At 69.3% G+C, this 100044-nt stretch carries 92 protein-coding genes, 1 tRNA gene, 2 pseudogenes and 1 riboswitch; of the genes and pseudogenes, 50 read left to right on the forward strand and 45 right to left on the reverse strand.

The window, feature by feature from the left end; translation table 11 throughout:
- A pseudogene (locus ASF18_RS24830) lies at positions 1-96 on the reverse strand (porin family protein); the annotation flags it as partial.
- Between the two features lie 264 nt (positions 97-360).
- Positions 361-1149: a peptidoglycan editing factor PgeF gene (pgeF, locus tag ASF18_RS16025; RefSeq protein WP_056353018.1), complete on the reverse strand. Its 789-nt coding sequence runs from the start codon at positions 1147-1149 to the stop codon at positions 361-363.
- Positions 1150-1332: 183 nt separating this feature from the next.
- Here pgeF and ASF18_RS16030 point away from each other — a divergent pair, with 183 nt between their 5' ends.
- The 3 genes from ASF18_RS16030 (at position 1333) to ASF18_RS16040 (ending at position 4565) form a co-directional block, all read left to right on the forward strand.
- On the forward strand, positions 1333-1905 hold the full coding sequence (locus ASF18_RS16030; protein ID WP_082487640.1) for a hypothetical protein: 573 nt from the start codon (positions 1333-1335) through the stop codon (positions 1903-1905).
- Between the two features lie 418 nt (positions 1906-2323).
- The gene (locus tag ASF18_RS16035; RefSeq protein ID WP_056353020.1) at positions 2324-3409 is read left to right on the forward strand and encodes an aromatic ring-hydroxylating dioxygenase subunit alpha; all 1086 of its coding nucleotides are present in this window, start codon (positions 2324-2326) and stop codon (positions 3407-3409) included.
- Positions 3410-3488: 79 nt separating this feature from the next.
- A complete protein-coding gene (locus ASF18_RS16040; RefSeq protein ID WP_056353022.1) occupies positions 3489-4565 on the forward strand; it encodes an MBL fold metallo-hydrolase in 1077 nt (358 codons plus the stop codon).
- 187 nt (positions 4566-4752) lie between these two features.
- On the opposite strand, the gene hslU is transcribed toward ASF18_RS16040, so the two are convergent.
- The 11 genes from hslU to ASF18_RS16095 all read right to left on the reverse strand — a co-directional run bounded on the left by hslU (position 4753) and on the right by ASF18_RS16095 (position 14592).
- Positions 4753-6066 carry an ATP-dependent protease ATPase subunit HslU gene (gene hslU / locus ASF18_RS16045; RefSeq protein WP_056212486.1) on the reverse strand — a complete coding sequence of 438 codons (1314 nt, stop codon included), beginning with the start codon at positions 6064-6066 and terminating at the stop codon, positions 4753-4755.
- Positions 6066-7136, reverse strand: a complete 1071-nt coding sequence (locus tag ASF18_RS16050; RefSeq protein ID WP_244472732.1) for a hypothetical protein — start codon at positions 7134-7136, stop codon at positions 6066-6068. The genes hslU and ASF18_RS16050 overlap by 1 nt, the downstream gene beginning before the upstream one ends.
- A gap of 129 nt (positions 7137-7265) precedes the next feature.
- Complete coding sequence (locus ASF18_RS16055) at positions 7266-8936, reverse strand: methyl-accepting chemotaxis protein (protein ID WP_056353026.1); 1671 nt, start codon at positions 8934-8936, stop codon at positions 7266-7268.
- A 79-nt stretch (positions 8937-9015) separates the two neighbouring features.
- Positions 9016-9552, reverse strand: coding sequence for an ATP-dependent protease subunit HslV (hslV, locus tag ASF18_RS16060; RefSeq protein WP_156389583.1), 537 nt, complete (start codon positions 9550-9552; stop codon positions 9016-9018).
- 112 nt (positions 9553-9664) lie between these two features.
- Positions 9665-10060, reverse strand: a complete 396-nt coding sequence (locus ASF18_RS16065) for a GFA family protein (RefSeq protein WP_056353029.1) — start codon at positions 10058-10060, stop codon at positions 9665-9667.
- Positions 10061-10143: 83 nt separating this feature from the next.
- Positions 10144-11265 carry an AAA family ATPase gene (locus tag ASF18_RS16070; RefSeq protein ID WP_056270781.1) on the reverse strand — a complete coding sequence of 374 codons (1122 nt, stop codon included), beginning with the start codon at positions 11263-11265 and terminating at the stop codon, positions 10144-10146.
- Positions 11265-11855 (reverse strand): suppressor of fused domain protein, encoded by a 591-nt coding sequence (locus ASF18_RS16075; RefSeq protein ID WP_056353030.1) that lies wholly within the window; start codon positions 11853-11855, stop codon positions 11265-11267. The genes ASF18_RS16070 and ASF18_RS16075 overlap by 1 nt, the downstream gene beginning before the upstream one ends.
- A complete protein-coding gene (gene hemF, locus ASF18_RS16080; RefSeq protein WP_200917662.1) occupies positions 11852-12772 on the reverse strand; it encodes an oxygen-dependent coproporphyrinogen oxidase in 921 nt (306 codons plus the stop codon). The genes ASF18_RS16075 and hemF overlap by 4 nt, the downstream gene beginning before the upstream one ends.
- 71 nt (positions 12773-12843) lie before the next feature.
- Positions 12844-13113: a YiaA/YiaB family inner membrane protein gene (locus ASF18_RS16085; RefSeq protein WP_055948388.1), complete on the reverse strand. Its 270-nt coding sequence runs from the start codon at positions 13111-13113 to the stop codon at positions 12844-12846.
- Between the two features lie 236 nt (positions 13114-13349).
- Positions 13350-14039, reverse strand: a complete 690-nt coding sequence (locus tag ASF18_RS16090; RefSeq protein ID WP_056353034.1) for a PspA/IM30 family protein — start codon at positions 14037-14039, stop codon at positions 13350-13352.
- Positions 14040-14124: 85 nt separating this feature from the next.
- Positions 14125-14592, reverse strand: a complete 468-nt coding sequence (locus ASF18_RS16095; protein WP_056353036.1) for a tRNA (cytidine(34)-2'-O)-methyltransferase — start codon at positions 14590-14592, stop codon at positions 14125-14127.
- 109 nt (positions 14593-14701) lie between these two features.
- Here ASF18_RS16095 and ASF18_RS16100 point away from each other — a divergent pair, with 109 nt between their 5' ends.
- From ASF18_RS16100 to ASF18_RS16115, 4 genes are all read left to right on the forward strand, one after another.
- A complete protein-coding gene (locus ASF18_RS16100) occupies positions 14702-16573 on the forward strand; it encodes an ABC transporter ATP-binding protein (protein ID WP_056353038.1) in 1872 nt (623 codons plus the stop codon).
- A gap of 304 nt (positions 16574-16877) precedes the next feature.
- Positions 16878-17087 (forward strand): hypothetical protein, encoded by a 210-nt coding sequence (locus tag ASF18_RS16105; protein WP_056212464.1) that lies wholly within the window; start codon positions 16878-16880, stop codon positions 17085-17087.
- 192 nt (positions 17088-17279) lie between these two features.
- Positions 17280-19265: a right-handed parallel beta-helix repeat-containing protein gene (locus ASF18_RS16110; RefSeq protein ID WP_162239180.1), complete on the forward strand. Its 1986-nt coding sequence runs from the start codon at positions 17280-17282 to the stop codon at positions 19263-19265.
- Positions 19266-19475: 210 nt separating this feature from the next.
- Positions 19476-20441, forward strand: a complete 966-nt coding sequence (locus ASF18_RS16115; protein ID WP_056353042.1) for a UDP-glucuronic acid decarboxylase family protein — start codon at positions 19476-19478, stop codon at positions 20439-20441.
- An 18-nt stretch (positions 20442-20459) separates the two neighbouring features.
- On the opposite strand, the gene ASF18_RS16120 is transcribed toward ASF18_RS16115, so the two are convergent.
- Entirely contained in the window at positions 20460-22571 is a 2112-nt protein-coding gene (locus ASF18_RS16120; protein ID WP_056353044.1) for an exopolysaccharide transport family protein, read from the reverse strand.
- A 155-nt stretch (positions 22572-22726) separates the two neighbouring features.
- A complete protein-coding gene (locus ASF18_RS16125) occupies positions 22727-24124 on the reverse strand; it encodes an O-antigen ligase family protein (RefSeq protein ID WP_056270752.1) in 1398 nt (465 codons plus the stop codon).
- Between the two features lie 427 nt (positions 24125-24551).
- Here ASF18_RS16125 and ASF18_RS16130 point away from each other — a divergent pair, with 427 nt between their 5' ends.
- Complete coding sequence (locus tag ASF18_RS16130) at positions 24552-25613, forward strand: helix-turn-helix domain-containing protein (RefSeq protein WP_056353047.1); 1062 nt, start codon at positions 24552-24554, stop codon at positions 25611-25613.
- 40 nt (positions 25614-25653) lie between these two features.
- On the opposite strand, the gene ASF18_RS16135 is transcribed toward ASF18_RS16130, so the two are convergent.
- Positions 25654-26958 carry a lipopolysaccharide biosynthesis protein gene (locus ASF18_RS16135; RefSeq protein ID WP_056353049.1) on the reverse strand — a complete coding sequence of 435 codons (1305 nt, stop codon included), beginning with the start codon at positions 26956-26958 and terminating at the stop codon, positions 25654-25656.
- 22 nt (positions 26959-26980) lie between these two features.
- The gene (locus tag ASF18_RS16140) at positions 26981-27982 is read right to left on the reverse strand and encodes a GNAT family N-acetyltransferase (protein ID WP_056212449.1); all 1002 of its coding nucleotides are present in this window, start codon (positions 27980-27982) and stop codon (positions 26981-26983) included.
- 202 nt (positions 27983-28184) lie between these two features.
- Between ASF18_RS16140 and ASF18_RS16145 the strand changes: the two genes are divergently transcribed.
- A complete protein-coding gene (locus tag ASF18_RS16145) occupies positions 28185-28964 on the forward strand; it encodes a polysaccharide deacetylase family protein (protein WP_056353051.1) in 780 nt (259 codons plus the stop codon).
- A gap of 8 nt (positions 28965-28972) precedes the next feature.
- Positions 28973-30097 carry a glycosyltransferase family 4 protein gene (locus tag ASF18_RS16150; RefSeq protein ID WP_056354456.1) on the forward strand — a complete coding sequence of 375 codons (1125 nt, stop codon included), beginning with the start codon at positions 28973-28975 and terminating at the stop codon, positions 30095-30097.
- Positions 30098-30110: 13 nt separating this feature from the next.
- Here ASF18_RS16150 and ASF18_RS16155 read toward each other — a convergent pair whose 3' ends face one another.
- A complete protein-coding gene (locus tag ASF18_RS16155; RefSeq protein WP_056212444.1) occupies positions 30111-30935 on the reverse strand; it encodes a WecB/TagA/CpsF family glycosyltransferase in 825 nt (274 codons plus the stop codon).
- Positions 30936-31006: 71 nt separating this feature from the next.
- Positions 31007-32272: a glycosyltransferase family 4 protein gene (locus ASF18_RS16160; protein ID WP_244472733.1), complete on the reverse strand. Its 1266-nt coding sequence runs from the start codon at positions 32270-32272 to the stop codon at positions 31007-31009.
- 672 nt (positions 32273-32944) lie between these two features.
- On the opposite strand from ASF18_RS16160, the gene dps reads away from it, so the two are divergent.
- On the forward strand, positions 32945-33499 hold the full coding sequence (gene dps / locus ASF18_RS16165) for a DNA starvation/stationary phase protection protein Dps (protein ID WP_056270740.1): 555 nt from the start codon (positions 32945-32947) through the stop codon (positions 33497-33499).
- Positions 33500-33687: 188 nt separating this feature from the next.
- Here dps and ASF18_RS16170 read toward each other — a convergent pair whose 3' ends face one another.
- The 3 genes from ASF18_RS16170 to arsH all read right to left on the reverse strand — a co-directional run bounded on the left by ASF18_RS16170 (position 33688) and on the right by arsH (position 35813).
- Entirely contained in the window at positions 33688-34569 is an 882-nt protein-coding gene (locus ASF18_RS16170; protein WP_056353052.1) for a hypothetical protein, read from the reverse strand.
- A 110-nt stretch (positions 34570-34679) separates the two neighbouring features.
- The gene (locus ASF18_RS16175) at positions 34680-34931 is read right to left on the reverse strand and encodes a DUF2171 domain-containing protein (RefSeq protein ID WP_056212438.1); all 252 of its coding nucleotides are present in this window, start codon (positions 34929-34931) and stop codon (positions 34680-34682) included.
- Between the two features lie 84 nt (positions 34932-35015).
- A complete protein-coding gene (arsH, locus tag ASF18_RS16180; protein ID WP_056353054.1) occupies positions 35016-35813 on the reverse strand; it encodes an arsenical resistance protein ArsH in 798 nt (265 codons plus the stop codon).
- A gap of 47 nt (positions 35814-35860) precedes the next feature.
- Here arsH and ASF18_RS16185 point away from each other — a divergent pair, with 47 nt between their 5' ends.
- From ASF18_RS16185 to ASF18_RS16200, 4 genes are all read left to right on the forward strand, one after another.
- Positions 35861-36208 carry a metalloregulator ArsR/SmtB family transcription factor gene (locus ASF18_RS16185; protein ID WP_056353056.1) on the forward strand — a complete coding sequence of 116 codons (348 nt, stop codon included), beginning with the start codon at positions 35861-35863 and terminating at the stop codon, positions 36206-36208.
- A complete protein-coding gene (gene arsC, locus ASF18_RS16190) occupies positions 36208-36633 on the forward strand; it encodes an arsenate reductase (glutaredoxin) (RefSeq protein ID WP_056353059.1) in 426 nt (141 codons plus the stop codon). Before ASF18_RS16185 ends, arsC begins: the two co-directional genes overlap by 1 nt.
- 111 nt (positions 36634-36744) lie before the next feature.
- Positions 36745-38040, forward strand: a complete 1296-nt coding sequence (locus ASF18_RS16195; protein ID WP_056353061.1) for an arsenic transporter — start codon at positions 36745-36747, stop codon at positions 38038-38040.
- Positions 38041-38153: 113 nt separating this feature from the next.
- Positions 38154-38447, forward strand: a complete 294-nt coding sequence (locus ASF18_RS16200) for a hypothetical protein (RefSeq protein ID WP_156649877.1) — start codon at positions 38154-38156, stop codon at positions 38445-38447.
- A gap of 2 nt (positions 38448-38449) precedes the next feature.
- On the opposite strand, the gene ASF18_RS16205 is transcribed toward ASF18_RS16200, so the two are convergent.
- Both ASF18_RS16205 and ASF18_RS16210 read right to left on the reverse strand, forming a co-directional pair.
- Positions 38450-38830 (reverse strand): TonB family protein, encoded by a 381-nt coding sequence (locus ASF18_RS16205; protein WP_056353064.1) that lies wholly within the window; start codon positions 38828-38830, stop codon positions 38450-38452.
- A 254-nt stretch (positions 38831-39084) separates the two neighbouring features.
- Positions 39085-39510: a DUF3291 domain-containing protein gene (locus ASF18_RS16210; protein WP_244472734.1), complete on the reverse strand. Its 426-nt coding sequence runs from the start codon at positions 39508-39510 to the stop codon at positions 39085-39087.
- A gap of 747 nt (positions 39511-40257) precedes the next feature.
- Here ASF18_RS16210 and msrA point away from each other — a divergent pair.
- The 6 genes from msrA (at position 40258) to ASF18_RS16235 (ending at position 47919) form a co-directional block, all read left to right on the forward strand.
- The gene (gene msrA, locus ASF18_RS16215) at positions 40258-40776 is read left to right on the forward strand and encodes a peptide-methionine (S)-S-oxide reductase MsrA (RefSeq protein ID WP_056270717.1); all 519 of its coding nucleotides are present in this window, start codon (positions 40258-40260) and stop codon (positions 40774-40776) included.
- Between the two features lie 599 nt (positions 40777-41375).
- Positions 41376-42608, forward strand: coding sequence for a tyrosine-type recombinase/integrase (locus ASF18_RS16220; protein ID WP_056353068.1), 1233 nt, complete (start codon positions 41376-41378; stop codon positions 42606-42608).
- A 336-nt stretch (positions 42609-42944) separates the two neighbouring features.
- Entirely contained in the window at positions 42945-43076 is a 132-nt protein-coding gene (locus ASF18_RS25090; protein WP_280138942.1) for a hypothetical protein, read from the forward strand.
- A complete protein-coding gene (locus ASF18_RS16225; RefSeq protein WP_156649882.1) occupies positions 43073-43513 on the forward strand; it encodes a hypothetical protein in 441 nt (146 codons plus the stop codon). The genes ASF18_RS25090 and ASF18_RS16225 overlap by 4 nt, the downstream gene beginning before the upstream one ends.
- Before the next feature lie 144 nt (positions 43514-43657).
- Positions 43658-44998, forward strand: a complete 1341-nt coding sequence (locus ASF18_RS16230) for a bifunctional DNA primase/polymerase (protein ID WP_156649885.1) — start codon at positions 43658-43660, stop codon at positions 44996-44998.
- Positions 44999-45090: 92 nt separating this feature from the next.
- Entirely contained in the window at positions 45091-47919 is a 2829-nt protein-coding gene (locus ASF18_RS16235) for a hypothetical protein (protein WP_056353075.1), read from the forward strand.
- Between the two features lie 56 nt (positions 47920-47975).
- On the opposite strand, the gene ASF18_RS23145 is transcribed toward ASF18_RS16235, so the two are convergent.
- From ASF18_RS23145 to ASF18_RS16255, 4 genes are read right to left on the reverse strand one after another with little or no spacing between them, the layout of a single operon-like run.
- Positions 47976-51932: a glycosyltransferase gene (locus tag ASF18_RS23145; protein ID WP_082487642.1), complete on the reverse strand. Its 3957-nt coding sequence runs from the start codon at positions 51930-51932 to the stop codon at positions 47976-47978.
- Positions 51929-52585: an acetyltransferase gene (locus ASF18_RS16245; protein WP_056353079.1), complete on the reverse strand. Its 657-nt coding sequence runs from the start codon at positions 52583-52585 to the stop codon at positions 51929-51931. Before ASF18_RS16245 ends, ASF18_RS23145 begins: the two co-directional genes overlap by 4 nt.
- Entirely contained in the window at positions 52582-53685 is a 1104-nt protein-coding gene (locus ASF18_RS16250) for a DegT/DnrJ/EryC1/StrS family aminotransferase (protein WP_056353081.1), read from the reverse strand. Before ASF18_RS16250 ends, ASF18_RS16245 begins: the two co-directional genes overlap by 4 nt.
- On the reverse strand, positions 53682-54098 hold the full coding sequence (locus ASF18_RS16255; RefSeq protein ID WP_056353083.1) for an FdtA/QdtA family cupin domain-containing protein: 417 nt from the start codon (positions 54096-54098) through the stop codon (positions 53682-53684). The genes ASF18_RS16250 and ASF18_RS16255 overlap by 4 nt, the downstream gene beginning before the upstream one ends.
- 186 nt (positions 54099-54284) lie before the next feature.
- Here ASF18_RS16255 and ASF18_RS16260 point away from each other — a divergent pair.
- Positions 54285-55087 (forward strand): annotated as a pseudogene (locus ASF18_RS16260) (DUF4113 domain-containing protein); the annotation flags it as partial.
- A gap of 1051 nt (positions 55088-56138) precedes the next feature.
- On the opposite strand, the gene ASF18_RS16265 reads toward ASF18_RS16260, so the two are convergent.
- Positions 56139-56214 (reverse strand) — tRNA-Thr (locus ASF18_RS16265).
- Between the two features lie 225 nt (positions 56215-56439).
- On the opposite strand from ASF18_RS16265, the gene ASF18_RS16270 reads away from it, so the two are divergent.
- The 3 genes from ASF18_RS16270 to ASF18_RS16280 are packed head-to-tail and all read left to right on the forward strand — an operon-like array spanning position 56440 to position 58038.
- Positions 56440-56913, forward strand: coding sequence for a TerB family tellurite resistance protein (locus ASF18_RS16270; protein WP_056218101.1), 474 nt, complete (start codon positions 56440-56442; stop codon positions 56911-56913).
- A 13-nt stretch (positions 56914-56926) separates the two neighbouring features.
- A complete protein-coding gene (locus ASF18_RS16275; RefSeq protein WP_056353085.1) occupies positions 56927-57325 on the forward strand; it encodes a CidA/LrgA family protein in 399 nt (132 codons plus the stop codon).
- Positions 57322-58038, forward strand: coding sequence for an LrgB family protein (locus ASF18_RS16280; RefSeq protein WP_056353088.1), 717 nt, complete (start codon positions 57322-57324; stop codon positions 58036-58038). The genes ASF18_RS16275 and ASF18_RS16280 overlap by 4 nt, the downstream gene beginning before the upstream one ends.
- A gap of 3 nt (positions 58039-58041) precedes the next feature.
- Here ASF18_RS16280 and ASF18_RS16285 read toward each other — a convergent pair whose 3' ends face one another.
- Together ASF18_RS16285 and ASF18_RS16290 are read right to left on the reverse strand one after the other, a co-directional pair.
- On the reverse strand, positions 58042-60153 hold the full coding sequence (locus tag ASF18_RS16285; protein WP_056353089.1) for an ABC transporter ATP-binding protein/permease: 2112 nt from the start codon (positions 60151-60153) through the stop codon (positions 58042-58044).
- A 137-nt stretch (positions 60154-60290) separates the two neighbouring features.
- Positions 60291-60584 (reverse strand): hypothetical protein, encoded by a 294-nt coding sequence (locus ASF18_RS16290; RefSeq protein ID WP_156389580.1) that lies wholly within the window; start codon positions 60582-60584, stop codon positions 60291-60293.
- 195 nt (positions 60585-60779) lie between these two features.
- Between ASF18_RS16290 and ASF18_RS16295 the strand changes: the two genes are divergently transcribed.
- The gene (locus ASF18_RS16295; protein WP_055956504.1) at positions 60780-61412 is read left to right on the forward strand and encodes a 2OG-Fe(II) oxygenase; all 633 of its coding nucleotides are present in this window, start codon (positions 60780-60782) and stop codon (positions 61410-61412) included.
- A 644-nt stretch (positions 61413-62056) separates the two neighbouring features.
- On the opposite strand, the gene groL is transcribed toward ASF18_RS16295, so the two are convergent.
- Positions 62057-63700, reverse strand: a complete 1644-nt coding sequence (gene groL / locus ASF18_RS16300) for a chaperonin GroEL (RefSeq protein ID WP_056273599.1) — start codon at positions 63698-63700, stop codon at positions 62057-62059.
- An 85-nt stretch (positions 63701-63785) separates the two neighbouring features.
- Positions 63786-64073, reverse strand: a complete 288-nt coding sequence (gene groES, locus ASF18_RS16305) for a co-chaperone GroES (protein WP_018042554.1) — start codon at positions 64071-64073, stop codon at positions 63786-63788.
- A 213-nt stretch (positions 64074-64286) separates the two neighbouring features.
- On the opposite strand from groES, the gene ASF18_RS16310 reads away from it, so the two are divergent.
- The 4 genes from ASF18_RS16310 (at position 64287) to ASF18_RS16325 (ending at position 69675) form a co-directional block, all read left to right on the forward strand.
- Positions 64287-65297 (forward strand): magnesium transporter CorA family protein, encoded by a 1011-nt coding sequence (locus ASF18_RS16310; RefSeq protein ID WP_056353091.1) that lies wholly within the window; start codon positions 64287-64289, stop codon positions 65295-65297.
- Positions 65298-65385: 88 nt separating this feature from the next.
- Entirely contained in the window at positions 65386-66840 is a 1455-nt protein-coding gene (locus ASF18_RS16315) for a lipopolysaccharide biosynthesis protein (RefSeq protein WP_056353093.1), read from the forward strand.
- A gap of 101 nt (positions 66841-66941) precedes the next feature.
- Complete coding sequence (locus ASF18_RS16320) at positions 66942-68129, forward strand: FAD-binding protein (protein WP_056353095.1); 1188 nt, start codon at positions 66942-66944, stop codon at positions 68127-68129.
- A 163-nt stretch (positions 68130-68292) separates the two neighbouring features.
- Positions 68293-69675, forward strand: a complete 1383-nt coding sequence (locus ASF18_RS16325; protein WP_056211501.1) for a heterodisulfide reductase-related iron-sulfur binding cluster — start codon at positions 68293-68295, stop codon at positions 69673-69675.
- A 7-nt stretch (positions 69676-69682) separates the two neighbouring features.
- On the opposite strand, the gene ASF18_RS16330 is transcribed toward ASF18_RS16325, so the two are convergent.
- Positions 69683-70666: an MBL fold metallo-hydrolase gene (locus tag ASF18_RS16330; protein WP_082487644.1), complete on the reverse strand. Its 984-nt coding sequence runs from the start codon at positions 70664-70666 to the stop codon at positions 69683-69685.
- A gap of 87 nt (positions 70667-70753) precedes the next feature.
- Between ASF18_RS16330 and ASF18_RS16335 the strand changes: the two genes are divergently transcribed.
- Positions 70754-71593: an AraC family transcriptional regulator gene (locus tag ASF18_RS16335; protein WP_156649888.1), complete on the forward strand. Its 840-nt coding sequence runs from the start codon at positions 70754-70756 to the stop codon at positions 71591-71593.
- Here ASF18_RS16335 and ASF18_RS16340 read toward each other — a convergent pair.
- From ASF18_RS16340 to fumC, 3 genes are all read right to left on the reverse strand, one after another.
- Positions 71543-71761, reverse strand: a complete 219-nt coding sequence (locus ASF18_RS16340; protein ID WP_056211508.1) for a ribbon-helix-helix domain-containing protein — start codon at positions 71759-71761, stop codon at positions 71543-71545. The genes ASF18_RS16335 and ASF18_RS16340 overlap by 51 nt on opposite strands.
- A gap of 154 nt (positions 71762-71915) precedes the next feature.
- The gene (locus tag ASF18_RS16345) at positions 71916-72107 is read right to left on the reverse strand and encodes a DUF4169 family protein (RefSeq protein ID WP_056273581.1); all 192 of its coding nucleotides are present in this window, start codon (positions 72105-72107) and stop codon (positions 71916-71918) included.
- Positions 72108-72121: 14 nt separating this feature from the next.
- Positions 72122-73534 (reverse strand): class II fumarate hydratase, encoded by a 1413-nt coding sequence (gene fumC / locus ASF18_RS16350; RefSeq protein WP_056211512.1) that lies wholly within the window; start codon positions 73532-73534, stop codon positions 72122-72124.
- Positions 73535-73677: 143 nt separating this feature from the next.
- Between fumC and ASF18_RS16355 the strand changes: the two genes are divergently transcribed.
- Complete coding sequence (locus ASF18_RS16355; RefSeq protein ID WP_056211514.1) at positions 73678-75087, forward strand: cytochrome P450; 1410 nt, start codon at positions 73678-73680, stop codon at positions 75085-75087.
- Positions 75088-75452: 365 nt separating this feature from the next.
- Here the strand turns inward: ASF18_RS16355 and ASF18_RS16360 are convergent, their stop codons facing one another.
- Positions 75453-76121: a ClpXP protease specificity-enhancing factor SspB gene (locus ASF18_RS16360; RefSeq protein WP_056353100.1), complete on the reverse strand. Its 669-nt coding sequence runs from the start codon at positions 76119-76121 to the stop codon at positions 75453-75455.
- 450 nt (positions 76122-76571) lie between these two features.
- Between ASF18_RS16360 and ASF18_RS16365 the strand changes: the two genes are divergently transcribed.
- Together ASF18_RS16365 and ASF18_RS16370 are read left to right on the forward strand one after the other, a co-directional pair.
- Complete coding sequence (locus ASF18_RS16365; protein ID WP_156649893.1) at positions 76572-77399, forward strand: CPBP family intramembrane glutamic endopeptidase; 828 nt, start codon at positions 76572-76574, stop codon at positions 77397-77399.
- 107 nt (positions 77400-77506) lie between these two features.
- Complete coding sequence (locus ASF18_RS16370; RefSeq protein WP_056353101.1) at positions 77507-78301, forward strand: thymidylate synthase; 795 nt, start codon at positions 77507-77509, stop codon at positions 78299-78301.
- 9 nt (positions 78302-78310) lie between these two features.
- On the opposite strand, the gene ASF18_RS23150 is transcribed toward ASF18_RS16370, so the two are convergent.
- A complete protein-coding gene (locus ASF18_RS23150) occupies positions 78311-79003 on the reverse strand; it encodes a dihydrofolate reductase (protein ID WP_082487648.1) in 693 nt (230 codons plus the stop codon).
- Between the two features lie 166 nt (positions 79004-79169).
- Between ASF18_RS23150 and ASF18_RS23780 the strand changes: the two genes are divergently transcribed.
- The 4 genes from ASF18_RS23780 to ASF18_RS16385 all read left to right on the forward strand — a co-directional run bounded on the left by ASF18_RS23780 (position 79170) and on the right by ASF18_RS16385 (position 83249).
- A complete protein-coding gene (locus tag ASF18_RS23780) occupies positions 79170-79406 on the forward strand; it encodes a hypothetical protein (RefSeq protein ID WP_156649896.1) in 237 nt (78 codons plus the stop codon).
- A gap of 75 nt (positions 79407-79481) precedes the next feature.
- Positions 79482-80654: an FtsH protease activity modulator HflK gene (gene hflK, locus ASF18_RS16375; protein ID WP_056211523.1), complete on the forward strand. Its 1173-nt coding sequence runs from the start codon at positions 79482-79484 to the stop codon at positions 80652-80654.
- On the forward strand, positions 80651-81604 hold the full coding sequence (locus ASF18_RS16380) for a protease modulator HflC (RefSeq protein ID WP_056211525.1): 954 nt from the start codon (positions 80651-80653) through the stop codon (positions 81602-81604). Before hflK ends, ASF18_RS16380 begins: the two co-directional genes overlap by 4 nt.
- Positions 81605-81710: 106 nt before the next feature.
- Positions 81711-83249, forward strand: a complete 1539-nt coding sequence (locus ASF18_RS16385; protein WP_056353103.1) for a DegQ family serine endoprotease — start codon at positions 81711-81713, stop codon at positions 83247-83249.
- A 357-nt stretch (positions 83250-83606) separates the two neighbouring features.
- On the opposite strand, the gene serB is transcribed toward ASF18_RS16385, so the two are convergent.
- Positions 83607-84503, reverse strand: a complete 897-nt coding sequence (serB, locus tag ASF18_RS16390) for a phosphoserine phosphatase SerB (RefSeq protein ID WP_056353105.1) — start codon at positions 84501-84503, stop codon at positions 83607-83609.
- Positions 84504-84522: 19 nt separating this feature from the next.
- On the opposite strand from serB, the gene miaA reads away from it, so the two are divergent.
- Positions 84523-85485 carry a tRNA (adenosine(37)-N6)-dimethylallyltransferase MiaA gene (gene miaA, locus ASF18_RS16395; RefSeq protein WP_056353108.1) on the forward strand — a complete coding sequence of 321 codons (963 nt, stop codon included), beginning with the start codon at positions 84523-84525 and terminating at the stop codon, positions 85483-85485.
- Here the strand turns inward: miaA and ASF18_RS16400 are convergent.
- Both ASF18_RS16400 and moaA read right to left on the reverse strand, forming a co-directional pair.
- On the reverse strand, positions 85463-86329 hold the full coding sequence (locus tag ASF18_RS16400) for an NAD(P)-dependent oxidoreductase (protein ID WP_056354469.1): 867 nt from the start codon (positions 86327-86329) through the stop codon (positions 85463-85465). The genes miaA and ASF18_RS16400 overlap by 23 nt on opposite strands.
- 76 nt (positions 86330-86405) lie before the next feature.
- Positions 86406-87443 carry a GTP 3',8-cyclase MoaA gene (gene moaA, locus ASF18_RS16405; RefSeq protein ID WP_056353110.1) on the reverse strand — a complete coding sequence of 346 codons (1038 nt, stop codon included), beginning with the start codon at positions 87441-87443 and terminating at the stop codon, positions 86406-86408.
- A 161-nt stretch (positions 87444-87604) separates the two neighbouring features.
- Here moaA and ASF18_RS16410 point away from each other — a divergent pair, with 161 nt between their 5' ends.
- From ASF18_RS16410 to ASF18_RS16445, 8 genes are all read left to right on the forward strand, one after another.
- Entirely contained in the window at positions 87605-88078 is a 474-nt protein-coding gene (locus tag ASF18_RS16410) for a DUF971 domain-containing protein (protein ID WP_056211534.1), read from the forward strand.
- A gap of 45 nt (positions 88079-88123) precedes the next feature.
- Positions 88124-89497, forward strand: coding sequence for an MATE family efflux transporter (locus ASF18_RS16415; protein WP_056353112.1), 1374 nt, complete (start codon positions 88124-88126; stop codon positions 89495-89497).
- Positions 89498-89683: 186 nt separating this feature from the next.
- Positions 89684-90247 carry an iron transporter gene (locus tag ASF18_RS16420; protein ID WP_056211538.1) on the forward strand — a complete coding sequence of 188 codons (564 nt, stop codon included), beginning with the start codon at positions 89684-89686 and terminating at the stop codon, positions 90245-90247.
- A 5-nt stretch (positions 90248-90252) separates the two neighbouring features.
- Positions 90253-90594 carry a cupredoxin domain-containing protein gene (locus tag ASF18_RS16425; protein ID WP_056211540.1) on the forward strand — a complete coding sequence of 114 codons (342 nt, stop codon included), beginning with the start codon at positions 90253-90255 and terminating at the stop codon, positions 90592-90594.
- 34 nt (positions 90595-90628) lie between these two features.
- Positions 90629-92071, forward strand: a complete 1443-nt coding sequence (locus ASF18_RS16430) for a 4Fe-4S binding protein (protein WP_056353114.1) — start codon at positions 90629-90631, stop codon at positions 92069-92071.
- A 47-nt stretch (positions 92072-92118) separates the two neighbouring features.
- The gene (locus ASF18_RS16435; protein ID WP_056211543.1) at positions 92119-92943 is read left to right on the forward strand and encodes an FTR1 family protein; all 825 of its coding nucleotides are present in this window, start codon (positions 92119-92121) and stop codon (positions 92941-92943) included.
- Positions 92944-92949: 6 nt separating this feature from the next.
- Entirely contained in the window at positions 92950-93321 is a 372-nt protein-coding gene (locus ASF18_RS16440) for a tRNA-binding protein (RefSeq protein ID WP_056353116.1), read from the forward strand.
- A gap of 43 nt (positions 93322-93364) precedes the next feature.
- On the forward strand, positions 93365-93703 hold the full coding sequence (locus tag ASF18_RS16445) for a hypothetical protein (RefSeq protein ID WP_056353119.1): 339 nt from the start codon (positions 93365-93367) through the stop codon (positions 93701-93703).
- A 13-nt stretch (positions 93704-93716) separates the two neighbouring features.
- Here ASF18_RS16445 and ASF18_RS16450 read toward each other — a convergent pair whose 3' ends face one another.
- Positions 93717-94046, reverse strand: coding sequence for a DUF167 family protein (locus tag ASF18_RS16450; protein ID WP_056353121.1), 330 nt, complete (start codon positions 94044-94046; stop codon positions 93717-93719).
- A gap of 174 nt (positions 94047-94220) precedes the next feature.
- On the opposite strand from ASF18_RS16450, the gene ASF18_RS16455 reads away from it, so the two are divergent.
- Together ASF18_RS16455 and ASF18_RS16460 are read left to right on the forward strand one after the other, a co-directional pair.
- Entirely contained in the window at positions 94221-95105 is an 885-nt protein-coding gene (locus tag ASF18_RS16455; RefSeq protein ID WP_056211552.1) for a CoA ester lyase, read from the forward strand.
- 105 nt (positions 95106-95210) lie between these two features.
- Positions 95211-96317 carry an alkene reductase gene (locus ASF18_RS16460; protein WP_056353122.1) on the forward strand — a complete coding sequence of 369 codons (1107 nt, stop codon included), beginning with the start codon at positions 95211-95213 and terminating at the stop codon, positions 96315-96317.
- A 232-nt stretch (positions 96318-96549) separates the two neighbouring features.
- Here the strand turns inward: ASF18_RS16460 and ASF18_RS16465 are convergent, their stop codons facing one another.
- Entirely contained in the window at positions 96550-96855 is a 306-nt protein-coding gene (locus tag ASF18_RS16465) for a hypothetical protein (RefSeq protein ID WP_056211561.1), read from the reverse strand.
- A complete protein-coding gene (locus tag ASF18_RS16470) occupies positions 96852-99149 on the reverse strand; it encodes an FdhF/YdeP family oxidoreductase (protein WP_056353124.1) in 2298 nt (765 codons plus the stop codon). Before ASF18_RS16470 ends, ASF18_RS16465 begins: the two co-directional genes overlap by 4 nt.
- A 307-nt stretch (positions 99150-99456) precedes the next feature.
- Here ASF18_RS16470 and ASF18_RS16475 point away from each other — a divergent pair, with 307 nt between their 5' ends.
- Positions 99457-99768 carry a hypothetical protein gene (locus tag ASF18_RS16475; protein WP_056273520.1) on the forward strand — a complete coding sequence of 104 codons (312 nt, stop codon included), beginning with the start codon at positions 99457-99459 and terminating at the stop codon, positions 99766-99768.
- Between the two features lie 76 nt (positions 99769-99844).
- Positions 99845-100044, forward strand: a riboswitch (cobalamin riboswitch).

Consider the following 100044-nt stretch of genomic DNA (forward strand, 5'->3'; position numbering starts at 1 on the left):
CGGGGGAGCCTGACGACGCGGAAGGTCGGCGGCGAAGGCGGAGCCGGCGATCGCGATGCCGGCGAGCGCGGTGGCGCTGCGAAGGAAGGATTTCATGATCTGGTCCTCTAACCGTTACGCACCGGCGCCACTCTTACGGGTGGCGTCCGCTGCAGTTCCCCGTCTTTAAGCCAGCAGCGTGCGAGAAGCTGTTGCGTTACGATCACGCCAGCCGCAGCGAACGCGGCCCCTTTGTGGCGGTACTCGTCTTATTCTCACCCACTCCGTGAACACCGAACGCGCATCAATGGCCAAGGTTCGCGTACGGCCACGCTTTTTTCCTCACCCGTCTTTGACAAAGTGTCGCAGGGGCTGGGCAGCCTACGGGTACAGCGCGATCGCGGAGATCAGGCGGCCATAATCCCCTTCGCCGCGATGGGTGGTCCGGCGGTAGCTGTAGAATCGGTCGGGATCCGCGTATGTGCAGCACCCGAGATCGCTCGCCCGGGTGACCCCAGCCTGCGCGAGGCGCGCCAGGATGAAGCCCGGCAGGTCGAACTGCGCATGAGCCTCCCGTGCTCCGGGACCGAGGAAGCGCTCGAAGCCGGGGGCGTCCGCCCGGAATCGTGCGATGAAGTCGGGCCCGACCTCGTAGGAGGCCTGCGCGATCGTCGGGCCGAGGACCGCGACGATGCGGTCGCGCGCGGCGCCGAGGCCCTCCATCGCCGCGAGGGTCCGGTCGATCACGCCGCCCAGGGCGCCCTTCCAGCCCGCATGCGCCGCCCCCACGACGCGGTTCTCCGGATCGGCGAACAGGATCGGCCCGCAATCGGCCGTGGCGATCCCGAGGGCGAGGCCGGGGACCCGTGTCACCATCCCGTCGGCCTTGGGGCGATCGGCCAGGGCGATCGGACCCTCCACCACCACCACGTCGGGCGAGTGGACCTGGTACAGGCTGACGAGTGCGTCCGCCGGGACGTCCAGGTGACGGCTCATGCGGCGGCGGTTCTCGCCTACGTGGTCGGGCGCATCGTTCGAGCCGAGGCCGCCGTTGAGCGCGGCGTAGATGCCCTCCGAGACGCCGCCGCGCCGGGTGAAGAAGGCGTGCCGAATGCCCGGGAGGCCGGCGAGATGCGGGGACTCGAGGGCTTCGGGATGTTCGCGCGTCATAGGCACTGCGATCCTTGAGGAGGACGTCGTTTCTGGACAGGGACTGCGTGGGCACGGCCCGCGCGACGGCGAGGTCTGCGTGCGGGGCCTCGAGAGACCCCGGCGACACCCTGACGTCGCGGCTCTTTACGGTTCGTTAAGCATGTTTTGATCGGATGCGTCTCAAGAGTCGAGGATCAGCCGATGTCCGAAGCAGCCCGTCACCCCGCCCCGTACGAAACGGCAACCCGTCCGCAGCCCGGTCCGCTGCGCGATTGGCTGGCGGCGATGAAAGCCGCGACCCATCCGGCGGGCGCCGAGCCGCAGCCGACCGTCGCTCCGGCCCCGCTAGCGGACGAGGCCCGGGCCGCCGAGCCGACCAAGACCTGGACGCCACGGGTCGTGACGCCGGCCCCCGCCCCGGCGGAGGCCGCCGAGGGCGACCTCTCGGACCTCATGGCCGAGAACATCATGCTGAAGGCCAAGCTCAAGGTCGAGAACGACCGCTACGACGCGCTCCAGGGCGTCATCGCCCGCGAGCTGCGCAACCTGCGCGCCCATGTCGAAGCCGAGATGCAGGAGTTCGAAGAGGCGCGCCGCGAGCGCGACCGGCTCAGCGCGTCCCAGGGCGAACTCGAGAAGGAGGTCCGCGACCTCCGGGCCAGGAGCGCGGACGAGGCCGCGCAGCTCTCAGAGATGCGCAGCGAGCGCGACCTCTGGGCCGCCCGGGCCGAGGCGCTGGCGCAGCCCATCTTCCAGAAGCGCAACGGCCTCTGAGGCCTGCGCCCCCGACGCCCTCACCCTTAAACAGCGAAGGGCCGCCCCGTGAGGGGCGGCCCTTCCATTGCCGAACCGCTCTTGTCCGGCCGGAACTCTCACGTTCGCGTCGAGCGCTAGAAGGCTGCGCCGGAGGCGACGGTCCAGGTCCGGGTGGCCGGGGTGAGCGGCTGATGACAATGAGACACTGGATCACCTCCTTTCGTTCGTTGCGGATGAGCCGAAGTTAGTCAGCCCCTTTCGGTTTGAAAAGGCCTGCGCCCGCGCCCATCCGCCGCTCCCTTGGTGAGCGTCCCCGAAGCCGCAGGGGGCGGCTGGCCTCGGCCCCGCCGGCGGTCTAAAGGTTCCGGCCTTCCCCTCGCGCGGCGCGGCACCGACCTCGTGTCCGCGCCCACCGGCCACGGACCCGCTCCCCTCCATGTCCACAGCCCTGCGGATGCCGGCGCCCGACGAGGCGGCGCTCGACCCGGACGCCATGCGCCAGCCCTTGCCCGACGCCTGGTACTGCGTCGGCCGGTCCGAGTCCCTGAAGGCGGGGGCCCTGCGCGCCGTGGAGCTCAACGGCGAGCAGATCGTCCTGGGCCGCGAGGCCTCCGGCGCCCCCTTCGCCCTGCGCGACCGCTGTCCCCATCGCGGCATGGCCCTGTCGAAGGGCCGCTTCGACGGCGGCGAACTGACCTGTCCGTTCCACGGCTGGCGCTTCGGCACCGACGGGCGCTGTCGCGACGTGCCGACCCTCTCGGCCTCGGACACGGCCGATTTCACGCGCATCGCGGTGCAGCGCTTTCCCATCCGCGAGAGCGCGGGCTTCGCCTGGGTCAATCCGTATCTCGGGCCGGAGACCGGCTCGCCCCCGGCGGCGCTGCCGGACCTCGGCTTCACGGCGGCCGGCTCCCTGGTGGTCGAACTCGTGGTCGAGGCCTCCTTCGACCTGACGACGCTCAGTCTCGTCGATCCCGGCCACGTCGCCTTCGTGCACGATTCCTGGTGGTTCCGGCCTTCGAAGGAGCTGCGGGAGAAGGTGAAGACCTTCACGCCGACCCCGCACGGCTTCACCATGACGAGCCACGCCACCACGACGAGCTCGCCGGTCTACCGGCTCCTGGGCGGCGTGCCCGCGGTGGAGATCGAGTTCCGCCTTCCCGGCGTGCGGCTGGAGCGGATCGAGGCCGGGGCGAAGCGGGTGGCGAACTACACCTTCGCCACGCCCCTGACCCAGAACCGGACGATGCTCACCAACGCCCTCTACTGGAACATGCCGGCGCTGAATCTGCTCAAGCCCGTGGCGCGGCCGCTGATGCGTCAGTTCCTCACCCAGGACCAGCAGGTGCTCCAGCACGCCCAGGCCGGCCTCGACCGCAAGCCGACCATGGTGCTGTTCGGCCAGGGCGACCTGCCGTCGCAATGGTACTTCCGCCTCAAGCGCGAGGCCCTGCAGGCGGCCCGGGAGGGGCGGCCCTTCGCCAATCCCCTGGCCACGCAGGAGCTGCGCTGGCGCTCGTGATCGGCCGGCACCCGCGCATCGACCTGCGATGCGTGGCCGCGGCGCTTGATCGGCGCGCCGCAGCCGCCATCTCGGATCCATGAAACGGCACAGTCTGATCAAGGCGTTGAGCGCCGCCACGGTGATGACGCTCGGCGGGGTCGGCTATGCCGCCCACAAGCGCGGGCGCAATCCCTACTATCGCGGGCCGCGCAGCGACCATTTCGACGGGGTCCGCTTCCACAGCCCGGACCAGCCGCCGGACAAGACCCTCGGCGACATCGCCCGCTGGCGCTCCCGGCGCGGGGTCGACAGCCCCCTGCGCCAGGCCTGGCCGGCCTTCCACCCGAGCCCCTACGCCGCCGAGGTGCCGCCGGAGCGGGTCTCGGGCCTGCGCGTCACCCTGATCGGGCATGCGAGTTACCTGTTCCAGGTCGCCGGCCGCAACATCCTGGTGGATCCCGTCTATGCCCGCCGGGCGAGCCCGGTGGCATTCGCCGGCCCCAAGCGGGTGAACCCGCCGGGGATCGCCTTCGCCGACCTGCCCCCGATCGACGCGGTGCTGATCACCCACAACCACTACGACCATCTCGACGGGGCGACGGTCGCACGGATCTGGCAGGCGCATCAGCCGCTGGTCCTGGCGCCGCTCGGCAACGAGGCGATCCTGCGCGCCTACGACGACACCATGCACGTGGAGACCCGCGACTGGGGCGAGTCGGTGGATCTCGGCGGCGGCCTGACCCTCCACGTCACCCCCGCCCATCACTGGTCGGCCCGCGGCCTCAACGACCGGCGCATGGCCCTGTGGTGCTCCTTCGTCCTCACGACCCCGGCGGGCGTGCACTACCATTCGGGCGACACGGGCCTCCGCGACGGGGCGACCTTCCGGGAAGCCCGCGCCCGCTTCGGGCCGCCGCGCCTCGCCACCCTGCCGATCGGGGCCTACGAGCCGCGCTGGTTCATGAAGGACCAGCACATGGACCCGGGCGAGGCCGTCGAGGCGGGGCTGCTCCTCGGGGCCGACCAGATGCTCGGCCACCACTGGGGGACCTTCCAGCTCACCGACGAGGGCATCGAGCAGCCGGTGGACGCCTTGGCGGAAGCCTGCGCCGCGCAGGGCCTCGCCCCGGAGCGCTTCCTCGCCATGCGGCCGGGCCAGGTCTGGGAAGCCTGACGCGGTCCGGGGCCACCACCGCGGCTGGGCACTCCGTGACGGCGCCTCGCGGAGACGGCGGGCGCCGGCCATTCCGTGACGGGCGCCTCACCAGCCGGCCCGGTCCACGGGCGCAACGCACCCCGGGGCAGGTCCGGGACCCTCCGGCGTCGCCGGGCCGCGTCTGCGGTCCGGGCGGCGACCCGACCTACAGAATGAACCGGCTCAGATCCGCGTTCGCCGCCAGGCTCTCCACCCGCGACCGGACGTAGGCGGCGTCGATCGGCACGGTCTCGCCCGACCGGTCGGTGGCCGTGAAGGAGATCTCGTCGATGACGCGCTCCAGCACGGTCTGGAGCCGGCGGGCGCCGATGTTCTCCACCGAGTTGTTCACGTCCACGGCTACGCGGGCCAGGGCGTCCACCGCGTCCTCGCTGAATTCGAGGGTGACGCCCTCGGTCTGCATCAGCGCCACGGTCTGCTTCAGCAGGCTCGCCTCCGTCGAGGTCAGGATCTGGCGGAAATCCTCGACGGTGAGCGGCTGCAGCTCGACGCGGATCGGCAGGCGGCCCTGCAGCTCCGGCAGCAGGTCGGAGGGCTTCGAGACGTGGAAGGCGCCGCTGGCGATGAACAGGATGTGGTCGGTCTTCACCGGCCCGTGCTTCGTCGCCACGGTGGTGCCCTCGATCAGGGGCAGCAGGTCGCGCTGCACGCCCTCGCGCGAGACGTCGGCCGAGGAGCGGCCCTCGCGGGCGCAGATCTTGTCGATCTCGTCGAGGAAGACGATGCCGTTGTCCTCGACCTCGCGGATCGCCTCCTGCGTCAGGGATTCGGCGTCGACCAGCTTGTCGGATTCCTCCGCCAGCAGGGGGGCGTAGGCGTCCGTCACCGTCATCCGGCGCGGCTTGCCCTTCTGGCCGCCGAGGGCCTTGCCCAGCATGTCGCCAAGATTGACCGCACCCATGGACGCGCCCGGCATGCCGGGGATATCGAACATCGGCAGGCCGCCCGGCGCCCCGCCGGAGAGCTCGAGTTCGACCTCCTTGTCGTCGAGCTCGCCCGCCCGCAGCTTCTTGCGGAAGCTGTCGCGGGTGGCCTGGCCCGCGGTCGGGCCCACCAGGGCGTCGAGGATGCGGGCTTCCGCCGCCGCCTCGGCCTTGGCCTTCACCGAGCGGCGCTTCTCCTCGCGCTTGAGGCCGATGCCGACCTCCACGAGGTCGCGCACGATCTGCTCCACGTCGCGGCCGACATAGCCGACCTCGGTGAACTTGGTGGCCTCGATCTTGAGGAACGGCGCTCCGGCGAGGCGTGCGAGGCGGCGGGCGATCTCCGTCTTCCCGCAGCCCGTCGGCCCGATCATGAGGATGTTCTTCGGCGCGACCTCCTCGCGCAAGGGGCCGGTGAGCTGCTGCCGGCGCCAGCGGTTGCGCAGCGCGATGGCGACCGCGCGCTTGGCGTCGGCCTGCCCGACGATGAAGCGGTCGAGTTCCGAGACGATCTCGCGGGGGGAGAAGGTGGTCATCACGCTCCGATCGGATGCGGCAGCCGGGCTGCCAGGGGGCGGGGGAGGGCGCGCAGCAGGGCGGCGCGCAACGGGTGCCACCCGGCGCTGAGCGCCAGGATGAAGGCCCCGAGGGTGAGGAGGCTCAGCGGGATCGTGCTGCCGGCGAACCCGGCCTCTCGGACCAGGGACCCGAGGGCGATCCCGGCATAGACGAGGCCCGAGACCAGCAACGCGCGCCGGTCCACCGCGAGCGCGATGCCCGCGAGGCCGAGCACGATCGCCAGCACGCCGAGGGTCGCGGCCTGTCCGCCGCCGGCCGTCAGGGTGCCGAGGATCGGATGCACGATCAGGGGGGCGGCCAGGAGATGCAGCCAGAAGGCGATGTCGGTGCGCCGGGTGACGCGGGCCGGGTCGGACAGGTCGAAGCGCATCGCCAGGGCGAAGACGCCGAGGCCGGCGGCGATGAACAGGGCGTTGCGCGCCGCCAGGGTCAGGTCCGGCGCCACGACGAGCAGGAGGCCGAGCAGCACGGCGCAGAGGGCAGCCGCGCCCGCCGCCACGGTGATCGGCACGGCGAAGCGTCGGTAATGCAGGGTCACCAGCCCGAGGGTCGCCAGCCCGCTGCCGATCAGCGGGCCTGGGCCCAGGCGGTCGGTCGCCATCAGGTCGAACAGGGTCGGCCAGCTCGCCCCTGTCGTCCCCGCGCCGGCGAGTCCGAAGGCCGCCGACGACTGCACCGCGAGGGCGAAGAGGACCAGCAGAACGATGCTGGGCAGGGCCATGCGGCGCCGGCGGGTGAAGAATTCGGCGAGCCCCCAGGCGAGGGCGGCGATCAGAGCGTAGCCGGGCGCCGGGCCGAGGGCCGACAGGCCGAAATGCGCGCAGGCGCCGAGGAACAGGAACAGCCCGAGGGTGACGAAGATGTCGGCGAAGCCCGAGACGAAGCGCAGGCGCTCGTCGTCGCGCGGCGCGTCGAGGCCGGTGTCCGGCCCCGGGTTCGCCCGCGCCAGGCGATCGAGGGAGGCGGCCTGGATCTCGGTGATGATGCCCTCGGCCACGGCGCGGCGGAGGTGGTCGGCGGTGATCACGACGTAACCTCGCGGTGGGTCGCCCCGCACAGGGCGAGGGCGATGCCGCGTCGGGCGGGACAGGGGGCTGGGCGACGCACGTCCCCGACTTAAGCGCGCCGCCCCGCCCTTTCCAGACGGTCCCGTGTCTCAGGCGGCGCGGATCGACCCCACGAAGTGCGTGACCTCGCCGTCGAGGGCGCTGGAGCGGCGGGCGAGCTCCGCCGCCGAGGCGAGAACCTGCGCCGCCCCGGCGCCCACCTCCACCGCCGCGCCCTGGACCTCGGCCATCGTCTCGGTGACGTCATGGGTGCCGCGGGCGGCGTCGCTGACGCTGCGGGCGATCTCCTGCGTGGCGACCTGCTGCTCCTCCACCGCCGCCGCGACGCCGAGGGCGATGCTGTGCACGCTGCCGATGGTCGTGCCGATCTCGCGGATCGCCTCGACGGTCTCGCGGGTGGCGGCCTGGATCATGCCGATCTGCGCCGTGATCTCGTCGGTGGCCTTGGCGGTCTGGGCCGCGAGGGTCTTCACCTCGGTGGCGACCACGGCGAAGCCCCGGCCCGCCTCGCCGGCCCGCGCCGCCTCGATCGTGGCGTTGAGCGCCAGCAGGTTGGTCTGGCCGGCGATGTTCGAGATCAGGGCGACGACGTCGCCGATGCGGGCGGCGCCCTCGGCGAGGGCCTCGACGCGGGCGTTGGTCTGGCGGCTGCTCTCGACGGCGTTGGCGGCCGCCGCCGAGGTCTGGCCGACCTGCTGCCCGATCTCGTTGGCGGTGGCGGCAAGTTCCTCCGTGGCGGCGGCCACGGCCTGGACGTTCTGCGCCGTCTCCTGGGCGGCGCGCATCACCGCGGCCGATTGCCGGTTGGTGCGCTCGGCCTGGGCCGACATCGAGCGGGCGGTCTCCTCCATGGCGGCGGCGGCATCGGAGAGGTCGCCCACGAGGGCGCCCACGCTGCCCTGGAAGCGGTCGGCTAGCTCTGTCCGATCGGTGCGGCGGCGGGTCGAGGCGAGCCCGGCGGCCTCGTCCTGCGTCGCCCGCAGGGTCTCGGCCTCCCGCATGGAGCGGGCGAAGACCTGCATGCTGGCCCAGATGGCGCCGATCTCGTCGCGCCCCGGCTTGACGGCCGGCAGGTCGAGCTGGCCCTCCGACAGACGCCGGATCGCCGCGGCGACCCGGGCGAGGGGCGCGGCGATCTGCCGGTGCCCGATCAGGATGCCGAGCACGAGGCTCGCCAGGGTGCCGCCGGCCGCCAGGGCGATCAGCAGGGTCAGGCGGCTGTCGTAGAGGGCGTCGGTCGCGGCATCGATGGCGGTGACCTGGGCCTGGCCGCCGGCCACCAGGGCGTCGATGGAATCCTGGAAGGCCTGGCGGTTGGCGCGGTTGGCCTCGTTGAAGCCGAGATCCGCCGCCGCCTTCGGGGCGACCGCGGTTCCCGCACGGGCGATCTCCTGGCGCAGGCTGGTGAAGGTGGCGGCCCCCTGCACGACCCGCTCGAACTGCGCGCGCTCCGCGTCGGGCACCCGCCGGCCCAGGGCGGTGAGGAGGTCGTTCATCGCCGTCAGGTTCTGGCGCATCCGGTCGGCGTATTTCTGCGCGTCGGCCGTGTCCTTGGCGGCGTAGACGCCGCGGGATTCGAGGACGACGTTGCTCACGAGCCGGTTGACGTTGGCCGCGTCGAGGGCCCGGCGGGCCGCCTGCCGGGACTCGACCAGCGCGGCGTTGAAGGCCGAAAGGGTGCCGATCCCGACGCCCGCGACCACCAGGGCGATCGCCCCGCAGGCCAGGACGAACATCAGTATCTTCGCCTTGATCGTCATGTCCGAGATCCCGTCACGAGCTTTCATTCAAGCTCGTAAGCAGTGTCTCGAAAACTTCGGTTAACGGATCTGAGCTCGGTCAGCTTTCAGACGTTTCCAAGGTCTCGATCACGAGGCTGTCATTCGTGTAGACGCAGATCTCGGCGGCGATCCGCATGGCCCGGCGAACGATCTCTTCTGCGTCATGACTGCTGTCTTCGAGGGCGCGGGCAGCTGACAGGGCGTAGTTCCCGCCCGAGCCGATCGCCATCACGCCGCTTTCCGGCTCCAGCACGTCGCCCGCGCCCGAGAGCAGCAGGCTGACCTCCTTGTCGGCCACCAGCATCATCGCCTCCAGGCGGCGCAGGTAGCGGTCGGTGCGCCAGTCCTTGGTCAGCTCGACGCAGGCCCGGGTCAGCTGCCCCGGATACTGTTCGAGCTTGGCCTCCAGCCGTTCGAACAGCGTGAAGGCGTCGGCGGTGGCTCCCGCGAAGCCGCCGATCACCGTGCCCTTGGCCAGGCGCCGGACCTTGCGGGCATTGCCCTTGACGATGGTTTGGCCGAGGCTGACCTGCCCGTCGCCGCCGATCACCACCCGGCCGCCCTTGCGGACCATGAGGATCGTGGTGGCGTGCATCTGCGGCGGACCGCTCGCTTCGGAATGGGACAAGACAGGCTCCGGTTCGGGTGGGAGAACCGCTCACGTAGGTGCTCGCGGGGTTCGCTCCAAGCGCCGCCGGGGTCTCGGCCTATCCGGGATAGCGCGGAAAGGCCGGCAGCGCGTCGAACCGGCCGAACCATTCGGGCGCGTCTGCGACCTGGATGCGGATCGACGGGGGCAGGGCGTCGGGATCGTCCAGGGTCGCGGTGTGGAGGTCGACCTGGCCCGGGAAGACCGCCGCGTTGCGGTAGAACAGGTTGGTGCCGCAGGTCCCGCAGAATTCGCGGAGCACGCCGGGCGAGGATTCGTAGGCGGTCGGGGTGCCGGTGATCGTGATCCGCTCGTCCGGGAACAGCGCGAACCCCACCGCGGGGGCGCCCGCGGACCGCCGGCAATCGGTGCAGTGGCACAGGGCGCTGTGGCTCGGCTCGCCCGCGGCCACGTATTGGATGGCGCCGCAGCGGCATCGTCCGGTCAAGGCCATGCGAATCTCTCCCCCCCGCGCACGCCTTCGTTGTCCCCGAGGGGCCGGCAACGCGCAAGCCGCCGGGGGCCACGCAAGCCCCCCTAGACCACGACGGTGATCCGCTTCGCCGCCCGGGTCAGGCCGGTATAGAGCCAGCGCGCCCGGTGCTCGCGGAAGGCGAAGGACTCGTCGAACAGCACGACGTCGTCCCATTGCGAGCCCTGCGCCTTGTGGACCGTGAGGGCGTAGCCGTAGGTGAACTCGTCGGTCTCGCGCTTCAGGAAGGCCGGGATCTCCTCCTCGGAGCCCGACATCACGGCCTTGAGGACCTTGATGTCCACCGGGCGGCGGCGCAGGGCCGGGTCGTCCTCGGGCACGACGTCGAGGCGCACCGTGTCGGAGCGCGGTGACGAACGCTGCGCATGCACCGTCCAGGTGGAGCCGTTGAGGAGGCCCTTGGTCCGGTCGTTGCGCAGGCAGACGAGCTTCTCGCCCACCGCCGGCATCGGGTCGGTGTGGCCGGCGAGCTCCCGCAGGCGGTTGTTGTAGAGCCGCCGGGTCTTGTTCATGCCCACCAGCACCTGGTCGGCCTGCAGCACCACGGCCGGGTCGATGGACCGGCGCGAGACGATGCGGCTCTCGCCGTAGTCGCCGAGGGTGAGGCGCCCGCCCTCGCGTACCGTCATCGCCATGCGGACGATGGGGTCGTCGGCCGCCTGCCGGTGGACGTCGGTGAGCATCACGTCGGGCTCGGCCTCGGTGAAGAAGCCGCCCCCGCGCACCGGCGGCAGCTGCGCCGGGTCGCCGAGCACCAGCACCGGCCGGTCGAAGGAGAGGAGGTCGTTGCCCAGATCCGAATCGACCATCGAGCACTCGTCGATGACGATGAGCTCGGCCTTCGAGACCGGCCCGGTGCGGTTCAGGGTGAAGGCCGGGCCGCCGTCCTCGGTCTCCTTGGTGCGGTAGATCAGGCTGTGGATCGTCGCGGCGTCGTGGCAGCCCTTCTGGCGCATCACCGAGGCGGCCTTGCCCGTGAAGGCGCCGAACACCACCGTGCCCTCGACGTCGTCGGCGATGCGCCGGGCGAGGGTGGTCTTGCCGGTGCCGGCGTAGCCGAAGAGGCGGAAGACCTGCTGGCCGCCGGACTTGCGCCAGTCGGAAATCGCCTTCAGGGCCGCGTCCTGCTGCGGGGCGAAGCGGGTCGGCAGGGGGGCATCGGCCATCAGAGCACCGAGGGCCGCTGCAGGTCGAAGAGGTCGGTACCGCGCGCGGCGAACAGGTCCTCCAGGGCATCGCCCCCGGATTCCTGCGCGAAGGCGTACTCGGCCTCCGAGATCGGCACCGCCTGGAGGAAGGCCAGCGCCGCGTCTGCGGTGGCCGCTGTCTCCAGGCGGGCCTCGAACAGGGCCGGCGGCACGAACAGGACGTGCGCGAGGCTCGCCGAGAGGCCCGTGAGCAGGCCGGGAAAGACGATGCCGGGGGCCAGGAACCAGCGCCCGTCGATGACCTGGAAGGCGCAGGCCGCCACCATCCGCGCCACGTCCGGGTCGGTGCTCACACCCAGGATCTCGCAGCGCCCGGGGAATTCGACGCCGTCCTGGTAGAGCGGGTGGTTGGCCAGGGTCACCGTGGCGCAGGCGGTGAGGCCGGGGCGCGGGGCGTCGCGGCAGGTCAGGATGTCGACGTGGCTGCGACCCGTCTCGTCGGCGTGCCGGGCGACGGAGGGCACGCCGCCCAGGGCCGCCGCCAGCATGCGCGCCACCGCCCGGTTGGTCTCGGTGATGTCCGCCGGAGGGGCGGCCGGAGCGCTCACGGCCAGCGCACCGTGGGGGGCAGCGACGACAGGATCGAGGCGACGTTGCCGCCGGTCTTCAGGCCGAAGATCGTGCCGCGGTCGTAGAGCAGGTTGAATTCCACGTAGCGTCCGCGCCGGACCTGCTGCTCCAGCCGGTCCCCCTCGGTCCAGGGCGTGGCCAGGTTGGCGCGCACGATGGCCGGGTAGGCCTTGAGGAAGGCCCCGCCCACGTCGCGGGTGAAAGCGAGATCGGCCTTGGGGTCGCCGGTCCAGTGATAGTCGTAGAAGATTCCGCCGATGCCGCGCGGCTCGTTGCGGTGCTTGAGGTGGAAGTACTCCTCGCACCAGGTCTTGTAGCGGGCGTAGTCGGCGGCGGGCGCGTGGGCGTCGCAGGCCTCCCGCATGGCCGCGTGGAAGGTCAGGGAATCCGGGTCGTCCTGGGTGCGGCGCCGGTCGAGCACGGGGGTCAGGTCGGCGCCGCCGCCGAACCACGTCTTCGTGGTCACCACCAAGCGGGTGTTCATGTGCACGGTCGGCACGTTCGGGTTCCAGGGATGCGCGATCAGCGAGATCCCGGTGGCGAAGAAGCGCGGGTCCTCGGCCGCCCCCGGCATCTGGGCGCGGAACTCCGGGGCGAACTCGCCGTGCACGGCTGAGACGTGGACGCCCGCCTTCTCGAAGACCCGGCCCTTGATCATCGCCATGGTGCCGCCACCGCCGGGCGCGCCGGTGTGGTCGGTGCGCTGCCAAGGCGTCTTCACGAAGGTGCCGGGCTCGGCCGGGGCGTCAGGATGGAACGGCCCGGTCGCCTCCGCCTCGAGGGTTTCGAAAGCGGCGACGATCCGGTCGCGCAGGGTGGTGAACCAGGCCGTCGCCTCGGCCTTCACGGCGTCGCGCTCGGCCTCGGGCAGCGGGGGGACGGAGGATTCGGGCATGGTCATGCCGGGGGATGTCCCATCCCGCCGCCCGGCCGTCAATTCGCCGGGCGGCGGTCGGGGTGCGGCGCTCAATCCTTGACGGACATCAGCAGCCGCTCGGTCTTGGCGTCCTCGATCCGGTTGACCATGCGCCGGCCCTCGTGGACATCGCGGATGGTCTTGGTGGCGGTGATGCAGGACTGCACGAGCATGATCGTGCCCATGGCGAGGTAGCCCTTGATCCAGATGTCGATGGGCATGAACAGGATACCGAGGCCCACCATCGCGGCGGAGCCGAGGAACGAGGCGTAGGTGAAGGCGACCCAGGCGCCGGAATGCTGCGTGGTCTCGTTGGTCATGGGGATTCTCCTCGGGTTGGGGTGATTTCGGAAGGTGGGCCTGGCGATGAAGCTCGCCGCGCATTCCCTCTCCCCCTTGCGGGAGAGGGTGGCCCGTGAAGCGGATCGGGCCGGGACGAAGTCCCGCGAGAGGGGAGCGCGCTGTTCGGAGAGGTCGTCCCCTCTCCCGCCTGCTCCGCAGGCACCCTCCCCCGCAGAGGGGGGAGGGGCCCGCTTGCGCAGCCGCAGCGCGGCAATCAGGCGGCCGGCTGGCGGGGCGCCTCGGCCCGGGCGCGCAGGCGGTCGAGGATCGCGGACGGGGCCGGGCGGGAGCTCGGGCCGAAGCCGGCGCGCGCCATCCGCTCGGCGAGGTCGGCGCCGGGCTCGGCCTCGCGCAGGGCCTCCTCGGTGTCGTCGGCCTCGGCCTGGAGACTGCGCAGGCGCGCCAGCGTCGCCTCGGCTTCCCTGAGGGTGGCCCGGTCCTGCGGTGCCGGGCTCACCCGCAGGCGGCGTGCCGTCTCGGCCGCGGCGGCGAGGCGCCGGCCCCGTTCGAGGTCCGCCTGGCGCCGGGTGGCGTCGGCGACCGCCGCGCGGATGCGGACGAGTTCGGCGGCGAAGCGGCCGCGGGCGGCGCGGATGGCGTCGCGCTCGGCCTCCAGTTCGGCGATCGCCTCGGCGGCCTCCGACGCCAGGTCATCGCGCCCGGACTGGAGTGCCGCCATGGCGCGGGTCTCGAGGTCGGTGGCGCGGGCCTCGACCTCGGCGAGGCGGCGCTCCTCGGCCCGGTCGCCGGCCACCGAAGCCGCCAGCGCCTGGCGGCTGCGCTCCAGGGCGGCGCGGGTCTCGCGGATCTGCTGGTCGAGGATGAGGAGAGCGTTGCGGTCGAACAGGTCTTCTTCGGCGCGGGCGGCGGCGCCGCGGGCGAGGGTGCGAAACAGTCTGAGCATCGTCGGGCTCCGGGTCGGTGGTTGCGGTCCACCCCCCGGTTGTCGCATGGTTTGAACACTGTTCAAGTGCGCGATTGCACAGCGTTCAATTCGACTGTGGGAAGCCGTCGGTCTGGCGCAGGGCCTCGCCCAGGATCATCGCGGCGCAGACCGCGACGTTGAGGGAGCGCAGGTCGGCCCGGATCGGCACCACCACCCGGGCATCCGCCGCGGCGTGGACGGCCTCGGGTACGCCGGCCGATTCCCGGCCCATCAGCAGGCAGTCGCCGTCCCGGTAGGCGAAGTCGGTGTAGGGCAGGGCGCCCTGCGTGGTGGCGAGGACGAGGCGGATGGTCTCCGCCCGGCGCCACTCCGAGAACGCGTCCCAGGAGCGGTGGCGGGTGACGGCGACGCGGTCGAGGTAGTCGAGGCCCGCGCGGCGCAGGTGCCGGTCGGAGACGTCGAAGCCGGCGGGCTCGATGATCTCGACGGCGGCTCCGAGGCAGGCGGCGAGACGCAGGAGGGTGCCGGTGTTCTGCGGGATGTCGGGCTGGTAGAGGGCGAGGCGGAGCATTGGCGGCGTCTCAGGATGGGGGCGGGCGGGTCCGTGCGGCATCACCCCCCGGTTGGCAGGCGGTCAAGGCGGCATAGTTAAGCGTGCGCTGCAGCAACCGGATGGTCTCATGTTTCTCGATTGGCTCGAGCGCCGGATCGACACCTTCGCGCCGTTCGACGACGGCCGCATGCCGCCGAAATCCGTCCTCGGCTTCGCGGGCTTCTACCTCCGGCCGATCCGCGGCGCCCTGGCGATCCTGTTCGTGGTGGCGGTGCTGGCCGGGTCGGTGGAGGCCTCCCTCTACCTGCTCATGGGCTGGTTCATCGACCTCCTGAACAAGGCCGACCGCGCCACCCTGTGGCAGGAGCACGGCACCGGCCTGATACTGGCGGCCGGCCTCCTGCTGGTGGTGCGCCCCATCACGATCTGGCTGCACGAGATCCTCTCGAACCAGCTCATCGTGCCGCAGGCGACGAACCAGATCCGCTGGCGCACGCACCTCTACACCCTCGGTCACTCGCTTTCGTACTTCCAGGCGGATTTCGCCGGGCGCCTCGCCAACCGGGTGGTGCAGGTGGGCCCGGCGGTACGCGAGCTCGCCGTCGTCTTCATCGACACGCTGCTCTACGTCGCGATCTACGCGGTCACGGCGGTCGGCCTGTTCGGCTCGATCTCCCTGTGGCTCGCCCTGCCGGTGGTGCTCTGGATCGCGGCCTACGCCGCCCTGACCCGCTGGTTCGTGCCCCGGGCCCGGTCCCGCTCGCTGCTCACCGCCGACACCCGCTCGGCCCTGATCGGGCGCATCGTCGACAGCTACACCAACATCCTGACGGTGAAGCTCTTCGCCCGCGACCGCGAGGAGCGTGCGGCGGTGCGCGACGCCGTCGACGTCCACACCAAGGCCTACCTGCACCAGTTCCGCCTGGTGAGCAGCACCACGACCCTGCTCGGCCTCCTCAACAGCCTGCTGATCCTCGCCACCGCCGGCGTCTGCGTGATCCTGTGGCAGCGCGGCGGCATGACCACCGGCGAGGCCTCGGCCGGGCTCGCCCTGGTCCTGCGCCTGATGGCGATGTCGGGCTGGGTGATGCAGACCGTGCGGGGCATCTTCGAGAATGTCGGCGTCATCCAGGAGAGCATGCAGACGATCGCCCGTCCGCACGCCATCACCGACCGGCCCGATGCCGGGACCCTGGCGGTGACGGGCGGCGACATCCGCTTCGAGAACGTCAGCTTCCATTACGGCCGCGACGACGCCGCGATCATCGAGGGCCTGAACCTGCACATCCGGCCGGGCGAGAAGGTCGGCCTCGTCGGCGTCAGCGGCGCCGGCAAGACCACGATCACCGCCCTCCTGCTGCGCCTGCACGACCTCGAAAGCGGGCGTATCCTGGTGGACGGCCAGGACATCGCCGGCGTGACCCAGGGGTCCCTGCGCAGCGCCGTCGCCATGGTGACCCAGGACACCTCGCTGCTGCACCGCTCCATCCGGGACAACATCGCGTATGGCCGCCCCGACGCCACCCAGGCCGAGGTCGAGCGCGCCGCGCGGCTGGCCCAGGCCGACACGTTCATCCGCGATCTCGTCGACCACAAGGGCCGCACCGGCTACGACGCCCAGGTGGGCGAGCGCGGCGTGAAGCTCTCGGGCGGCCAGCGCCAGCGCATCGCCATCGCGCGGGTGATCCTCAAGGATGCGCCGATCCTGATCCTCGACGAGGCGACCTCGGCCCTCGACAGCCAGGTGGAGGCGGCGATCCAGGAGAGTCTGGACACCCTGATGGAGGGCAAGACGGTGCTGGCCATCGCGCACCGTCTCTCGACCATCGCGGCCCTCGACCGCCTCATCGTCCTCGATGCCGGACGGGTCATCGAGGAGGGCACCCATGCCGAGCTGATCGCCGGTGGGGGACTCTATGCGCGCCTGTGGCAGCGCCAGTCCGGCGGCTTCCTCGCCGACGGCTTGGCCGCGCAGCCCTACGAAGCGGCCGCCGAGTAGGGGGGCTCGCCGGCAGACGGTGTCCGGTTCCGGGACATCCGTGCTGCACCGCACACGGGCGGTGCTGGCTTTGCCGGAGCCTTGGGCAGGGGGCGTTGGGCGTCAGGCCGAAGAAACCCAGCGTCAAGAGGGATTTAGGATCGGTTTGCCCAGGGCTTAGGCAATCCCTGCCCGTTTCATGTCCACCCTGCATAGCAGACCGGCCGCCTCAGCCCTCGTGCTGCGCTGCGGCGACGCCTACATCAGGGCCATGGCGACGGGGCGACAGATCCCGTGGCACGAACCGTTTCGGACCCAGACTCCCATGGTACACGCGATCCTCAACCACATCCGTTCCTCCTGGAAGGAGAACGCCTCGGCGCGCCAGATCGCCGATCTGACCGACCAGCAGTTCGCCGATATCGGCGGCGACCGCCTGGACAGCCGCCTGCTCGACAAGGCCCGCCGCCACCGGGTGCGCGAGACCGTGCAGTTCCACAAGTCGGTGGGTGTGTTCTCCTACCCGACCGCCTAAGATCACCGAGGCGCCCTGACCGACAGCCCGTCGTCGGGGTGCCGGTGAATCAAGGGGCGCCGCTTGGAGCGAGGCAACCGGACTTCGGCCAAGCGCACGTGGACCCGTCGGAACGCGGGCAAGCGACGGAACGCCGTCGCGTCCCGTCTCCGGGCCGGCCTCGCGGCTATCCTCCTCTCCGCGATCCCGGGCGTGGCCCACGCGGCCGAGCCCGTCGTCATCACGGTCGATCCCCAGTCCGGCGCAGCCGCTCCGAAGCGCGCCGTCGATCACGCCGTCGTCGCCACCCTGCCGGAAGCCCTGGCCCTGCGCCGCACTTGGCAGAAGGCTTGGCGCCGATCCGATCCGCGTCGCGCAGTCGAGATCGCCTTCGCACCAGGCCTGCACCGCCTCGCCGAGCCCGTCCGGTTCGGTCCCGAGGATGGCGGCACGGCCGCTGCCCCCCTGGTGGTGCGCGGCAGCCCGGACGGCACCAGCCGCCTCGTCGGCTCCATTCCCCTGCAGCCCGCCCCCGGCGGCATTCCCGCCGATCTCCTCGCGCGCCTGCCCCCATCCGCCCGGGCCCAGGTCCGCGCCTATCGGCTGCCGGCGGCGGCCGGCCTCGAATCCCGTATCCAGGAACCCCGCACCCTCGCGCAGCGCGACGCCCGGGTGAACCTCGCCGTCTTCGACGGGGCCGGGGCGCTCTGGCCGGCGCGCTGGCCGAATGCCGGCTGGGCGAAGGTGGCGGCCGCCTCCGACGACGCGGCCGGCTTCACCACCTCGGACGGCCGAGCGGCCGGCTGGCGCGGCGAGCCCGACCTGTGGGCCGAGGGCTACTGGCACTGGGACTGGCTGCTCGAGGCCTTTCCGGTGGTCGGCCTCGATGGAGCGGCCAAGCGCCTGACCCTCGGGGATCGGCCCTATGAGGGCATCGCCCGGGGCGCCCGCTACCGCATCGTCCACGCGCTCGCCGAACTCGATGCGCCCGGCGAATGGTGGCGGGACGTGGGCTGGGGCGTCCTCCTGGTCTGGCCGCGCGATCCCGCCGCCGCGCCGGAGGTGGCGGTGACCGACACCCTGCTGGCGGTGGAGGGCGCGTCGCACCTGCGTCTCGAAGGGCTGACCCTCGAACAGGCGCGCGGCGACCTCGTCCGGGTCGCGGACGCGACCGACGTCGTCCTGTCCGGCGTGAATCTGCGCCGGACCCCCGGCCGGGCCCTGTCGATCGCGCGCGCGACCGCCAGCGGCCTCGAGCGCAGCAACGTGGCGGAAACGGGCATCGGCGCCCTGCGCCTGTCGGGCGGGGACCGGGCCAGCCTGACCCCGGCCGGGCTCTTCGTGCGGGATTGCCGGATCCGCGACTACGCCCAGGTGGCGCGGACCCAGAGCCCGGCGATCACCCTCGACGGCGTGGGCCAGGTGGTGGAGGGCAACTACATCCACGACACCGACGAGTACGCCATCCACTTGCGCGGCAACGACCACCGGGTCGCCTGGAACGAGATCGCCCGGGTCCTGTCCGCCTCGACGGACAGCGGCGCGATCTATTCCGGCCGGGACTGGACGGCCCGCGGCACGGTGATCGAGCACAACTACCTGCACGACATCCGCGCTTCTCCGGGCTTCGAGATCAAGGGCGTCTATCTCGACGACATGGCGAGCGGCGTCACCGTGCGGGACAACCTGTTCGTCCGCGTCGACCAGCCCGTCTTCCTCGGCGGCGGCCGCGACAACCGCGTCGTCGACAACCTGTTCGTGGACTCGAGCCCGGCCATCCACGTCGATGCCCGCGGCCGGACCTGGGCCCGGGACGCGATCGCCGACCCGCAATCGGAGCTGCGGGCGGCCTTCGCGGCGATGCCGGTGGGCTCCAAGCTCTGGCGCGCCCGCTATCCCGGCCTGGCCACGATCCTCCAGGACGATCCGGCGGCGGCGCGCAACAGCCTGACCGGGAACGTCTTCCTGGACAGCGACCCGTTCCGGTTCGGCGACGGCGCCCGGGCCGACGAGCAGGTCCGGTCCGGCAATCGCGGCCCGGACGGCCTGCGCCTGCCCGCCGACGCCCCCGCACAGGGCGCGGCGCGCTTCGGCACGGTGCTCGACGCGGCGGGCGCGGTGGTGCGGCAGGCGGATCTCGCGCGGCTGGACCGCGACGCGCGGCTCGCCCCCTCTCCTCCGTCCCCGGCGGAACGATAGCCCCGAACCGCGGGCGGCCCCCGGTCGGTCTCCGGCCGGGACGCATCGGGGCCTGCGCGGCCGCGTTCGCCGCGGAGACATCGGTCGCGCGGGTCGATACGGTGGCGGACGCCCCATGATCGCGGCCCCGCTGCGCCTTCGGGTCGCGCGCGCCGAACCCCGGCGACCACGACGGCATCACCCTGCAATGCGAGGCGGTTCGGATCCGGCATGCGATACGGCGAGACGAAGACGGTGCTGGTCACCGGCGGGGCGGGCTTCCTGGGCTCCCACCTCTGCGAGCGCCTGCTGGAGCAGGGCCACGAGGTGCTCTGCGTCGACAACCTCTTCACCGGGTCCCGCCGCAACATCGCGTCGCTGCTCGACAATCCCCGCTTCGAGTTCATGCGCCACGACGTGACCTTTCCGCTCTACGTCGAGGTGGACGAGATCTACAATCTCGCCTGTCCCGCCTCGCCAGTGCACTACCAGTTCGATCCGGTGCAGACGGCCAAGACCAGCGTCATCGGGGCGATCAACATGCTGGGGCTGGCCAAGCGCCTGAAGATCAAGATCTTCCAGGCCTCGACCAGCGAGGTCTACGGCGACCCCGAGGTGCATCCGCAGCCGGAGGCATACTGGGGCCGGGTCAACCCGATCGGGCATCGCTCCTGCTACGACGAGGGCAAGCGCTGCGCCGAGACGCTGTTCTTCGACTACCACCGACAGCACAAGCTCTCGATCAAGGTGGCGCGGATCTTCAACACCTACGGCCCGCGCATGCACCCGAACGACGGGCGGGTGGTGTCGAACCTCGTGGTCCAGGCCCTGCGCAACGAGGACATCACGCTCTACGGCGACGGCTCGCAGACCCGGGCCTTCTGCTACGTCGACGACCTCATCGACGGCGTCCTGCGCCTGATGGCGACCGGCCCTGCCGTGACGGGCCCGATCAACCTCGGCAATCCGGGCGAGTTCTCGATCCGCGCGCTCGCCGAGCTGGTGATCGCGCTGACGGGCTCGCGCTCGCGCATCGTCGCCCGCCCGCTGCCCGCCGACGATCCGCGCCAGCGCCGGCCCGACATCGCCCAGGCCAAGGCGCTCCTCGACTGGGAGCCGACCGTGTCGCTGCGCGAGGGGCTGATGCACACGATCGGCTATTTCGACCGGCACCTCGGCGCCGACACCCCCGCCTGACGGGGGCGTTCCGGCGCCTCAGTCGAGCGCCTCGGCCCCGGTGAGCACGAGGCCCACGAAGGGGCGCGGGCCGATGGCCGCGAGCGCCCGGTCGAGGGTGGAATAGCGGCTCTGTCCGTGCCGGACGGTGACGAGCACCGCCGTGACCCGGGGATCGGCCGCCAGGCGCTCTGCGATGGCGTCGGCCCCGATCAGGCCCACATTGATCACCACGAGGTCGTAGGCGTCCTGGGTGCCCAGGATGCTGTCGACGTAGTGGCGCAGGTCGCTGCGCGCGGTCTGGCCGTCCTGCGGGATCAGGGCGAGGCCCGAGCGGTGGCGCACCAGCACGTCGGAGAGGTCGGATCGGCCCGGAACCGGGGCCCCGCCCCGCCGGGGCGGCAGCCCGACCTCGCGGGTCACGGTTCCGTCGGCGGAGGCGTCGACCAGGAGCACGCGCTCGTTCTCCTGGGCGGCCGAGGCGGCGTAGTCGAGGGCGAGCATCGAGCGGCCGGCGACGTCGTCGGCGGAGGTGACCACGATCACGTGCGGGCGCTTGGCCGGCAGGTCGCGCCGCAGGCGGTTGCGCAGGCGGGTGATGGCGACCTCGTAGGGCCCGCTGCCCAGGCGGTCCGTCCCGTTGCGGGCCCCGCGCGGCAGGGTCGGCAGGAGCCCGAGGACGAGGCGCTGGGTCCGCGCCTCCAGGCGGGTGCGCGACCGGATGCGCCCGCTGAACTGCTCGGCCATCAGGCTGCCGCCGATCCCGAGGCCGAGTCCCGCCACGAGGGCGGCCGCGAGGACGAGGGCGGCGGGCGGCCCCTGGCGCCGGGTCGGCGGCAGGGCCGGCGAGATGATGCGCGAGGTGGAGGTGTCGAGCTGCTGCTGCTCCTGCAATTCGCGGGTGCGCACCAGGAAGGCCTCGTAGACCCCGCGCCGGGCCTCGACCTGGCGCTCCAGCTCGCGCAGCTTCACGAAGCTGTCGCCGACCTTCAGGGCCTCGGCCTTGCGCTTCTCCAGGGCCTGCGAGAGCTCGGTGACGTTGGCGAGGCTGGCGCGGTACTCGTTGCGGATGGCGGCGCCGATGCGCTTCACCTCGGCGTCGATCTGGTTGCGGGCGCTGCGCACCTGCACGTCGGAGGCGTTCATCGCCGGGTGACGCTCGCCGAGGCTGAGGGCCGCGTCGGCGCGCTGGCGCTCGGCCTGGGCGAGCTGGCTCCGCAGCTGCCCGATGGTCTGGGACTGCAGCACCTCCTGGATCGAGTCGAGCTTGGCCGGGTCGCCGCCGGCGGCGCCCTCGATCTGGCGCAGCTTCGCCTGCTGCTCGGCGGCCTTGGCGCGGGCGGCGCCGAGCTGGTCGCTGAGCTGGCCGAGCTGCTGCTCGCTGACGAGCTGGGTGCGCGTGCCCACGAGGTTGTTCTTCGTGCGGAAGGCCTGGGCCGCGGTCTCGGCCTGCTGGACGCCGTCGCGCAATTCGCCGAGGCGGCTGTTCAGCCCCTCCCGCGCCCGGCGGATCGCCTCGGAGCGGGTGCCGATCTCGGTGGCGAGGTAGGTCTCGGCGATGCTCTGGGCGAGGCGGGCGGATTTCTCGCGGTCGTTGGACGAGACCGAGACGTCGACCGCGAAGCTGCGCTCCAGGCGCCGGGCCGACATCCGGTCGCGCAGGGCCCGCAGGGCGGTCAGGGCGGGGTCGGCCTCGGGCTCGGCGGGGCGCCCGAGCAACTGCCCGATCCAGGCGCGGAAGCGGTCGAGGGCGCCGGGCTCCACGAAGTCCGGGTCGGTGGCGAGGTGCTGCGTGGCCACGACCTTGCGCAGGACGTCGTCCGACTGCAGCACCCGGAGCTGGCTGTCCACGAGGAGCAGGGTGGATTCGTTGGCCTGGCCCTGCGGGTTGGCCTCGTCCTTCAGCACGGCGAGGCCGCGCGGGTCGATGAGAAGCTGGACCGTCGCGGCGTACTGGGCGGGCAGGGCGAGGTAGCCCGCCGCCAGGCCCAGGAGGACGAGGATCGGCAGGATCACGGTCGGCCAGCGCCGGCGCAGGATGCGGCCGACCTCGCCCATGTCCAGGAACCAGGGCAGCGACTCGCGCGACGGCTCGGTGCCGGCACCGAGGTGCTGCAGGATCGCCGGGGGGGCGCGTTCGATGACAGCCATGGACGCTTTCCGTTACGCAATCGGCGAGGGCTGGGGCCCGGGGCCGCCCGTGTCCCGCCCTGGGACACCGCGGTCCGCCGAGTCCCGGCCCGGTCGGTCGATCCGGCTGATTTCGGCACGTCGCGCGCCGAAGGCCGCCGGGTGGAGGGCGCGTTTCATGAAATGCGCCACGTGCTCGGGAGGCCGGCCTCGGGGGCGGGCGGGCGCGCAACCGGCGCGGGCGCCGGGGCGCGGGGATAGGCCGGCACGCGCCCGTCCGGCGGCAGCTGGACGCGGATGAAGGCGAGCAGGCCCGCGAGCGCCAGGACGTTGACGTTCCAGTCCTGGAAGATCCCCGGCGTCGTCATGCCGTTGAGCACCAGCATCAGCACGGAGGCGGCCACGAAGCGGCGCCCGCCGAGGTCGAGCTTCATGCCCCAGGACAGGGTGGTGAGCAGGACCACGAGGGCGAAGCCGAGGCCGATCAGCCCGGTGCCGGCCCAGGCGCTGAGGAACATGTTGTGCGAGCTGGTGATGAAGACGTCCTCCCGCCCCAGGGTCTCGGCCAGGGCGGTGGTGGGGATCAGGAGCTGGATGAAGCGGTCGCCCGCCGAGAAGCCCGATCCGGCCAGCCGGTCCTGGGTCGCCGCGATGAAGGTCGGCCAGAAGGTCGAGCGCCCGGTGCCGTTGGCGAGCTCGATGGCGGGCTTTTGGAGGATCGTAGCCAGGAGGTCGAGGAGCGCCGGGAAGGCCGCGAGGTCGAGCATCAGCAGGACGAAGCCCACGATGGCCAGGAGGGCGCCCGCGATGCCGAGGCGGCGCAGGACGGCGTGGCGCGAGGACATCAGCAGGGCCGGGCCCACCGCGACGAGGGCGCCGGTGCTGGCCGCCGAGCCCGCGATGACGAAGCCCGCGAGGGCGAGGGCGAGGTAGGTCCGGCGCCGGCGCTCGGGCGGCCGGAAGATCACCAGGAAGCCCAGCATCGCGCAGACGAAGGGCATCATGTTGTTCTTGGCGGCCGAGAACACGATGCCGTGCGCCAGGCTGTCCAGGATGATCGGCAGCACGGCGACGAGCCAGGCCACGGTGATGATCGCCAGGAGGTCGGCAAAGCGCCGCTCGATGTCGGTCCGGTCGAAGATCACGATCGAGGCGTGATAGAAGATGAACAGTTCGGCGCTGCGATAGAGGGTGTAGGGCGGCACGATCGACCAGGCGGCGCTCAGTGTGTTCACGCCGATCATCAGGGTGAAGGGCAGGTAGGGCATCGCGAAGGGCAGCAGCGCTACCCGCCGGTCGAGGGCGATCTTTCCGAACAGGTAGAGGCCGGTCAGTCCGGTGAGCACCAGGGTGATGATGTTGGAGGCGCTCAGTCCTTCCTCCAGCACCGCGTTTCCGTCTTCCCGCGGCACCGTGAAGACCAGGGGCATGAACGCGAAGGTGCAGACCAGCACCATCGGCAGCACGAGCCGGGCATCGAGCGGGCGAACCGCCGCCGCGAGCCTGCGCCGGACCACGGGATAGAGCATCGTGAACCAGGCGGGGATCGCCAGGACGAGAAACAGGTTCAGCACGCGTGTTCCTCCCTGGTGGCCTGCGGGTCCGACGCTGACGACACTTCCGGTGTGAAGCGTTTCATCGATGTGAATTGCTCCCGAAACGCGACCGGACTTCGACAATATCGTAAATGCCGGCCGAACGGTCTCGACGACTCTCGGTCGCAGAAGACACAGGCGGGGAAAAGCTTGTGGACGACCGGCCCCGGCTCGCTTGCCCGGCATCGACCTCGACACGGAGGGCCCGGCCGGCCGGCGAATCCTAGCAAAGATGCCATCTCCTCCAATGGCGACGCGACGAGCCAGGCCTCTCGACGAACTTGTGCTTGTCTAAGCCTGCCCTTTGAAAGTACGGACACAACACAGGCCGGGGCTGGGCGAGTCCGGCGGGCGTCCCCAGTCCACGACGGCCCTCGACGCGGCGCCGACCCTCGAACGAGATGCGATGTCCGAGAATTCCGCTCCGGGAGATCCCGCATCCGAAAATCCCGCGTCCGACGATCAGGCCGCCGCGATCCCGTGCGACCGGTTCCGCTTTCCCGACGATCCGGACCGGTGGGCGCGCGCCTGGGAGGAGCATCTGGCGTCGATCTACGCGGTGACGGTCGCCCGCGATGCCGACCTGTCGGCGGGCTTCGGACTGACGACCTACCATTTCGGGTCCGTGCTGCTCGGCAGCGTCTCGGCGCCGGTCCAGCGCCTGGAGCGCAACGCCCGCATGATCGCGCAGCAGGGCATCGACCACATCCTCCTGCAGTTCTACACGGTCGGGCAGAGCAGGGTGGCGAATGGGCGCCGGGCCGCCGCGGTGAAGCCGTGGCAGCTGGTCGTCTTCGACATGGCCCAGCCGGTGGTGACCGAGGCGGAGGCCGTCTGCGCCACCAACATCATGCTGCCCCGCGCGCTCCTGGCCGAGCACGGCGCGACGATCGAGGGCCTGCACGGCCAGTCCCTCGATTACGGCGGCACGCCGGTGCGCCGGCTGTTCCACACCTTCCTATCCGGGCTCGCCGCCTGTGCCGGGGGTTTGAGCGCCCACGAGGCCCACCACCTCGCCCGTTCGGCCGCGCACCTGTGCAGCGCCTGCTTCCAGCCGGAGGAGGGCGCCGCCCGTGCCGCGGACCAGCTCACCGGCATCGCGATCCGGCGCTTCATCGAGGCGGAACTGGGCTCGGAGGCCCTGGATGCCCAGGCGATCCTCGCCCGGTTCGGCCTCTCCCGCTCGAAGCTCTACCGCCTGTTCGAGGCCGAGGGCGGGGTCGCCGCCTACATCCGCGAGCGGCGCCTGTTGCGCGCCATGCGCCTGCTCACCGCCCCCGGCGGGACGCCGCGCGTCTCGTCCGTGGCCTACGCCACCGGGTTCTCCAGCCAGAGCGCGTTCAGCCGCGCCTTCAGCCGGCGCTTCGGCGTCCTGCCGCGGGAGACGGGCCTGGGCGAAGCCTTGTCCGGCATGGGCCGCGAGGCCCAGCCGCCCCTGTTCTCCTGGATGAAGACCCTGGCGGCCTGACGCCGACGGATGCGGGTCTCCGACGGGTCCGGCCAGGGGCTCAGCCGCCCCGGGCCGAGCGTCGGCGCAGGGTCAGGATCAGGTGGGTCGCCGACACCGCGTGCCCGATCGTGATGACGAGGGCCGCGCCGGTGATGCCGTCATAGGCGATGAGCGGCACCATGATCGCCAGAGAGACGACCAGGCTGACGACGAAGGCGCGGAAGACCGGGCCGGTCTCCTGGATCGCCCGGAAATACTGGGTCACCATATCGCGCAGGAAGATGCAGGCGACCGCCAGCGCCAGGATCCGCACACTGGCGGCGTAGTCCGCGAAGGCCGGTCCGAAGACGAGGGTGAGCCAGGTCCCCGCCGGAAGCGCGATGGCGAGGAGGAACAGGGCGACGACCGGGCCGAGGGTCAGCGTCGCCTTCTCGAGATAGGCGCGCAGGGCTCCCTCGCCGCCGGTCTCGTAGGCCCGCGCCGCCGCCGTGGGCAGGATGTTCTCCGTGGCGGTGAGCAAAATGATGACGAAGCCCACGAGGTACTGCGCCGCGCGCAGGCCGCCGATCGCCTCGTCGCCGAGCATGATCCCGGCGAGGATCCAGGCCATCTGCTCCTGCCCGAAGGTGACGAAGACCAGGGGGAACATCCAGCGGCCGATGCCCCAGTGCCGGCGCGCCACCGGCCCGAGGCGCAGGGCGCGCCGGGGCGCGCGCCAGATGGCGTAGGCGAGGGGGGCGGCGGTGACGAGGGCGGTCCCCGCCAGGGCCGCGGTGGCGAGGGCGGCGTCGAGGGGCAGGCCCGCTCCCCAGGCCGCCCCGAGCACCAGGGGGAAGGCGACGGCGCGGGCGGTGTCCATCGCCACGGCGACGAGGCCGCGCCCCCGGGCGAACAGCGTCCGGCGGACGGTGAGCTGGAGGTTCTGCGCCAGCGCGAGCCCGGCACCGGCGAGGACCACGCCCCACTCCACGGCGTGGTGGCGCAGGGCGAAGATGCCCACGAGGGCGAGGGCCACCCCGGCGGCGGCGGCGAGGGCGGCCAGGAGGGCCGCGGCCAGGACGGTGGCGTCGTAGGTCGGGGCCGACCGGCGCCCCTGCGCCGCGAGCGTCATCATCGGGGCGGTGACCAGGGCGTTGTGCAGCCCCTGCGCGAAGGCGGTGACGATCAGGATCAGGACGAAGAGCCCGAATTCCTCGATGCCGACCAGGCGTGCGGTGACGATGCCGCTGACGAAGCCGAAGCCGCTGACGACGGCCTGGTCGAGCAGGGAGGCCAGGGCCGGACGCCGGGCGAAGCGCCGCGCGCGGGCGACGAGCCCGGCCTCGTCGCCGAGGGGCTGGATCACGGGAGCTTGCGGGACCATCGACCTCCGGGGGATGCCTCGCTCAGCGATAGGACAGGAACGCCGCCGCGGCATCCCGCAGGCGGGGGGTGCGGCCATAGATCCAGCGCGGGCCGCTCAGGGCCGGCCGCTTGCTCAGGCCGTGCTTGAACTCGAACACGCCGCGGTTGCCCGCCGGGTCGATGCCGCCGAAGTCGAAGGTCTCGCGGCCCTCCGCATGGGCCTGCTCGACGAAGCGCCAGACCGCCAGGGTGGGCGCGGCGCAGGCCCGGGCCCGGTCGTTCGAGGCCGTGTAGAAATCGGTGAAGCGCCGGCCCGAGACGTGGGCGATCCGCACCAGGACGCGCTCGCCCTTCTCCCGCACCTCCAGGATGCGGTGATGGGGATCGCGCGCGACGAGGTCGCGGAAGAGCGGCCCGTCGAGGCTGTCGCGGAATCCCTTCTGGGCCTGCAGCGCGCCGTACATCGTCCAGAACGCGTCGAAGGCCGCGAGGCGCTCGTCGAGGTCGGTGAGGAAGCGGGTGGTGAGATCCGGGTTGCGCTCGGCCTTGCGCAGGGCCTTGCGCCAGCGCTGGTCCATCGCCTGCAGGAGCGGCGCGGTGCCCCCCGTGAGGTCGAGTTCCAGGGTGAAGTACTTGGCCGACTGCGCCGGCACGAAGCCGTGGCCCAGCAGGGCGAGGAGGATGGCGTCGGACTGGAAGTGCTCGAAGCTCACCGCCAGGAGATCGAGGCGCCCGAGGGCGAGGTGCTCCAGCAGGAGGGCGACCACCGCCTCGGCGTGCTTCTCGCCCTTCTCGGTGAGGAGCGGGCAGCCCTGGAGCAGGACGAACCGCACGAAGCCCCGGCGCTTCACCTGAACCTGGATCAGCCCCACCGGCGCCTCGCTGGCGTCGCGCACGATGAGACGCGTCACGGCCCAGCCGACCTGAGACTTGTACGCGCCCCACATCCACGAGGCGAAGACGTTGCCGTTCGGCAGAGCCCAGATCGCTTCGTCCCAGACGGCCGGATCCAGGCAGGGACGGATGCTCAGTACCGCGCTCATCGGAGCTTCATATCTCGTGTCCTCGACGCATCCCTCGCGGGGACGGGCCTTCCTACGGCGAAACGCTTGTCATCCCTTCCTTGCGGACCGGAGATCTCCCGCCCAGACTGCGAAGATCCTTAATTTAACGCTGTTGGCGAATGCTGCCGGGGATCGGTGTCCCCTCCGTGCCGCCCGGCCGCGAAGCTGCTAACGTCCCGGGATGCCGAGGACGCTCGAACACTTCATCCGCGACACGCCCGTCCTGCGCGAGGCGGCCCTGCGGGTGCGGGCGCTGTCCCGGTCGATGGCGGCGGCGCCGGCGGGTCTCTACACCCTGTGCTACCATCATGTCGCGCCGGGCGAGCAGGCGGGCTTCGCCCGGCAGATGTGCTTCCTCGGCCGCCACGGCACGTTCGTCACGGCGGACCGGGCCGCCGACCTCGTCGCGAACGGCACGGCCGGGCAGGGCCGCCACTTCCTCGTCAGCTTCGACGACGGCTACGCCGACACCCACGGGGTGGCGCTCCCCGTGCTGCGGGCGCTGTCGATCCCCGCGATTGTGTTCCTGGTCAGCGACTGGGTCGACGCGCCCCCCGGCGGGGACCGGGCCGGCTACATGGACCGCGCCGCCGTGGCCGACTGGCTCGCCGCCGGGCTCGACGTCGGGTCGCATTCGGCGAGCCACCGCAACCTCGGGCGTCTCGCGGCGACGGAGGTCGCCGGGGAACTGGGTCGGTCGCGCCGGGACTTGGAGGCGATGACCGGCCGTCCGGTCCGGCACTTCGCCTGCCCCTGGGGCGTGGCCGGCACCGACTTCGACCCGGGCCGCGACCCGGCCCTTGCCCGCGACGCCGGCTACCACAGCTTCCACACCACCCGCCGGGGCGTGGCCCGGGGCCCGGAGGATCTGCTGCTGATGCCCCGCCACGTCCTCGAACCCGCCTGGGGGCTCTACCAGATCGATGCCCTCGTGGGCGGGCCGACGCGCGCCGCCCGATGATCCACGCGATGAGCCGCCGCGCATCCGGGCGCCGCGACGGACCCGTCGTCATCGTGATCGGCGCCCGCGCGCCCTACATGCACCGCCTCTATGAGCGCCTGGGAGCGACCCTGGACCGGCCGCTCCACGTCCTCGCTTGCAGTGCCCGGGAGGCGGCCCGGCACTGGGAGATGCCCGAGCCCGAGGCCTATCGCTTCGCCGTGGTGCCGGGGCTGCGCTGGTACCGCAGCGCCGTGAGCAACCTCTACATCAACCCCGCCATCGTGCCGCGTCTCGCGGCCCTGCGGCCCAGCCTCGTCGTCGTCAACGACTTCGCCCCCACCATGCTGATGGCCGCCGCCGCGGCGCGGTGGCTCGGGGTGCCCTACGGCCTGCGCACCGACGGGGTGCCGGAGACCGATCCGGGCCGGCGCTCGCGGCCGCACCGGGCGATGCGGCGCCTGCTGGTGCCGGGGGCGCGCTTCGGCCTCGGAGCGAGCGCCGGCAGCCTCGCGCTCCTCCAAGGCTACGGCCTCCCCGCCGACCGCCTCGCCCTGGCGCCGCTCTTCCCCGCCTGGGAGCCCGGCCCGGCCGCCACGACGCCGGAGACGGAGCGCCCCTACGACCTCCTGTTCTGCGGCATCCTGAACGAGGACGTGAAGGGCGCGCGCTTCTTCACCGACGTCGTCCTTGCCTGCCAGGCCCGGGGCCGGACCCTGCGGGTCCGGGTCGCGGGCGACGGCCCCCTGCGGGCGGAGATGGAGTCGCGGCTGGCGGCGGCCGGGATCGCGGCCCAGTTCGACGGCTTCGTGCAGCAGGCCGACCTCGGGGCCGTCTACGCCTCGGCGCGCCTCTTCCTGTTCCCGAGCCGCGGTGACGTCTGGGGCATCGTGCTGCAGGAGGCCCTGCAGAGCGGCGCGGCGGTGCTGGCCTCGCCGCATTCGGGCGCGGCGCGCGAGCTCGTGGCGGCCTGGGATTGCGGCGAGGTCCGCCCCCTGACGGTGGCGGGCTGGGCCGAGGCGGCCCTCGCGCTCCTCGACGATCCCGCCCGGCGCGCGACCTATCGCACCCGGGCCGTCCCGGCCCTGGCGCGGTTCTCCCTCGAGGCCGCGACGGGGGCCTATCGCGCGGCATTGGCCCCCGTCGTCGGCTGAGGGGCGCCCGGTCTCAGACCGGCCGGACCCCGCCCGGGCGCGGGGCGCGCTTGGCGCAGCGGGCCCGGTCGAGGGCCACGATGGCGAGGAAGCGCGGCACCACCTGGGCGTAGCGGGCGCGCAGGCGCCGGGGCTCCTGGATCAGCCGGTAGAGCCATTCGAGGCCGCACCAGGTCATCAGCCGGGGCGCGCGCGGGATCGTGCCGATGTTCACGTCGAAGGCGGCCCCGACCCCCATGGCGATGACGCCGGGCAGGGCGGGCGTGTGCGCCTGCATGAAGAGTTCCTGCTTGGGCGTGCTCAGGCCGATCCAGAGGATCTGGGTGCCGTTGGCGCGCAGGCGCGCGTAGAGGTCCTGGGCCTCGGGCTCCGTGAGCGGCCGGTAGGGCAGGGTCTCGGCCCCCGCCACGGCGAGGCCCGGCGCGCGCCGGGCCATCTCGGCGGCGAGCTTCTCGGCGACCCCCGGCCCGCCGCCGAGGAAGTAGTGGCGCCAACCCGCCTCGAGTCCCGCGCGGCACACCGCCTCGACCGATTCGATGCCCGGCACCTGCGCGATGGCCGTGTGGCCGCGCAGGCGCCCGACCCAGGCGAGGGGCCGCCCGTCGGCGCAGACCAGCAGGGCGGCGTCGTGGGCGGCGCGCACCTCCGGCTCGTCCTGTGCCCGCACGATGCCGTGGGCGTCGCGGAAGACCACGAAGGTCCCGGGCGCCGGAGCCTGCCGGCTCAGGCGGCGCCGGAGCGCGGCGACCAGGCCGGCCATGTCGGTGATCGAGATCGGAACGCCGCCGAGGAGGAAGTGGGGGACGTCCGGGTCGTGGCCCCAGGCGCGCACGGGCATGTCATGGTCCGGTGTGAGAGGGCGCGAAGTCAGAGGGCGCGAAGTCAGAGGGCGCGAAGTCAGGGGGCGCGTCATGCGGCAGCCCGGGGCATGGCGGCGGAACGGGTGGCGATGGCTTCGCGGTAGATCGCGAGGGCGCGCGCGGTGACGGCGTCCTCGGTCCAGTCGCGCTCGTAGGCGAGGCGGGCGTGGCGCCCCATCGCCCGCGCGGCGTCCGGGTCGTCGACGATCCGGTCGAGGGCCTGGGCGAGGGCGTCGGGATCGCGGGGCGGGACGAGGAGGCCGGTGCGGCCCTCCGTCACGAGGTCGGCGAGGGCGCCGATGCGCGCGGCGACCACCGGCGTGCCGAGGCTGAACGCCTCGGCGATCACCATCGGCAGGCCCTCGTACCAGTGCGAGGGCACCACCAGGGCGGCCGCCCGCGCCATCGCGGCCTGCACGGCCGTGGGGTCCTGCGGGCCGAGCAGGGTCAGGCCGGGCTCGCGGGCGAGGGCGTCCGCCTCGGGCCCTTCGCCGATGACGGTGATCGGGGCCCGGGTCAGGCGCGCGGCCGCCCTCAGGGTGCCGACACCCTTCTCGGGCACGAGCCGTCCGACGAACAGGATGCCGGCCCGGGGGCCGCGCGCGTCGAGGCCCGGATCGGCCAAACCGTTGGGCTTGATGCGGATGCGGCTCTCCGGCAGCCCGGCGGCGAGGAAGCGGGTGCGGGCGAAGGGCGTCAGCGCGATGAAGCGGTCGACGTCCCGTTCCCAGGTGCCGGCGCGCCGGTGCACGTCGATCATCCGCGCCACGGCCAGGGACCCCAGGCGGGACCCGCGATAGCAGGCGTGACGCACCGCCTGGTAGGGCGAGCCGGTCACGCAATCCTCGCAGGGGCGGGACTCGCGCATGAGGATGCCGTTGGCGCAGGTCACGCGGAAGTTGTGCAGGGTCTGGACGGTGGCGACCCCCTCGGCCCGGACCGCGGCGTGCATGCCCGGCGACACCTGCGGGAAGACGTTGTGCGCGTGCACCACGTCGGGGCGGAAGGCGCGGACGGCCTCCACCACGGCGGCGATCCCGCGCGGGGCGTGCGGCGCTTCGTAGGCGGTGCGCAGCCGGTCCCAGCCCGTCCGGATCGCGGCATTGTCGAAGAACAGGGTCTCCACGACCTGCCCGGCGCGGCGCAGGCTCGCCACCTCCTGGGCCACCACCGAATCCTCGCCACCGCGCACCTGATAGCGGTTGTGAACCACGAGGATGCGCAGGGGCGCGGCCGTGACGGGGCCCGCGGGCGTATCCCGCCGGTCCGGAAGCGCTGTGGTCGGGCGACGCTGTGCGACTTCTGGTTCCATCATCGCAGGATGCCAAGCCACGGAGAATGGCAGCGGGGCTGCCGGCGAAGAGCGAGACGATCGTGACGTGATCGTCGGTGTTTTGCAAGAATAACAGCGTGTCCTTTAAGATTTCACACCGCGGAACGACAAGCATTGTAAACTGCCGTTCACCAAGATCTTACCAAGTTTGATTGCGTTGCGGCAGAACCCGTCGACCACCATGCATCGCCCCGAATTGTGGGCCCCTCGGCGAGTCGTTTCGCGGTCGGGCCAGCGACAAAGAGTCGTCGTTCAAGATCAGGGGAGCGCCTTGGACTGTCAGTCCGGCCTCTCCGGGGCCAACGCCGTTTTAGCGTGGCCGTTCGCGCCGGTGGCGCGAAAGCCAATTTATGGTTGACGATCGCCCGCCCGTGCCGCGCCGGCCCGGTCGTGCGGGATTCGGGCCGGATCGGATCGGCCGGCCCATGCGGGAATCGCATGCCGCGGGGTGTGATCCCCGCAGATCAGGGATGCGCGACCACAGGGCCAGGAACATGGGCCGGGGCCTGTCGTTGATGGGGCAGACTGATCGCACGGGCGGCGCATCCCGCCTGCCCGAGATCATGTTCCGCCGACATCGGAGGCTCGGCGTCGCGACCGCGCAGGCTGCGGGATGAGCGACGCGCCTTCCATGAGACTTGAAGGACGAACCGAATGGCCGATTCCAAGACCCAAGCCGGAAACCAGCGTCTCCACGAGACCCAGAACGGCACGAAGTCCAACGCGAAGAAGGTTTCGATCGAGGTGCTCAACGCGCGCCTGTCGGACGGGATCGACCTCGCCCTCGACGTGAAGCAGGCGCACTGGAACCTGAAGGGACCGCAGTTCATCGGCATCCACGAGATGCTCGACGGATTCCGGACCGAGCTCGACGACTATAACGACAAGGTCGCGGAGCGCATCACCCAGCTCGGCGGCACCGCCCGCGGCACCGCCCAGGCGGTCGCATCGGCCTCGCAGCTGAAGGCCTACCCCCTCGACGCCTACGCGATCGCCGACCACTTGGCCGCACTGATCGACCGCTACGGCGTCTACGCCAACGCGGTGCGTCAGAACATCGACGACACCGACGAGGCCGGTGACGCCGGCACCGCCGACCTCCTCACCGAGGTGTCGCGCGGCGTCGACAAGCAGCTCTGGTTCCTCGAGGCCCACGTGCAGGAGCCGACCGGCGCCCTGCGCGACGGCGACCACGCCGGCCAGCGCTGAGCGCCAGCCAAGAACCGACGGATCGGGGGACGCCACGCGGCGTCCCCTTTTTCGTGGACGGAGTGCCGTGAACGGACGACCGGTTCCCTTCGGTGGTCGCAAGACCTCCCAACCACCGTCCGGCGTCCTGTGCGGGTCTCGTCTCCTTCTGGGAGAGGGAGCTCGTTGTGTCTCGCAGGGGCGGCCGGTCACCGACGCCGTCCGACCACCCCGGTCTCCAGAAACCCGCTCGCGATCCGCGAAAACTCCGGCGTGCGCAGGTAGCCGTAGGATTTGTGGTGGTTCGCCTCGCCCGTGGGCCGCCGGTAATCGTTCACCACCCGGTGATCGGCGATGGCGACCCCGGTGTCGCTGGGAGCGTAATCCTCCGCCAGGGTGCCGGTGACGGTGGCGATGTCGTTGCCGTCGGCGAGGTTGGTCCAATGCTTCAGATTGTTCGGCACCCGGGTGGCGCCGAATTCGCTCGCGATCTTCATCTTCACCTTCGCGAGACCGAGGGGCGAGCCGACCGTGATCAGATGGTCGACGCGCAGGTCCGGCGCGTCGCGCTCCAGCTGCCGCAGGACGTCGTAGGCGATCACCGAGCCCATGGAATGGGCGACCAGCAGGATGCGGTGGTCGCGAAATGCGGCGAGGCGCTCGCTCAGGCGGGTCCGGACCTCCGCCGCGAAGGCGCGTTCGCCGTGGTAGTGCCAGAGATCGTCGAAGCGGTGCTCCAGGATGACGTCGTCGACGAGGGTGACCCCCGTCAGCCCCTCGATGCGGTCGATCCCGGCATACAGGGTGGCCAGCACGTCCTGACCCGTCAGCCTCGGTGCATCCTCCTCGGCGGGGAGAGGGTCGGAGGTCGCCTGGGGGCGGTAGGGCTCGGCGAGGTCGTCGCTGGCCAGCGGCGTCTCGTAGCGCAGGTCGGCCCAGTAGACGAAGGCGAAGGTGAACGCGGCGCCGTCGACGCCCTCGTTGCGCGCCAGGCCCTCGGCGATGGCGTCCCGCCACCAGCGCGTCTTCTCATCGACCGGCGGCTTGTTGGCCAAGCCGTGGATGCCGACGATGACGCTGGGCCGTTCCATGATGTCCGAGGGCGTCCTGATCGTGGGGGCGGTTCTGCCGCGCTCAGCGGGGAACTAGGGTCGATGGCGCGGCCGGCGACCGGGCGAAAGGTCGCCCGGCGGGAGGGCGCTCAGCCGGCATCTTCCCAGTAGCCCCGGACATCGGCCGCCGTGGCGGTGAGGTGGACCTGCTCGTCAACCCGCTCGACCCAGGACAGCGGCAGCAGGTGGTGGCGGCCATGGGCCGCCGGATCGGACCGCGTCAGCTTGATGAGGGTATCGCCCTCCATGTGGTCGACCGTCCCGACATGCAGTCCGTCCGACGATCGCACCTCCATGTGCGCCGCGATCGCCTGCGCCGTGATCTCCGATGGCTCTGCCATGTCGCCTTTCCGCCTTGGACCCTTCGTGCCACAACGGCCAAGCGCCGCCCTGGTTCGACCCCGCGGGCGCTTCGCCACGGGGCCTCAGGCGGGCCGCTTCGTGAAGCCGATATCCGCCGCCACCGCCCGGAGCCGCTCCGGCTCCCGCTCCTTGCGCTCCGAGTAGCGGTCGACGAGGTAATCGGCCCGCTCGCGGGTCAGAAGCGTGAACTTCACGAGTTCCTCGCAGACATCGACCACCCGGTCGTAGAGCGGCCCCGGATTCATCCGGCCGGCGGCGTCGAACTCCCGGTAGGCCATCGGCACCGAGGACTGGTTCGGGATGGTGATCATCCGCATCCAGCGCCCCAGGACGCGCAGGCCGTTGACTGCGTTGAAGGATTGCGAGCCGCCGGAAACCTGCATCACCGCCAGGGTCCGCCCCTGGGTCGGGCGCACCGAGCCCTCCGACAGGGGCAGCCAGTCGACCTGGGCCTTCATCACGCCGGTCATGGCCCCGTGGCGCTCGGGGCTGACCCAGACCTGGCCCTCGGACCAGATCGAGAGGAAGCGCAGTTCCTGCACCTTGGGATGGTCGGCGGTCGCGTCGTCCGGCAGCGGCAGGCCGTGCGCGTGGTAGATCCGCACCTCGCCGCCCATGGCCTCCAGGAGGCGCGCCGCCTCGTAGGCCAGGAACCGGCTGAACGAGCGCTCCCGCAGGGACCCGTAGAGGATGAGGAAGCGCGGCGCGTGGGTGAAGGCTTGGCGGATCCCGAGGTCGGCGGAGGTCGGGACCGCGAAATGCGCCGCGCTCAAGGCCGGCAGGCCATCGGCGAAGGGCCGCGGGGGCCCGGCGCGATCGGTCTCGTCCCCATCGGTCGTGTTCGGATCGGTCTTGTCCAAGGGCTCGGCATCCTCTACGTTTCAATGATGTTTGAAACATTGACATCATGATGGACGAGGGGCAAGCCGTCGCCGCCTTCTCCGCCCTCGGCCAGGAGCACCGCCTGCGCATCGTGCGCCGCCTCGTCACCGCCGGGCCGGACGGCCTGGCGGCGGGGCTGCTCGCGGAGGCGGTCGGGGTCTCTGCGACCAACCTGTCGTTCCACCTCAAGGAACTGAGCCGCGCCGGCCTCGTCACCGCGCAGCGCGAAGGCCGCTCGATCCGCTACCGCGCCGCCTACCCGGACCTGTCGGCGCTGATCCAGTTCCTGATGCGCGATTGCTGTCAGGGCCGCCCCGAGGTCTGCGCCCCCGCCGTCGCCGCCCTCTCGACCTGCTGCCCGGAGCCCGCCTGATGGACGTCGTCATCTACCACAACCCGGCCTGCGGCACGTCCCGCAACACCCTCGGCCTCATCCGCAACGCCGGCCTCGAGCCGCACGTCGTCGAGTACCTCAAATCGCCCCCGACCGGCGCGCTGCTGCGCCGCCTCGCGGAGCGGGCGGGCCTCACCCTCCGCGATCTCCTGCGCGAGAAGGGCACGCCCTATGCCGAACTCGGCCTCGACGACCCGACGCTCAGCGACGACCAACTCCTCGACGCCATCGCGGCGCACCCGATCCTCCTCAACCGGCCCCTGGTGGTGAGCCCCCTGGGCGTCGCCCTGTGCCGACCCTCCGAGACCGTGCTCGCCCTGCTCCCGCCGCAGCGGGGGGCCTTCGCCAAGGAGGATGGTGCCCCCGTTGTCGATGCCCAGGGGCGGCCGGCCACGAGCCTCTGATCCCGCCCGGGAGCAAGACCTCGCCGGGGAGCAAGACCTCGCCCCGGTGAAAGAACTCGCCCGGGTGAAAGAACTCGCAAGATTTCGTCGCGACACCAACAAGAAACGCCGATGCTCGCCCTCGCCATCTTCGTCGTCACCCTGGTCCTCGTCATCGTCCAGCCGCGAGGGCTCGGGATCGGATGGAGCGCCCTCGCGGGGGCCGCCGTCGCCCTGGCCACCGGCGTGATCCAGCCCGGCGACATCCCGGTGGTCTGGCACATCGTCTGGGACGCCACCTTCACCTTCGTGGCGCTGATCGTGATCTCCCTCCTCCTCGACGCGGCGGGCTTCTTCCAATGGGCCGCCCTGCACGTCGCCCGCTGGGGCGGCGGTCGCGGTCGCCGGCTGTTCCCCCTGGTGATCCTGCTCGGCGCCGCCATCGCGGCGGTCTTCGCCAATGACGGGGCCGCCCTGCTGCTCACCCCGATCGTGCTGGCGATCCTGCTCCGGCTGGATTTCCCGCCGGCGGCCGCGATGGCCTTCATCGTCGGCTGCGGGTTCGTCGCCGATTCGACCAGCCTGCCGCTGGTCATCTCGAATCTCGTCAACATCGTTTCGGCGAATGTCTTCGGCATTTCCTTCGGCCGCTACGCCGCCGTGATGGGGCCGGTGAACCTCGTGTCCCTGGCCGCGACCCTCGCGGTGCTGTGGCTATTCTACCGGCGCGACCTCGACACGACCTACGCGGTATACCGTCTGGACCCGCCGGCCTCCGCCATCCGCGACGCCCGCGTGTTCCGGGCGGCCTTCCCGCTTCTCGCCGTGCTCCTCGGCGCCTACTTCGTCACCGCCCCGTTCGGCGTCCCGGTCTCCGCCGTCACCGGTGCCGGCGCGCTCCTTCTGCTCGCCCTCGCGAATCGCAGCGGCGTGATTCCCCTGCGGAAGGTCCTCGCCGGGGCCCCCTGGCAGATCGTGCTGTTCAGCCTCGGCATGTACCTCGTGGTCTACGGCCTGAAGAATGCCGGCCTCACCGAACTCCTCGCCCAGGGCCTGGTCCGGCTCGCCCAGGCCGGCCCGGTGGTCGCCACCCTCGGCACGGGCATCGCCGCCGCCCTGCTGTCCTCCGTGATGAACAACATGCCGAGCGTCCTGGTGGGGGCGCTGGCGATCCAGCAGGCCCCCGACCTGTCGCCCCTGACCCGCGAATTGATGATCTACGCCAACGTCATAGGCTGCGATCTCGGCCCGAAATTCACGCCGATCGGCAGTCTCGCGACCCTGCTGTGGCTGCACGTCCTCGACGCCAAGGGCCACCGCATCACCTGGGGCCAGTACATGCGGGTCGGCCTCCTCATCACGCCGCCGGTCCTGCTGGCAAGCCTCCTCGCCCTGGCCCTCTGGCTCCCGCATCTCGGGACGCCGTGAGCCGCCCGCGGCCTGCGCCGCGGCGCGAAATCGCTCGGCGACCAACAATCGTGAATGCGCGCTCCGGCCCGATGCCGGACCCTGTCCGCTCACCGAGGCTCCGAGGGGGTCCCATGAGAGCGGCGTTGGAGGAGGGGCTGGCGGCCCTGGAGCGGATCATCGCCACGGCCGAGGAGCGCCGGGTCGACCAGATGATCCGGATCGCCGTTCTCCTCGCCGAGGAACAGGACCCGACCGACGCGCAGGACGCATTGCGCCGGACCGAGCGCCTCCTCAAGATCATGCGGACGCAACGGACCCTGCTGATCGGCGTCCATCCGGTGCCAACCGACCCCGTCGGGCAAGTCGATGCCTCCCTCGCGGCGGTCCTGTCCGGTCCGGCGCCTGACCGCGCCGCACGCCTGTAATCTCACCGCTGCACCTGGAGCGGGAAGCTGAGTTCCGTGGTGCCGGCTGGGGTCAGAAGCGGCGCGGGCGGCGGGCCGAACGGCCCGGCTGCCCGGACCCGGCTCCGTGCCCGCTCATCGAGATCCGGCACGCCGGAACTCCGCTCGACCTCCACCCGATTGACGAAGCCGTCGGCCGCGATCTGGACCCGCACCACCACCGTTCGGCGCCCGCGCTTGCGGCCGGCGGGGGCTGGGCCCCGCTCGACCATATCGATCTTCGCGAGGACCGCCGACACCCAGCCCGTCACCTCCGACGAGGGGCGCTCCCGTGCCTCGAGCCCCGCGCCGCTCAAGAGTGTCGCGCCAACGCTGATCCATCCGACGACCGAGCGCAGTCTCATCGTGGGTACTCCAGCACGCTGCCGTCAGAACGTTCGACCGGTCCGGCCCGCCGGGCCATCCACCCCGCGGCGCCGATTAAACACAAACGGCGCAGGGCCTTGAGGCCGCTGCGCCGCTGGTTCTGGCCGCCGAGGGGGCGAAGGCGGCCGCAGGTGTGATGCGCCCGGATCGCCCGCGCGGATGTGCGCCGAAACACGCCCAATGCGACGTGGCCGGTTGCGGTTGCATCCACGGCGGCTTGCGGGCCTGTCCCTCATGGTGCCGAGGGTTTGATCGGCCCGCTCCGCGTCAGGCGCGGTGGACGATAGTCCAGAGTTGCGTGATGCGGACTGGGGTGCCGCACCTGGGACGGGCGTCCGTCCGCGCGCATCCGCTGATCCGCTTCGGCCCAGGATGGTGGGCCGGCCCCGGGCTGCGTCCAGTGGACCAAGGAAGCTTCGTCACACCAATGGATCAGCTTCGGCATCGCCTGCCGATGCGCGCCGGCCATCATGTACCGGCGCATGGCAGCCTCGTCGTCCCACACCGTCATGGTCCAGAAGGTCCAGGCATGGTCGGCCAGGATTGATCCCGCCCGGAACCCGGCCGCCTTCCGCGCCTGTCTCTGCGTGCGGACGGCGTGGACGGCAAAGCCCGGCAGGAACCGAACCGAGCGGATTCTCAAGCGCGTGATACTCACGAAGGGCACGTCATGCAGTCCCCGGTCACCTCTCGTTGCGACGGTTCTTCAGGCAGATTAGACCATCAGCCGACCGAGCGGGAATTCGTCCGCCGCATGGTCCCTTCCTGTGGTTGCGGAGCGATCCGGGCTTCTACGCCATTCTCGCTTCCGACATGCCAATGATCAAACGCTGGCAACGTGCCGAACGGCACGGTTTTTCCGGTTGTGAGATGCCGGTTCGACATCGCGTTACAAGCCGCATCTAGCCGCAACTTGATGGAGACCATGCAAACCCGGTTGGATGGCGCTACGGATCCGCGTGTTGCTTCGTTTTGGCTGCACTTGTTATGCTCGCCGAAGCCGTTGCTTCGCCTACGGTTACGCGGTGCGTTAAGGCATTTGGCGGGCGTCGCTGCCGACGCGGTACCCTGTGGACATCAACCCCCCGGCGGCGACATCACCCGCGTCTCCAGCGGGTATGGCCGCCAACCCCCTTTGCACCGGAGGAGAATGCCGAGCAGGACAGCTTCCCGGTCTGGCAGTCCGGCCGTACCTCTAGGGGGACGTCTCGGTCACCCCGCACATCGGGGTAGGGGATATCGAAACACCCTGACTGCACCTGCCCGCCGCACCGCGCGACGCGGCGGGCAGGTCCAAACTCATCGCGACGGTGTCCCGCGACATCATCGAACGGCAGCAAAAGGCGCTGCGGCACCCTATCTATTCACCAGCGACGTCAGGCGTCGATCCGGGAGAGAGGGAACCATGAGCCATGAACGCGCAGTCCTCGCAGGAGGATGCTTCTGGGGGATGCAGGACCTGATCCGGCGGCAGGAGGGCGTCGTGTCGACCCGTGTCGGCTATACGGGGGGCGATGTTCCGAACGCAACCTACCCGAACCACGGCACACATGCGGAGGCGATCGAGATCATTTTCGATCCCGAGCGGACGAGCTTTCGCCGGGTGCTGGAATTCTTCTTTCAGATCCACGATCCGACAACCCCGAATCGGCAGGGAAACGATCGTGGCCTGAGCTATCGCTCGGCGATCTATTACACCGATGACGCTCAACGCCGGGTCGCCGCGGAGACCATCGCCGATGTCGATGCATCGGGTCTCTGGCCCGGGAAGGTCGTCACCGAACTGGCTCCCGTCGGGCCTTTCTGGGAGGCCGAGCCTGAGCACCAAGATTACCTTGAGCGCCGCCCCGACGGCTATACGTGTCACTTCATCCGCCCGAATTGGCGGCTTCCTGTGAGGACGCCCGCTTCGCAGAATGCCTGACCGTCGGGGATCCCGCGAAGTGCCTTGTCCGAGGCGGTTGGATCGGTTGGTGGACCGGCTGGACGTCTGTCCGACCGCGAGGTTCTGGAATCACTCGGCCGGATTGGCTACGTCAGCACGGGTATCGGTCTAATTGCTGCCGTTCGCGAACGCTCCGGCGCTGCGAAGACGGGCCAACCGGACCTCCAGACCGCAAGACAGCCCCGCTGCCGCGCAGACGATCCCGTCGACCTCCGGACGAGGATCGCTCGGCGCGGTGGTTCGGTTTCGGGTCGATCGCGTCGTGACCGGGAGGGGCCTTCCCTTGCCGATGCGCTTTTCGAGGCACGCTGCGAGCCGAGACTTCGCGATCCCGATCGACCGACCGGCATGATTGTGGTGCTGCGAAAGGAGGAAGTGGTGCCGCAAGAGGGATTCGAACCCCCGACCCCCTCATTACGAATAGTGTCGCACCCGGTCCATAGGGGTATGCAGAGGTATATCCGGCACCTCCCAACACTCTGTTTCTACTGACTTAATCGGGATATCGTGGGGTATGTGGCGTTCGGCAGGTTTGTAGAAACCGTGCTGCCCATGTGCTGCCCACAGGGTCCTGATCGATGAAACAGAAGCTGACCGATGCTCTCGTCGCAAAGGCGGCTTTACCGCCCGGCACCATCGACATGGTGCTCTGGGACAGCGACGTCTCCGGCTTCGGTCTGCGCATTCGCCCCGCCGGCAAGACCTGGATCCTCGCCTACCGCCCGGCCGGTGCTGGCCGATGCGCCTGCACGAAGAAGATGAAGCTGGCGACCCTCGGCGCGGTCGCCAAAGTGTCTGCCGCGCGCACGCTTGCCCAGGTGGAGCTTGGACGGATTGCGTCGGGCGCTGACCCCCTGGCCGCGCGAGCTCAGAACCGCATTCGCGAGAAAGCTCGCCTGGGCGACCTGCTCGATCGCTACGACCGGCACCTCGAGCGACGGCAGTACGTGAACCGTAAGGACGTGCTGGTCATGCTGCGCTCGAGGATGGCGCCACTCCTGAATCGCGACGTGGCAACCATCACCGGCGCCGAGTTCGCGAAGATCACCGACGCCATCAGGGAAAAGGGCCTGCATGGCGCGGCCGCGCATTTCCGCACGCTCTGCCGGGCGTTCCTAACTTGGTGCGTTGCCGACGCGAAGGTGCTGCCGGTGAACCCGCTCGCTGGGCATCGGAAGGAGCGAGCCACACGAGCCGACCGCCTCGCGAAGACGGAGAAAGGTCGAGCCCTCTCTGACGCCGACCTGGCCAAAGTGTGGGCCGCAGCCGATCCTGATTCGACCGCCGGCCGGCTGATCCGCTTCTATATCCTCACCGGCTGCCGGCGCGGGGAGGGGGCCGGCATCACGTGGGCGATGCTCAACACGGGCACCACCGTATTCGAGCTGCCTCCGGTCTTCGTGAAGCAGGGTCGCGGGCACAAGGTCCCCGTGACGGCCCAGCTACAGAGCCTGCTGGATCTCTGCTGCCGGGACGCCCGGTCCGACCTCGTTTTCCCGTCCGCCCGGACCGGCGGCCCGATGAGCGGATGGACGAAACTGGTTGCCGGCCTGACGAAGGCGTCCGGTGTCGAGTTCACGCTGCACGATCTGCGTAGGACTTTCCGGACCGGCTTGTCTCGGCTCGGTGTCGATGTGGACACCGCAGAACTCGCCTTGGGGCACGCGCGGGCGGATCTCGAAGCAATCTACAATCGCGACGAAGGGCTCGATCGCCTTCGGGATGCCTTCGAACGGTGGGGTGCGTTCGTGGCGTCGCTATCGGCAACCGCCGAAGCGCAACGAGTGGCGGCCTTAGACAATGTCGCGTGAGTGGGATCGACTACCGCGTTGAGTAAGCACTAGAAAAGAAGATGCTGTATGTCACTTGTATGTCATCTTGCGGAGCGGCGCTTAAGACCTTGACAAACCAAGTAATACTTTAATATACTGACGTTGCCGCGCTGCCCTGATGACCTGTGAACCTGCGAACCTGAAGCGGCTCAATCTTCATCGCATCGATGATGGACGACGCATGCGCGGTCCGTCTCACAGGAGAGCTGTATGTCAGCGAGCGCAGCCCCATGCGCCGGCGCAAGCCCGCGTGCCGTACCGGATATCGAAAAACTGCCTGGCGAAGCGCTGATCACCCGCCGGCAACTCGCGGCCGTGAGCAGCTTTGCTCTCATCACCCTGAAGGTCTGGGCCAAGCAGGGCCGCGGCCCTCGCATCACCGTCGTAGAGGGGCGGCCTCGCTACCGCGTGCGCGACGTCCGGGAATGGATGGGGGCGGCGTCATGAGCAGCCAGCGCCACTACTCCGCTTTTGCGAAAAAGCCCGTCGCCGGCACGGTCTTCGACTTCCACGTGGCCGCGACGGAGATCTGCGACGAAGAGCCGATCCTGTCGATCGGGTGGTCTGCCTGCTTCCATCCCGCCACGTCAGCAGGACCGCGCATGCCCGCACTCCCGAACGAACTCGAACTCTGGCGCGAGCGCAATTCGCTCTCGGTCCGCGAGACCGCAGCCGTCTTCCGCCGATCCACCTCATGGGTCCGTGACCGCATTACCGATCGCAGCTTGGCAGTCCTTCACTCGCCTATCCGCAGCCCGACTGAAGTCACCGTCAGCAGCATCGCCGCTCTGATCGATCGGCTCGGCCCTGAAAGAGTGCAGATCAGCCCACCGCGCCGTCGCGGCGCCTACCTGAGACTGATCGTCGACAACACAGCTTCATAAACAAAACGGCCAGAAACCCTCGCCACAAGGGTACTCCTGGCCGTTCCGCATTAGTGTTCGAGGACGTCTTATGCTTGATCGCCCCAATCTAGCGCCCTCTGGGCCACACGACAATACGATTTCCTTCCTCAGTGGGGGCGATCGATGAACGCTCAGTCTCCGAACAACAAATTCCAGAAGCTGCGGGAAGCCGGCTATTGGCTGACTGTCCCGATCGTGCCCCCCGGCTCGCCCCTATCGCCTCGGTCCGTGCTGTCGAAGCCGGGCAAAAAGATCGGCAAGGTTCCCGGTGTCCGCCACGCCGATGGCCTTTGGTCTTCGCTCCCCAATTGGCAGGTGTCCGAGCCGACGGAGAGAGATCTGCGGAAATGGCACGGTATGAGCGCCGGCATCGGTATCCGAACCGGGCTGCAGCATGACGGCACGTACCTCTACGCCATCGACGCCGACACGAAGGTTCAGGCCTGCGCCGACATCATTCATGCCCAGGTCGAGGGCCTGTTCAAGGACGCACCAACCCGCGTCGGAGAGGCGCCCAAGGCGCTGTACGTCGTACGGTGTAGCGGCGAAGTCGAATATACGTCGATCGGCTTCACGGGCGGCGTGGTCGAGATTCTAGGAAAAGGAAAGCAGTTCGTCGCTTCGGCGATTCACCCGGGCACGCTCAGAGAGTACGAGTGGACGCAGAAGCTTCGCCCGCTCTGCGACCTGCCGATTTGCGCACCGGAGTATATCTCCGGGTTGATGGCTTCGCTCCAAGGCTTACTGCCCGAGGCCGGGGCCATCTATCGAGAGGGGGGAGCCCGGCGCGACACGCCGCAAGGTTCGCTCGCCGGCGATCCGGATACAGTCGGGGCAGCGCTGCGGTTGATCCCCAATGTCTACGAGCCGCCCGGCCGGGCGAAGTTCGTCAAGATGGCTGCGGCTGTGCGAGGCGCCTGTCAGAACGACTACGAACGCGGCTTAGAGCTCTTCGTGGAATGGGCCGAGAAAGCCAACGTCCCCGATCCGCAGGACGACCCGGAGCAGACATACAAGAGCATCAAAGCGCCGTTTGCGGTCGGTGCCCCTTGGCTGTTCGAGCTGGCGGAAGCAGCCGACCCAACGGGCAAGTTCAAGAAAGCGGATGCATGCGCGCTGCCGTGGTTCGATGAGGTCGCCGCGGCAGCTGCGATCACTGCAGGAGAGGAGGCGCTTGCGGGTGCTCCCGCGGGCGAAGCGGCGTCCTCGGTATTCGACGACGTCGAACCGATCGACATCTTCGGCGATGCGGATCCTTCCGAGCTCGATACTCCGCCGGACGGGGCAATCCCTCCCATCATTGGCCCATGGGCACGCGACGAAGCTCGACGAAAGGGCGTTCCGCTTTTCCCGATGCGCCGCAGGCTGCAGCGGCGCCTAAGCCCGCCCGCGTCATCAGCTTCGAAGGCCGCCGTATCAGTGTTCCGGGTGATGCGACCGACGACGAAATCAGGGAGATCCTGAACACGCCCGCTCCGCCGGCCTCAAAGATCATCGAAGTCGACGCGCCGGACGGGAGCATTGTCGAGTTCCCGGCCGGCACGTCCGACGATGTCATGTCGAACGCGATGCGGGCGAAGTTCGGCGGTCCATCGGGACGCACCCTTGCCCCCGCGGCACCGGCCGAGGCCGGCGGCTTCCTGTCGACGGTTGGCGGCCTGGCGAAGGCCGGAGCACAGGGCGTGGTGTCCGGCTTGAACATGCTGGCCGACGCGCCGGTCCAGGCGGTGAACCAGGCGCCCCGGCTCCTCAACATCAACGGCGCCCTGGTCAACAAGATCATGGGCCGCGAGGTAGTGCCGTCCTTCGGGCCGATCAGCGACAACCCGCTCCTGCCCTCCGACATCATTCAGGCCGGCCCGCGCGCGGCCGGCGCCCGCGAGTACCAGCCGCAAGGCACGGCCGAGCGCATCGTGAACCGTGTCGGCCAGGAAGTCGGCGCCTCGGCCGTTCCGGCGGCTGGCGCGCTCGTCGCCGGTGGCCGTCTCGGCGTCCAGGGCGCCCGGGCGCTGGCGACGAGCGAGAACCCGCTCGCGGCCCTGGCCTACGGCCCCGTCGAGGCCGCGGCCGCGAACCCGTCCGGCATGCTGTCCCGCGAGGCCCTCGGCGCCGGCGCGGCCGGGACCGGAGCCGGCATCGCCAATGAGGCCGCGCGCGCCGTCACCGGTGACGACGTCAATCCGATCTCGGATCTCGCCGGTTCGGCCGCCGGCGTCAGCGCCCTTGCCATCGCCAAACCGATCCTCGGCGCCGTCGGCTCGCTCGCCTCGGCCGCGCGCGGCTCGACCCGCTTCGCCGACGACGTCGCACGCGAGAGCGTCGCTCACGAGATCATCGCCAATTCGGGCCATGCGCAGGCGCAGGTGGCGAGCGGTATCGACCGCGGCGCCATCGATGCGCAGCCGCTGGCCGATCAACTCCGCCGGACCTCCGCGGCGGAATCGGCCATCCCGGGATACCGCTCCGACATCGCGGACCGCTCCGGCGATCCCGGGCTGGCGGCCTACGTCTACGGCCATACGGCCGCCAACCCCGGCCTCGATACGGTTCGGCGCGCCGCGAACCAGCAAGCCATCGGCGACCGCATGGCCGAGCTCGCGCCGACGGGGTCGTCCGGCCAGTTCCGCGCCGACCTGCAAGGCGGCGTCGACCGGCGGGTTGCCACGGCCGAGAGCCAGGCCGAGATCGCGCAGCGGACCCTCGACGAGCACGCGCAGCGCCTCGCCTCGACCATGACGGGTGAAGCCCGCGGCGCCGACATTCGGGCGGCCCTGGCGCGCGCGGCCGACGAGGCGCGCGCCGGCGTGCGCCAGGCCTACGAGCCGATCAATCGGGCGACCGCGAGTGTGGACGTGGCGCCGCTGGCCGAGCGCTTCAGCGGCATCGACGAGGCCTTGAGCGTGGCCGAGCGCCAGCGCTTCCGTCCGGCCGAAGCCGGCATCCCGGATCGGCTGATCGGCCCGGCCGAGGCCGCCGGACCGGTCGATACCGGCATTCTCGACGCCTCGGGCCGACCCATCACGCGCGAGCCGGCGCCGGGCAACAGCCGACAGCCGCTCCGGGAGGTCACGGGGCTGCGCTCGTCCCTGACGGACGACGCGCGCGCCGCGCGCACAGCCAACCGTCCGGCCGAGGCCCGTATCATCGACCAGCACGTGACCGCGCTCGACGAGTATCTCGACCAAGCCGTTCCGGAGGGCCTGCGGGGCCAGTACGATGCGGCCCGCGCGGCCCGGCGTGACTTTGCCGATCGGTTCGAGCGGCCGCAGAACGCGGTGGCGCAGGTGCTCGGCGAGCGCCAGGGCGTCTACGATGTGCCCGACAGCGGCGTCGCCCCCCGGTTCGCGCAGTCCGAGGAAGGCCGGCTCTCTGATCTGCGCCAGCTCATGAGCGAGGCCGGCGGCGATGCCCGCGTGCGCCCGGCACTCCGGGACCAATTCCTGGCGAACATCCGGGATCGCGGTTTGCTGGACCGGCCGGACCAGCTCGGCGCCTATCTCGACCGGCACGCCACCTTGCTCGACCAACTCCCCGGCTTGCGCGACGAGTTAACGGCCGGCGGCCAGGCCAGCCGTACGGCAGCGGAGGCGCGCACGGCCGCCGACACGACCCGCCGCGATCTCACGACGCCGGGCCGTTCACCGGAGGCCGCCTATCTCCGCTACGACGAGGCCGGCACGGTTCGCTCAATGCGTACGGTGCTCGGCGCAGCCAAGCCGGCGGAAGCGGCCGAACGGCTCCTGGCGACGGCAGGCACGAACCCGGAGCACGCCCGGGCGGCGTTCTGGGAGGTGCTGAAGGATCGGGCCACGGTCGACGGCGGGGTGAACCAGCCGAAGCAGATCAGCGGACGGCGCGGCAACGACTTCCTGAACGACCCGCAGACCAAGGCGGTGGCCGAGGTGCTGTATCGCGACAAGCCGGAGCAGCTCCGGGACATCACGGACGTGTTCGATGCGCTGGCCGGCGCGAACAGCGCCACACGTGCCCGCCGGCCCGGATCCTCGGGGACGGCGCAGGGCATGCGGGCTGGCTACGATGCCGCCCTGTCGGCCGCGTCCATCTCCAGCCGTCTCCGCAGCGTCCACCGCGGCCAGCTCTCGCCGACGATTGCAGGCATCGATCTCCTGGCGACCTACCTGCGCAGGAAGTCGGCGCAGATCCAGAGCGGTTCGATTTCGCGGCTGCGCGACGAGGTAGTCCAGAACCCCGAGCTCGCGGCCCGGCTCCTGGAGGACTACAACCCGGCGACCTACTCGGCCAAGCGCCGCGAGCTGCAGACCGCCTTCGGGGCGCGCGCTACCACGGCCATCCGATTGTTCGACGAGGCCCATGACGAACAGGAGCGTCCGGAAGTGGCGGCCGTTCGACGTGGTATGCATTGATTGGTTGCTGGCCCGCCGTTGTGTTTGGATAACGTAAGCGCCGACGTCTGGACGCATCAATTGCTTATTGGCGGTGCCTTATCAGACATAGCAAGCGTACGCAGAGCGCTCGTTGACAGATAAGGTAGGTCACGGTCTGTTATAATATTTGGATTTTGAAAGCCAATATCTGATAATATTGACCGATGTTCTCTTAAAACATGTTCTCGTTCACTTACGTGCCGCGCCTCGTCTTGAGGGGACTGATCAAATGCTCGTGTTGCACCTTCGTAGTGGTACAGCTCTGAATGGGGAGTCCAAATAATGCGGTAGCCGTTCTTAATTGCACGTATGCAGAAGTCTATGTCATTCCAGGCCACACGCAATTTTTCATTGAAGCCACTGAGCTCGCGAAAAACAGATCGACGCAATGCCATGCAGGCTCCCGTAACTGCAGATACGTTACGAACGATCCGAAGCTGGTCGAGGTAGCCAAAGTCTTCACGCAAGGCGCCCCGCCAAACATGCCGGGCGGCTCCATCTGGGCGCACTTCAATGCCAGCATGCTGTACTTTATCATCTGGAAAATAAAGCTTGGCGCCAGAAACCCCGACCTCCGGCCGGAGCGACTGACTTACGAGCTCGTCTAGCCAGTCTTTATTGATAATAACAGTGTCATTGTTGAGAAATATCAGAATTTCTCCATCGGTCTGATCTGCACCGACGTTATTGCTGCGCGCCCAGTTGAAAACACCCCCACATGATATTGAACGAAAGCGAGAGTCTGACGCTGCTTCTCTCAAAAAACTGTGCGAGGCTGGCTCGCAGCTCTCGTTGTCCACGACGAGCACTTCGAAGTTGGGGTATTGAGTTCGTGAGAGTATGCTCTCGACACAAGGCCTCAGGAGATCCACTCTATCACGGGTCGGCACGATGATCGAAGCCTTCGGCGTGTTTGGGTGCTGGTAGTGTAGGCGTAGGACGCCTGGAGAGGATCGTATCGCTTTGACGGTTGAGGCCTGACTGGATTCCCTCAAAAAGCGTCCGGCGATCGTTTCCAAAATGCTTGATGAGGGACTTTGGGCGTGCTTCGGCATCTCCTCCCGATGAACCATGACGATTGGCGCGTTTTGAATTCGAGCATCTCGCCTGTGGTGACTGATACGCAACAGAAGATCCCATTGAAGTAAGCGGCACGCATGCTTCTCTTCAGACGGGCCACGCCAACCCTCGCCCCCCCTGATCAGACTCGTTCGGAATAGGATGAGGGCAGAGGGGGGACGGCTTAGGCACGCATCGGGATCCCATCGACCGTTGAGAGCAGGGTCGCGCAATTGGCCACCGAGGGTTCGGACGTCTTCATCGCAGAGCAGGACATCAGCTTGCGAGAGTAGCGGGAGGAGCTCGGCAACCCTTTTAGTCGCGATTGAGTCTCCACGATTAATGATGCAAGTGAACGTTCCCTGACACCGACCCTGAGCTTGGCTAATTGCTTCTTCTGGAGATCTTGGCCACCAAGCGTTGACCATGGATACAGGCTTCCCCGCCGATTCATTGCAGATCTTACGACAACACAGCGAGCTGAAGATATCGATAGGGGCAAGAACTAGTTGGCCGTAGGCGGCAAAGTCCTGCGCCATTTTTACGAGAATATTCTGTTCGTTAAGGTCCAGCGGTCGATCTATCAGCATGATGACTGAGAGGGACGCACTTGCCACAGCGTCACTCAGTTCCGTCATGAGTGAACTAAGCCGCTCGCGCTCATTGTTCCACCACGCATAAAGGTGTGGAGCGTTTACAGGTACACCGTCCGGATAGACCGCTGAGAGAACTGAATGCCGGCTCGCAGTCTCTGGCGATTGGACGAGCGCGACTGCAAGGTCGGCTAGAGGTAGATCCCGCTCCTGTGCATTCGGCGGGCGGCGGACTGCCTGCCAACATAGAAGAGCCGTACCGTCGCTTTTCCCTTTGAGCGACTTAAACTCGTCCGAATGGATAAAATTCTGAGCCACAGATCGAAGGCTCCGCCCTTCGCTCAATTGGTTCCGAAAATTCCTGAGCCCGGAGTCGTCTGGATTGCGTCCAAGGACGACCCGGTAGAGGAAGGTGGGCTCCTCGAGAGATCGGCAATCGGTCCTACTTGCTGGGTAGGTGAACCCTATTCCGGTGCGAATGCTTAGGTCATGGATCTCGCGGTCGCGATCAGTGATCGCCCGTAGCCCGAAAGCGTCGATCTCGCCTGACCGGTTCCGAAGCCGATCAAAGTCTTCCTGTCGCTCAGCGCTTTGGTAGAGGATCTCAAGGGCGAAGTGTTGGTATTCGACGCGCGGGATGCGGGATGCAAGGTCTGCAACTCGAAGGGGTATCGGCATATCATAGTGAAATACTTCGCCGTCATCATGGGACGAGTTTGGACCAAACACCTCCTCGAAAGTCGATCGGTCGAAATTCGCGTAGTGACGTAGAAGTTTCGTTATCTCAAAGGCGGAGCGCAGATGCGTGTCAGTTCGCGGCGCGCTCATGTTGGCGTCGCCCGCACGGATGCGGAACGCCGTCAGTTCCTCGTCTAGTACGTGGAGGTCCTGCCCAGCGGCGAGCATCCGGATCCACATATCCAGATCCTGGTAGTTTGTCAGGCGAGGGTCGTAGGCGCCGACTGCCTCATAGGCGGAGCGCCGGATCATCGCGGTCGGTGCGCATAGACAGTTGCCGTGAAAGAAGAACTGCCGCAGCCAGGAGCGGCGCGAGAAATCGGACAAGCGCAAGGGTGCACGGAAATCGTTAAAGGGTACGGTCAGCGTGCCGGCCTCGTCGACAGTCCGCGGCATTCCGAACACCGCCGAGACGGCTGGATTGCCATCCAGGAACGCGACTTGGCGGGCAAGCCGGCCAGGCAATGCCCAGTCATCAGAGTTCAAGATTGCCAAGTAATGTCCGCGGGCACGGGTGATCGTTGCGTTCATAGCCCCCGAAATGCCGTGGTTATGGGGGAGAATCTCCAGGCGAATACGGGGATCCGCGAAGCCGGCCACGATCTCCGCGGTGGCGTCGGTCGAAGCGTCGTCCGTGACGACGATCTCGAAATCCTGAAACGACTGATCAAGGACGCTCTGGATGGTTTGCGCCACGTAGGGCGCGTGGTTGTAGCTCTTGATGAGCACCGACACGGCCGGCGCCGAGCGGGCTGCCTGTGCGGGCGGGCGGTACTGGGCCGGCGCGCGGACGATGTCTGAACGCTCTTCCCACCAGAGCGGCTGGACCGCCTCCGCGGCCGGGTCGAACCCCTTGGCCGAGAGGTCGCACGCCTCGCGCTCCATCTCGTCCCAAAATGTGCGCAGCCGCGTCTCGCCCCACAGATAGTGCTGACCGTAGCCCTTCGCGCGGTCGATCGCACCAAGGCGCTCCGCCTGCGCGGCCTCGCGCGCGGCGTTCCGCGCGAAGCCGAGATGCTTATAGTGCCAGAGCATCAGAACGTCGCGGGCCGGCAGGCGCAGATCACCCTGCGGCTCGGCGGCGTGGCGCCCTGGCCCGAACCCGCTCTCGAGCACAGCCTCGGGTCTGAACACGCTGAGCTTGTTAAAGGCGATCCGCGGGCGGCCGCGGGTGACTCGGTCGACGAGCAAGCCATGATCGGCGGGCATCTCCGAATGGTTCATGTCGAAACCGAGAGCGGGGATCAGGGTGACGCCGAGCGCCGCCTGCTCGGCGAGGTACTCCGCCATTGCCCGCCCACGGACGTGAAGGTGCTCATCGATCGCCGTGACGACCACCCAGTCGGCCACGCCCCGGCTCTGCTTCCAAGCTTCGTCCTGCATGGCCTTGTGGGAGAGCACGAAGGATCCTGCCTCTACCCGGGTGAAGGCGCGCAGTTCGACCTTCGGGTGCGCCGCCAGGATCTCGCTGGAGCCGTCCGTTGAGCCGTCGTCGTAAACGACATAGCGGTCGACGAAACTGTCGTAGTGGCGGAAGAAGAAGCCGAGCATGTCGGCCTCGTCCCAGCAAACCGTGTAGAGGTGGACGACGGGCTTCGTCATGTCACGGCCAGACCCTGATAGCCGCCGATGTCGCGGCGAACGATGCGCGCCGGATTGCCGAGGACGAGGCAGCGCTCCGGCACGTCCCGCGTGACCACCGCCCCGCCGCCCACAACGGCGTTCGCGCCGATCGTCCGCTCCGGCAAGATGGTGGCGCCGGCACCGACGACGCTGCCGCGGCCCATTGTGACGTGGCCCGCTAGGACGACGCCCGGCCCGATCGAGACGAACTCGGCGAGGTCCGCGTGGTGGCCGATGCTCGCCCCGCGGTTGACGAAGACGAAGGCGCCGAACCGGCTCGCCGCGCCGAGGCTGCAGCCGCCGTTGACGTAGCAGCCCGGCCCGAGGTCGATCCGGCGCGGAGCCGTAACGCTCGGATCGACCAGGATGAATGGCTGTTCGAATCCAGCCTGCAATGCCTCGCACGCCGCTTGCTGGCGGTGCGCGGGGGTGAACAGCGGTACGAGGTAGGGCAAGGCGCGGAGATCATCTCCCGCTTCTTGAAGAGCCACTTCGTGGGCGTCTTCCGAGAGATGGCTAACGACTGGCCGGTTCCGGATACCAGCGGCAAGTGCAAACCCGGCTCGGTGCAGGCTCTCCTCCACGTCAGCCACGACAGGAGAGCCAACGCCGTACAGGACAACACGCGTCATGCTTGGGCCTCGGGTGCGAAGGTACGGAGCGCGTCTGCGACCGCCTCCGGCGCTTCGGCGGCGATCTCAGGCTGGATCGGCAGGCTGAGAAGGGTCGCGGCGAGCGCGTCAGTGACAGGCAGGGCGCCAGCGGTAGCTTCCTGAAAGGCCGGATGTCGGTGTAGGCCGGGGGCGTAGTGCACGGCGGTGCCGATGCCGGCTTCAGCGAGATGCCGCATCAGCCGGTCGCGCTCGGGATGGGTGATGGCGAACTGGTGATAGATGCTGCCGGTCGCGTCTGGCGGAAGGGCAAGGCCAGGTAGGCTCAGGCTCTCCCGGTAGCGCACCGCGATGGCGCGACGCTCGGCGTTCCCGGCATTGAGATGCGGCAGCAGGGCCAGCAGGATCGCGGCCTGGATTTCGTCGAGGCGCGAGTTGAAGCCGAGACCCTCGCATACGCGCTCGGGACTTGAGAAGCCGTACTGGCGTAGAGCCCTTAGACGCTCGGCGAGGGCCGCGTCGCGGGTCAGGATCGCGCCGCCGTCGCCGACGCAACCGAGGTTCTTTGTTGGGTAGAAGGAGTAGGCGGCCGCGTGCCCGAAGCTGCCGAGTGGCCGCCCATCGAGATGGGCGCCGTGGCTCTGCGCGCAATCCTCGACCACGGCGAGACCACGGCGCTCGGCAATCGCCATCAAGGCCGGCATATCAGCTGCGTGGCCGAATAGGTGCACGGGCAGGATCGCGGCCGTGCGCGGGCCGATCGCAGCGGAGACCGCCGTCGGATCGATGCAGCGCGTCACGGGGTCGACGTCGACGAGGCGGGGCAGCGCGCCGCACTGGAGGATTGCCTGGGCCGTCCCGGCGAAGGTGAGTGCCGGCGCGATGACCTCGTCGCCGGGGCCGATCCCCAGGGCGCGCAGGGCGAGCGCCAGCGCCTCCGTGCCTGAGGCGACGCCAATCCCGTGCGGCAGCCCGGCGCTGGTGGCGAAGGCCGCCTCGAAATCTGCCACCGACTGCCCGAGGATGTAGGTGCCGCCGCCGAGCACAGAGGCGATCGCGCGGTCGATCTCCTCCCGGAAGCGGGCGATGCGCCGCGGAGGCGCCGCCTGCGGAATCGTCATGCGTGGCAATCCGCCAGGTACAGATCCGGCTGCGCGCTGTCGTAGTGCCGGGTATCCTCGTAGAGCTCAGAGGCGCAGACGAGCAGAATCGTGTCGGTCTCGAATTCGCGTAGGTGAATCAGGATGCCGGCGCGAATCCAGAGCCCCTGGTCGTACCGTTCCAGGCGAATGCCCGCGCATTCATCCCCATTGTCGACTTCAACGAGGACAGATCCCTTCAGAACGACGAGGAACTCGTCGCAAGAATTGGCATGGCCGCCGCGCGCGGTCCCAGGCTTCTGCACCGACATAAAAAATACGCGCTTAGGGACAAACGGTAGGCTGTTAAATTGCTCAAGCGCTACCAACGTCCCGCGGGGATCGATATTCACCGGATTGCGAAGCAGATGCACACCTTCGATGCGTTTCAACATATGATGCTGATCTGAAATTAACTTTCTGCTTTCTCCTACATAAATATAAACGAAAACACAAATACCAGATCATCCCGACTATGAAGGGATCATTAGGCAATGGGTGAAGACTGGTAGTGGTGCGTTCGCTGGATATCGAATTTCGTCGAGCGCACGGCGGCTCCCTGGCCGCTTGGCGGACTCAGCGTCTGCGACCTCACCGATCCGGTAGCCTACGATCACTGGCTCTGCCGGATCTCGGTGGCCGAGGTCTGGGGCATAGGCCGGGCCTCGCTCGCCAAGCTCATCGGTCTCGGTGTCGATACGGTCGCCGACCTGCGCGACCTCGACCCACGGCCGGTGCGCAAGGCGATGACGGTGGTAGGCGAGCGCATCATCTACGAGCTGCGGGGCCTCGCCTGCCTGCCTCTCGAGCTCCTTCCGGCCCAGCGCAAGGGCTGCGCGGTTACTCGCTCGTTCTCCCGCCGCATCACCGAGCGCGAGACCCTGGAGCAGGCGGTGGCCACGCATGCGACGCGCCTTGGCGAGAAGCGCGGCGCGGCGGGCTCGGCACCACCCACGTCTCGGTTTTCTACCACACGAGCGAGCACGACCGGGGCAACCCGATGCGCTCGGTCTCCACGACCGTGACGTTGCCGGAGGCCACAAACGACACGCTGGCCCTCATCAAGGCGGCGCAGGCTGGGGTATCACGTACCTGGCGCGAGGCCCCGGGCGACCGGCCTTGGCGCTACAGCAAGGCTGGTGTCATCACCACCGACCTGAAGCTGCTGGAGGACGCGCCGCGAGCGCTGATCGGCCAGTTCGACCGCGAGCGCAGCGCACCGCTGATGGCCGCCATGGACGCCTGCAACGCACGCTTCGGCCGGGGCGCCGTCGTGCCGGCCCGGGCCGGCCTGACGGAGAAGCGGACATGGTCGACGAAGTTTGAGATGCGCTCGCCGCGCTACACGACGCAGGTGACTGAGCTGCCTACGGCGCATGCTTGAGCAGGGGCGATCTTACTGCTTCGCGATCCCACCGATGGGGAGCCAACTCTGTTCACGGTGCCCCACCCGGTGGACCGAGCGTGTGAATATACGTGACTAGATCAGCGTTTTCATTGACTCGCTGCCGAGCCGCTGATTCCCTCGCTTTGCATGCCCTTAGAGTTGAGTCGGCTGCACAGCCTGCGATGTGGTCCATACCTCACCTCAGTGCATGTGGGCGATATTCCAGAAATCGTTGCTGACGATCTCGCGACCGAATTTCGGGCGGTTAATCTTTCGCGTGAATCGTACGATAAGATCCGTCACAGGCACCCAGATCTGGATGATTACGATTTTTTGCAGCTGCCATTCATCCTGCGACACGGTTTATGGGTCGCGGAACGCAATGAGCCACGCTGTAGAGTTGTGTTATCTCCGGTGCCGGGTGGCGGTCAGCGGTATAAAGCGGTCGTTAAACGCGCTTCATCTGGTCCGGAACTGTGGCTAACTGCTTTTCATCGAACTAATCCCCGCGCTACAAGATCGATCATGAGGCGCGGTGCAGTAATAAAATTCTATACAGAATAAGAAAGGGGCGCCCCGAGAGGCGCCCCTGAACTCCTGCTGCGGTAGGGCCTGCCAAGAACCCTACAAAGCGCTCCAGCCCTTAGGCCGTGCTACGGCCGGCAGATTCTCACCGTGTCGCACAGCAGGAGTAAACTTCACCACGATTCGGTTAGGCGTGCGTTTCCGAACGTAGTTAAGCAATTCTGCATAAATCGGTTCCGATTGGCAAATTTAGGATGGGCTTCTGCGTTCCGACGGGTCGACATTGGCTTGCCAAGAGCGACGGCACCGCGGGCGGGGCCGATCCTGCAGGCCGAACGGATTGCGGAAGGCAGATGCCAGGGCATGGGCAACGGAAACATCAGGCACAGCCTGCGTTCGAACATCGCACCTGATCGTGATTCGGTGCAGAAAATGTGCTGCCCGCGTGCTGCCCACTGCAAATGACAGGCACAAACAGGATCCCGTCGGCTGGGCTAAGTGTTTGCTAAAACAAGAAGAACGGTGGTGCCGCAAGAGGGATTCGAACCCCCGACCCCCTCATTACGAATGAGGTGCTCTACCAGCTGAGCTATTGCGGCGCGGTTCCTGATCGGACGCTGATGTCCAACGGGACCGTTCGGGGGAGGGTCATATCGGTCGTGGCGTGGAATGGCAAGCTTTGACCGGCATTGTGGGCGGTGGAATGCGCGGCGAAAAGCGGTGCAGCACGGCCACGGTGCCGGGGCATCGTGACGGCGACACCGCCGGTTGCTTGACGGCCCGGTGGTCGACCTCGAAGGATTCGCGGCGTTCCGAGGATCTCCATGTCCCTGATTGCCCGACTCCGCGCCTATGCCGCCGAATCCTTCGGTCTCGGAAGCCATGCCACGGCGGCTGAGGAGGCCGATGAGCGCTTGGCAGCGATCGCGCTCCTCGTGCATGTGGCGCGGGCCGACGGTATCCTCGCCCCCGAAGAGACCGAGCGCCTCGGCCGTCTGGTCGAGGGCCGGTTCACAGAGACCAGGGCGGAGGCTGAGGCGCTAATCGCGCGGGCCGCCGCGTTCGACGCCCAGACCCGCGACATGGCACAACTCGTCGAGATGATTGGGCACGAGGTCGGGCCGGATCGGCGGGCCCGCCTCCTTGCCATGGCTTGGTCTGTGGCCGGAGCGGACGGCAGCGTTCACGAGTTTGAGGAGGCCCTGGTCTGGCGTCTCGGCGGCCTTCTCGGCCTCGATGAGGCTGCCATCGGTGAGGCCCGGCGCAGTGCCGCGGAAGGGCAGGTCTCGCTCAGTTGAGCGCGCTGCCACGATGATTCTCAGCCTCACTCTGATCCTCCTGGTACAGCTCATCGGCGAGGCGCTGGCGCGGTCGAGCCACCTGCCTGTGCCCGGACCCCTGATCGGCATGGCGTTGCTGCTGCTATTCCTGGTTATGCGGGATCGAGCCACCCACCTGGCCCCCCGAATGTTGGCGCCCCCCCTGGTGGACGGCCGCCTGGAAAGTACCGGCAAAGGGCTTCTCGCCAATCTGTCGCTGATGTTCGTGCCGGCCGGAGCCGGTATCGTCGGCCGCCTCGACGTTCTGGCGGTGCACGGCATCGCGTTGGCGGTGGTGGTCGTGGTCTCGACAGTCACCACTCTGGCCGCCACGGCCTTGACGTTCGTCGCAGTCTCGCGCTGGCTCGCCAAGCCGAAGGCGCGGCCGTGACCGGCGACTTCGCCGTTTGGGTCTATCTCTCGCGGACGCCGCTTCTATGGCTGACCGTGACGCTGCTCGCTTACGTGATGGCCGACCGGATTGCTCTGGCGACCCGCCGCCATCCGCTCGCGAACCCAGTCCTCATCGCCATCGCGCTCACCGCTGCCGTCTTGGAGCTCACGAAGACGCCCTACGCCACCTATTTCGAGGGCGCCCAGTTCGTGCATTTTCTGCTGGGGCCGGCCACCGTGGCACTGGCGATCCCCCTCTATGAGTATCGTGCCACGGTGCTGCGCTCTCTCGCGCCGATGCTGGCAGCCCTCGTTGTTGGTTCGGTGGTCGCGCTGAGCTCGGCCCTGCTGTTGGGCCAAGCTTTCGGTATTCCCCGTGACGTCATCGTCTCACTGGCGCCGAAATCCGTGACAACCGGCGTCGCGATGGGCATCGCTCAGACACTGGGCGGAGACCCGACGCTCGCCGCCGTCATCGTCATGCTCACCGGAATGACCGGCGGCATCCTCGTCACACCGCTGATGAACGTCCTGCGCATCCGGGACATGCGGGCCCGCGGCTTCGCGGCCGGTCTCGCCGCCCACGGCGTAGGCACCGCACGCGCCTTCCAAGTGAACGAGGTGGCGGGCGCCTTCGCGGGCATCGCCCTTGGGTTCAACGCGTTCCTCACCGCGATCCTGGCACCCATCGCGGTGACGTTCCTGCGCTGAACCTTACTCGGCGGCGACGGGCGACGGCACGTCGCGGGGCACGAACCGGCCATCATTGGCAGGCTGCATGTCGAGGCGGCGTTCGTGCAGGGCGTGCAGGGTCGACCGATGGCCGATTGAGACGATGGTGGTGCCGGGCAGGCGCTCCCGCAGCATCCGGTAGATCGCAGCCTCGCTCGGCTCGTCCAGGGCGGCGGTGGATTCGTCGAGAAACAGCCAGTCGGGCTTGGCAAGGACAGCGCGGGCCACCGCTAGCCGCTGCTGCTCGCCGCCGGAGAGGCGCTGATCCCAGGCATCGACCTCATCAAGACGGTCGACGAGCGCCGGCAACTGGGCAGCCACCAGGGCGTCGCGGATCGCCTCGTCCGGGAACATGTCCGTGGTGTTCGGGTAGACGACGGCGCCGCGCAGGGTCCCCAGGGGGATGTAGGGTCGTTGCGGCAGGACCAGGGCCGACTGTCCCTTGGGCAGGTCGATCCGGCCCTTGGCGAAGGGCCAGATGCCCGCGATGGCACGGAACAGGGTCGACTTGCCGGAACCTGAGGGACCCGTGAGAAGCGTGGCGCCGCCCTTGGTGATGGTCAAAGCGTCCGCGGCCACGATCTCCCGTCCGTCCGGCAGGCCGAGGCTGAGCTTCGAAGCGGTGACGTCGCCCTTGGTGTCGTTGCCCTGGAACAGGCCTTCGCCGGTCCCTCCGATCGCCTCCGCCTTGGTCATCGCCTGCCGGAACGAGGAGAGGCGGTTGGTGTTGGCGCGATAGGCCGCGATGGTGACGTAGGAATTGATGAAGAACGACAGCGAGGACTGCACGCTGCTGAAGGCATCGCCGGTCTGTTGGAACTGCCCTAGGGTGATCTTCTTCAGGAAGTAGGATGGCGCGGCGAGGATGTAGGGAAACACCACGCTGATCTGGCTGTAGGTCAGCGTGAAGCTGCCGAGCTTGATCCGCCGGACAATGATGTCGAGGTAGTTGTCGACGATCGCGTGGAACAGGCTACCCAGGCGCACCGTTTCGGCACGCTCGCCGCGCAGGAGGGCGATCTGCTCGCCGTAGATGCGGGTCCGGGCCAGGGAAAAGCGGAAATCCGCCTCCACCTTCTCCTGGCGGAAGTCGAGGCCGATGAGGGGGCGTCCGATGACGTGCGTCAGCCAGGTTCCGACCACCGCGTAACCGACCACCAGCCAGACGAGGAAGCCCGGCACCACCGTATCGGTGAAGGGCAGCACGAAGTCGCGCGACAGGCCCCACAGGATGACCATGAAGGACACCAGGGTCGCCGCCTGAGACAGGAGCCGGATGGACAGCGTGGTGGTCTGGGAGATGAAGAGATTGATGTCGCTCTGGATGCGCTGATCCGGGTTGTCCGCACTCTCCCCGGTGAAGGGGACCCGGTAATGCGTCCCGGCATCCAGCCAGCGACCGTAGAAGCTGCGGGTCAGCCAGGTGCGCCAGCGGATGTGAAGCGTAGCATCCACGAAGGTGTCGAACATGCCGACCACGACCCAGATGGTGGCGAGCGGCGTGAACACCCAGACCAACTGGTACCAGAAGGCGTCGGCATTGTATTCCTGGAGGGCGTTGAACAGGTCGCGGAACCAGAAGTTCAGCCGCAGCTGCAGGGCGACCTGTGCGAAGGTGATGAAGATCGACAGGGCGACGAGGCGCTGGCCAACCTTCCCCTCCGTGCTGCCGAACAGGCGGAAGGGTCCGATCTCCCGTGTCGGCTTGTCGGTGGTGGCGAAATAGGGATCCGCGATCAGCGTGATCGCCCGGATCGGCTCGAGGTACGAGATCGCCAAGACGATGCCGGCGAACACCACGGCCCCGGTTGCGGCGAAGCTCGGCGGCAGGAGGGCGGCGAGCGTCGGGGGCAGGAAACCCATGACCGCCAGTTGCTTGGCTCCGGCCAGGAACAGGTAGCCGACGCCGTAGACCGAGACGAAGACCTTTAGGTATGACGAGAGGCGCCCCGATGCGAGCAGGATGCCTGCCATGGCAAGGCCGCTGAGACTGACGTAGAGCGGTGCGGATACGCCGGGTGAAACCAGGAGCGCGAGGGCGAAGAGCGCCGTGACGGCGGCTTGCAGGCCGAGGCCTGTCCTCAATACGGCCACGCGCGTCTCCCCTCAGTTCTAGTCATCGTCCGGCGCCGTGCCCCGGGGGGACCGCCCATGCATCGGCATTGCAGGCGGGTCGTGGCGAGATCGTGGCGCACCGCTGCGGCGGACTATCCTCGTACCGCCGGTCCGTCTCACCAGTCCCAGTCGCCGAATTCCGGCTCGCGGCAGCGATAGCCGATTGGGCATTCTGGGTTGTCCCGGGTGGGCACGAAGCGGAGTTCGGCGATTTCGGTGAGATTGCATTGGCTACGGTCCCGTACGAAGCGCTCGGGCGCTCCGCCGGAACTGATCGCGACGGAACCTCGGGTCTTCACCAGAGCCATTGCGTCGGCACAGATCATGCGCTGGGTCGTCGAGAGGGGGCTCTGGGCACTGGCCGGCGTCGCCAGGGCGACGCAGAAGGCGAGTGCGAGGCGTCTCGTCACGATACTCGGCGCCACTTTTCAGTTTCGATACGGTCAAGCATGGCAGTTTCCGTGTTGCGCGGAAAGGGCTTGCCGTCCGCTTGCCGCAATCGGGCGCTCTATCCACCGGGATTGCGCCCTCGCAGCGGCGCTCCAACCCAAGGTGCACCCGCTCAAACCGGGCCTGGTGCGCCCGAACGGACGAACGTCGAAGCCATGACGGGATTGTCGATCCTCAACCTTGATGCCGTGCGGGCCGCCCCTGTCTCGCGCGAGCCCTACAGTTTCTTTCTCGGCAATGACGTGCTCAAGCCCGAGGCCGTCGACGAGATCCGCCAGGATTTCCCCGCGATCGCCAAGCCCGGCTATCTCACGGTCGACGAAGTCGCCCTCAAGGGTCGCTTCAAGGCGCTGATCGACGAGCTTGAGAGCGATGCGTTCTCCCGCATCATGGGCGAGAAGTTCGGCATCGACCTGGTCTCTTGCCCGCGCCTCACCACCATCATGAAGCGCAGCCAGCTGAAATACGGCTCGATCCACACCGACGGCCCGTCGAAAGTGATGACGATGCTGATCTACATGAACGATGCCTGGGACGCTCCGGCCGCCGGCCGCCTGCGGGTGCTCTACGACGGCAAGAACTACGAACCCTTCGCGGTCGAGGTGCCGCCCACCATGGGCACGATGTTCGCCTTCCTGCGCGCCGACAATTCCTGGCACGGCCACGAGCCCTTCGAGGGCGAGCGCCGCGTCGTGCAGGTGGCATGGGTCAAGGACGCCAACGAACTCGAGCGCAAGAAGAAGCGCAACCGCACCGCCCAATTCCTGAAGGGCATCTTCGGACGGTAGGTCCGCGCCAAAGGCCTGTTTGGCTCCGGTTTCAAGGGACCGGGGCCCCCCACCCGATCGGCAGCGCATCCGTTTCCGTGCGATCCCGGCAACAAGTCTGACCGTTCGCGCTTCGGAGATTCCTTAGGTCCCGGTCGGCTTCCCCTCACTGACACCCCTCTCTGTCGACCCGGTTTCCGCCGAAGTGGGGCTGGATTTCTGCGCGCGCCGTCGGCCGCCCCGACATGTGCGGCGAAGATCGCGGGTGGTACGCGCGTGAGCCTGACGATAGCGGGATCGGAGACTCTCTCCACTCGGCTCTGCAGACATTGCTCAGCCCTGACAATCGCGTGTTGCCGTGTCCGCCGGGAAATGCCTTCCGGACGCCGACGCGCGACTCATCGATCTGCGTCGCTCGCATGTATCGCGCGTCCGGTTCGCCTGGCCTCCCGGTCCGCGGCTCGCCGCTCCAACCGACAGCGACGGGAAACGACTTTGGGGGGAGAACCGCCTACAGCTACGGCGAAGGCGGTGCGGGGAAAGAAAAAGGCCGCCTGACGCGCCTGCTGCTGTCCCGACTATTCGGCCGCCGATGGCTGCGCCGCGGATAAAAAAGGGGCCGCCTCGCGGCGACCCCCATTCCGATAAGGTGCAGTTTGGACGCCTTAGAAGTCCATGCCGCCCATGCCGCCGCCGCCCGGCATCGCCGGGGCGCCGCTGTCCTTCTTCGGAGCATCGGCAATCATGGCTTCGGTGGTGACGAGGAGGCCGGCGATGGAGGCGGCGTCCTGCAGGGCGGTGCGCACGACCTTGGCCGGGTCGACAATGCCGGCCTGGATCATGTCGACGTACTCTTCGGTCTGGGCGTTGAAGCCGAAGGTGATCGAGGACGTGTTGTCGGTGATCTTGCCGACCACGATCGAGCCCTCGACGCCGGAATTCGCGGCGATCTGGCGGATCGGAGCCTCAAGGGCCTTCAGCACGATCTTGATGCCGGCCTGGACGTCCGGGTTGTCGCTCTTGAGAGCACGCACGGCCTCACGGGCACGGAGGAGGGCGGTGCCGCCGCCGGGGACGATGCCCTCTTCCACCGCAGCGCGGGTGGCGTTGAGCGCGTCGTCGACGCGGTCCTTCTTCTCCTTGACCTCGACCTCGGTCGCGCCGCCGACGCGGATGACCGCGACGCCGCCGGCGAGCTTGGCCAGACGCTCCTGGAGCTTCTCACGGTCGTAGTCCGAGGTGGTCTCCTCGATCTGCGCCTTGATCTGGCCGACGCGCGCTTCGATATCCGCCTTCTCGCCGAGACCGTCGATGATCGTGGTGGTCTCCTTCTCGATGCGGATGCGCTTGGCGCGGCCGAGCATCGGGAGGGTGACGTTCTCGAGCTTGATGCCGAGATCCTCGGCGATCATCTGACCCTGGGTCAGGATAGCGATGTCCTCGAGCATGGCCTTGCGGCGATCGCCGAAGCCCGGAGCCTTGACGGCCGCGACCTTCAGGCCGCCGCGCAGCTTGTTGACCACGAGCGTAGCGAGCGCCTCGCCCTCGATGTCCTCGGCGATGATGACGAGCGGCTTGCCGGTCTGCACCACGGCCTCGAGAACCGGCAGCATTGCCTGAAGCGAAGACAGCTTCTTCTCGTGGATGAGGATGTAGGGGTCCTCGAGCTCGGCGACCATCTTCTCCGCATTCGTGATGAAGTACGGGGAGAGGTAGCCGCGGTCGAACTGCATACCCTCGACGACGTCGAGTTCGGTCTCGGCCGTCTTGGCCTCCTCGACGGTGATGACACCCTCGTTGCCGACCTTCTGCATGGCGTGGGCGATCATCTCGCCGATTTCCTTGTCGCCGTTGGCCGAGATGGTGCCGACCTGGGCAACTTCCTCGGACGAGGCGACCTTCTTGGCGCGGCTCGTGATGTCCTTCACGGCGGCGGTGGTAGCGAGGTCGATGCCGCGCTTCAGGTCCATCGGGTTCATGCCGGCGGCGACGTACTTGGCGCCTTCGCGGACGATGGCCTGCGCCAGAACGGTGGCCGTGGTGGTGCCGTCACCCGCGATGTCGTTGGTCTTCGAGGCCACTTCGCGCACCATCTGGGCGCCCATGTTCTCGAACTTGTCCGCGAGCTCGATCTCCTTGGCGACGGTGACGCCGTCCTTGGTGATGCGCGGGGCGCCGAAGGACTTCTCGATGACGACGTTGCGGCCCTTGGGGCCGAGCGTGACCTTCACCGCGTCGGCGAGGATGTCGACGCCACGGAGCATCTTCTCGCGGGCGTCGGAGGCGAAGCGGACTTCTTTCGCTGCCATGTCAGATCCTTGTCAGTGATGGGCCCCGAGGCGCCGGACGGCACCCTCGAAGGGCTCGTGAACGGGAGGAGAACCGAAACCCGACTTAGGCGACGACGCCCATGATGTCGGATTCCTTCATGATCAGGAGGTCCTGACCGTCGATCTTGACCTCGGTGCCGGACCACTTGCCGAACAGGACGCGGTCGCCGGCCTTGACGTCGAGCGGGTTCACCCGGCCGGCCTCATCGCGGGCGCCGGGACCGACGGCGACGATCTCGCCCTCTTGCGGCTTCTCCTTGGCGGTATCCGGGATGATGATGCCGCCCTTGGTCTTCTCTTCGCCTTCGATGCGGCGGACGACGACACGGTCGTGCAGCGGACGGAACTTCATGAGCTGCCCTCTTGCTTCAAATTCGTGGATGGCGTTGATGCGGCGCGGCAGCGCGCTCAACCCAGGCCGTTAGCACTCGCCTTGGGTGAGTGCTAACGATGGCGTCGAGTTAGGCGCGGAAGCCGTTCGAGTCAAGACTGTCGCAGGCTCCGACGACGATCCGGCGACAGGATCATCCCCCGATCCCACGAGCCGCCGGAAAGTCCTTCGCGGATGATCAAGCTTCATGGTCCGCAGGGCGCGGTCGAGCCCGAGGCACAGGCGCCCGCGACAGCCTATCCATCGGAGGTCGTATGGATCGATCTCGATGATCCGAGCGCCGAGGAGGCCGAGCGGGTCGAGGCCTGCACCGGCATCCGGGTCCCTTCGCGCAAGGCCCTTAGCGAGGTGGAGAATTCGAGCCGCCTGAGGCGTTTGAAGACCGGGTTCTCACTCTCAACCCCGATGGTCACCTTCGACAAGCTCGATACGCAGTTGAAGCCCTTGGGCTTCGTGCTGACCCGGGACCGCCTCGTCACCGTGCGCTTCCACGAATTGCGGGCTTTCGCGGAGGTCAAGAAGCGCATCGACACCGGCGATGGGCCGGGCACCACCTCAACCGAGATCTTCCTTCTCCTGATAGAAGAGCTCGTCGACAGCCTCGCCGATTCCCTCGAGGACATGGGCGCCGACCTCGACGAGTTGTCCACGCGGATCTTCGATTTCGACGTCCGCAGCGGTGCGCCTGCCGGGGACACCAAGCTGCGCAACCACACGCCGCGCCGGCGCGACCTGGCGCTGCGCCGTATCCTGCGTGGCATCGGACGCCGCGGGAAGACCCTCGGCAAGATCCGGTCGAGCCTCCTCGGCCTGGAGCGGATCGTGCCCTTCGTGGCCAACGAGTGCGAGCATATCCTCGGCGAGGAACAGGTGCCGCGCTTCGAGGCCGTGCGGCGCGACATTGCCTCCCTCGACGAGTTCGAGATCCGGCTCTCCGAGAACGTTCAGTTCCTTCTCGACGCGACCCTCGGCTTGATCAGCATCGAGCAGAACAACACCTTCCGCGTTCTCACCGTGGCATCGGTGGTCGGCATTCCGCCGACCCTGATCGCCTCGATGTACGGGATGAACTTCAAGCACATGCCCGAACTCGAATGGGCCTACGGCTATCCCTACGGCCTCGTGCTCATCCTCGTAAGCGCCATCATTCCGATCGTATTCTTCCGCATCCGGGGTTGGTTGTAACCGGTTAATGGACTGTCAGGCCTCCTGCGCTAGAGCTGTGCGCGGCGATGCCCCGTCCAGCCGGCCTCCGAGGATGACCCGTCGCGCCATGGCCGTGATCGCTGCCTTCGTCCTCAATGCCGGCCTGAACTTCGTCCTCGGCCTCCTCATCGCCAAGCTGCTGGGACCAGCGGAGTTCGGTCTGTTCGCTCTGGCGACTGCCGGTGCGATCGTGGCCAACACCGTCCTGTTCGAGTGGCTGCGTCTGTCCGCGACACGGTTCTATTCAGCCCGGGTCCGCATCGACGAGCCCTGGATCCGGCAGGGTTTGGACCGGGCCTACATGGCCCTCACGCTCAGTCTCTTCGTGGCGGCCTTGATCTGCGCGGGACTGGGTTTCACGCTCGAGCCCAACGCGGGAAGCCGCCTGGCGATCACAGCGGGCGCCGCGGTCGCCGCCTTGGGCATCGGCGTGTTCGATTATCACGCAGCGCTCGCCCGGGCGCGCTTCGACGGCCGTCTGTACTTCAATCTCGTCGCGGTGAAGAACGGCCTCGCCTTCGTGCTGATGGCGGGTGCCGCCTGGTTCTTCCCCCAACCCGTCTGGGTTCTGACGGCGGCCGGGATCAGCCAAGCCTTCGCGATCCTGCTGCTGTATCGACCGCTGCGTGATCCGATCGTTCCACGCGTACGGCTGAAGCTGCGGGAAGCCTGGCGGCTCTTCGTCGCCTACGGCCTTCCCCTCATCACCGCCAACGCGATCTACCAGCTGCTGCCGTTCCTCAATCGGGGCAGCATCGCGTCCCATGCGGGCCTCGCCGAGGCGGGCTACTTCGCCCTCGCCGCCGATGTCACCACCCGGAGCATCGGCACCCTCGGGACCGCCCTCGATCTGCTGCTCTTCCAGCTCGCGGTCCGGGTCGAGGAGGAACAGGGGCGTGCCGCGGCCGAGCGCCAGGTCGGGCTCAATATCGGCGTGGTGGTTGCGCTGCTTCTGCCCTGCGCGGTCGGGTTCTGGGCCGTGCTCCCGGCCCTCGAGGCGCTGGTGGTGCCGGAGGCCTACCGCGGCCCCTTCGCCGCTTATGCGGGGCTGATGGTTCCGGGCTTCTTCTGCCTCGCGATGACCAACTTCGCCCTCAATCCGATCTTCCAGATTCGTCGGCGCACGCGCCCGGTCATCGCCGCCGCTCTGGTTGGGCTCGCCCTCAACGGGCTCGGGCTGTGGCTCCTGCCGTCCCGGTACGGTCCCGAGGGCATCGCGATCGCACAGACCGCCGGCCTCGGGGCCGCCACCCTCATCCTGGCCTGGCGTGCGCTCACGGGACCCCAGCGCCTGCACCTGCCCTGGTGGGAAATCCTGGCTGCCAGCATCGCCTCCCTCGCCATGGCACTGTGCCTGTTACCCCTGCGCCATATCGAGCCGACACGGGCGCTGCTGCTTTCCGTGCCTCTCGGCATGGCGATCTACGGTGCGCTCGTCTGGCTCTTCGACATCGCGGGCCTGCGCGGTCACGTGGCGGCGCGGTTGACCCGTTCACCACCCGAGACCGCACCGGCCGAATAGCCGTTCCTGACCGGATGCCATCGGCGTGAACCTCCTCTAAGGTGGCTCCACAGGAACAGGATCGAGGGTGCCGCAGAGTGCCCCGGATCGGGTGGGATTCGATGCGTACATATGAGCCTCACGACGAGGGCGCCGCGGCCGAGATCGTCCGCGGGGCGGTCGGGAGCCCGGAGCGGCTTCGCCTCGTTGGCGGAGCGACCAAGGCCGGGATCGGCCGACCGGCCCAGGACGAAGCGACGCTCTCCAGCGTGGCTCTGACCGGCATCACGCTCTATGAGCCCGCCGAGATGGTCGTCGCCGCCCGGGCCGGGACGCCCCTGGCCGAGGTTCAGGCCCTCCTCGCGGCGCGCGGTCAGATGCTGCCCTTCGAGCCCATGGACCACCGCTCCCTGATGGGCACGACCGGCGAACCGACCTTCGGCGCCGTCGCGGCGGCCAACAATTCCGGACCGCGCCGGATCAACGCGGGCGCCGCCCGCGACAGCCTGATCGGCGTGCGCTTCATCAACGGACGGGGCCAGGCGATCAAGTCGGGCGGGCGGGTGATGAAGAACGTCACCGGGCTCGACCTGGTGAAGCTGATGGCCGGCTCCTGGGGCACCCTGGGTCTGCTGACGGAAGTGACGTTCAAGGTGCTCCCCGTTCAGGAACGGGTCGCCACACTCGCGTTCCCGGACCTCGACGATGCCCGCGCCATCGCGGCCTTGAGCGCGGCCCTCGGTTCGCCCTTCGAGCTGACCGGAGCCGCTCACCTGCCGGCCGGGATCGAAGGCGGGGCGGCGCGGACGCTGATGCGGATCGAGGGTTTCTCGGAGTCGATCGATTATCGTCTCGGCGAATTGCGTCGCCTGCTCAAGCGCTTCGGCCAGCCCGAGATCGTCGAGGGCGGGGCGGGGACAGCGCTTTGGGCATGCATCCGCGACGCTGCGAGCTTCGCCGAGCCGCGGAGTGCCGCGGTCTGGCGCATCTCCACTGCGCCGACCCGCGGCCCCGCCGTCACCGCCGCGATCGGCGCCCAGCGCGACGCCCGCTGGTTCTACGACTGGGGCGGTGGGCTGGTCTGGCTCGCCACGGATGCCGGGGGCGATGCCGGCGCCGAGGTCGTCCGGGCGGCCGTGCGCGCACAGGGTGGGCATGCGACCCTGGTGCGGGCACCCGATGCCGTCCGGGCGGCCGTGCCGGTCTTCGAGCCATTGGCCGAGCCCCTGATGCGGATCACCGCGGGCATCAAGGCGGCGCATGATCCCCATGGCCTGTTCAATCCGGGGCGGATGTACGCCGGTCTGTGAGCGAGGGGCGGTGCGGGACGAGGTCGCGTCGATCGCGCTCTTCGGAGCGATTCCAAGGCTCGGCAACCGGCGCGAGACCCTCTAAACAGCAGGGACCAAGAACGACGATGCCGACGCGGGCCGGACCCGATGGACGGCACGAGGGTGGACCCGAGGACGCACCGTGCAGACCAATTTCAGCCTGACGCAGCTCGCCGATCCGGCCATGGCGGCGTCCGAGAAGATCCTCCGGACCTGCGTGCATTGCGGGTTCTGCACCGCGACCTGCCCAACCTATCTCCTGCTCGGCGATGAACTCGATTCCCCGCGCGGGCGGATCTACCTGATCAAGGACATGCTGGAAGGCGGAAAACCGGCGGTGCCGGAAGTCGTCAAGCATGTCGACCGCTGCCTGTCCTGCCTGTCCTGCATGACGACCTGCCCCTCGGGCGTGCATTACATGCACCTCGTCGACCATGCGCGGACCTATATCGAGGAAACCTATCGGCGTCCGTTGAGCGACCGGCTGCTCCGCAGCGTGCTGGCCTTCGTGCTGCCCTACCCGAACCGCTTCCGCCTGGCGCTGCTGGGGGCGAAGATCGGTGCTCCCTTCCGGCCCCTGGTGGCGCGCCTGCCGCGGGTCGGAAACCGCCTCGCGGCCATGCTCGACCTCGCCCCGGCCCATCTGCCGAACCGCAATCCCACCGACCGGCCCGGCACCTTCCCGGCCGAGACGCGGGCCCTGGAGGCGAGCGCGGCGTTGCATGGGTATACCGCGCCGTCGCGTCGAGGTCGCGTGGCTTTGCTGCGCGGGTGCGCCCAGAGCGTGCTGCGTCCCGATTTCAACGAGGCGGCGATCCGGCTCCTGACCCGGCACGGGGTCGAGGTGGTGCAGGCCGCGGGGGAGGGCTGCTGCGGCGCCCTGACCCACCACATGGGTAAGGCGGATTCGTCGCATGCCCAGGCCCAGCGCACCATCGACGCCTGGATCGCCGAGATGGACGGCGCCGGGCTCGACGCGATACTCGTCACCGCCTCCGGCTGCGGCACGACGATCAAGGATTACGGCTTCATGTTCCGCGAGGACCCGGCCTACGCGGAGAAGGCGAAGCGCGTGTCCGCCATCGCCAAGGACGTCACCGAGTACATGGCCACCATCGGGTTGATGCCGCCGATCGTCGAGACCGACCTCGTGGTCGCCTACCACTCGGCCTGCTCGATGCAGCACGGCCAGGGCATCCGCACCGAGCCGAAGAACCTCCTGAAGACGGCGGGCTTCACCGTGAAGGACGTGCCCGAGGGCCACATCTGCTGCGGCTCGGCCGGCACCTACAACATCCTCCAGCCCGAGATCGCCAACCGCCTGCGGGACCGCAAGGTCGCCAACATCGAGCGGATGCGCCCCGACGTCATCGCCACCGGCAACATCGGCTGCGCCACCCAGATCGGGAAGGGCACGGCGATCCCGATCGTCCACACGGCGGAGCTCTTGGACTGGGCGACCGGCGGCCCGAAGCCGGCGGCCCTGGAGGGGCTGCCGGACCGGACGATGGCGGCGGCGGAGTAGAGGCGCGTCAGCGCTCGCTCCGGTTCGCCATCGGGATCCAGCGGTACCCGAGCCCGTCGCGGACGACGTATCCGAGCGACGGGAAGGCGGTGTGGTAGCCGGCGACGAGGACGCGGTCGGTGGCGGCCATGTCGTAGATCGTCCGTCGGGTCGCGGCGCCGGCCGCCTTGTCCATGTCGAACAGGGCGTGCCAGTCGGGCCGAGCCAGCGAGGCGACCTCGTGATGGGCGCAGTCGCCCCAGACCAGCAGGCGCTGGCCCTCGCTTTCCACGTTAAAGGCAAGGTGGCCCGGCGTGTGGCCGAAGGCCGCCACGGCGTCGATGCCCGGCACCACCGTCTGGCCCGGCGACACGAAGCGGATGTGCTCGGCGAGGGGAAGCAGGTGGCTGCGGAAGACGCGGGCCGACTTGTACGCGTTGCCGTCCGGCGGGCCTGCCAGGCGATCGTCGTCCCTCCAGAAGGCGAATTCCCGGTCGCCCATGACGTAGCTGGCCTTGGGGAAGAGCGGGCGCCCATCCTCCAAGAGTCCGCCGATATGGTCGGTGTGGCAATGCGTCAGGACCACGAGGTCGATCGCGTCCGGCGACAGGCCGGCCTGCCGCACCCGCTGCGCCAGCTGCCCGCCGGCCGGGCGCGGGATGAAGCCCACCGCCCCGTTCCCGGTGTCGAACAGGACGGTCTCGCGGCCGGTCTGGACCAGGATCGGCGTGAAGCCCGGCTCGAAGCGGTCCGGCGGAAGCCGGTTCTCCCGCATCAGGGCCTCGACCTCCGCCTTCGGACGGTCCTCGCCCACGATCGGCCAGGGGCCGTCGATGACCGCGTCGGCGTCGCGCAGGGCAGTGACGGTGAAGGCACCGAGACGGATCCGCCGCAGGCCGGCGGGCGGGCTCGGGGGCGGGGCTTGCGTCGGTATGCCCGCCCGTGCGGCCCTCGGAAGGGCGAGGCCGGCGACCAGGGTCGCGGCGAGATGACGGCGGGTGAGTTCGGTCATCGCTGGACGTTTCCCGAGAGAGCCGGTTCCGTCAGGATGGGTGCGGGACCGGTCGCGGACGGTCTATCGCGGCGGGAGGGGGCCAGCTTGAACGAACGTGCTGCGCCGTCCGGCGCGTCGTCCCTCCCGATCTGGCATGTCGATGGGGCGCACACCCTCTTCGCGGGGCCGCTCGCGTACAATGCCAGCCACCAGCACGGCGCCCCGGTCTATCTCGCGGGACTCTACGACGCCTTCCGCATCCGCTTCGCGCCGGGGGCGTGGATCACCTGCCGCACGGCCTTCGTCCCGGCGGGGATGCCGCACGAGCTGGATTGCGGCGGCGCTCCCCTCGGCGTCCTCTATCGCGAGCCCGATGCCGGGGCGTGGGCCCTGACGGGCCTGATGGGTCCGGCCGAGGCGGTCGGCAGCGCCCTGGTGGGCAGGGGCGGGGAGGTCGGCCCGTTGCGGTCGCTCTTCGAGCGGCGCGACGCCTGCGATTGGGCGGGCGAGGCCATCGCCGACCTTTCCGGCTTCGCGGCACGGCGGGTCGATCGGCCGGTCGATCCCCGGATCGCGAAGGTCCTCGTCGACCTGCGCGCCCGGCCGGAAGCGTGGATGAGCGCGGGACGGCTGGCCACGGCGGCATCCCTGTCCTCGTCGCGGATGCAGCACCTCTTCAGCGCGACCATGGGTGTCCCGTTCCGGCGCTATCGCGGCTGGCTGCGCATGCGCCGCGCCATCGCGGCCGTCGTCCGCGGCGCCAACTTCACCGGGGCCGCCCATGAGGCGGCGTTCGCCGACCAGGCGCATTTCGCCAACGCCTTCCGCCGGACCTTCGGCGCGCCGGCCTCCTTCAGCCTGCGGGACATTCGCCGCCCGAGCTCGTCGCGTCCGTCAGGCACGATCACGCACGCTCGCCAGCACGAACACCCGGAGGGCGGATGAGAGGTTCTGGCCCTCCCGACCGGCATCGACGGCGCCGATCAGGGCCTGGACGGACTGGCCGCGCGCGCCTGCGATCTCCCGCAGGGCATCCCAGAACGGGTCCTCCAGGGACACGCTGGTCCGGTGGCCGGCGATCATCACGGAGCGCTTGGTGATGCCGGTGGTCATTCCGGCACCCGCCCCTCCCCCCTCTGCGGGGGAGGGTGGTCGCGGAGCGACCGGGAGAGGGGAGCGCCATATCCGGAAAGGTCGCTCCCTCTCCCGCCTGCTCCGCAGGCACCCTCTCCCGCAGAGGGGAGAGGGTCACGTGCCGCGTCCCCCATCACCCCTCCGACTCGGGCCCCACGAGCTTGTGGCCCTCGTGGCGCGAGACCTCGATGGCCTTCTTGGCCTCCGCCAGGGTCCTGGCCTTCTTCGGGCGGCCGAAGGCGATGCGGTTGTCCGCGGCCTTCGCCTCCCGCTCCACCCGCGCCCGGTCCTTCCGGGCCTGACGCAGGTTGATGATCTCCGCCATGCCGGTGGGCTCCTCTAGGCGGCGCCGGGCGCCAGCATCGTCTCGGGGCGCACCACGCGCTCGAACTCCTCGGCCGTGACGTAGCCGAGGCGCAGGGCCTCCTCCTTGAGGGTGGTGCCGTTCTTGTGCGCGGTCTTGGCGATCTCGGCGGCCTTGTCGTAGCCGATCGAGGGGGCGAGCGCGGTCACCAGCATGAGTGAGCGGCTCATCAGGTCGGCGATCTTGTCCTCGTTGGCCTTGATGCCGACGACGCAGTTGTCGGTGAAGCTCACCGCCGCGTCGGCGAGGATGCGGATCGACTGCAGCACCGCGTTGGCGATGACGGGCTTGAACACGTTCAGCTCGAAATTGCCCTGGCTGCCGGCGAAGCTCACCGTGGTGCCGTTGCCGATCACCTGGGCGCAGACCATCGTCAGCGCCTCGCACTGGGTCGGGTTGACCTTGCCGGGCATGATCGACGAGCCGGGTTCGTTCTCCGGCAGCGAGAGCTCGCCGAGGCCCGAGCGCGGGCCCGAGCCGAGGAAGCGGATGTCCTGGGCGATCTTGAACAGGCCAGAGGCCAGCGCCGTGAGCGCGCCCTGCGTGAAGACCAGGGCATCGTGGGTGGCCAGGGCCTCGAACTTGTTGGCGGCCGAGGTGAAGGGCAGGCCGGTCAGCTCCGCGACCTTCGCGGCGAATTTTTCGGCGAAGTCCGGATGGGCGTTGAGGCCGGTGCCCACCGCCGTGCCGCCCTGTGCCAGCGCCAGCACGCCGGGCAGCGTCGCCTTCACGCGCTCGGTGCCGAGCGCCACCTGCGCCACGTAGCCGGAGAATTCCTGGCCGAGGGAGACCGGGGTGGCGTCCTGCAGGTGGGTGCGGCCGATCTTCACGATGGCGGCGAACGCCTCGGACTTCGCCTGGAGCGCGTCGTGCAGGTGCTGCAGGGCCGGCAGCAGCCGGTCGTTGATCTCGCGCGAGACCGCGATGTGCATCGCCGTCGGGAAGACGTCGTTCGAGGACTGGCCGCGATTGACGTGGTCGTTGGGGTGGACCGGAGACTTGCCGCCGCGCTTGCCGCCGAGCAGCTCGTTGGCGAGGCTGGCGATCACCTCGTTGGCGTTCATGTTCGACTGGGTGCCGGAGCCCGTCTGCCACACCGCCAGGGGGAATTCCTGGTCGTGCTCGCCGGAGACCACCTCGGCCGCCGAAGCCGCGATGGCCTGGGCCACCTTCGGGTCGAGGGCGCCGAGGTCCTGGTTCACCAGGGCGGCGGCCTGCTTGACCATGCCGAGGGCGTGGACGAGAGGCGCGGGCATCTTCTCGGTGCCGATCTTGAAGTTCTGGATCGAGCGCTGCGTCTGCGCGCCCCAGTAGCGATGCGCCGGGACCTCGATCGGGCCGAAGGTGTCGGACTCGGTGCGGGTGGCGGGCGTCTCGGTGGGCGACATCGTGGCCTCTTCGTCTGGTCAATCCGGACCCTACTTAAACTGCACGCCAGCAAACCGCGATGCCGCATCGCGAGAGGGCCGTGTGCCCGGCGCTGAATTGTCATGGCTTGTCAGCCCTCAGCCCGGGCCCGGAGTTGTCGTTTATGTCGAGTGCCGCCGCCCGCGTCGAAGCCCCTGTCGATGCCCCCGTGCCGGTCCGCTTCCGCCCGGCGGTCCCGAAACCCCTGCGCGAGCAGCCGGGCCTGTTCGGCTTCCTTAAGGCCGCCCGCGCCAACCCGCTGACGACCTGGCTCGACGTGCATTTCGAGAAGCCGGTGGTGGCCGCCGACGGCGCCCTCGGGCGCGTCACCGTGGTGAGCGACCCGGCCCTGATCCGCTACCTCTACGTCGAGAACGCCGCCAACTACCGCAAGGACGACCTGCAGCGGCGGGTCCTTGCCCCCGGCCTCGGCAACGGGCTGCTCACCGCCGAGGGCGAGGAATGGAAGCTGCAGCGCCGGACTCTGGCGCCGATCTTCTCCGCCCGGCACGTGCTCGGCTTCAACGGAGCCATGAACGCCGCCGGCGCCCGCATCGCCCGCCGCCTGGCCCGCCGCGACGGCACCCGCATCGACGTCGCCCTGGAGATGACCCGCGTCACCCTCGACGTGCTGGAGCGGACGATCTTCACCCACGGCCTCGCCAGCGACCCCGACGCCCTGGGCCGGGCGATCACCCGCTTCCTCGAATCCGTCGGGCCGATCGATCCCCTCGACGTGTTCGGGGTGCCGGGATTCGTGCCCCGCATCGGCCGCCTGCGGGCGCGGCCCGCCATCCGCTTCTTCGCCGAAGTGGTAGACGAACTGATCGACCGTCGCCGCGCCCTGATCGCGCAGGGGACCGCGCCGGCCGACCTGCTGACGCTTCTCCTGAAGGCGCAGGACCCGGAAACGGGGAAGGGCCTCACCGACCTCGAGGTGAAGGCCAACATCGTCACCTTCATCGCGGCCGGCCACGAGACCACCGCCAACGCCCTGACCTGGGCCCTCTACTGCCTGTCGCAGGACCCCGCCGCCCAGGCGCGGATCGAGGCGGAGGTCGATGCCGTTCCGGCGGACCAGGACTTCGACGCCGATGCGCTGCCCTACACCAGGGCCGTGATGGAAGAGACCATGCGGCTCTTCCCGCCGGTGCCGTTCCTGAGCCGGCAGGCCATCGCGGAGGACCGGATCGGCCGCATCAAGATTCCCAAGGGCTCCCTGGTGATGGTGGCGCCCTACGTGCTCCACCGCCACCGGACCCTGTGGCAGGAGCCGGACGCCTTCATGCCCGAGCGCTTCCTGCCCGAGGCCCGGGCCGCGATCCCGCGCTTCGCCTACCTGCCGTTCGGGGCCGGCCCCCGCGTCTGCATCGGCCAGAACTTCTCGCTGCAGGAGGCGGTGGTGGTGCTGGCCCACATCGCCCGCGCCGCCCGTTTCACCCTGGCCGACGACCACGCCCCGGTGGTCCCGCTCCACCGCGTCACCCTGCGCCCGGAGCACGGGCTGCACATGACGGTGAACCCCCGGGGGTGAGGGCTGGAAGCTCGACATAACCCTGCTCCCCCCTTGCGGGGAGGAGTTGGAGGTGGGGGTGGTTGGGCGACCCTCGACGGGCGGGGACTGGCGGAGCGACCCCCACGCCTCGCCTCTCCCCGCGAGGGGGAAAGAGACGCGTTTCGCTGTCCGAAGGGCCGTCGTCTCAGTCCAACCGGGATCGGAGGACATACCTGCGCGAAACACCGCGTCATCCCGGGGCCGCGCAGCGGAGCCCGGGATCCAGACGCACAGGGGGTGCCAGGATTGACGCCGTCGGCGGCTCTGGATTCCGGGCTCGCCTTTGGCGCCCCGGAATGACGATGCGGTTTTTTCGTTGAGCGCCCGCGTCGGCGCCGCTTCGCTCAGCTCTTCTTGCGGAAGGCGTCGAGGCTGACGACTTCGGCGCTGGTCTCGGTGCCGTCCTCGGCCTTCTTCGCCGGGGGCTTGGCTTCGGTCCCGTCCTCCGACTTGCCGGCTCCCTTGGCGGCCTGGGCCGCGGCGGGCACCGGGGTGGTGCCGGCGCCGATCTTGGGGACGGAGCTGCCGATGGTGGCGAGGCCCGTGCCCTTCGGCTTGATCTCGGTGGGCTCGGACGCGGCACCCCGGGGCGGGGTCTTTCCGGCCGCAGCCGGCGCCTCCTCCGAATCCTCCTCGGCGGCGGCCGTCTCCGTGCCCTCGCTGAGGTCGAACTTGAGGCCGAACTGGACGGAGGGGTCGAAGAAGCCCGTCAGGGCGTCGAAGGGCACCAGCAGGCGCTCGGGCACCCCGGAGAAGGAGAGCCCGACCTCGAAGGTGTGCTCGGTGACGCCGAGGTCCCAGAACTGGTGCTGGAGCACGATCGTCATGTCCTGCGGATATTTCTCGCGCAGGCGCTGCGACATGCGCACGCCCGGCGCCTCAGTGCGGAACGAGACGTAGAAGTGGTGCTCGCCCGCGAGACCCTCGCGGGCCGCGTCGGTCAGCACCTTGCGCACCACGCCGCGCAGCGCGTCCTGCACCAGAAGATCGTAGCGGATCAGGTCGTCTGCCATCTGCGGTCGCTTATGCCCGGTCACTGCCCGCCGTCACACGCCGCGATGGCGCTCCGGGTCGGATGAAAATCGAATGGGAATGCCGGTGCCCGACCCTCCCAGAACCCTGCCTGAACGGCCGTCGCGGCCATCCGGACGTCCGCTACCAAGTCCGTCCGCTACCAAGTCCGTCCGCTACCCAGAACCACCGTTCCGCGACGCGGCGGTCGCCCGTCGCGGCCCCGACCGAGATCTCCGCACCGGAGCGAGCTTCCGCCAAAAGCCGGGGCCTGTCGAGCCTCGGGCCCTTGCGTCCAAAAGCCCGTGGTCCGGAAAGGGGCTGCCGGGTTACCGTTCGGGCCTCGAAGCCGTTCCGGCGCCGCCGGATCCCCGTCCTCGCCGAGCCTCTCGGCCAACGCCTTGATTATAGTGGGAGTGCCGCCGCATTTGAAGCCCGATGATGGTGCGCCGATGCCCGAGGCGCCGGCGGCCTGGTCCGCCTCCGCGCTCCTCCGGCCTTCCCGGGTCCGTGCCGGCCTCGGCGCGGCGACGGCGCTCGTCGGGCTGGCCTTCGCGGCCTTCCTGGCGCTGGCGGTGGCGACCCTCCTCGCCCTGGTGATCGTGCGGGTCGGCGGCGACTGGATCGACGGCATCGCGCTCCTGGGCGGAGACCGTCCCCGCCTGCATCCGCGCCAGCTCGCCATGCGGGAACTGGCGGTGGACGTGGTGCGGCAGGGGGTCCTGGCCCTCCTCGTCGTCGTCGCGGTGCGCTGGCGCGACGGCGCCGCCTGGCGCCGGACCCTGGCCCTGGTGGCGCCGGCGGCGGCGCCCTGGGGGCCCGGCGCGCCCGGCCTGACGGCGCGCCGCTTCGCCGTGATCCTGCTGGCCTGGCCGGTGATCCACATCACCTGGGTGACCGGCATCGCCGATCTGTTCCGGATGCCCATCGGCCGGCACACGGCCCTGTCTCCCGGCCTCACCCCGGCCGCGGCGGCCCTGTGGTTCGCCTACGTGCTCGTCCTGGCCCCGGTGGCGGAGGAACTGTTGATGCGCGGGGCCCTGTTCGCCCGGGCGCGGGAGGTTTTTACGGCGCGGGGCGCGATCCTGGCGACGGCGCTCCTGTTCGCCGGGGCGCATCTCACGCCCGCGGGGTTCGCCCGGCCGGTCTCGCTGATCCCCCTGGCGCTGATCCTCGGCTGGGTCCGCTGGCGCAGCGGCCGGCTCTGGCCGGGCATCCTGCTCCACGCCTGGAGCAACCTCGCGATGATCGCCTACGTGCTCGGGCCCGCGGTCGGCTGAGGCCGGAGCGCGGTCCGGGGACGGCACGACCTGTTGACGCCCCGGTCCGCGACCTCGCCAGCCCCGGCGCTTCGGGCTATTCCGGGAGCCCCCGCCTCGGAGCCGCGATGCACGCCTATCACCAGCTTCTCGAACGCATCCTGCAGGACGGGGTGCGCAAGGACGACCGGACCGGCACCGGCACCCTCTCGGTGTTCGGGCACCAGATGCGCTTCGACCTCGGCGAGGGCTTTCCGCTGGTGACGACCAAGCAGCTCCACCTGCGCTCGATCATCCACGAGCTGCTGTGGTTCCTCACGGGCGACACCAACGTGCGCGCCCTCCAGGCCAACGGCGTGAGCATCTGGGACGAGTGGGCCGATGCGAACGGCGACCTCGGGCCGGTCTACGGCCGGCAGTGGCGCTCCTGGGCCAAGCCCGACGGCGGCAGCGTCGACCAGATCGCCTGGGTGCTCGACGAGATCCGCCGCAACCCGGATTCCCGGCGCCTCATCGTCTCGGCCTGGAACCCGGCCGATCTCGACCGGATGGCGCTGGCGCCCTGCCACTGCCTGTTCCAGTTCTACGTCGCCGAGGGGCGGCTCTCGTGCCAGCTCTACCAGCGCTCGGCCGACGTGTTCCTCGGCGTGCCCTTCAACATCGCGAGCTACGCCCTCCTGACCGCGATGATCGCGCAGGTCACGGGACTGCAGCCCGGCGACTTCATCCACACCCTGGGGGACGCCCACCTCTACGTGAACCACCTCGAGCAGGCCCGGCTGCAGCTGACGCGGGCGCAGCGTCCGCTGCCGCGCCTCGTGCTCGACCCGGCCGTGACTTCGCTGTTCGACTTCCGCTTCGAGGACATCGCGGTCGAGGGCTACGAACCCCATCCGGCGATCCGCGCCCCGGTGGCCGTCTGACAAACAATTTCAAGCGACCCTTTTTGCGAAGGGAAGGGAAATCTGTTCCCCTACGCCCAGCGTGTCGCTGCTAAGATTTTTCGTTAATTTCGGTAGATCTTTCTTAATTTGAGGAACTTCGTTATCTACGTAAAATTCGGAGATGTTTCTAGCTCTGGTATACTTTCTTTTCTTATCCATGACTAAAATCTGAAAATCAAATTCGTCAAGATCTGAAGCGGTGTGCTTCTGATTTTGAATAACGTCCCATTCTCGCAAGTCAAATTTTGTATTGAAGTATGCGTCACCATTCGGAAAATGGTGGAATACTTCTGTTAGATAGATTTTAGTGAAAAGTTGATCAAATACTTTATAGATCTGAGCTCCACCGATAACGAATATCTCAGATTTACCGGCAATAATAGAATAGAAGTCAGCAATATATAGTGCCATTTCGCGGGTGTTGACCCATATTGTATTTTCGAAATGCGCACCTTTTTCTGTCGAAAGAACAATATTTGTGCGGTTTGGAAGTGGTCGACCGAGAGATTCAAATGTTTTGCGGCCCATGATAACGACATGGCCCTGCGTGACAGACCGGAAGAACTTCATGTCTGTCTTCAGCTTCCAGGGCAACTGATTTTCGCAGCCGATTACACCACCGGGACTGCTCCGAGCCACGATATATGAAATTGACGGCATCAGGCGTTCGATCGGTTTCATTACTCAATTTCGTTTTGAGGCCGAGGCGATTTGAGCTTGCCGGAATTTCGTCGACGATGAGCGCAAGCGGTTAAGTTTGCGTGGAGGTCTCATAGGAGAGGGGGCGGCACGCGGCCCTGACCAACAATCCTGCGGAAGCGCGCTGCGCCTCAGCGGCACGTCAACCATGATTCTGGTGCGTTTGCCAAACCAGGAAGAAAGCGTGTTTTATGATGCTGGCGGCTTTATCCTCCGGCCCGTGACCAAGGTTCAAGCGGAGCGCTATGTCGCTGTTGCGGAATGGCGGCCCGATGCCCAAGTGGCAATCTTGACAGGATCCGGTGCGCCCACGCAGGTGCCGGGGTCGGGTCACGACGAGATCAACACTCTTGTCCACGCGGGGGAGATTCGGCCCGCCTCCTGAGGAGGCCGGGACGGGGAGCGCGGGTGGGCTTCGTGTGCGGCGCAGACGCTGCTGGAACAGGAGAGATCGGCGAGCATGCCTTGGAGCAATCAGAGCGGCGGCGGTAGCGGCAACGGGGGAGGGCCCTGGGGCCGAGGCGGCGGCGGCAATGGCGGCGGGGGTGGCCCGTGGGGCGGCGGTGGCGGCGGCGGTGGCAAGACCCCGCCCGACCTCGAGGACCTCCTCCGGCGCAGCCAGGACCGCCTGCGCGGGGTGCTCCCGGGTGGATCGTTCGGTGGAGGCCGCGGCCTCCTGATCGCCGGCGGCATCGTGGTCGCCGTCTGGCTCGCCACCGGGTTCTACACCGTGGCGCCGCAGCAGGTGGGCATCGAGACGGTGTTCGGCCGTTATCTCAGCACCACCGGCCAGGGCCTGAACTACAACTTCCCGGCCCCCATCGGCGCCGTGACCAAGCCGAATGTCGGCCAGGTCAACAGCGTGCAGATCGGCTACCGCGCCGGGCTCGGCAACCAGAGCCGCACCGTCGACAAGCCCGAGGAGAGCCTGATGCTCACGGGCGACGAGAACATCGTCGACCTCGACTTCGAGGTGCAGTGGCGCATCAATCCCCTGAAAGCGTCCGACTTCGTCTTCAACCTCGAGAACCCGGAAGGGACGATCAAGGCCATCGCCGAGAGCGCGATGCGCGAGGTCGTCGGCCGCCGCAACATCCAGCCGATCCTGACGAACGAGCAGTCGAGCGTCGCCCAGGAGGTCCGCGAGATCACCCAGAAGGCCCTCGACGAGTACGGCGCCGGCGTGCGCATCGAGCTCGTGCAGCTCGTCAGCGTGCAGCCTCCGCCGGAGGTGCGGCCCGCCTTCTTCGACGTGAACGCGGCGCAGCAGGACGCCGAGCGCGCCAAGAACGATGCGCGCACCTACGAGAGCCAGAAGGTGCCCCTCGCCAAGGGTGAGGCGCAGAAGATCATCCAGGCGGCGGAAGCCTACAAGACGCAGTCCACCGCCGACGCGACCGGTCAGGCCGCCCGCTTCACCCAGGTCTACGATTCCTACAAGGTCGCCCCGGTCATCAGCCGCGAGCGCATCTTCCTCGAAACGATGGAGCGGGTCCTGGGCTCGGTCAACAAGGTGATCATCGACCAGAACGGAGCCGGTGCCGGCACCGGCGCCAGTGCTGCCGGCGTGTTGCCGGTGCTGCCGCTGACCGAGTTCGGTCCCCGCAACGCTGCCGGTGGAGTGGCCCGATGAACAACCAAGCCCTCCGCACCGGCCTCATGATCGTGGCGGCCGCCGTGGCCGTCGGCCTCTACGCCTCGGTCTTCACCGTCGGCCAGATGCAGCAGGCCCTGGTGCTCCGCTTCGGCGGCGTCCGCGCCGTCCTGAACCAGACCGGCACCGACAAGCCTGGCCTCTACTTCAAGCTGCCGTTCTTCGAGAACGTCGTCCTGTTCGACAAGCGGGTGCTCGACCTTGATCTCCCGGTCCAGACCCTGCTGACCACCGACCGTCAGAACCTCGAGGTGGACGCGTTCGCGCGCTACCGGATCATCGATCCGCTGAAGTTCTACCAGTCGGCCAACAACATCGCCCGCGCCAACACCCTGCTGGCGAGCTTCACCAACTCGGCCCTGCGCAACCTGCTCGCCCGCTCGACCCGCGACGCCATCGTCCGGACCCAGCGCGCCGAGCTGATGAACCAGATCCAGGCCGACGTGAACCGGCAGGCCAAGGAGCTCGGCGTCGAGATCGTCGACCTGCGCATGACCCGCGTCGATCTGCCGGCCCAGAACAGCTCGGCGGTCTACAAGCGCATGACGACGGAGCGCCAGCGCGAGGCGGCCGACATCCGGGCCACCGGCGAGCAGGCCGCGGTCACGATTAAGGCCAAGGCCGACCGCGACGTCACCGTGCTGCTCTCGGAGGCCAACCAGACGGCCGAGACCCTGCGCGGACAGGGCGACGCAGACAAGAACCGCATCCTGGCGGAAGCCTACGGCAGGGACGCGGACTTCTTCAGCTTCTACCGCTCCATGCAGGCCTACGAGACCGGCCTGAAGGGCTCCGACACGCGGCTCGTGATCAGCCCCTCGTCGGACTTCTTCCGCTACTTCAGCGATCCGCAGGGCCGGACCCCGGCGACGCCGGCCGCCCGCACGCGCGCGCCGGCGGAGCCCGGCTCCACCGGCACGCTGCGCTGAGCGGTCACCATGACGCTCCGGCGGCGGACCCCGGTTCGCCGCCGGACTCTTGATCGGCGGACGGCGGAGACGATCTAAGGACGTCTTGAGACAGATGAGGTCGATTATGGTTCCCGTCGCGAGCGCCGTCCGGGCGCCCCGTTCCCGAGCGCTTCAGCGCAGCCTGCGCTCTGCCCTCGCCGCCGCCGCGCTGGCGACCGCCCTCGCCGTGACCGGCGCCCCGGCCCCGGCCTTCGCCAAGGGCCCCGAATCCCTCGCCGACCTCGCCGATCAGGTCACCGACGCGGTCGTGAACATCTCGGCCTCGACCACGGTCGACGCCCGGCCCAACGCCCGCTCCGGCCCGCAGCTCCCACAGGGCACGCCCTTCGAGGACCTGTTCGAGGAGTTCTTCAACAAGCGCGGCCAGCGCGGCGGCGGCGACCGCAGCGAGGCCGACCGCCCGAAGCCGCAGCAGCGCAAGTCGAACTCGCTGGGCTCGGGCTTCATCATCGATGCGTCCGGCATCGTGGTGACGAACAACCACGTCATCGGCGACGCCAACGACATCCAGGTCATCCTGCACAACGGCACCAAGCTGAAGGCGGAGATCATCGGCAAGGATGCCAAGATCGACCTCGCGGTGCTGCGGGTGAAGCCGGAGGCCAACAAGCCCCTCAAGGCCGTGCCCTTCGGCGACTCCGAGAAAATGCGTCCGGGCGACTGGGTCATCGCCATCGGCAACCCCTTCGGCCTCGGCGGCTCGGTCTCGGCCGGCATCGTCTCGGCCCGGGGCCGCAACATCGAGTCCGGCCCCTACGACAACTACATCCAGACGGATGCTGCCATCAACAAGGGCAATTCCGGCGGTCCGCTGTTCAACATGAACGGCGAGGTCATCGGCATCAACACGGCGATCCTGTCGCCCACCGGCGGCTCGGTCGGTATCGGCTTCGCGGTGCCCTCGAACAACGCGTCCCAGGTGATCGACCAGCTGCGCGAGTTCGGCGAGGTCCGCCGCGGCTGGCTCGGCGTGCGCATCCAGAACGTGGACGAGACCACGGCGGAAGCCCTCGACATGAAGGACGGGGTCAAGGGCGCCCTGGTCGCCGGCGTGGACGAGAAGGGCCCGGCCAAGGCCGCGGGCCTCGAGATCGGCGACGTCATCGTCAGGTTCAACGGCACGGCGGTGAAGTCGTCCAGCGACCTGCCCCGGATCGTCGCCTCGACCCCGGTCGGCAAGGTCGTGGACGTGCTCGTGATCCGCAAGGGCGCCGAGACCACGAAGTCGGTCACCCTCGGCCGTCTCGAGGACACCGAGAAGCCGACCCTCGCCAGCGTCAAGCAGCCGGAGGCTGAGAGCGCCGTGCGCCAGGTGCTCGGCCTCAACCTGTCGGGCATCACCGACGAGGCCCGCAAGCGCTACAGCCTCAAGGACAGCCTCAAGGGCGTCCTCGTCACCCGCGTCGATCCGAACTCCACGGCGGCCGACAAGCAGATCAAGCCGGGCGAGGTCATCGTCGAGGTCGGGCAGGAGGCGGTGAACGCACCCGCCGACGTCAGCAAGCGCATCGACCAACTCAAGAAGGATGGCCGCAGGTCCGTCCTGCTCCTGGTCGCCAGCGCGAGCGGCGACGTCCGCTTCGTGGCGCTGGGGATCGACTGATTCCCAGACGCCATTCGGACACATCCAGCCGCCGCCCGAGAGGGCGGCGGTTTTGTTTTGGTAGGTGGGGCTACTCTGATTCGCAGCCGGCCGATTCACCGGCCGAAGCATGTCCCATCGCTCCCCGTCATCCCGGGGCCGAGCAGCGGAGCCCGGGATCCAGAAACACAGGTGGCGCAAGGTCTCGCAAGGTCGGCGGTTCTGGATTGCACGCCGTTGGCGCGCCCCTTCGGGTCCGGGCTCGCCTGCGGCGCCCCGGAATGACGGCGCGGTGTCGGCTGTGGTCAGGCCGGAAACCCGCGCGCAGCACCATGTCATTCCGGGGCCGCCCAAGGTGCCCCGGCATGGCGGCGCCGCTCAGCCCACGAATTCGGCCGACGAATACCCCTGCAGGTAGAGCAACGCCGTGAGGTCGCCGTGGTCGATGCGCACCTGCGCGGCGGCCGCCACCTTGGGCTTGGCCCGGAAGGCGACGCCGAGGCCGGCCTCGGCGAGCATGTCGAGGTCGTTGGCTCCGTCGCCCACCGCCAGGGTCTCCGCGGCGTCGAGGCCGAAGCGGCTGCGCAGGGCGACCAGGGTCGCGCGCTTCGTCTCCTTGTCGACGATCGGCTCGATCACCTCCCCGGTGAGCCGGCCGTCCTGGATGCCCAGCGTGGTGGCATGGGCCTCGTCGAAGCCGATCCGGGCCGAGACCGGCCCGGTGAACAGGGTGAAGCCCCCGGAGATCAGGCAGGTGTGGGTGCCATGGGCCTTCATGGTCCGCACCAGGGTGCGTCCGCCCGGCGTCAGGGTGATGCGCGCTTCGATCAGCGCGTCGATCGTGTCCACGGGCACGTCCCGCAGCAGGGCGACGCGCTCGCGCAGGGCCGGGCCGAAGGCAATCTCGCCCCGCATCGCCCGCTCGGTGATGGCGGCGACCCGGTCCTTCAGGCCGATCGTGTCGGCCAGCTCGTCGATGCATTCCTGCTCGATCATGGTCGAGTCCATGTCGGCCAGGAACAGGCGCTTGCGCCGATGCGGACCGGCCTCGATCACCGCCACGTCGATCGGCTCGGAGGCCAGGGCCGCGCGCAGGCGCCGGGCCAGCGCCGGCGCATCGGCGGACGCGCCGGGGACCAGCACCTCGGCGGCGACCTCGCCATGCAGGATGCGGGGCTGGTGTTCGGTGCGCAGTACCGCCCGGGTCTCGGCCAGCACCGCATCGGTGATGGCGGGGCGGCTCTCGTTTGCTATCAGGATCGCGACGAGGGTCATCCGGGAGTTTTCCACGCCAGTGTCGCCGGTCACGCAACGCACGCACGCGCAGGTTTTGCCGGCGGCGATCCTCATCGCAGGGCCGACCGCCTCGGGCAAGTCGGGCCTGGCGCTGGCGCTCGCCCGCGATTTCGACGGAGTGGTGATCAACACCGACTCGATGCAGGTCTATGCCGACCTGCGCCGGCTCTCCGCCCGGCCGAGCGCGTCCGAGGAGGCCGAGGCGCCCCACCGCCTCTACGGCCACGTGGACGGCGCGGTGAACTACTCGGCCGGGCACTTCGCCCGCGAGGCGGCGCCGCTGATCGGCACGCTGCGCGCGGAGAAGCGCCTGCCGATCTTCGTCGGCGGCACCGGCCTGTATTTCCGCGCTCTGGAGGAGGGGCTCTCGGAGCTGCCGCCGGTGCCGGACGACGTCCGGTCGGCCCTGCGGGCGCGGGCCGAGGGCCGGGCGACGGAAGCGCTTCACGCCGATCTGGCCGAGCGCGACCCGGCCGGGGCGGCGGCCCTGCGCCCCAGCGACCGGGCGCGGGTGATGCGCGCCCTCGAGGTGTTCGCGGCGACCGGCCGGCCCATCGCGGAATTCCACGGGGCCCGCACCCCCGGGCCGCTGTCCGGCCTGCCGCTCGTGAAGCTGTTCCTGGCCCCCGAGCGCGAGGCCCTGCGCCGGGCCATCGACGCGCGCTTCGAGGCGATGATCGGGCACGGGGCGCTGGGCGAGGTCGAGGCCCTGCGCGACCGGCGCCTCGACCCGCTGCTGCCGATCATGCGCGCCCACGGGGTGCCGGGCCTGATCGCCCATCTTGACGGGACGCTGTCGCGGGCGGAGGCGCTCCGGCGCGGGCAGGGCGACACGCGGCGCTACGCCAAGCGCCAGTTCACCTGGTTCCGGCACCAGATGGGGCCGGACTGGCTCTGGACGCCGCCCGAGGAGGCCCTCGGGCTGGCCCAGGCGGCGCTCACTTCTCCAGGCGGGCGATGAGGGACGAGGTGTCCCAGCGGTTGCCGCCCATGCCCTGCACGTCGGCGTAGAACTGGTCGACCAGGGCGGTGACCGGCAGCTGCGCCCCGTTGCGCCGGGCCTCGGCCAGGAGGATGCCGAGGTCCTTGCGCATCCAGTCCACGGCGAAGCCGAAGTCGAACTTGCCCGCGTTCATGGTCTTGCCGCGGTTCTCCATCTGCCAGGAGCCGGCGGCGCCCTTGGAGATCACCTCCAGCACGGCCTCGACGTCGAGGTTCGCGCGCTTGGCGAAGTGCACGGCCTCGGACAGGCCCTGGACCAGCCCCGCGATGGCGATCTGGTTGACCATCTTGGTGAGCTGGCCGGAGCCGGCCGGGCCCATCAGGCGGCTGGCGCGGGCAAAGCACAGGATCGCGGGCTCGACCGCCGCATAGGTCTCGGCCTCGCCGCCGCACATCACGGTGAGGGCCGCGTTCTCGGCGCCGGCCTGCCCGCCCGAGACGGGGGCGTCGATGAAGCCGAGGCCGGCGGCCCCGGCGGCGTCGGCGAGCTCGCGGGCGACCTCGGCCGAGGCGGTGGTGTGGTCGACGAAGACCGCGCCCTTCTCCATGCCGGCGAAGGCGCCGTTCGCGCCGAGGGTGACGCTGCGCAGGTCGTCGTCGTTGCCCACGCAGGCGAAGACGATGGCCTGGCCCTTGGCGGCCACGCGCGGGGTGGCCGCGAAGGCGCCGCCATGGGCGGCGACCCAGGCCTCGGCCTTGGCGGCGGTGCGGTTGTAGACGGTGACCTCGTGGCCCTTGGCGGCGAGGTGGCGGGCCATCGGGCCGCCCATCACGCCGAGGCCCAGAAACGCGACCTTCGCCATCATCATCTCCGCTCGTATCCTGAATACGAGCGGGGTCTAGGAGCGATGCTCCCGAGCGTCAAACCATCGCGAAGACTTATCCGCCGGTGACGCTCATGTGGCGCGGCACGGCGGCCGGGCGGGCCCGCTCGATGACGAAGTCGTGGCCCTTGGGCTTGCGCGCGATGGCGTCGATCACCGCCTGGGTCACCAGGGCATCGTCGGGCGAGGCGCGCAGAACCGCGCGGAGATCGGCCGCATCCTCCTGGCCGAGGCACATGTAGAGCTTGCCCGTGCAGGTCAGGCGCACCCGGTTGCAGCTCTCGCAGAAATTGTGGGTCAGCGGCGTGATGAAGCCCAGGCGCCCACCGGTCTCGGCGATGCGGACATAGCGGGCCGGGCCGCCGGTGCGGTCGGGCAGGGGCGTCATCGTGTAGCGCTGCTCGAGCCGGGCGCGGGCCACCGAGAGGGGCAGGAACTGGTCGGTGCGGTCGCCCTCGATCTCGCCGAGCGGCATGACCTCGATGAGAGTCATGTCCATGCCGTCGCCGTGGGCCCAGGCGATCATGTCGGCGATCTCGTCCTCGTTGACGCCCTTCAGCGCCACCGCGTTGATCTTGACCTTGATGCCCGCCTTGCGCGCCGTCTCGATCCCGTCGAGCACCACCTTCAGGTCGCCCCGGCGGGTCACGGTGCGGAACTTGTCCGGGTCGAGGGTGTCGAGGGAGACGTTGACGCGGCGCACGCCGAGTTCGGCGAGTTCGGGCGCGAAGCGGCCGAGTTGCGTGCCGTTGGTGGTCATCGTCAGCTCTTCGAGCGCGCCCGTATCGAGGTGGCGGGACAGGCGCCGGAACAGGTGCATGATGTCGCGGCGGACCAGCGGCTCGCCGCCGGTGATGCGCAGCTTGCGCACGCCGCGCTGGATGAACACGGCGCAGAGCCGGTCCAGTTCTTCCAGGGAGAGCAGGTCGCGCTTGGGCAGGAACTGCATGTCGTCGGACATGCAGTAGACGCAGCGCAGGTCGCAGCGATCGGTGACCGAGATGCGCAGGTAGGTAATCGCCCGCTGGAACGGGTCGATCAGCGGCGCGGGCGCGATCGGGGCAGCGTCGTCGGTGGCGCGGGGACCCCACATGCGGGATTCTGTGCTCTGTTGGGGTGAGGAAACGTTGGCGCGGTCGCGTGACGAACCTAACATGGCACGTCATATGAGGTCTCGCACCCTCGCGGGCAAGTTTGCGTCGGTCGCAGGGGCCATGCAACCCGTGCGGCCGACGCGGCCGGAAGGAAGCCATCATGACTCAACAGGCTGTCGATCCGCACGCGGCCCCGGCCGCATCCGAGCGCTGGCCCACCGAGATCCGCCTCTCGGGTGACAAGCGCACCCTCAACGTCGCCTTCGAGGATGGCGGCCGCTTTGCCCTGCCGGCGGAGTATCTCCGGGTCTCGAGCCCCTCGGCCGAGGTCCAGGGGCACTCGCCCTCCGAGCGCAAGGTGATCGGGGCGAAGCGCGACGTGGCGATCCTCAAGGTCGAGCCGATCGGCAACTACGCCGTCAAGCTGACCTTCGACGACATGCACGACACCGGTCTGTTCGGGTGGGGCTACCTCTACGATCTCGGGCGCGAGTACCGGAACCGCTGGGCGACCTACCTGTCCGAGCTGGAGGATCGGGGCCTGAGTCGCGATCCCGTTCGCCGGGCCGCGAAGCCGACCCCCACCCCGAGCGAGGGCGGCGGAAGCTGCGGCAGCGGCTGCGGCTGCCACTGAACGGATCGACCGCCGCCCGGAAGGCCGCTGCAGGACCCCATCGATATGACGCCCTCGACCAGCCCGGCGACGAGCCGGCGCGTCCTCGCGCTCGCGCTGCCAATGACGCTCGCCAACGTGACGACGCCGCTTCTCGGCTTCGTCGGCGCCACCGTGATCGGCCGGCTCGGCGATGCCGCGCTCCTCGGCGCCATGGCCCTGGGCGCGGTGATCTTCGATGCGATCTTCTGGTCGTTCGGTTCGCTGCGCATGGCCACCGCCGGTTTGACCGCGCAGGCGGTGGGGGCAAACGACCGCGCCGAGGTCGACCGGACGCTGGCCCGCGCCCTCGCGGCGGCCGTCGTGGTCGGGCTGGTGATCGTGGGGCTGCAGGGGCCGATCGGCCGGACGGCCTTTTCCTTGAGCGGCGCGAGCCCCGCGGTGATCGCCGCGCTGGCGGCCTATTTCCACATCCGCATCTTCGCGGCCCCCTTCACCCTGGCGAACTACGCCATCCTCGGCTCGGTGCTGGGGCGCGGGCGCACCGATCTCGGGCTGATCCTGCAGGTCGCCATCAACCTCACCAACATCGTCCTCACCCTGGCCCTGGTCCTCGGCGCGGACATGAGCGTCGCCGGGGCCGGGCTCGCCACCCTGATCGCGGAGGCGGCCGGCGCCGGCCTCGGCCTGCTCCTGCTGGCGCGGCTCGGCTCGCGCCCCTTCGCGGTGCCGTTCCGGGTGGTGCGCGATCCCCTGGCGCTCGCCCGGATGCTCAGCGTCAACGCCGACGTGATGATCCGGACCCTGCTGCTGGTGGGCTGCATCACCCTGTTCTCGGCGCTCGGCGCCCGCTCGGGCGACGTGGTGCTGGCGGCCAACGCCGTCCTGTGGAATCTCTTCATGATCGGCGGCTTCTTCCTCGACGGCTTCGCCACCGCCGCCGAGACCCTGTGCGGCCAGGCGGTGGGCGCCCGGGACGAGGCCCGCTTCCGCCGCGCCGCCACCTTGAGCCTGCTCTGGTGCCTCGCCTTCGGCGGCGCCATCGCGGGCGGGTTCCTCCTCGCCGGCAACGCCTTCATCGACGCGGTGACCACGAGCCCGGAGGTGCGGGCCATGGCCCGGCTCTACCTGCTGCCGGCGGCCCTGGCGCCCTTCCTGGCGGCGCTGCCCTTCGCCTTCGACGGCATCTACATCGGCGCCACCTGGACCCGGGCGATGCGCAACCTCATGCTCGTGGCGAGCGCGGCCTACGGCCTCGCCCTCCTCGCCGCCCACGCGGCCGGCCTCGGCAATGGCGGCCTCTGGCTCTCGTTCCTGATCCTGCTGGCCGGGCGCGGAATCAGCCAGGCGCTGGCCTATCCGGGCCTGACGCGGCGGACCTTCTCTCCGGCGGGCGCGATCCCTCGGGAGAAGCACGCGGTTGACTTCACGCCTGCGTGACGCGGGTCCGGCACAGCGGCGTGCCGGCATTGGCAGCGTCAGTCACGAGCAAGATCAGCGACCGCGACTGCATCAGGGTTTACTTGGACGCTCAGGTAGAGCTTTAGTTTGGAATTGTTCTTATTAAGGAACGTGACGAAAAAGCCTCTTTGCTTGGTTTATCGTCTGGTCTACGCGCTAGACACGATGCGCAAGAATCTCCGCTCCTCCCTCGCCCTGGTCGTTCTCGTCGCCGGCGCCGTCTCCCTCGGGAGCGGGGCCCAGGCGAAGGAGACGCCCATCGGCCCGCACGTGACCCAGAACGGGATCGAGGTGGGGGCCGTCTACCTGCAGCCGATCGAGATGGATCCGCCGGACATGATGCGCGCCGCAGCCGCGTCCGACATCCATCTGGAGGCCGACATCCACGCGGCGAAGGACAACCGCAACGGCTTCGCCGAGGGCGACTGGGTGCCGTCCCTGACGGTCAGCTTCGAGATCACCAAGCTGGAGGGCGAGGCCGCCACCGGGCCGAAGGTGACCGGTTCGCTGATGCCGATGGTCGCCAATGACGGCCCGCATTACGGCGACAACGTCAAGCTCTCCGGCCCCGGTCGCTACCGCCTCAAGCTCACCGTCGCGCCGCCCGGCCCGCACAGCCATTTCGGTCGCCACGTCGACAAGGAGACCGGCGTTGCCGAGTGGTTCAAGCCCTTCGACCTGATCCAGGACTTCACCTTCGCGGGTATCGGCAAGAAGGGAGCCTACTGAGCCCCATGGCCGTTCTCTCCCGAACCCTGACCGCCGCCCTCGCGGCCGGTCTACTGGCCGCCGCCGGTCCGGCGCGTGCCGAGGATCTGCCGGTCATCAAGGTTGAGATGAAGGACGGGACCATCACCCCGGACGTCATCGAGGTCCCGGCCAACACCCGCTTCAAGCTCGAGATCACCAACACGGGCACCAGCCCGGTGGAGTTCGAGAGCGTGGAATTGAAGCGCGAGAAGGCGCTGGCCGCGGGCGCGACCTCCTCCATCGTGTTCCGCACCGTCGACCCCGGCCGCTACGACGTCTTCGACGACTTCCATCCCAACTCGAAGGCCACCCTGGTGGCGAAGTGATGCGGCTCCGATAACCCTGGCGAACCCAACCGGAATGGCAGCCTCGACGTCCCTCAAGCCGCACGACGCCGGCTCCCCGCGCGGCGCCCGGACGCCGCGCGACGTCCGGGATGCCTGGATCGACGCGAAGCTCGCGGAACTCGGGCAGTGGATGCAGCGCTACGGCGGCACGATCCGCGCCATCCAGTGGGGCGTGGTCGGCGTCTACCTCGTGCTGGTCGCGGTGCCGGCCTTCCTGCCGCTGCCCGACCGCAGCGCGCACCTGTGGAACAACCTGACCGTCTTCGCCCAGTTCGCCTTCTGGGGCATCTGGTGGCCCTTCGTGCTGGTGAGCATGGTGGTGGTCGGCCGGGCCTGGTGCGGCATCCTCTGCCCCGAGGGGGCGCTGACCGAGTTCGCCAGCCGCTGGAGCCTGGGCCGCGCCGTGCCGCGCTGGATCACCTGGGGCGGCTGGCCGTTCATCGCCTTCGCCGGGACCACGGTCTACGGCCAGATGGTCAGCGTCTACGGCTACCCCAAACCCGTGCTGGCGGTGCTCGGCGGCTCCACCGTGGCGGCGATCGTCGTCGGGCTGCTCTACGGCCGCAACAAGCGGGTCTGGTGCCGCTACCTCTGCCCCGTCAACGGCGTCTTCGCGGTGCTGGCCAAGCTCGCGCCGGTGAGCTTTCAGGTCGATCACGCGGGCTGGGCGGCCTCGCCGAAGCCGCGCGGGGACACCTTCAACTGCGCGCCGCTGGTGCCGGTGAAGACGATGACCGGCGCGGGCGCCTGCCACATGTGCGGGCGCTGCTCCGGCTATCGCGGGGCCGTGCGCCTCGCCCGGCGCTCGCCCACCCACGAGATCGTCCACGTCGCCGGCACCGAGCCGAGCCTCGACCAGACCGTGCTGATCCTGTTCGGCATGATGGGCCTGGCCGTCGGCGCTTTCCAGTGGTCGTCGAGTCCCTGGTTCATCGACGTCAAGCAGGCGCTGGCCACCTGGCTGATCGAGCGCGGCACGACCTGGCCCCTCGAGACCACGCTGCCCTGGTACATCCTGACGAACTATCCCGAGCACAACGACGTGCTCAGCCTCCTCGATGGCGGGCTCCTGCTGGGCTACATCGCCGCCGCCGCGATCGTCCTCGGCGTCTCCCTCTCGGGCCTCGTGGCCCTGGCCACCCTTTCCCTCGGCTGGTCGCGGGCCCGCTTCCACCACCTCACCCAGGCGCTGATCCCGGTGGCGGGCTGCGGCGTGTTCCTCGGCCTCTCGGCGCTGACCGTCACCTTCCTGCGCGGCGACGGCATCCTCATTCCCTACGTCTCGGAGATGCGCGCCGCGCTGCTGCTGGGCACCAGCCTGTGGAGCGTCTGGCTCGCCTGGTCGGTGGCCGGCCTCTCGGCGCGGGGCCTGCGCCGCTTCGGGGCGACCCTCGGCATCGCCGCCGCCTGCGCCCTCTCGGTCTCCGGCTGGGTGCTGCTGTTCTGGATCTGGTAGGGCGGCCGTCTCGGCCGCGACCGTGAACTCGTAAAGGAATTCTCCGCATGATCGGAGCCTTCGTCATCGCCTTCCGCGAAGTCATCGAGGCGGGCCTCATCATCGGCATCGTACTCGCCGCCACCCGCGGCATCGCCGGGCGGGGCCGCTGGATCGCCCTCGGCGTCCTCGGCGGCCTCGCGGGCGCGGCCCTGGTGGCGCTCTTCGCCGAACGCATCTCCGACGCCTTCGAGGGCGCGGGGCAGGAGATCCTCAACGCCGGCGTCCTCATCGTCGCGGTGCTGATGCTGATCTGGCACAACACCTGGATGGCCAAGCACGGGCGCGAGCTCGCGGGCGAGTTGCGGGCCGCCGGCGAGGCGGTGCGCACCGGCCAGAGCACGGCCGCCGGCCTCGCCCTGGTGGTCGGCGCCGCGATCCTGCGCGAGGGTGCGGAGCTCGTGCTGTTCCTCTACGGCCTCGTGGCGTCCGGCACCTCCGGGCCGGACATCCAGTTCGGCGCCCTGGCCGGCGTCGCCGTCGGCGCAGCGACCTCCTCGGTGAGCTATTTCGGCCTCGCCGCGATCCCGACCCGCTACGTCTTCTCGGTGACGAGCGGCCTCATCGTCCTGCTGGCGGCGGGCCTCGCGGCGCAGGCGGCGCAGTTCCTCACCAATGCGGGCCTGATCACCGTGCTCGACCGGCCCCTGTGGAACACCTCCGCCGTCCTGCGGGAGGACAGCCTCGTCGGACGCGTGCTCCACGCCCTCGTGGGCTACACAGACCGCCCGAGCGGCATGCAGGTCCTGGTCTATCTCGGCACCATCCTGGTCATGGTCGCGCTGATGCAGGTGTCGTCCACCGGCAAGCGCCGCCAGCTCCGCACCGCCTGAGCGTCCATGCACGTCACCCACCCCGCCGATGCACCGGCCGCCCCGCCCATCCCCTTCGACGCCTTCCTGGCGGTGGATATCCGCGTCGGGACCGTCGTCTCGGCCGAGCCCTTCCCGGAGGCGCGCAAGCCGGCCCTGAAGCTCGTCATCGATTTCGGGCCGGCGATCGGCACCAAGCGGTCGAGCGCGCAGATCACCGAGCATTACCGGGCCGAGGACCTGCCCGGCCGGCAGGTCGCCGCCGTGGTGAACTTCCCCCCGCGCCAGATCGGCAAGTTCCTGTCGGAGGTGCTGACTCTCGGATTCGCCGATCCGAACGGGGCCGTGGTGCTGGTCCGCCCCGACCAGACCGTGCCGAACGGCAGCCGCCTGTTCTGAGGGGCGGGTTGCCGGACGGTCGGTTTTTCGCCATCCCTGCCGCATGAGCGACCTCGGACACGACGAATCCGGCATCGAGTGGGACGATGGGTTCGCCGATCAGCTGATCGGCGCGACGCTCTTCGTCGGCATAACCTATCTCGACCACGACGGAACCCTGATCCGCCGCGAGCAGGTCTTCGGCCGCGTCGAGACGGTGGATGCCGAGGCCGGGATCACGATCCGGCCCTTCGACGGCGCAGCGGCCTTCACGATGGTGCCGATCCTCGAAGCCATCGAGCCGGCCGATCCCGGTTCGTATCAGCTCTCCCCCGATGACCCGGTGGTCGAGAACCCCGACTATACGGTGGTGTTCAGCCTGACCGCCCCGCTCCGCCACTGAGGGCGTCACCGCCCTACCGGCGCAGGGTGGCACCTTCGGTCCACGCGGCCAGCCGGGCGGCGAGCGCCGCGCCGTCGCCGGACAGGGCGACGATCTTGAGGCGGGCGGTTTCGCCGGAGACGATCCGCATATCGGACCGGCGGAGCTTCAGGGCCTTGGCCAGATAAGCGAGCAGCGCCGCGTTGGCGGCGCCCGCGACGGGCGGCGCGGCCACGCGCACCTGCAGGGCGACGCGCCCCTCCGCATCCGCCACCAGACCGTCCAGCCCGTCGCGGCCCGCCCGCGGTGTCAGGCGCAGGGCGAGGCGCAGGCCGTCCGGGGTCACTTGGTAGGGCTCGCTCATCCGTATCCGACCCTCCAAGGCCCGGCCCGAAATCCGTGTCGCCGGACAGGGGCGGGCCGCGTTCGCCGCGTGCGTTGCAACAAAATCGCTGGAATGCCACGTCAATCCGGCGGTATCGGGGTGTCTCGCCTGACGTGTTGCACTAAGCTTCAGCGAAAATCACGGGAACGCCAGATGTCCGACCTCCGCTTGCGCCGCAGCGTGCTGTATATGCCCGGTTCGAACCAGAGAGCGCTCGACAAGGCCAAGACCCTGTCGGCGGATTCGCTGATCCTCGACCTGGAGGATGCGGTGGCGCCCGACGCCAAGGACGTCGCGCGCGAGCAGGTCTGCGCTGCGGTGAAGGGCGGCGGCTACGGCGAGCGCGAGATCATCATCCGCGTCAACGCCCCCCAGACCCCCTGGGGCGAGGCCGACCTCAAGGCGGCGATCCAGGCCCGCCCCGACGCGATCCTGATGCCGAAGGTGTCCTCCCCGGCCGTGCTGGAGAGCATCGCCAACCACCTCGAAGCCCTCGACGCCCCCGAGAGCATCGCCGTCTGGGCGATGATCGAGACCCCGGCGGCGATCCTCAACATCCAGGAGATCGCCAAGGCGCAGCGCGACCGGCGCACCCGCCTGACCTGCTTCGTGCTGGGCACCAACGATCTCGCCAAGGACACCTGGGCCCAGCTCGTGCCCGGCCGCGTGCCGATGCTGCCCTGGATGATGTTCACCCTGGCGGCCGCCCGCGCCGAGGGCCTGACCATCCTCGACGGCGTCTGGAACGACATCGAGGACGTGGCAGGCTGCCGGGCCGAGTGCCAGCAGGCCCGCGACCTCGGCTTCGACGGCAAGACCCTGATCCACCCCAACCAGCTCGAGCCGGCCAACACCTGCTTTGCCCCCTCCGACGAGGAGGTCCGCCGCGCCCGCCTCGTCATCGAGGCCTTCGACCGCGCGGAGAACGCCAAGCGCGGCGCGATCAAGATCGAGGGCCGCATGTACGAGCGCCAGCACATCGGCATGGCCCGCCGGGCTGTGAACTGGCGCGAAGCGATCGCCGCCAAGGGGTATTGAAGCCGCGTCCGGCGCCGGCGGGAACACCCTTCGGCGCCGGTGCTTGTCCCGGCTGATGCCTGGCACCGCTTCGTGCCCGGTCCCATCCAGGACACAGCCGACCGCATGAGCCCGATCCTCGCGCCCTTCACCCTGGGCGACCTCACCCTGAAGAACCGCGTCGTGATGGCGCCGCTCACCCGCAGCCGCTCCTCCACCGAGGGCGTCCCGCCGGACTTCGCGGTGGATTACTACGCCCAGCGCGCCAATGCCGGCCTCATCATCAGCGAGGCCACCAACATCTCGCCCCAGGCGGTGGGCTACGCCTACACGCCGGGGATCTGGAGCGACGCGCAGGTCGAGGCCTGGAAGCCCGTCACCGCCGGCGTGCACGCCAATGGGGGCCTGATCTTCCTCCAGCTCTGGCACACGGGCCGGATCTCGCATCCCGACGTGCAGCCGGACGGACAACTGCCGGTGGCCCCCTCGGCGCTCAAGCCCGAGGGCACGGCCTTCACGGAATCCGGCATGCAGCCGCACGTGACGCCGCGGGCGCTGGAGACGGACGAGATCCCGGGTATCGTCGAGGATTACCGCCGGGCCGCCGAGAACGCCAAGCGCGCCGGCTTCGACGGCGTCGAGATCCACTCGGCCAACAACTACCTGCTCGAGCAGTTCGTGCGCGATTCCACCAACCACCGCACCGACCAGTACGGCGGCTCGATCGAGAACCGCCTGCGCTTCCCGCTGGCCGTGGTGAAGGCCGTGACCGAGGTCTGGGGCGGGGGCCACCGGGTCGGCATCCGCCTGTCGCCCGCCACCACCGAGCCCGGCAAGACCCCCCTCGACAGCGACCCCAAGGCGACCTTCGGCGCCTACGTGGAAGCCCTGAACGCCTTCGGCCTGCTCTACGTCCACACCATCGAGGGCGTGACGCAGCAGACCCGCGACGTGCCGGACTCGGTCGATTTCGGCCAGATCCGCGAGCGCTTCCAGGGCGCCTATATCGGCAACAATCAGTACACCCTGGAGCTGGCCGAGAAGGACCTCGCGGAGGGCCGCGCCGACCTCTTCAGCTTCGGCCGCCCCTACATCGCCAACCCGGATCTGGTGCAACGCCTTAAAACCGGTGCCCCCCTGGCCGAGGCCCCGAAGTCCTACTGGTACGGCGGCGGCGCCAACGGCTACTCGGACTGGCCGGGCATGAACGGCCCGGTGGCGATCAAGCGCTGAGCGGAAGGCTTGGCGCGTTGGGTGTCGTGCGCCACCCTCCCCCCGCTGCGGGGGAGGGTGCCTGCGGAGCAGGCGGGAGAGGGGGCGACCCCTCCGGACAACGGGTGCCCCTCACCCGACCCGCTTCGCGGGCACCCTCTCCCGCAGAGGGGAGAGGGATCGCGCGGCAAGCACCCGCGATAGTCGGTCAGGTAGGCGCCGTCCGCGTGCAAAGAGGCTCGTTGCCCCGACATCACCCGTGCAACTGCGCCAGCACCGCATCCCCCGCCGGGCTGGCAACGTAGCGCGTGCGCTGGGTCCGCGCGTTCCGGTCGGTCAGGGCGAGGAGTCCCGCCTCGCTCGCCAGGGTCTCGACGGCGCGCAGCACCAGGGCGTGCTCCAGGTCGAAGACGCGGGCGAAGCTGCGGCTATCGCGGGCGAGGTCGAGGTGGAGGGCGGCGAGAATGCCGGCCTCCAGGGTCGAGAGTCCGGGCTGGAGGGCGACCACCGCGTCGGTGGCCGCCAGGAAGGTCTCCGCGTCGGCCGGCGGTTCGCTCATGCGGCGGCCGGCGCGCGCAGGCGCACCAGCACCGACTTCGAGGTCGGCGTGTCGCTGCCCTCGCCGAAGGTGGAGAGCGGCACGAGGACGTTGAGCTCCGGGTAGTAGCCGGCGAGCGATCCGCGCGGCATGTCGAAGGGTACGAGGCGGAAATCCTCGGCCACCCGGGTCACGCCGTCGTCATGGGTGCCGACGATGTCGACCCGGTCGCCCGTTCGGGCCCGGATCTCGGCCAGGTCGTCCGGGTGTGCGAAGACCACGCGGCGCTCGCCGTAGACGCCGCGGTAGCGGTCGTCGAGGCCGTAGATCGTGGTGTTGTACTGGTCGTGGCTGCGGAAGGTCTGAAGCACGAAGGTGTCGCTCGCGCGCTTCGCCCGCTGGTGCTCCGTCGCCTCGGGCAGGGGATCGGCGGAGAAGTTGGCCCGGCCGGTGGGCGTCTCGAAGCTGCGCTCGGCGGCGAGGTTCTTCAGCATGAAGCCGCGCGGGCGCCGGACGCGCAGGTTGTAGCCGGTGAAGCCCGGGATCGTACGCTCGATCAGGTCGCGGATGCGGTCGTAATCGTCGGCGAGGGCCGCCCAGTCGACCCGCGCGGAACCGACCGTCGCCGCCGCCATGCCGGCGATGATGCCGATCTCGGAGCGCAGCTCGGCCGAGGCCGGCTTGTTGATGCCACCCGAGCCGTGGACCATGCTCATGGAATCCTCGACCGTGACGATCTGGGTCTTGCCCTTCGCGTTCCGGTCGATCTCGGTGCGGCCGAGGCAGGGCAGCAGGTAGGCGACGCGGCCCGGCACGAGGTGCGAGTGGTTGAGCTTCGTCGCGATGTGGACGGTGAGTTCGCAGGAGGCCAGGGCCTTGGCCACAAGGGTGGTGTCCGGCGTGGCGCGGGCGAAGTTGCCCCCGAGGCCGATGAAGGCCTTCGACGAGCCGTCGAGCATGGCTCGGATGGCGGCGAGCACGTTGTGGCCGTGCGCGCGCGGGGCGGTGAAGCCGAATTCCCGCTCCAGGGCGTCGAGGAGGGCGGCCGGCGGCTTTTCGTTGATGCCGACGGTGCGGTCGCCCTGCACGTTGGAATGGCCGCGCACCGGGCACAGGCCGGTACCGGGGCGACCGACATGGCCGCGCAGCAGCATCACGTTGGCGAGTTCCCGGACGGTGGCCACCGAGTGGCGGTGCTGGGTCACGCCCATGGCCCAGGTGCAGATCACCTTGTCGGCGGCGAGATAGACCCCGGCCGCGACCTCGAGGTCGGCCCGGGCCAGGCCGGACTGGTCCTCGATGGATTCCCAGGGGGTGGCGTCCACGGCGGCCCGGTAGGCCTCGTAGTCCGCGGTGTGGTTGCGCAGGAAGGTCCGGTCGAGCAGCGACGGCTGGCCGGCGGCCAGGGCCGCATCGTCGGCCGCGAACACCGCCTTGGCGATGCCCCGGAACGCCGCCATGTCGCCGCCGAGGCGTGGCTGGTAGTAGTGGCTCGCCACCGGCGCGCTGGCGCCGCGCAGCATCTCCACGGTGTTCTGCGGGTCGGCGAAGCGCTCCAGCCCGCGCTCGCGCACGGGATTGAACACCACGACCTTCGCGCCGCGCTGGGCCGCCCGCCGCAGGTCGCCGAGCATGCGCGGATGGTTGGTGCCGGGGTTCTGCCCGACGACGAAGATCGCGTCGGCTTTCTCGAAATCCTCCAGCAGCACGGTGCCCTTGCCGACGCCGATGGCCGCCTGGAGGGCGATGCCGCTGGCCTCGTGGCACATGTTGGAGCAGTCGGGGAAGTTGTTGGTGCCGTAGTGCCGGGCGAAGAGCTGGTAGACGTAGGCGGCTTCGTTCGAGGCGCGGCCCGAGGTGTAGAACTCGGCCTGGTCCGGGTGGTCGAGCCCGCGCAGGGTGGCGCCGATTTCCGCGAAGGCGGCGTCCCAGGTCGTGGCGACGTAGCGGTCGCTGGCCGCGTCGTAGCGCATCGGATGCGTCAGGCGGCCCTCGCCCTCCAGGGCGTAGTCGGTCCAGCCGCGCAGCGCGCTCACGGTGTGCTTGGCGAAGAACTTCGGCGGCGTGCGCTTGTCGGTGGCCTCCCAGGACACCGCCTTCACGCCGTTCTCGCAGAACTCGAACGAGGACCCGTGCGCCGGATCGCCCCAGGCGCAGCCGGGACAGTCGAAGCCGTCGGGCTGGTTGGCTTTCAGCATGGCGCGCGCACCCGACAGGGGCGCCCGGCTTCCCAGCAGGTGCTTGCCGCAACTTTTCAGGGCCCCCCAGCCGCCAGCCGCGGAGGAGCGCTTCGGGGTCGCGACCGGATGATCCATGACGGGGTCCTGAGGGGCAGGGCTCGCATGGCCGACGATCGGCCGCGAAGCGGAGCAGTCTCGCCCCAGCGATATCGCGATGCACAGCGCGCGCTCAATCGCGCGAAAACGCAGGCCAGTCATGCCGTTAGGGGTCCCATGCGTTTTTTGCAGAGCCGATGAAGACCGGGTTAAAACCGTTCCAGGCCGCAATGCGGACAATCGGGACCTTCCTCTCCGGCCCCGGTCCCTGGCGGAGGGCGGGTCGATCGCCTAACCCTCGGGCCGGATCGGCCGCTGGAAAGCGGGGAAGACGGGAGCGGGGGAGATGCGGACGCCGGTGAGGATCTTCGCGGCGGCGGCCGTCGGCCTCGCGGTCGGCCTCGCGGTGATGGCGCATGACCGGCAGATGGGCGCCGAATGGGCCGTGTCGGCCGAGCAGATCGCCGACGCGCAGGCCTACGGCAAGCCCGGCGTGGAGCTTCCGCCGGGCCACATGGTGACTGCGCCCCAGCGCAGCGAGGGCGCGGAGCGCCTTCCCCTGAAATGGATCCTCCTCGGCCTCGCGGCCGGTGGCGCGGTCCTGGCCGGCACGGGCCACCGGCGCGCGCCGGCGCGGAAACCGGATGACCGACCCTGACGCCCGACGCCTGTCGCCTGCCGGGCACACCGGCCCGAAAACCCCGCGCGGCCATTGACGCCGTCACCGCGTGTCGGGCTTCCTGGCGTCGGACGGTTCCTCCCCGGAGGATCAAAAGGGAACGCGGTGAGGAGTTTTGCTCCAACGCCGCGGCTGCCCCCGCAACTGTAAGCGGCGAGTTCCTCATCAGCACGTCACTGGGTGTCTCGACATCTGGGAAGACGATGAGAGGGCGGTGACCCGCGAGCCAGGAGACCTGCCGTCAGTCGTGGTCAC

It is taken from the genome of Methylobacterium sp. Leaf89 (assembly GCF_001422215.1).
In the GTDB taxonomy this organism is placed as follows: Bacteria; Pseudomonadota; Alphaproteobacteria; order Rhizobiales; family Beijerinckiaceae; genus Methylobacterium.

What these genes read in the sequence shown, in the direction of transcription:
- ASF18_RS16370 (WP_056353101.1), top strand. Translation starts at nt 77,507, where the DNA reads ATGCACGCCTATCACCAGCTTCTCGAACGCATCCTGCAGGACGGGGTG.
- ASF18_RS16185 (WP_056353056.1), top strand. Translation starts at nt 35,861, where the DNA reads ATGATGGACGAGGGGCAAGCCGTCGCCGCCTTCTCCGCCCTCGGCCAG.
- ASF18_RS16410 (WP_056211534.1), top strand. Translation starts at nt 87,605, where the DNA reads ATGACTCAACAGGCTGTCGATCCGCACGCGGCCCCGGCCGCATCCGAG.
- ASF18_RS16470 (WP_056353124.1), bottom strand. Translation starts at nt 99,149, where the DNA reads ATGGATCATCCGGTCGCGACCCCGAAGCGCTCCTCCGCGGCTGGCGGC.
- dps (WP_056270740.1), top strand. Translation starts at nt 32,945, where the DNA reads ATGGCCGATTCCAAGACCCAAGCCGGAAACCAGCGTCTCCACGAGACC.
- ASF18_RS16130 (WP_056353047.1), top strand. Translation starts at nt 24,552, where the DNA reads ATGTCCGAGAATTCCGCTCCGGGAGATCCCGCATCCGAAAATCCCGCG.
- fumC (WP_056211512.1), bottom strand. Translation starts at nt 73,534, where the DNA reads ATGTCGCCCACCGAGACGCCCGCCACCCGCACCGAGTCCGACACCTTC.
- ASF18_RS16065 (WP_056353029.1), bottom strand. Translation starts at nt 10,060, where the DNA reads ATGGCCTTGACCGGACGATGCCGCTGCGGCGCCATCCAATACGTGGCC.
- ASF18_RS16040 (WP_056353022.1), top strand. Translation starts at nt 3,489, where the DNA reads ATGAAACGGCACAGTCTGATCAAGGCGTTGAGCGCCGCCACGGTGATG.
- ASF18_RS16095 (WP_056353036.1), bottom strand. Translation starts at nt 14,592, where the DNA reads ATGCTCCGCCTCGCCCTCTACCAGCCCGACATCCCGCAGAACACCGGC.
- ASF18_RS16475 (WP_056273520.1), top strand. Translation starts at nt 99,457, where the DNA reads ATGCGGACGCCGGTGAGGATCTTCGCGGCGGCGGCCGTCGGCCTCGCG.
- ASF18_RS16430 (WP_056353114.1), top strand. Translation starts at nt 90,629, where the DNA reads ATGGCAGCCTCGACGTCCCTCAAGCCGCACGACGCCGGCTCCCCGCGC.
- ASF18_RS16450 (WP_056353121.1), bottom strand. Translation starts at nt 94,046, where the DNA reads ATGAGCGAGCCCTACCAAGTGACCCCGGACGGCCTGCGCCTCGCCCTG.
- msrA (WP_056270717.1), top strand. Translation starts at nt 40,258, where the DNA reads ATGAGCCATGAACGCGCAGTCCTCGCAGGAGGATGCTTCTGGGGGATG.
- ASF18_RS16340 (WP_056211508.1), bottom strand. Translation starts at nt 71,761, where the DNA reads ATGACCACCGGCATCACCAAGCGCTCCGTGATGATCGCCGGCCACCGG.
- ASF18_RS16295 (WP_055956504.1), top strand. Translation starts at nt 60,780, where the DNA reads ATGACGGGATTGTCGATCCTCAACCTTGATGCCGTGCGGGCCGCCCCT.
- ASF18_RS16175 (WP_056212438.1), bottom strand. Translation starts at nt 34,931, where the DNA reads ATGGCAGAGCCATCGGAGATCACGGCGCAGGCGATCGCGGCGCACATG.
- ASF18_RS16035 (WP_056353020.1), top strand. Translation starts at nt 2,324, where the DNA reads ATGTCCACAGCCCTGCGGATGCCGGCGCCCGACGAGGCGGCGCTCGAC.
- ASF18_RS16275 (WP_056353085.1), top strand. Translation starts at nt 56,927, where the DNA reads ATGATTCTCAGCCTCACTCTGATCCTCCTGGTACAGCTCATCGGCGAG.
- ASF18_RS16315 (WP_056353093.1), top strand. Translation starts at nt 65,386, where the DNA reads ATGGCCGTGATCGCTGCCTTCGTCCTCAATGCCGGCCTGAACTTCGTC.
- moaA (WP_056353110.1), bottom strand. Translation starts at nt 87,443, where the DNA reads ATGTGGGGTCCCCGCGCCACCGACGACGCTGCCCCGATCGCGCCCGCG.
- ASF18_RS16200 (WP_156649877.1), top strand. Translation starts at nt 38,154, where the DNA reads ATGAGAGCGGCGTTGGAGGAGGGGCTGGCGGCCCTGGAGCGGATCATC.
- ASF18_RS16100 (WP_056353038.1), top strand. Translation starts at nt 14,702, where the DNA reads ATGTTTCTCGATTGGCTCGAGCGCCGGATCGACACCTTCGCGCCGTTC.
- ASF18_RS16195 (WP_056353061.1), top strand. Translation starts at nt 36,745, where the DNA reads ATGCTCGCCCTCGCCATCTTCGTCGTCACCCTGGTCCTCGTCATCGTC.
- hslU (WP_056212486.1), bottom strand. Translation starts at nt 6,066, where the DNA reads ATGACCACCTTCTCCCCCCGCGAGATCGTCTCGGAACTCGACCGCTTC.
- ASF18_RS16220 (WP_056353068.1), top strand. Translation starts at nt 41,376, where the DNA reads ATGAAACAGAAGCTGACCGATGCTCTCGTCGCAAAGGCGGCTTTACCG.
- serB (WP_056353105.1), bottom strand. Translation starts at nt 84,503, where the DNA reads ATGACCCTCGTCGCGATCCTGATAGCAAACGAGAGCCGCCCCGCCATC.
- ASF18_RS16385 (WP_056353103.1), top strand. Translation starts at nt 81,711, where the DNA reads ATGGTTCCCGTCGCGAGCGCCGTCCGGGCGCCCCGTTCCCGAGCGCTT.
- ASF18_RS16135 (WP_056353049.1), bottom strand. Translation starts at nt 26,958, where the DNA reads ATGGTCCCGCAAGCTCCCGTGATCCAGCCCCTCGGCGACGAGGCCGGG.
- ASF18_RS16030 (WP_082487640.1), top strand. Translation starts at nt 1,333, where the DNA reads ATGTCCGAAGCAGCCCGTCACCCCGCCCCGTACGAAACGGCAACCCGT.
- ASF18_RS16085 (WP_055948388.1), bottom strand. Translation starts at nt 13,113, where the DNA reads ATGACCAACGAGACCACGCAGCATTCCGGCGCCTGGGTCGCCTTCACC.
- ASF18_RS16170 (WP_056353052.1), bottom strand. Translation starts at nt 34,569, where the DNA reads ATGGAACGGCCCAGCGTCATCGTCGGCATCCACGGCTTGGCCAACAAG.
- ASF18_RS16455 (WP_056211552.1), top strand. Translation starts at nt 94,221, where the DNA reads ATGTCCGACCTCCGCTTGCGCCGCAGCGTGCTGTATATGCCCGGTTCG.
- ASF18_RS16090 (WP_056353034.1), bottom strand. Translation starts at nt 14,039, where the DNA reads ATGCTCAGACTGTTTCGCACCCTCGCCCGCGGCGCCGCCGCCCGCGCC.
- ASF18_RS16140 (WP_056212449.1), bottom strand. Translation starts at nt 27,982, where the DNA reads ATGAGCGCGGTACTGAGCATCCGTCCCTGCCTGGATCCGGCCGTCTGG.
- ASF18_RS16415 (WP_056353112.1), top strand. Translation starts at nt 88,124, where the DNA reads ATGACGCCCTCGACCAGCCCGGCGACGAGCCGGCGCGTCCTCGCGCTC.
- ASF18_RS16330 (WP_082487644.1), bottom strand. Translation starts at nt 70,666, where the DNA reads ATGACCGAACTCACCCGCCGTCATCTCGCCGCGACCCTGGTCGCCGGC.
- ASF18_RS23145 (WP_082487642.1), bottom strand. Translation starts at nt 51,932, where the DNA reads ATGACGAAGCCCGTCGTCCACCTCTACACGGTTTGCTGGGACGAGGCC.
- pgeF (WP_056353018.1), bottom strand. Translation starts at nt 1,149, where the DNA reads ATGACGCGCGAACATCCCGAAGCCCTCGAGTCCCCGCATCTCGCCGGC.
- ASF18_RS23780 (WP_156649896.1), top strand. Translation starts at nt 79,170, where the DNA reads ATGATTCTGGTGCGTTTGCCAAACCAGGAAGAAAGCGTGTTTTATGAT.
- ASF18_RS16250 (WP_056353081.1), bottom strand. Translation starts at nt 53,685, where the DNA reads ATGACGATTCCGCAGGCGGCGCCTCCGCGGCGCATCGCCCGCTTCCGG.
- ASF18_RS16460 (WP_056353122.1), top strand. Translation starts at nt 95,211, where the DNA reads ATGAGCCCGATCCTCGCGCCCTTCACCCTGGGCGACCTCACCCTGAAG.
- ASF18_RS16115 (WP_056353042.1), top strand. Translation starts at nt 19,476, where the DNA reads ATGCGATACGGCGAGACGAAGACGGTGCTGGTCACCGGCGGGGCGGGC.
- ASF18_RS16255 (WP_056353083.1), bottom strand. Translation starts at nt 54,098, where the DNA reads ATGTTGAAACGCATCGAAGGTGTGCATCTGCTTCGCAATCCGGTGAAT.
- ASF18_RS16355 (WP_056211514.1), top strand. Translation starts at nt 73,678, where the DNA reads ATGTCGAGTGCCGCCGCCCGCGTCGAAGCCCCTGTCGATGCCCCCGTG.
- ASF18_RS16270 (WP_056218101.1), top strand. Translation starts at nt 56,440, where the DNA reads ATGTCCCTGATTGCCCGACTCCGCGCCTATGCCGCCGAATCCTTCGGT.
- ASF18_RS16445 (WP_056353119.1), top strand. Translation starts at nt 93,365, where the DNA reads ATGAGCGACCTCGGACACGACGAATCCGGCATCGAGTGGGACGATGGG.
- ASF18_RS23150 (WP_082487648.1), bottom strand. Translation starts at nt 79,003, where the DNA reads ATGAAACCGATCGAACGCCTGATGCCGTCAATTTCATATATCGTGGCT.
- ASF18_RS16070 (WP_056270781.1), bottom strand. Translation starts at nt 11,265, where the DNA reads ATGGCCGATGCCCCCCTGCCGACCCGCTTCGCCCCGCAGCAGGACGCG.
- ASF18_RS16245 (WP_056353079.1), bottom strand. Translation starts at nt 52,585, where the DNA reads ATGACGCGTGTTGTCCTGTACGGCGTTGGCTCTCCTGTCGTGGCTGAC.
- ASF18_RS16425 (WP_056211540.1), top strand. Translation starts at nt 90,253, where the DNA reads ATGGCCGTTCTCTCCCGAACCCTGACCGCCGCCCTCGCGGCCGGTCTA.
- ASF18_RS16345 (WP_056273581.1), bottom strand. Translation starts at nt 72,107, where the DNA reads ATGGCGGAGATCATCAACCTGCGTCAGGCCCGGAAGGACCGGGCGCGG.
- ASF18_RS16365 (WP_156649893.1), top strand. Translation starts at nt 76,572, where the DNA reads ATGCCCGAGGCGCCGGCGGCCTGGTCCGCCTCCGCGCTCCTCCGGCCT.
- ASF18_RS16230 (WP_156649885.1), top strand. Translation starts at nt 43,658, where the DNA reads ATGAACGCTCAGTCTCCGAACAACAAATTCCAGAAGCTGCGGGAAGCC.
- hemF (WP_200917662.1), bottom strand. Translation starts at nt 12,772, where the DNA reads ATGCCCGAATCCTCCGTCCCCCCGCTGCCCGAGGCCGAGCGCGACGCC.
- ASF18_RS16435 (WP_056211543.1), top strand. Translation starts at nt 92,119, where the DNA reads ATGATCGGAGCCTTCGTCATCGCCTTCCGCGAAGTCATCGAGGCGGGC.
- ASF18_RS16310 (WP_056353091.1), top strand. Translation starts at nt 64,287, where the DNA reads ATGATCAAGCTTCATGGTCCGCAGGGCGCGGTCGAGCCCGAGGCACAG.
- ASF18_RS16055 (WP_056353026.1), bottom strand. Translation starts at nt 8,936, where the DNA reads ATGACGATCAAGGCGAAGATACTGATGTTCGTCCTGGCCTGCGGGGCG.
- ASF18_RS16120 (WP_056353044.1), bottom strand. Translation starts at nt 22,571, where the DNA reads ATGGCTGTCATCGAACGCGCCCCCCCGGCGATCCTGCAGCACCTCGGT.
- hflK (WP_056211523.1), top strand. Translation starts at nt 79,482, where the DNA reads ATGCCTTGGAGCAATCAGAGCGGCGGCGGTAGCGGCAACGGGGGAGGG.
- ASF18_RS16205 (WP_056353064.1), bottom strand. Translation starts at nt 38,830, where the DNA reads ATGAGACTGCGCTCGGTCGTCGGATGGATCAGCGTTGGCGCGACACTC.
- ASF18_RS16155 (WP_056212444.1), bottom strand. Translation starts at nt 30,935, where the DNA reads ATGCCCGTGCGCGCCTGGGGCCACGACCCGGACGTCCCCCACTTCCTC.
- ASF18_RS16320 (WP_056353095.1), top strand. Translation starts at nt 66,942, where the DNA reads ATGCGTACATATGAGCCTCACGACGAGGGCGCCGCGGCCGAGATCGTC.
- ASF18_RS16420 (WP_056211538.1), top strand. Translation starts at nt 89,684, where the DNA reads ATGCGCAAGAATCTCCGCTCCTCCCTCGCCCTGGTCGTTCTCGTCGCC.
- ASF18_RS16440 (WP_056353116.1), top strand. Translation starts at nt 92,950, where the DNA reads ATGCACGTCACCCACCCCGCCGATGCACCGGCCGCCCCGCCCATCCCC.
- arsC (WP_056353059.1), top strand. Translation starts at nt 36,208, where the DNA reads ATGGACGTCGTCATCTACCACAACCCGGCCTGCGGCACGTCCCGCAAC.
- ASF18_RS16235 (WP_056353075.1), top strand. Translation starts at nt 45,091, where the DNA reads ATGTCGAACGCGATGCGGGCGAAGTTCGGCGGTCCATCGGGACGCACC.
- ASF18_RS16400 (WP_056354469.1), bottom strand. Translation starts at nt 86,329, where the DNA reads ATGGCGAAGGTCGCGTTTCTGGGCCTCGGCGTGATGGGCGGCCCGATG.
- ASF18_RS16360 (WP_056353100.1), bottom strand. Translation starts at nt 76,121, where the DNA reads ATGGCAGACGACCTGATCCGCTACGATCTTCTGGTGCAGGACGCGCTG.
- ASF18_RS16380 (WP_056211525.1), top strand. Translation starts at nt 80,651, where the DNA reads ATGAACAACCAAGCCCTCCGCACCGGCCTCATGATCGTGGCGGCCGCC.
- hslV (WP_156389583.1), bottom strand. Translation starts at nt 9,552, where the DNA reads ATGCACGCCACCACGATCCTCATGGTCCGCAAGGGCGGCCGGGTGGTG.
- ASF18_RS16105 (WP_056212464.1), top strand. Translation starts at nt 16,878, where the DNA reads ATGGTACACGCGATCCTCAACCACATCCGTTCCTCCTGGAAGGAGAAC.
- ASF18_RS16150 (WP_056354456.1), top strand. Translation starts at nt 28,973, where the DNA reads ATGAGCCGCCGCGCATCCGGGCGCCGCGACGGACCCGTCGTCATCGTG.
- ASF18_RS16465 (WP_056211561.1), bottom strand. Translation starts at nt 96,855, where the DNA reads ATGAGCGAACCGCCGGCCGACGCGGAGACCTTCCTGGCGGCCACCGAC.
- ASF18_RS16160 (WP_244472733.1), bottom strand. Translation starts at nt 32,272, where the DNA reads ATGATGGAACCAGAAGTCGCACAGCGTCGCCCGACCACAGCGCTTCCG.
- ASF18_RS16225 (WP_156649882.1), top strand. Translation starts at nt 43,073, where the DNA reads ATGAGCAGCCAGCGCCACTACTCCGCTTTTGCGAAAAAGCCCGTCGCC.
- groL (WP_056273599.1), bottom strand. Translation starts at nt 63,700, where the DNA reads ATGGCAGCGAAAGAAGTCCGCTTCGCCTCCGACGCCCGCGAGAAGATG.
- ASF18_RS16145 (WP_056353051.1), top strand. Translation starts at nt 28,185, where the DNA reads ATGCCGAGGACGCTCGAACACTTCATCCGCGACACGCCCGTCCTGCGC.
- groES (WP_018042554.1), bottom strand. Translation starts at nt 64,073, where the DNA reads ATGAAGTTCCGTCCGCTGCACGACCGTGTCGTCGTCCGCCGCATCGAA.